66 protein-coding genes are annotated in these 96563 nt (G+C 46.7%); 33 read left to right on the top strand and 33 right to left on the bottom strand.

Features of this window, described 5'->3' with window-relative positions:
* Positions 1-648 precede the first annotated feature (648 nt).
* Entirely contained in the window at positions 649-4386 is a 3738-nt protein-coding gene (locus QUA62_RS10505; protein WP_333403812.1) for a chemotaxis protein CheB, read from the top strand.
* An 835-nt stretch (positions 4387-5221) separates the two neighbouring features.
* Here the strand turns inward: QUA62_RS10505 and QUA62_RS10500 are convergent.
* Complete coding sequence (locus QUA62_RS10500; RefSeq protein ID WP_333403811.1) at positions 5222-7009, bottom strand: efflux RND transporter periplasmic adaptor subunit; 1788 nt, start codon at positions 7007-7009, stop codon at positions 5222-5224.
* Positions 7010-7088: 79 nt separating this feature from the next.
* A complete protein-coding gene (locus QUA62_RS10495; RefSeq protein WP_333403810.1) occupies positions 7089-7286 on the bottom strand; it encodes a hypothetical protein in 198 nt (65 codons plus the stop codon).
* A gap of 148 nt (positions 7287-7434) precedes the next feature.
* Between QUA62_RS10495 and QUA62_RS10490 the strand changes: the two genes are divergently transcribed.
* Entirely contained in the window at positions 7435-8568 is a 1134-nt protein-coding gene (locus tag QUA62_RS10490) for an AI-2E family transporter (RefSeq protein WP_333403809.1), read from the top strand.
* A gap of 153 nt (positions 8569-8721) precedes the next feature.
* Positions 8722-9789 (top strand): ABC transporter permease, encoded by a 1068-nt coding sequence (locus QUA62_RS10485; RefSeq protein WP_333403808.1) that lies wholly within the window; start codon positions 8722-8724, stop codon positions 9787-9789.
* Between the two features lie 46 nt (positions 9790-9835).
* Here QUA62_RS10485 and QUA62_RS10480 read toward each other — a convergent pair whose 3' ends face one another.
* Positions 9836-13258: a PAS domain S-box protein gene (locus QUA62_RS10480; RefSeq protein ID WP_333403815.1), complete on the bottom strand. Its 3423-nt coding sequence runs from the start codon at positions 13256-13258 to the stop codon at positions 9836-9838.
* 934 nt (positions 13259-14192) lie between these two features.
* On the opposite strand from QUA62_RS10480, the gene QUA62_RS10475 reads away from it, so the two are divergent.
* The 8 genes from QUA62_RS10475 to QUA62_RS10440 all read left to right on the top strand — a co-directional run bounded on the left by QUA62_RS10475 (position 14193) and on the right by QUA62_RS10440 (position 21818).
* Entirely contained in the window at positions 14193-14969 is a 777-nt protein-coding gene (locus QUA62_RS10475; protein ID WP_333403807.1) for a methyltransferase domain-containing protein, read from the top strand.
* A 622-nt stretch (positions 14970-15591) separates the two neighbouring features.
* Entirely contained in the window at positions 15592-15936 is a 345-nt protein-coding gene (locus tag QUA62_RS10470; RefSeq protein WP_190663046.1) for a hypothetical protein, read from the top strand.
* A 208-nt stretch (positions 15937-16144) separates the two neighbouring features.
* The gene (locus tag QUA62_RS10465) at positions 16145-17170 is read left to right on the top strand and encodes an ABC transporter permease (protein ID WP_333216861.1); all 1026 of its coding nucleotides are present in this window, start codon (positions 16145-16147) and stop codon (positions 17168-17170) included.
* The gene (locus QUA62_RS10460; protein WP_333403806.1) at positions 17139-17315 is read left to right on the top strand and encodes a hypothetical protein; all 177 of its coding nucleotides are present in this window, start codon (positions 17139-17141) and stop codon (positions 17313-17315) included. The genes QUA62_RS10465 and QUA62_RS10460 overlap by 32 nt, the downstream gene beginning before the upstream one ends.
* A 63-nt stretch (positions 17316-17378) precedes the next feature.
* Entirely contained in the window at positions 17379-18218 is an 840-nt protein-coding gene (locus tag QUA62_RS10455) for a hypothetical protein (protein ID WP_333282378.1), read from the top strand.
* A gap of 506 nt (positions 18219-18724) precedes the next feature.
* Entirely contained in the window at positions 18725-19768 is a 1044-nt protein-coding gene (locus QUA62_RS10450; protein ID WP_333403805.1) for a hypothetical protein, read from the top strand.
* A gap of 251 nt (positions 19769-20019) precedes the next feature.
* Positions 20020-20793 carry an ABC transporter permease gene (locus tag QUA62_RS10445; RefSeq protein ID WP_333403804.1) on the top strand — a complete coding sequence of 258 codons (774 nt, stop codon included), beginning with the start codon at positions 20020-20022 and terminating at the stop codon, positions 20791-20793.
* 125 nt (positions 20794-20918) lie between these two features.
* Positions 20919-21818, top strand: a complete 900-nt coding sequence (locus QUA62_RS10440; RefSeq protein WP_333403803.1) for an ABC transporter ATP-binding protein — start codon at positions 20919-20921, stop codon at positions 21816-21818.
* A 37-nt stretch (positions 21819-21855) separates the two neighbouring features.
* On the opposite strand, the gene QUA62_RS10435 is transcribed toward QUA62_RS10440, so the two are convergent.
* Complete coding sequence (locus tag QUA62_RS10435) at positions 21856-22923, bottom strand: TIGR03032 family protein (protein ID WP_333403802.1); 1068 nt, start codon at positions 22921-22923, stop codon at positions 21856-21858.
* A 280-nt stretch (positions 22924-23203) separates the two neighbouring features.
* Here QUA62_RS10435 and QUA62_RS10430 point away from each other — a divergent pair, with 280 nt between their 5' ends.
* Complete coding sequence (locus QUA62_RS10430) at positions 23204-27685, top strand: DUF4347 domain-containing protein (protein WP_333403801.1); 4482 nt, start codon at positions 23204-23206, stop codon at positions 27683-27685.
* Between the two features lie 143 nt (positions 27686-27828).
* Here QUA62_RS10430 and QUA62_RS10425 read toward each other — a convergent pair whose 3' ends face one another.
* Entirely contained in the window at positions 27829-28788 is a 960-nt protein-coding gene (locus QUA62_RS10425; RefSeq protein WP_333403800.1) for a GNAT family N-acetyltransferase, read from the bottom strand.
* Positions 28789-29492: 704 nt separating this feature from the next.
* On the opposite strand from QUA62_RS10425, the gene pap reads away from it, so the two are divergent.
* Positions 29493-30980: a polyphosphate:AMP phosphotransferase gene (pap, locus tag QUA62_RS10420; RefSeq protein WP_333403799.1), complete on the top strand. Its 1488-nt coding sequence runs from the start codon at positions 29493-29495 to the stop codon at positions 30978-30980.
* 356 nt (positions 30981-31336) lie between these two features.
* Complete coding sequence (locus QUA62_RS10415; RefSeq protein ID WP_333282398.1) at positions 31337-32329, top strand: YdcF family protein; 993 nt, start codon at positions 31337-31339, stop codon at positions 32327-32329.
* On the opposite strand, the gene QUA62_RS10410 is transcribed toward QUA62_RS10415, so the two are convergent.
* The gene (locus QUA62_RS10410) at positions 32326-32667 is read right to left on the bottom strand and encodes a hypothetical protein (RefSeq protein WP_333403798.1); all 342 of its coding nucleotides are present in this window, start codon (positions 32665-32667) and stop codon (positions 32326-32328) included. The genes QUA62_RS10415 and QUA62_RS10410 overlap by 4 nt on opposite strands.
* Positions 32668-33129: 462 nt before the next feature.
* Here QUA62_RS10410 and glsA point away from each other — a divergent pair, with 462 nt between their 5' ends.
* Positions 33130-34056, top strand: coding sequence for a glutaminase A (gene glsA / locus QUA62_RS10405; protein ID WP_333403797.1), 927 nt, complete (start codon positions 33130-33132; stop codon positions 34054-34056).
* A 169-nt stretch (positions 34057-34225) separates the two neighbouring features.
* On the opposite strand, the gene QUA62_RS10400 is transcribed toward glsA, so the two are convergent.
* Positions 34226-36040, bottom strand: coding sequence for an adenylate/guanylate cyclase domain-containing protein (locus QUA62_RS10400; RefSeq protein WP_333403796.1), 1815 nt, complete (start codon positions 36038-36040; stop codon positions 34226-34228).
* Positions 36041-36275: 235 nt separating this feature from the next.
* On the bottom strand, positions 36276-37382 hold the full coding sequence (locus QUA62_RS10395; RefSeq protein WP_333403795.1) for a FecR domain-containing protein: 1107 nt from the start codon (positions 37380-37382) through the stop codon (positions 36276-36278).
* Between the two features lie 669 nt (positions 37383-38051).
* On the opposite strand from QUA62_RS10395, the gene petP reads away from it, so the two are divergent.
* Both petP and QUA62_RS10385 read left to right on the top strand, forming a co-directional pair.
* The gene (petP, locus tag QUA62_RS10390) at positions 38052-38252 is read left to right on the top strand and encodes a cytochrome b6f subunit PetP (protein ID WP_190658798.1); all 201 of its coding nucleotides are present in this window, start codon (positions 38052-38054) and stop codon (positions 38250-38252) included.
* Positions 38253-38437: 185 nt separating this feature from the next.
* A complete protein-coding gene (locus tag QUA62_RS10385) occupies positions 38438-39532 on the top strand; it encodes a Get3/ArsA fold putative tail anchor-mediating ATPase NosAFP (RefSeq protein WP_190658800.1) in 1095 nt (364 codons plus the stop codon).
* Positions 39533-39550: 18 nt separating this feature from the next.
* Here QUA62_RS10385 and QUA62_RS10380 read toward each other — a convergent pair whose 3' ends face one another.
* Positions 39551-39727, bottom strand: a complete 177-nt coding sequence (locus tag QUA62_RS10380; RefSeq protein ID WP_190658802.1) for a hypothetical protein — start codon at positions 39725-39727, stop codon at positions 39551-39553.
* Between the two features lie 142 nt (positions 39728-39869).
* On the opposite strand from QUA62_RS10380, the gene QUA62_RS10375 reads away from it, so the two are divergent.
* The 3 genes from QUA62_RS10375 to QUA62_RS10365 all read left to right on the top strand — a co-directional run bounded on the left by QUA62_RS10375 (position 39870) and on the right by QUA62_RS10365 (position 42031).
* Entirely contained in the window at positions 39870-40586 is a 717-nt protein-coding gene (locus tag QUA62_RS10375) for a Uma2 family endonuclease (RefSeq protein WP_333403793.1), read from the top strand.
* Between the two features lie 373 nt (positions 40587-40959).
* Complete coding sequence (locus QUA62_RS10370; RefSeq protein ID WP_333403791.1) at positions 40960-41625, top strand: hypothetical protein; 666 nt, start codon at positions 40960-40962, stop codon at positions 41623-41625.
* A gap of 1 nt (position 41626) precedes the next feature.
* The gene (locus QUA62_RS10365) at positions 41627-42031 is read left to right on the top strand and encodes a HEPN domain-containing protein (RefSeq protein ID WP_333403789.1); all 405 of its coding nucleotides are present in this window, start codon (positions 41627-41629) and stop codon (positions 42029-42031) included.
* A gap of 222 nt (positions 42032-42253) precedes the next feature.
* Here QUA62_RS10365 and QUA62_RS10360 read toward each other — a convergent pair whose 3' ends face one another.
* Together QUA62_RS10360 and QUA62_RS10355 are read right to left on the bottom strand one after the other, a co-directional pair.
* Positions 42254-44320, bottom strand: a complete 2067-nt coding sequence (locus QUA62_RS10360) for an elongation factor G (RefSeq protein WP_333403787.1) — start codon at positions 44318-44320, stop codon at positions 42254-42256.
* A 496-nt stretch (positions 44321-44816) separates the two neighbouring features.
* Complete coding sequence (locus tag QUA62_RS10355; RefSeq protein WP_333403785.1) at positions 44817-46730, bottom strand: heavy metal translocating P-type ATPase; 1914 nt, start codon at positions 46728-46730, stop codon at positions 44817-44819.
* A 445-nt stretch (positions 46731-47175) separates the two neighbouring features.
* Here QUA62_RS10355 and QUA62_RS10350 point away from each other — a divergent pair, with 445 nt between their 5' ends.
* On the top strand, positions 47176-48276 hold the full coding sequence (locus QUA62_RS10350; RefSeq protein WP_333403783.1) for a precorrin-8X methylmutase: 1101 nt from the start codon (positions 47176-47178) through the stop codon (positions 48274-48276).
* 330 nt (positions 48277-48606) lie between these two features.
* Here the strand turns inward: QUA62_RS10350 and QUA62_RS10345 are convergent, their stop codons facing one another.
* From QUA62_RS10345 to QUA62_RS10315, 7 genes are all read right to left on the bottom strand, one after another.
* Positions 48607-49146 (bottom strand): MgtC/SapB family protein, encoded by a 540-nt coding sequence (locus QUA62_RS10345; RefSeq protein WP_333070929.1) that lies wholly within the window; start codon positions 49144-49146, stop codon positions 48607-48609.
* A gap of 269 nt (positions 49147-49415) precedes the next feature.
* Positions 49416-51533: a DNA-binding protein gene (locus QUA62_RS10340; RefSeq protein WP_333403781.1), complete on the bottom strand. Its 2118-nt coding sequence runs from the start codon at positions 51531-51533 to the stop codon at positions 49416-49418.
* A gap of 732 nt (positions 51534-52265) precedes the next feature.
* Positions 52266-54032, bottom strand: a complete 1767-nt coding sequence (locus tag QUA62_RS10335; protein ID WP_333403779.1) for an NACHT C-terminal helical domain 2-containing protein — start codon at positions 54030-54032, stop codon at positions 52266-52268.
* A gap of 353 nt (positions 54033-54385) precedes the next feature.
* Positions 54386-55078, bottom strand: a complete 693-nt coding sequence (locus QUA62_RS10330) for a hypothetical protein (RefSeq protein WP_333403777.1) — start codon at positions 55076-55078, stop codon at positions 54386-54388.
* A 151-nt stretch (positions 55079-55229) separates the two neighbouring features.
* Positions 55230-55901: a hypothetical protein gene (locus QUA62_RS10325; RefSeq protein ID WP_333403775.1), complete on the bottom strand. Its 672-nt coding sequence runs from the start codon at positions 55899-55901 to the stop codon at positions 55230-55232.
* Positions 55902-55939: 38 nt separating this feature from the next.
* Positions 55940-56713, bottom strand: a complete 774-nt coding sequence (locus tag QUA62_RS10320) for a PP2C family serine/threonine-protein phosphatase (protein WP_333403773.1) — start codon at positions 56711-56713, stop codon at positions 55940-55942.
* 176 nt (positions 56714-56889) lie between these two features.
* Positions 56890-57552 carry a VWA domain-containing protein gene (locus tag QUA62_RS10315; protein WP_190737639.1) on the bottom strand — a complete coding sequence of 221 codons (663 nt, stop codon included), beginning with the start codon at positions 57550-57552 and terminating at the stop codon, positions 56890-56892.
* A gap of 244 nt (positions 57553-57796) precedes the next feature.
* On the opposite strand from QUA62_RS10315, the gene QUA62_RS10310 reads away from it, so the two are divergent.
* Positions 57797-58399 carry a Uma2 family endonuclease gene (locus tag QUA62_RS10310; protein WP_333403771.1) on the top strand — a complete coding sequence of 201 codons (603 nt, stop codon included), beginning with the start codon at positions 57797-57799 and terminating at the stop codon, positions 58397-58399.
* A gap of 52 nt (positions 58400-58451) precedes the next feature.
* Entirely contained in the window at positions 58452-58706 is a 255-nt protein-coding gene (locus QUA62_RS10305) for a DUF6737 family protein (protein WP_333403769.1), read from the top strand.
* Positions 58707-58992: 286 nt separating this feature from the next.
* Here QUA62_RS10305 and carB read toward each other — a convergent pair whose 3' ends face one another.
* The 3 genes from carB to QUA62_RS10290 form a co-directional block, all read right to left on the bottom strand.
* On the bottom strand, positions 58993-62304 hold the full coding sequence (gene carB / locus QUA62_RS10300; protein WP_333403814.1) for a carbamoyl-phosphate synthase large subunit: 3312 nt from the start codon (positions 62302-62304) through the stop codon (positions 58993-58995).
* Positions 62305-62817: 513 nt separating this feature from the next.
* Positions 62818-63057, bottom strand: a complete 240-nt coding sequence (locus QUA62_RS10295) for a hypothetical protein (RefSeq protein WP_333403767.1) — start codon at positions 63055-63057, stop codon at positions 62818-62820.
* 91 nt (positions 63058-63148) lie between these two features.
* A complete protein-coding gene (locus QUA62_RS10290; RefSeq protein ID WP_333403765.1) occupies positions 63149-63277 on the bottom strand; it encodes a hypothetical protein in 129 nt (42 codons plus the stop codon).
* 349 nt (positions 63278-63626) lie between these two features.
* On the opposite strand from QUA62_RS10290, the gene QUA62_RS10285 reads away from it, so the two are divergent.
* The 4 genes from QUA62_RS10285 to QUA62_RS10270 all read left to right on the top strand — a co-directional run bounded on the left by QUA62_RS10285 (position 63627) and on the right by QUA62_RS10270 (position 67057).
* Positions 63627-63881, top strand: a complete 255-nt coding sequence (locus QUA62_RS10285) for a hypothetical protein (protein ID WP_006635668.1) — start codon at positions 63627-63629, stop codon at positions 63879-63881.
* Positions 63874-65097 carry a murein transglycosylase A gene (locus QUA62_RS10280; protein ID WP_333403763.1) on the top strand — a complete coding sequence of 408 codons (1224 nt, stop codon included), beginning with the start codon at positions 63874-63876 and terminating at the stop codon, positions 65095-65097. The genes QUA62_RS10285 and QUA62_RS10280 overlap by 8 nt, the downstream gene beginning before the upstream one ends.
* Before the next feature lie 140 nt (positions 65098-65237).
* On the top strand, positions 65238-65945 hold the full coding sequence (locus QUA62_RS10275; protein WP_333403761.1) for a tetratricopeptide repeat protein: 708 nt from the start codon (positions 65238-65240) through the stop codon (positions 65943-65945).
* Between the two features lie 224 nt (positions 65946-66169).
* Complete coding sequence (locus tag QUA62_RS10270; RefSeq protein WP_333403759.1) at positions 66170-67057, top strand: ROK family protein; 888 nt, start codon at positions 66170-66172, stop codon at positions 67055-67057.
* Between the two features lie 170 nt (positions 67058-67227).
* Here QUA62_RS10270 and QUA62_RS10265 read toward each other — a convergent pair whose 3' ends face one another.
* The 3 genes from QUA62_RS10265 to QUA62_RS10255 all read right to left on the bottom strand — a co-directional run bounded on the left by QUA62_RS10265 (position 67228) and on the right by QUA62_RS10255 (position 71141).
* Positions 67228-67650 (bottom strand): hypothetical protein, encoded by a 423-nt coding sequence (locus tag QUA62_RS10265; RefSeq protein WP_333403757.1) that lies wholly within the window; start codon positions 67648-67650, stop codon positions 67228-67230.
* A gap of 478 nt (positions 67651-68128) precedes the next feature.
* Entirely contained in the window at positions 68129-69787 is a 1659-nt protein-coding gene (locus QUA62_RS10260; RefSeq protein WP_333218613.1) for a CTP synthase, read from the bottom strand.
* A 406-nt stretch (positions 69788-70193) separates the two neighbouring features.
* The gene (locus QUA62_RS10255; protein ID WP_333403755.1) at positions 70194-71141 is read right to left on the bottom strand and encodes an Rpn family recombination-promoting nuclease/putative transposase; all 948 of its coding nucleotides are present in this window, start codon (positions 71139-71141) and stop codon (positions 70194-70196) included.
* 344 nt (positions 71142-71485) lie between these two features.
* On the opposite strand from QUA62_RS10255, the gene QUA62_RS10250 reads away from it, so the two are divergent.
* The 3 genes from QUA62_RS10250 to cutA all read left to right on the top strand — a co-directional run bounded on the left by QUA62_RS10250 (position 71486) and on the right by cutA (position 75905).
* Positions 71486-74158, top strand: coding sequence for a VIT domain-containing protein (locus tag QUA62_RS10250; protein WP_333403754.1), 2673 nt, complete (start codon positions 71486-71488; stop codon positions 74156-74158).
* Between the two features lie 253 nt (positions 74159-74411).
* Positions 74412-75311 (top strand): pentapeptide repeat-containing protein, encoded by a 900-nt coding sequence (locus QUA62_RS10245; RefSeq protein WP_333403752.1) that lies wholly within the window; start codon positions 74412-74414, stop codon positions 75309-75311.
* Between the two features lie 273 nt (positions 75312-75584).
* On the top strand, positions 75585-75905 hold the full coding sequence (cutA, locus tag QUA62_RS10240) for a divalent-cation tolerance protein CutA (RefSeq protein WP_333403750.1): 321 nt from the start codon (positions 75585-75587) through the stop codon (positions 75903-75905).
* Between the two features lie 67 nt (positions 75906-75972).
* On the opposite strand, the gene QUA62_RS10235 is transcribed toward cutA, so the two are convergent.
* Both QUA62_RS10235 and QUA62_RS10230 read right to left on the bottom strand, forming a co-directional pair.
* The gene (locus tag QUA62_RS10235; protein WP_333282501.1) at positions 75973-76512 is read right to left on the bottom strand and encodes a DUF2231 domain-containing protein; all 540 of its coding nucleotides are present in this window, start codon (positions 76510-76512) and stop codon (positions 75973-75975) included.
* Between the two features lie 50 nt (positions 76513-76562).
* Entirely contained in the window at positions 76563-76841 is a 279-nt protein-coding gene (locus QUA62_RS10230; protein ID WP_006635678.1) for a hypothetical protein, read from the bottom strand.
* Between the two features lie 211 nt (positions 76842-77052).
* Here QUA62_RS10230 and QUA62_RS10225 point away from each other — a divergent pair, with 211 nt between their 5' ends.
* On the top strand, positions 77053-78303 hold the full coding sequence (locus QUA62_RS10225) for an FAD-binding oxidoreductase (RefSeq protein ID WP_333403748.1): 1251 nt from the start codon (positions 77053-77055) through the stop codon (positions 78301-78303).
* Between the two features lie 4 nt (positions 78304-78307).
* Here the strand turns inward: QUA62_RS10225 and QUA62_RS10220 are convergent, their stop codons facing one another.
* The 7 genes from QUA62_RS10220 to QUA62_RS10190 are packed head-to-tail and all read right to left on the bottom strand — an operon-like array spanning position 78308 to position 91493.
* Positions 78308-79426: an ATP-binding protein gene (locus QUA62_RS10220; RefSeq protein ID WP_333403746.1), complete on the bottom strand. Its 1119-nt coding sequence runs from the start codon at positions 79424-79426 to the stop codon at positions 78308-78310.
* A 4-nt stretch (positions 79427-79430) separates the two neighbouring features.
* Positions 79431-83138: a PAS domain S-box protein gene (locus QUA62_RS10215; protein WP_333403743.1), complete on the bottom strand. Its 3708-nt coding sequence runs from the start codon at positions 83136-83138 to the stop codon at positions 79431-79433.
* Between the two features lie 44 nt (positions 83139-83182).
* Positions 83183-86008 carry an adenylate/guanylate cyclase domain-containing protein gene (locus QUA62_RS10210; RefSeq protein WP_333403741.1) on the bottom strand — a complete coding sequence of 942 codons (2826 nt, stop codon included), beginning with the start codon at positions 86006-86008 and terminating at the stop codon, positions 83183-83185.
* Between the two features lie 57 nt (positions 86009-86065).
* On the bottom strand, positions 86066-87622 hold the full coding sequence (locus QUA62_RS10205; RefSeq protein WP_333403739.1) for a PAS domain-containing sensor histidine kinase: 1557 nt from the start codon (positions 87620-87622) through the stop codon (positions 86066-86068).
* Positions 87619-88155: a Rab family GTPase gene (locus QUA62_RS10200; protein ID WP_190658867.1), complete on the bottom strand. Its 537-nt coding sequence runs from the start codon at positions 88153-88155 to the stop codon at positions 87619-87621. The genes QUA62_RS10205 and QUA62_RS10200 overlap by 4 nt, the downstream gene beginning before the upstream one ends.
* Positions 88156-88157: 2 nt before the next feature.
* Positions 88158-90875, bottom strand: a complete 2718-nt coding sequence (locus QUA62_RS10195) for an OmpA family protein (protein WP_333403737.1) — start codon at positions 90873-90875, stop codon at positions 88158-88160.
* A gap of 9 nt (positions 90876-90884) precedes the next feature.
* Positions 90885-91493 carry a hypothetical protein gene (locus tag QUA62_RS10190; RefSeq protein WP_333282522.1) on the bottom strand — a complete coding sequence of 203 codons (609 nt, stop codon included), beginning with the start codon at positions 91491-91493 and terminating at the stop codon, positions 90885-90887.
* Between the two features lie 1124 nt (positions 91494-92617).
* On the opposite strand from QUA62_RS10190, the gene alaS reads away from it, so the two are divergent.
* Entirely contained in the window at positions 92618-95269 is a 2652-nt protein-coding gene (gene alaS, locus QUA62_RS10185) for an alanine--tRNA ligase (protein ID WP_333403735.1), read from the top strand.
* A gap of 316 nt (positions 95270-95585) precedes the next feature.
* Positions 95586-96563: tetratricopeptide repeat protein (locus QUA62_RS10180; protein ID WP_333403733.1), on the top strand; the 978-nt coding region annotated here is incomplete at its 3' end.

Below are 96563 nucleotides of genomic sequence, written 5' to 3'. Positions count from 1 at the left end.
CATATGTCCTATTTTATGACACTTTGTGTACTCTGCTTACTTTTTTCTTCTGCTACCCCTACTTATTGAGCCGATACTAGAAAATCATCCAGAGATAGTTTACATCGACAGGGCGCTAGCGAATTTGCGATGCCACAATCTGCCTAAAAACGAAATTAATTGCCCTTCTGTAGGGTGTTCTGTTTTTTTAAGTTTATCTACTTAGTTGTACTGTTTTCTTTTCGCGCAGCTTCTCCCTCGCCCCACTGCTTGAGAAGGGCGGACAAGATTCGGGTTTGAAGTTCCTTGATGAGTGGACGGATTTAGGATATCTGGAGTCTGTGGTGGCCAACATTCATATAAGTGCTACGATGATCGCAGAATGTGATAAATTTACTCTTGCTCTACTTTCAACAGTACAATTAGTAGAATTTATGACGGCTTCAACCCTCACGATTGTCCCCCATTATCAAAGCAGTAGGACTCTCAATAATAATAATAATAATAATAATAATAGATTTTGAAAATCGCTCGCGCCGAATGCACCCGCTCAATATATCTCCAGGTAGATGCGCGATCCTTGATTTTATTATATAAGTATTAATATAATAAAAATAAAAATTTATCATCATAAAATTTATTCAAACAGCAAGATAGGCGGTAGAATAAATGATTAATAAAAATAAATTCAAAAAATGTAAAGCTCAAGCTGATATGGATGCTGAAGGCAAGCAACAAAACAATCAAAACGAGTTATTTCCCGTTGTCGGAATAGGAGCCTCTGCGGGTGGATTGGAAGCCTTTACCGAATTACTCAGGCATTTGCCGATCGATACGGGCATGGCGTTTGTAATAATCCAGCATATGTTGCCGACTCAGGAAAGTGTGTTGAGTGAGCTCCTGGCTCGATCGACCCAGATGCCCGTGCATGAAATAACAGATGGGATGCCCGTAGCACCGAATCATGTCTACGTCATCCCCCCGAATGTCAGCATGACCATCGATCGAGGGGTGCTGAAGCTAACGCCTCGCGGCAGAGCACGCGGGATATTTATGTCCGTCGATATTTTTCTGGTTTCCCTCGCCGCAGAACGCGGGAACCAAGCCATCGGAGTCGTTTTGTCCGGGGGCGACGGCGATGGTGCCCAAGGATTAAAAGCGATTAAGGCTGCAGGCGGTATTACTTTTGCCCAATGTGAAGGATCGGCACAAGTCAGCAGTATGCCGAACACTGCGGTGGCTACGGGTCAGGTAGACTTTATCTTGACACCGGAAAAAATTGCCGAGAAAATAGCAGAGATCAGCCGTCATCCCTACATGGCCGATCGACCTGCGACAGACTCAACCACCAGCGAAGATGCGATCGAAAGTAAAGATGCGATCGCCACCATCTACAGGTTGCTGCGCGCGGCTACAGGAGTTGACTTTACTCACTACAAACAAACCACCTTGAAGCGGCGGATGCAGCGGCGGATGTTGCTGTACAAGCTGGAACGGATCGAGGATTATGCCGAATATCTCCAAAACACCCCGACAGAAGTAACGGCGCTTTATCACGATATCTTCATTCATGTCACCAGCTTTTTCCGCGACCCCGAAAGCTTTGAGGCCTTAACCAGCAATGTTTTTCCCGAAATCGTTAAAAATAAATCGTCGAAAACACCGATCCGAATTTGGGTGGCCGGCTGTTCAACCGGTGAAGAAGCTTACTCGATCGCCATCTGCTTGTTAGAGTTTTTAGCAGATCGAGGTACGGATCTGCCGATTCAGCTTTATGCGACCGACATCAGCGAAAATGCGATCGCCCATGCGCGCCGCGGCTTTTATACGTCAGCCCAAGTCGCGGATATTTCATCCCAACGCCTGCATCGGTTCTTTGTGCAAGTCGAGGGCGGATACCAAATCGCTCACTCGGTGCGCGAACTCTGCGTTTTTGCTAAACAAAACCTGATCGGCGATCCGCCGTTTTCCCGGATGGATTTGATCTCCTGTCGGAACGTGCTGATCTATCTGGGCCCGCCGTTGCAGAAAAAGGTGCTGCCAATTTTTCACTATGGGCTTCGACCCGCGGGCTTTTTGCTGTTAGGCACTTCGGAAACGGTTGGTGAGTTTTCAGAATTGTTTGCGGTATTAGACAAAAAGAGCAAAATTTATACTAAAAAACTGCTGTCGCATTGGCTAAGCATGGATTTAACTGCTAGCAACTATCCTGCGACAGCCATCAACTTTCCACCGCAGCAGGCGGAAAGCTTAAACGAAATGGAAATCGAGAAACAGGCCGATCGCATTGTTTTGAATGACTATGCGCCTGTCGGCGTCGTAATTAACACAGCCAGGGAGATTCTGCAATTTCGAGGACAGACGAATCCCTACCTAGAACCGTCTCCCGGTAGGGCTAGCTTGAATTTGCTGAGAATGGCAAAAGAAGGATTGCGCGTCGAACTCCGCACTGCAATTGAACAGGCCTCCCAGCAGCAGTTGCCGATCGAACGTACCGGCTTGAAAATTAGAGAAAGCGAGATCGTGCGCCTCGTCAGAATTAATGTGATTCCATTCCCAACAGGCGCTGTAGCAAAAAACTATTTTTTAGTTTTGTTTCAAGATGAGGCGCCGATCCCTGCAATGCCTGCTGCTGCAAACGATGGTAGAGTCAACTTCCATGCTTTAGATGGTGAAAGTTTGGAGATTGCGAGGCTGCAAGAAGAACTCAAAAACACCAAAGACCACCTGCAATCGATCATCCAAGAACATCAAGCCGCTAACCAAGATTTGATAGCCGCCAACGAGGAGATTTTGTCGAACAACGAAGAGTTGCAAAGTACAAATGAGGAACTCGAAACCGCAAAAGAAGAGATTCAGGCAACCAATGAAGAACTAAACACGATTAATGACGAATGGCAGCGGCGCAATATTGAATCAACTCGGGTGACTAACGATTTACAGAATCTGCTCAGCACCATCAATATTCCGATCCTGATGGTGGGAGGCGACCTGCGAATCCGCCGGTTTACTCCCGCAATCGAAAGCATCTTCAACTTGATTTCTAGCGATGTCGGGCGCTGTGTGAGCGACATCACTCACAAGTTGATAGTGCCGGAGTTAGAGCCAATGATTGTAGACGTGATCCGTACCCTCCATTGGAAAGTTCAGGAGGTTCAAGATCGAGAGGGTCGTTGGTTCGATCTGCATATTCGACCGTATCGGACGATCGACCACAAGATTGATGGGGCTGTGGTGATGTTGGTGGATATCCACGATCTCAAAGTCAGCGCCCAGCAGTTGATGGAAGCGAAAAATTACGCCGAAACGATCGTGGAAACCGTGCGGGAACCGTTGCTAGTGCTGGATCTAAACCTGCAGGCGATCACCGCCAACCGTTCTTTCTACGAGACGTTTCAGGTGCAGCCGATCGACACTGAGCAACACTCAATCTTCGATCTCGGTAACAGACAGTGGAATATTCCCAAGTTGCGATCGCTCCTAAAAGAAATTCTGGCCGGAAAGACCGAGTTTCACGATTTTGAGGTCGAGCATGACTTTGAGCATATCGGGCATAAAATAATGCAGCTCAATGGCCGCAAAATGCCTCCGATGGGTGATACACAGATGATTCTGTTGGCGATCGAGGATATCACCGAGCAAAAACAGTTGGAGACAGAACGCAGCCTCCGGATTCAAGAACAATTGGCTCGTGCGGCTGCTGAGGACGCCAACCGCATCAAAGATGAGTTTTTGTCCGTCCTCTCTCACGAACTGCGGACGCCGCTCAATGCGATCATTGGCTGGACACAGTTGCTGCGCCTGAAAAAATTTGACCAGGCTAAAACCGAGGAGGCGCTAAAAACGATCGAGCGCGCCGCCAAAGCACAAAACCAGCTCATCGATGACATCTTAGACGTTTCGCGGATTACCACAGGCCAGTTTCACCTCAACGCTTCTGAAATTGAGCTGAATCCACTGGTTAAAAATGCGATGGAGGTGGTTCGTTTGGCAGCAGAAGCGAAAAATCTTCAAATGGAATCCAAGCTAACTTCTTTAAGACTAAACGTATTGGGCGATCCAAGCCGTTTACAACAGGTAGTGTGGAATCTACTTTCAAACGCGATTAAATTCACCCCAGCCGGAGGAAAAATTGAAATCGCATTAGACTACATTGATGGCATGGCTCAAATCCAAGTTAGCGATACTGGTAAGGGCATTCACCCTAATTTTCTCCCCTATGTGTTCGATCGCTTCCGTCAGGCGGATAGCAGTTTCTCTCGCAGAGAGTCTGGATTGGGGCTAGGACTCTCGATCGTCCGTCATTTAGTAGAACTCCACGGCGGTACTGTTAATGCAGAAAGTTCAGGTGAGGGACAAGGGGCAACGTTTACCGTGAGGTTGCCGATACGAACAGAGATCCCATGATTGTTGACTGTTGACTGTTGACTGTTGATTGTTGACTGTTGACTGTTGACTGTTGACTGTTGATTGTGATATCAATTCCGGTAGCATCGGAATAGTAAAATCCAGTCAACAGTCAACAATTCCCGACGGTACAACCGGAATTGATCTAATTCATCTGCGTTATATCGTTTCCGGTTGCATCGGAATAATAAAATCGAGTCAACAGTTAACACTTAACCATTAAGTTTTTCGACCCCGACTCATACCAATTTTTTATGAGGCTGCATAGAATCTGATCCCCCCTAACCCCCCTTAATAAGGGGGGGACAAGATTCTTCTCAAAGTGGGTCTTCTTAAGGGGGATTTAGGGGGATCGAGATATGTGCAACTTCACATTAAATTGGTATCAACAGTCAACAGTCAACAATAATTCCGGTGCAACCGGAATTGATATTAATCTGTGTTTATCTGCCTGTATCTGCGGTGAAAAAAAGAGAATGTATTAACCGCAAATGAGAAGGGATTGACGCTGATTCACGCAGAGGTCGAGAATAGATATAGGAATAATTCCGATGCTAACAGATGCGATATGAGTCAAAAAAGTGAAAATTGCGCCTTATATTTGTTGACAGCTTGATTCGACTTTATCAGGAAGATGAAGATGGGATTTGATATCATTCCGGCGCAACCGCAAGTGATATTATTTCTAATAATATCTCCTGATCGAATATTGTTTCCGGTTGCATCACAATAATAAAATCGAGTCAACAGTCAACAGTCAACAGTCAACAGTCAACCCTCAACACTCAACAGTCAACAGTCAACAATGATGCCGCTGGAACCGGAATCGATATAACTATTTACCAACCTGAACCTGAGCGCCATCCTTAAGAAAACCAGCGCCAGTAACAACCACGCGATCGCCCGCCTTCAAACCCTTTTTAATCTGTACCTTAGCAGCAGTCAAATCGCCCACCGCACCCCCGGAAATTTCCCCGAGTTCCACAGGTTGAGCCTGCACCTTGTCCTGGCCCACAAGTTTGTAAACAATAGAACTGCCGTCAGGTTGCGGCACAATAGCTTTAGCGGGCACTTTCAAACCTTGAGCCGTTGCAGTCGAAATGGATGCGCGCAAAAACATTCCCGATCGCAAAAACTCGCTTGCCGGCAAATCAATTTTCACCGTAGCTTGCCGATTTTGCGGGTCAACTAGCGGCGAAATATCTCGCACAGTTCCTGACAACTTAATCCGCTTGTCAGAATCCGAAGTAATTTGCACTGCTGTTCCCGGCCGCACTCGCGAAACTTGAGTTTCCGGCACTTTCAATTGCAGTTCCAGCTTGTTGCCGCGAATAATCGAAAAGAGTTTTTGACTTCCCGAAGAAACATCGCCAACTCGACCAATTCTTTCAGCCACAGTGCCGCTATCGGGCGCTCGAACAATTGTTTGTTCTAGTTGAGTTTGTAACTGTTTGACTTGGGCATCATTGCTGCGGACACTTGCTGCGTTATTTCCGACATTTGCTCTCGCACTGCTGACACTCGCTCCGGCCGTATTCACTTTTGCACGAGCGCTGGCGAGGGCTGCTCTAGCCGTACTAATATTAGCTTCAGCAGTAGCTACTTTAGCAAGAGAAGATTGCACTTCTTCCGCTGCTTTATTCTGTTCTTGCAAAGCTGTATTCAAGTCAGCTTTAGCTTTGTTCAAGTCTTGAACAGCAGTCTGCCGCTCTGTCTTGCGTCTTTCTAAATCTTGCTGACTAATTACTCCCTGAGAAGCCAAACCTTGGGTGCGATTTACTTCTCTTTGAGCTTGATCTAATTTAGCCTGAGCGGAGGCAATGCCGGCTTTAGCTTGAGTGACACCGGCTTTAGCTTGTTCCACACCGGCTCTTGCCTGCCCGACGCCTGTTTTGGCTTGCGCTGCGTCAGCGATGGCTTTTTCAACGCCAGCTTGGGCTTGAGCAACGCCGGCTTGGGCTTCTTGTTGGGCTGACTGAGCTTGCTGTACCTGAGCTTCGGCTTGTTCTACCGTAGAATTGGCCGATTGTACTCCCGCCAGCGCTTCGGCAATTTGCGATCGTAGTACCGAATCGTCCAAAACCGCCATCGTCTGACCTTTTTCTACCGCATCCCCTTCATTCACCAACACCTGCTTGATTTGCAAACCGTTGGCTTGTGGCAGCACCGGCAGCAAGTCATAGGCGGCCACGGTGCCTATGGCTTCCAAAGTTTCACCCACCTGGGCAGATTCCACAGGCGCCACTGTCACCGTCGGAGCCGCCGCCTGCTGGTTTACCGATGGAATTGGAGCGGCAGGACGCGAACTCTGATTGCCCCCTGTGAAGTGTACTGCTAGCAGCGTTGCAGCTACGCCAACCCCTGCGCCCGCCAACAAGGCCGGCCACCTGATTTCTTTGCGGGGCCCAACTTCAGTTGCTTCTGGTTCCCAAACCTGTTCCTGCTCGATTTCTGGAACTTCCAGCGCAACTTCTCGTTCATCTTCCTCAGCGGAGAATTGCCAGCGAGAGTTGTCTGAGACTTCACTTTCAGCTACATCCACTGCTGAGATCCTGTCGCGCCCGCTCTCTACGGGGGAAAGGGGTTGCTTTTCTTCGGCTTCTGAAAAAACTTTATTAGTCACGGTAGTTCCTCTCGCCAGTATGAGCCTTTCCTTTTTTTTTTATATTGTAAAGAAAGATTACGATATTATTTAGTTCATTTTAGCCGAGGGTATCTGGAGTAGCGCTTCCTCCTTTTGGGTGAGTATGGCGCCGTTTCACCCTACAATGGCGATTTTGATTAACTGTCGATCGAAGTTTGTTCGATCGAGATTTAATTTGATCTGCCTCTGGGGCATACTGAATATTAGCGTGATTGGCGATCGTGGGGGCGATCGGGCTGGCATTGTCTCTCCCCAAGTGGCTTGGCCGTCACCTATCTATCAATGCTCACAAAAGTCAGTCTAATCTTGAACTGATTATTCCTAATCTATACTGTCATGTGTTTACTGTATAATACGGCACATCTGCTGAAAAAGTTGTGCCACTTTATTTAAAAAAAATCCAAATGAATAGTCTCTTTTCTCCCCTCCAACAGTTTCTAATTACTTGGCTGCTAGTGCTAGTGACGGGATGGTTTACCCTAACTGCTGTCAGTTATGTTGGGGAACTGGTCAGCATTTTAGTAACTGCGGGACTCGTTGCATTTTTATTAAATTATGCAGTAAAAAGACTGCAAGTATTTTTGCCCCGGGGAGTAGCTGCGGCGCTGGTTTATTTAACTGCGGGTGTGATAGTAGTAGTAATCGGTGTAACTATTGTGCCGCCGGTGTTCAGCCAAGCGAGGCAGTTGGGGGTGAGGTTCCCGGAATTGCTGGAGTCGGGGCGGCTGCAGCTAGCTGAATTTCAAGCCTGGAGTGCCGAGCGCAATTTACCGTTTGACGTGCAAATATTGGAGCAGCAACTGTCAGCTAGAGTCCAGGGAGAAGTCCAGGCGATCGCCGGTACGGGTTTAGGCTTAGTTGTCGGTACTTTTAACTGGTTTTTGGACTTAATTTTTATTGTCGTGATTTCTTTTTATATGCTCCTAGACGGGCAAAGAGTGTGGCAGGGTTTGACCAGCATTTTTTCCCCAGACATTCGCTATGTTTTAACAGAGACTTTGGAGCGAAACCTCCAGCGATTTGTATCGGGACAGTTATTGCTGGGACTATTTATGGCTATCTCGCTAACTCTGGCTTTTTGGTGGCTGCAAGTTCCGTTTTTTCTGTTATTTGCCGTGTTTATAGGATTGACGGAAATAATTCCGTTTATTGGAGCAACCTTGGGAATTGGCACTGTTAGTATAATTGTAGCGTTTATTGATTGGTGGCTGGCGCTGCAAGTGTTGGTAGTGGCGATCGGTCTCCAGCAAATCAAGGATAATTTAGTAGCTCCCCGAATCATGGGCAATCTCACCGGATTGAGTCCGGTAGTTATTTTCACAGCTTTGCTGTTAGGAGGCAGAGTGGGAGGATTGCTAGGAGTTATCCTGGCAATTCCGCTAACTGGGGTAGTAAAAAGTATAGTAGAAATTGTACTCAATCCCAAATTGCCGCCCCAAACAGGCTCGTTTTTCTACAATCCTTTTAGCGGCGAGGAATTGGGGAAAATACCAGACGATGAAACTAGAATAATATTGGTCGGAGATGAACAAAAGTAGTCTAATTTTTGTAGTAAGTAATTCAGTTATGAAAACTGTTATAAGTCAGGAATTAACTTTTGGCTGCTGAGTCCATTAAGAACAGACTAAAGTTTCTACAAAGAACTTTAGTCTTTATTACTAACCCACTTAAAATCTCAAACCTAAAAACTTATGAACTGGTGGCAAAATCTTAGAAACAATCCTCTAGCTCGGTTGGGAGCCGTGCTACTGTTGATTTTTTATACAGTTGCGCTTTTGGCCGAATTTGTGGCACCTTACGACCCCTACGACTCTCAATTAAACGGTTCATTGCTGCCACCGACTCAGATTTATTTAAGCACCCAAGATGGCCGCTTTATTGGGCCCCACGTTTATCCGACTACTCAGGGCCCGGTGGATGCTAATACCGGTGCTCGTGAGATAATTGTAGACTGGCAAAAACCCTCTGTTCTCGGTTTGTTTGTCAAAGGTTCCCCCTATAAATTTTTAGGATTTTTGCCTTTCGACAGGCACCTGTTTGGCACTACAGGAGAAGGCCAAATTAATCTTTTAGGTACGGACGAACAAGCTCGCGATCAATTCAGTCGCTTAGTACACGGCAGCAGAATTAGCCTCAGCATCGGTTTAGTAGGAATAGCCATTTCTTTTCCCTTGGGATTGTTTATCGGAGGCATATCTGGTTATTTCGGCAGTTGGATTGACAGTATTTTAATGCGTTTCGCCGAAGTATTGATGACGATTCCCGGTCTTTATTTATTAGTAGCGCTAGCAGCAGTATTGCCACCGGGATTGACAAGTGCTCAGCGATTTATATTGATTGTGCTGATTACTTCCTTTATCAGTTGGGCGAGTTTAGCGCGGGTGATTCGCGGCCAAGTTCTCTCAATTAAACAACGAGAATTCGTGCAAGCGGCGCGGGCAATGGGCGCCAATCCAATTTATATTATTGTCCGCCACGTTTTGCCACAAACTGCTACTTATGTAATTATTTCTGCTACTTTGTCTGTTCCGGGTTTTATTGTGGCGGAGTCGGTTTTGAGTTTAATTGGCTTGGGAATTCAACAGCCCGATCCTTCTTGGGGAAATTTGCTATCCCTGTCTACTAATGCTTCGATTTTAGTGTTGCAGCCTTGGTTGGTTTGGCCTCCGGCGATACTGATTATTTTGACTGTTTTGGCCTTTAATTTATTGGGGGATGGGTTGCGGGATGCTCTCGATCCGAGAAGCATTCAAAGGTAATTGGGAGTTAGTAATTTCTAGTTTTCAGGCATAGCCGGTGTAACAGTTACGCCCCGTAATTTTGCAGATTAACCGGCAAGCGAATGGTGAAAGTAGAACCAACACCCTCCTGACTTTTTACTGAAATATTGCCGCCCATCATGAGGCAAAAACGCTGGCTGATTGCCAATCCCAAACCGGTGCCGCCGTACTTGCGGGTGGTGGAAGCGTCTGCTTGGGTAAAGGGTTGGAAAATTTGCTGCAACTGGTCGGGAGTCATCCCAATTCCTGTATCTATACAATTAACAACTAAAAATTCTTTACTGGCCATTGAAGATTGAGAACTTGCCGCAGGTTCAGAAGTGTTTTCTTTTTTTGCTTCGCTGGTGTCGCCCGCAATTTTTTCTCGGCTGGCTGTGAGGGTAATTGTACCGTTTTGAGTGAATTTGGCGGCATTGCTCAGCAAATTTAATAAAATCTGCTGCACTTTCGTAATGTCACCGTGCATAGTGCCGATATTCGTAATTCGATCCAAGTTGAGAGTGTTGCCGTTTTTTTCAATTAGCGGCGCGGCGGTGGAGGCGACTTCTTCAATCAAGGCGGCGATGTCGAAGGTTTCTAAGTAAAGATCCATGCGGCCGGCTTCGATTTTAGAAATGTCGAGAATGTCGTTAATTAGCGATAGCAAGTGTCTGCCGGAAGTGCGAATTTTGTCTAAATCTGGGGTGAGTTCATCGTAACCCAATTCTGCGGTTTCTTCTTGGAGCATTTCGCTGTAGCCGATGATGGCATTCAGAGGTGTTCGCAGTTCGTGGCTCATGTTTGCTAAAAATGCGCTTTTTGCGGTGGAAGCGGCTTCGGCTGCTTCTAGGGCGAGTTGCAAGGCGGATTCAAAGACTTTGCGATCGCTAATATCCTCGACGCTGCCTTCATAGTAGAGTACCTTGCCGTCGGCGTCGCACACTGCACGCGCGCTTTCGGAAATCCAAATTACACTGCCGTCAACGCGGTAAACTTCTGACTCAAACCCCGAAATTTCTCCGACTTCTTCCATCACCCGCATAAACTTGTCGCCCTGTTGAGGATTGACGTAAGCTTGCTGTCTGATGTTTGTGAGATTTGATGTTAATTCTTCGGGACTGGCGTAGCCGTAGATGCGCGCTAAAGCAGGATTTACGCTCAAGAAACGACCTTCGGGGGTTCTTTGAAAAATGCCTTCGACGGCATTTTCAAAGATGCTGCGATATTTTTGTTCTGCTTGACGCAAAGCGATTTGTGTACGATCGCGCTCGCTGGCTTCGATCGCCAATGATACTAAATCTGCCAGGGAAGCAGCAAAATTTTGTTCTTCTAATGTCCAGTTGCGAGTAGTCCCCACTTGTTCGATACAGATGACTCCCACTGTTTGTCCGCCGAGGCGCACTGGCGCGTCTAAGGTAGAAGTAGTGCCAGCGTGTGAAAAGTAAGATTCGGCAAATTCTCTAGTTCTAATATCTGAGAGAGCGTCCTCGGCTGCGATCGTCCGGTGTTCTTCCAAAGCTTGAAAATAAGCTGGATAGTCTGCTGCTGCGAGTTCATTACCCTGGGAATGCTGGTGGTTGCTGCGGCTAAATTGGTCGAGACATTGCAGTTTCGACCGACTCTCATCATACAGCCACGCGCCAGCTTTTTCTGTCTGTAGGGTATGAGTTGCTGCTTCGGTGATTTCCCTCAAAGCTACTTGCAAATCGCCTCGATACAGCGCTTTATTTCTTGCCAGTTCTACCAAAACCGTATTTTGTTTGAGCAATTGTTTTTGCCTTTGGCGTCGCGCCGATTCGGCTCGCTTCTGTTCGGTAATGTCGCGGATTACGCAAATTACGGATTCTTCTGAAAGCGGTGAAATGCTGGCGGCAAAACAAACTTCGCGGTCGTCAATGGTTAAATCGTACTCGATGCTGACAGTTTGCTGAGTATCTAAAGCTGCTCGGATGTGGTGGATAAAATTGTCGGCTGTAGCTTGCGGAAACACCTCTGTGACTGTTTTGCCCACTAATTCTTCGGCTGGTTTGTAGAGGAGAGAAAGATTTGTGGGCGCAATTTTTAAATAGCGGCCGCTGGCGTCCACAACTATAATTAATTCGTTCATAGCTGCGAACAAAGCCCGCAATTCTGCTTCGGCAGCTTCGAGTTCGGCAGTCCGCTCTGCTACTCGCTGTTCTAAACTAGAGTTGGTTTGTTCTAGGGCAATAAAAGACGATCGCAATTGTCGGGCCATTTGGTTGAAAGACTGAGCTAGAAGGCCGAGTTCTTTGACGCCTTGAACTTCGACTTCGCCGTTTAATTCTGCGGAGGTGAAGTCGGATGATTCGGACATTTTTGTTAAAGCTTTGGAAGCTTGCAACAATCGGGTAATCGGTTTGACAACCCAGCGAGAGGTGAAAATTCCGAGTGCGATCGCCAGTAAGAAGGCAAAAAAGCACAATAAGATAGTGGTGCGAGTGTTGGCGTTAATTTGCTCCATAAAGTCTGCTTCCGGGATTGCGACTACAATCAGCCAATCGAGGCCACGACCGTCTTGCAGGGGAGCAACGGTAATGAATTGACGTTTGCCGTCTATCTCGAAGGTAAACTGTCCTTTGCTGTCAATGCGTTCAAAACTACCAAATCGTTTTTGCAAATATGTGGAGGCCGATCGAATTAGCAAATTTTTGCTCTGTGTCGCCAACAGCCGTTTTTGTCCGTCTTTGTCGGTGACAAAGGGCAATTCGTCTGTGGAACTGGCGACTATTTGGCCGCTGCGTTCGATCGCGAAAATTTGTCCCGACGGGCTAATTTTGATGCTTTTGAGAAAATCGCTGATTTGAGAAAGAGTCAGGTCAATTGCCAATACCCCCCGCAGGTTTCCTGTTTCATTGTAAATAGGCATCACCGGCGTAATCCCCAGAACTGGCGGGGCTGCGAAGACGTAGATGGGAGACCAAGTGGCTTTACCTGACTTTTTGGCAGCTTTGTACCACGGTCTAGTACGGGGGTCATAGAACACGGTTTGGATTAGCTCAGTGCGATTTCCTTGGCTGTCCAGGCGATAAATTTGGCGGTTTGGAGCGGTTGATTCGTCTCTGATGTATACTAAGTCTTCTGCTTCTCGCCTGAGCAAGAGGAATTTGCCCTGTTCGTCGCCGTAGTAGATGGTTGTAGTTCGATCGCTCAGCTTGGTCTGGTTCCACAAATAGCGCTCTAAGTTGGGGAAGTCTTCCGGGTCTATGTTTCCAGAGGCGATCGCAGCACTATTCATTTGCAGGAATAAATGAGACACATCCCCAAAACTGCGGAAATTTTCTTTAGTCCTCGCTGCGACTTCCAAGCTTAACCTCGTAGCAAGGTCATTGACGGCTTTCTGGCCGTTGCGAAACGAAAGCCATCCAGTCACGCCGACTGCTACGGAGATTTGCACCACCAGCGGTATCAACAAGACTAGGCTCAGTGACATCTTGGGGGAGCTTTTCATCAGACAACTGTTCAGACTTTTCAATAACATCAATATTCTGACACCTACCGAGTTTGCCGATCGTTTGTCGTTTAAAAGATGCCCTAGATATAAGTTACAAAATTGTACAGCAATAGTGAAGTGCGGTAGCCGATCGCTCAAAACGGGGCTGAGGTTTCCACCGCTACTGTAAAAAATTGTAATATTAATCATGCCACTACTTGCGTGAATGTGGCGATCTCTCTGGGGACTCGCGGCCCAAAAGTCACACCAGGTTAGAACAAATGCAATTGTAGACCCGCGATCCAACCCTGGTTGTCATCAGTCATTCCCAATTATTCAATTCTTTAATCTAAAATTTAAAATCTCAAATCTAAAACTGTATCAGTTCCTCCTGGCGCAGATGCCCCACCTTACCCCTGCTTAATAAAAATTTGATTTTCATTTTTTCTACAGAACCAGGACAAATGTAAATTCTGTGACAATCGGGTGTTAAAAAATTTGCTATTAATAAGATAAGCCGCCAAAATCCCGTAGCGTAGCGGGGCCTAAGCCATCGACTACAAAGAGGATAATTGAAGCATCTGCATTTCATCAACGCCAGCAAAGTAAAGCGTTTTTGGCTTTTTTGGACGACTCCTGTGAGCGATCGGGGCTTCGATCACTCAAGCACTGAATTAGGGCTGCGTGACCTTGAGGGGTTTTATATTTTTGAGTTAGTTAATAAAGAATTGTGAAATAATCAAGGGATAACCAATGACTGCACCTGACCTCATGCTAAAGTTTTGGTGGGAGTTGAGGGCGATCGGCGATGAGTGATTGCGAATGTTAGCTGGCTTCGCTCCTGAGTTAGGGCTGGAAAAAAATTAAGCTTCTGAGAGTTTAGTGCCAAAAATCATAATAAGCAGTCACCATAACTTTTTCTGTTTCTTATAAAAGGATAAAACTGATAATCATGAGCAACTTTAACCAGTTTGTGATTAAATCTAAAAGATGTATGCGTGTTGGCTTAAGCAAAATCAGGATACAAATAAAAACTTCTATAATCAAAAATTTGGGCAATGAAAACTTATATTTTTGTCCCTGTTGTGGTCATTATTTGACTAAGTTTATTGACTGGAGTGATAGCTATCGCAATGTTATTTGTCCTTATTGTGATTCGCAGCCAAGACACCGCTCTCTGACATTACTGCTTAATGAAAAGTCTAACTTAGACTTAAATAAACCAATTAAAATGCTACACATAGCACCTGAAAGTAGCTTAACCAAAAAATTTGCTTGTTCAGAAAACATTGAATATATAACCGCCGATCTTAATAATTCATCCGTAGATGTCCAACTCGATCTCACCCAGATTCCCTATGATGATAATACCTTTGACGTAATTATCTGTAACCATGTTTTAGAACACATCTTGGATGATAGACAAGCAATGAGAGAACTTTTACGAGTTCTAAAACCCAATGGATGGGCTTCTTTACAAGTGCCAATTGCCTCGGAGCGAGAAAAAACTTTTGAGGATGCTACGATTACATCACCGGAAGATCGCTTACGCAATTTTGGACAAGAAGATCATGTTAGATGGTACGGACGTGATTATCCCGATCGTCTAAAAGAAGTAGGATTTAGTATAACCATAGAAAATATGGCTCAATCATTAAGTTCGGAAAAAGTTGAACAATATGGCTTAAGAAGTGAAGAAGACTTATATTTTGGTACGAAAGCACAGTAATGTGTTAAGTATACTTTTTCTATATAAGAGAATCTTGCTGCCTAATGTAATAAATAGGTTTGGTGGCATAAAATGCTGCAACCATAATATCGATAAATACTTCTGGTTAACGAACCTGATTGCAAAATACTCTATCTAAATTTTTAGGACTTACGCAGAAGAGCAATTTTTATACTATTTGTGGGGGTAAGATTCGCAATCCTCACCCTACAGATAGTGTCGGTGCGTAAGTTTTGTTGTTGTTTCTGCGTTATTCGTTTTGAGAGTGCTAATCTTTGAGAACTTACGCAACTGGCTAACTTAAATCAACTTGTATGGTGCGTCAGCTTTTCGTTATAGGGCAGGGATTGAGGGCTTGGGATAGTAGAGCAGCTTACTAATTGTGACACGTTTGCCTTCGTCCTATCGAATTTTAAATTTTTCTACAGTGCCAGGACAAATGTAAATTCTGTGACAATCGAGTGTTAAAAAATTTGCTATTAATAAGATAAGCCGCCAAAATCCCGATCGAACAAAGAGGATAATTGAAGCATCTGCATTTCATCAACGCCAGCCAAGTAAAGCGTTTTTGGCTTTTTTGGACGATCGACATTTTGGCAAAATAATACTTCTGGAGGATGACATGAACTATACATTTGAAATCCTGGGCGTATCACCAACTTTAACATTTTTTAACCAGCAGCAGGAATTGCTGAAACAACAGGAGCCGTCGGGTGTAGAATACTTGGGAAACTGGAAGTGCACTCTCGATGCGTTTGTGGCATCCGTGGAGACAGTTTCTCCTTACCGGGGCTGGGATGTCGATCGAGTTGTAGACACCGTGATTAGTTTCTGGATGAACAACTCCGATAGCATCCAGTATTGGAGGCATAGGCTGGAGGATGCCGGCAGCGAAAACTTGTTAGTAGCCAGAGTAGGCGATATCAAGTCTTTGCAAGCCGCCTTTGAATCGCTGCTGGGCGAATAGGAAAATCGCCAATTGCGAAAAAGTTGATCGACTTTTTCGCAAAAATCAACTCAACTTTCTATTCGCAATTCCCAATTCCCCTGATTCGCGGCACGGAAGTCGCAGATATAAAATATCTGTTTTTTCCAGCTTCTAGCTTCCATCTGCCTGATGTCTTCAACATCTGGCTAATGACTAATGACTTCGCAATTGGCAATTCCCAAATATTATGTCTCGTTCCAAAGCCCTGCAATCTTATATTTTTGTCCGCTTGCTCCTCGCACCGCTAATGTTGTGGACAATCACCACAGCAGTATTTTTGTTGCTGCGGGCCACTCCGGGCGACCCCATAGATGCCATTCTCGGCTCGCGAGCTCCCGCAGGCGCCAAAGAAGCAATGCGAACTCAACTCGGCCTCGACGCACCCCTGTGGCAGCAATATCTCAAATACATGAAAGACTTGTTGAGCTTCGACTTGGGAACCTCCATCACCACTCGCGGACAAACCGTGTGGCAAATTATCGGCGACTATTTCCCGGCTACAGTGGAATTAGCAGTTTGTAGCATGGCCATAGCTTTAATTGTCGGCATCAGTATCGGTTCCCTAGCAGCATCCCGCCCCAACACTATTTTCGATGCTGTCGGCCGTTTGTTTGGCATTATCACTTACTCGCTGCCTGCTTTTTGGGCTGGTATGGTTTTGCAATTGATTTTCGCAGTGCAGTTGGGATGGTTTCCCTTGGGAACTCGCTTTCCCGTGACATTCCCCGCCCCCGAAGGCTACACAGGACTCTACACGATTGACAGTCTCCTGAGCGCTAACCCTGGTCAGTTTCTCACATCTTTGCATTATTTGGCACTTCCGAGTTTGACCTTGGGCATTCTTTTGAGCGGCATTTTCGAGCGCATTGTCAGAGTGAATCTCAAGCAAACTTTGCAAGCAGATTATGTCGAAGCAGCTAGAGCTAGAGGCATTCCCGAATTGCAGATTTTATGGGCTCACGCTCTGAAAAATGCACTAATTCCGGTGATTACTGTCTTAGGATTGACTTTTGCTGCACTGTTGGGCGGTGCTATTTTAACAGAGGTTACTTTTTCTTGGCCGGGGTTGGCAAATCGCCTTTACGAAGCGATTAGCTTGCGGGATTATCCAACTGTTCAAGGTATTGTGGTGTTTTTTGCGGCAATTGTCGTAATTGCCAGCATTGTAATTGATATTTTGAATGCTTACGTTGACCCGCGAATTCGGTACTAAAAATATTAAGGAAGAAGGGCAACGGATGCGCGACTATGCCACTTTCGGCTTTTTCTACCTGTACTTTCTGCCTTCGCGAGATGTTGCAGCCAGCGGTGGCCCTGTAGAAGCAGTTGTCAAAAAGATCGATCGGCTTTTAGAGTGACGACACTTGGCAATTTATGGGCAATACTGGAGAAAATAAAATTATACATTTGAGGAAACGCTGATGAGATTATTGCGAACAATCGCCGCTCTATCGGCGGCCTTGACCCCACTGATGGCTGAAGCTGCCTTTAGCCGTCCCATGCCGGGAACAGCCGACTTTCCCAGAGCCTCAAACCCCCAAGTAAATGTGCCGGTTTGCTTCATCGAAACCCGAGGCGGCACAACTTTTGATTTAGTCAGCTTGTGCGGCAGCAATGCTGCTCCCCAAAATACTGCTCCGGTTGCGGGCAACCCCGCCAATGCTCCTGCAAATAACCCCAATGGAGGTGCTCCGCCTGCTCCCCCGAACCCCAACGCCATCACCGTAGATGGTGCCGGCACGCCGATAACTACTCCTGCAGGCACGGCAAATCCCAACAATCAGAATAATCAGAATCCGGGAACGGCCCCCAATACCAATCAGAATAATCAGAATCCGGGAACTGCGCCCGCAGGTACTCCCAATAATGCCAATCCGGGAAGTTCACCGAGTACCAATCCCAATAATCTCAATCCGGGAAGTTCGCCCTATACCACTCCGAATAATAATGCCAATCCGGGAACTTCGCCGAATACCACTCCGAATAATAATGCCAATCCGGGAACTTCGCCGAATACCAATCAGAATAATCTCAATCCGGGAAGTTCGCCCTATACCACTCCGAATAATAATGCCAATCCGGGAAGTTCGCCGAGTACCAGTCCCAATAATAGTGCGTCTCCCACGGGTGGAACTGCTGGCGACAGCAACGGCGATTTAGTTCCCACTCCCAATCTCAATCTTCCGAGAGTGCCGCCGAGTTCCTTTGGCCCCGGAGGTGTGGCACCGACTAGAGATGCGATTGATGGCCCCCGCCAGTAATAGGCGAAGTGCTAGAACTTTCATCACAGAAACCGGGTTTCTCTGAAACCGTCTCTTTTTTAGGGATTGTTCACCCGCGAGAAAGCCGGAATATTTATTTGCCTGCGTAATATTGATGTCAGGTGCGATCGGCATATTTTGTAGCAGAGTAGCCAAATAAAAGTTAAGCTAAGAACTTGTAGACGCTATCGACCAAGCACTCTTTCAAAACTGGACAACCAGGTAGAAGCAGTGAGAAATAGCCAGCTTTAATCCGTAACAGGATTAGTTATCAGCAAAGGTTAAAGTTATTACCAGGCGGGTGCTCGCCAGCTCCAAGTTCTCAAGCTAAACCATTCAACAGGCATATTTTTGTTAAGCCAGTGTGGTTTGGAAAGTACCGGCTGATAACATTAGCCAGACAAAATTAACCCGATTATTCCGAGGCTCTTCATGAGCAAAATATTTGTTTTAATAAATTGGAACAAAATTGCTCTAGACCCGATCGCACTTGAGGAGGACACCTAGTGTCAAACTTAGTTCAACGCTTAGAAATAACCGCTCATCCGCAACTAGAAAAATCCCTCGGCTATCGAGGAGATAGTCGCTGGGTAGCTTGGCGCTGGGAACCCGATATCGACCAACTTATTTCCAGCGACGGCAAAACAGTCGGCACTGGCAATAATATGGCTTGGCTGGTGTTTTTGCAGCACGATTTAGTCGATCCTGCGCTACAAGAGTACAACCTCGGCGAGGGCGATCGCTACTGGCTGCTTTTAGACACCGAAACTAGAAATCTCTACGTCGGCGAAGGGAAAACTGTTCAAAGTTTGCTCGAACAGCCGGAAAGTTTAGGTTTATTGGCTTGTCTCGATGGCGGCAATGCCGATCGAGAAACTGGTGAGAATTGGCAGCAAACCCTATCTCAACTAACAGCCAAACCAGTTGTTCGCAACCTCACAAATGCCCTTCCTTTCGGTATCGCGGCCGCTTTGATAGGTGCTTTAGGAATCGGAACCGGATTGTGGGTAGTGCCAACTGTGCAGCAGAAACTAGCCGAAAAAACAGCTTTTATTTCCCCAATTAGTTCTGGCGCCAACTGCGGGCTTGGCGGTTCCGACGATTTTTCAGGTTATATCGGTTCCTCAAGCGGAAACAAAGAACTTCATTTAATAGGCGTTTACGAAGCCAATGCGGATCACAAGAACCGAGATTTCTCAAAAAGTGCGATCGAAGTCAAAGTAGAACGCCGAAACAAGCCAATAATTCTCGCGCTTTCAGCTTATGAACCCGTGCAATGGAACATTACCGCAGAACCGGGCGCAGTTATCGAAAAAATCATCGTTAACGGATACCACAACCAAACTGTTTCAGGAGTTTCGGGAATTCCGGTAGAAGAGCACAGCTACGAAGAAACCGGAGACAATCTCGGCGACTTTATCTACAAGTGGGATGCTACCCCTGGGAGTTCCAATACTTCCTCCCTGGTGACTAAATTGGAACAGAGAAACCGCACCAGTTTAGCTTCTTTTCAAGGATGCTACAGAGGTAAGAACTTTAGTATTAATTGACAGCAGCGACAGAGGGCGATAAGTTATACGATTTTCGATCTTAGATAGGGAATAACTGATTCGATATGGGTTTGGAACTTGTTACAGTTCCGTTCTTTTTTTTTACTGGGGTTAAAACCTATCCCCCTAAAATCACACAACCCGCGCCGGCGGGTTTTTTATTGAGAGTTAAACTTATTTGCACCTCTATGGTATGATATCCGGTGGCGCGATCGCCAATTCCCCATTCTAACAATACTAATATATTGGCTATGAAATACTGGCACGAAACGCTCGCAGTAGCACAGCGGATTTTAATTGAATTGGGGAGGCGGCGGCGCAGCTTAGTATTGTGGAGTATTTTTCCAGTTTCTATCTTGCTAATTAACGGTTTAATTTTAAAAGAACGCGCTAATCTCAGCACAGCAAAAGCCTTTGAAGTTGCTGCACCTGCAAGCTTAGTAGGAGCGGCTTTATTTTTTAGCTGTCTCGGTGGTAGCGTAGCAACAGTAGTAGCAGAGCGAGAACAGCATACCCTCAAACGCTTGTTTATTTCCCCGCTGAGCGGCACTTCCTACTTTTTAGGAATTTTCCTGGCCCACAGTTGCATCGGCATCGGTCAGGTAATTTTAGTATACACGATCGCCTCTTTTTTAGGAGCACAATTCCAAGGCTCTATTCTGCTAGGATGTGCGATTATTCTGCTCAGTATTGTATCTTATGTAGGTGTAGGCTTTATTCTCGGCACCCAGTTTGCGAGGCGCACTGAAGATGTCAACTCGCTAGTAGCAGCTTTCGGCGTCCCCTTGTTGATTTTAGGAGGCGCATTTTTGCCTACTTCGCTCTTTCCCCAAAGTCTGCTAGAACTCGCCCAGTACAATCCAATTTATCACATGAACGAAGCGCTGATGGGCGTGTGGGCTGACGGCAAAGATTTGGCTGATATTGCCGAACACTTTTGGTATTTATTCATATTTTCTATTGCCATGATTGCAGGTGGGTGGCTTTCTTACCGCAGGATGCTGAGAGTAGAAAGAAGACTTTAAAACTATTTCATTATGTCGTAATTATTCATCTCTCTTTTTTCTGACTCAGCGCCCTCTGCGCTCTCTGCGGTTTAATCGTTTAGAAACAACCGTAAATATATAAAATAATACGGAGAATTAAAGCAGTGCTGCAAATTGAAAAGCTAAATAAGTCCTATGGCGAGCGTTCAGTGCTTAAAGATTTAACACTGCACATTCAATCTGGAGAAATTTACGGTTTGCTCGGGCCAAACGGGGCGGGAAAAACTACAACTATCAATATTTTATGCAATTTGCTAAATGCCGACAGCGGTCAAGTTTCTATTAATGGCGAACCTGTTTCCGAAGCTACCAAATTATTAATAGGTGTAGCGCCCCAAGAAAATTTGCTTTACAAAAGCCTTAGCTGCGAGGAAAACCTCAACTTTTTTGCTCAAATTTACGGCTTAGAGCGCAAGCAGCGGCGCTATCAAGTAAGACACTGTTTGAAAGCAGTAAATTTGACAGATAGAGCTACAAGCCCCGTGGAAACTTTGAGCGGAGGAATGCAGCGCCGTTTGAATATTGCGATAGCATTGGTACACCAACCTAAATTAGTAATTTTAGATGAACCGACAACGGGTTTAGATATTGAGGCTCGCTATGAAATTTGGGAGTTAATTCAGCGCTTGCAATCGGAAGGAATTACAATTTTGCTGACAACTCATTTGTTGGATGAAGCTGAGCGTCTTTGTCAGAAAATTGGGATTCTGAAAAATGGCAGTATTGTCGCTGAGGGCAGTTTGGAGGAGTTGCAAAAACTGATTCCGGCTCAAGAAATTATCGTGGTAAAAACCGACGAAGAAGCTGAAGTCATCGCCCGCGCTAAAAAATACAGTTTCATCCCCCGTCGCTACGGTAGCGATTTAGCTTTTTGGCTGCCGGAACGTTTAGAATTAAAAGAGATTATTTTGCTGTTCGACGGGATTTCTATTGACTCAATCGCTCGGTATCCGGTGCGATTAGAACATATTTATGTCGAAGTCACCAAACAAACTGCATCTTAATCTGCGTTCATCAGCGTACATCCACCACCATCTGCAGTTAAAGTTCCAAAGTAATTAACTGAGCAATTTCTTCTGTTTGAAAACCCAACGCCATCGGCTTATGCACTGCCGGAATCACCTGCACATCATAGAGTTCCGTAACAATTCCTTCAAAGCGCAACCAGTGAACGATCGCCCCCGTAGTCAAATCAATCACCATCATACCACAGCGAGCCTCAGCATCCTTGGCTACCAACAACTCATCCAATTCTAAACCGCTAAAAGTGTTGTCACCACCCCTCGGTTTCGAGAGTCCCACAATAGCCCAATTTTGCCAAAAAGCCAGTCCTCGCACATATCCCGGACAAAACGTAATTGCCTCAAATTTCCCTGTGTCTAAATCCACATAACCCAATTCTCCCCGCCCCGAATTCAGCAACCACAACTTGTCTTGATACCAGCGCGGTGAGTGCGGCATTGACAATCCTGTGACGATAATATCATTAGATTCGATATCAATAACTATACCGCCATTTTTTCTGCGATCGCGCCAGCCATCCACCACATCCGACTGACTCGATGCTGTGACATATTTCGGCTCCCCAGCCACCATCGCCAAACCGTTGAGGTGACAGCGGTCTTCATTGATGTATTGTGAGATAAATTGCGGTTTCCAGAGAGGTTTGCAACTGTGGCGATCGCTCACTGTAGCGATACAATTAAACAAAGTGCTAATAAAAAGGATTTGATTATTTTTATCGACAGCGATATCGTGAATGTCGATATCGCCTGTAGTATAGCCGATTCTTGGTATATATAATTTATCGTATCCTTGGTATACTTTCCCGACTTCTAAGACATTATCTAATTGCCAAAGTTGATATTTCGAGCTTAAATAAAGGCGTTCCGGCGTGCAGAAAAGCCCCATAGCGCGATCGAATATTCGCCAAAAAGCGGAGATTCTGTTCGTTTCTGGCACAGCACCGATTAACATTAACCTGCTGGTTTGATAAGTAGTGCAAGCGAGGCTGATTTGTTGTTGAGTTAACCAAGATGGCAAATCGCGATCGCCAAAAATCTCATGTTCGTAGGTTGTGTTGCAATTTGTGCGATCGTCATTATTCATAGAATCACTGAGTGTAATTGCCTAAAACAATAATTTCATAAGCCCGTCGCCACGCCAGGGTAAATCGCTTCGGCTTTGGATAATTCGTGTAAAATTACCTATAAAATTATAAAGATTTGTACATCCCGGAACTAAACCACTGACAGTGCGATCTAATCCTACTAAGTAGTAAAAAATCTAGCGTCTGCTCGGACACCTGTTAGAAATCCCGCATCTTAACTCAAATCAGGGGACAGAGACTTTGCTGCTCACCAAAGCATTCTAGTGGAGGTAAAAACATATGAAAACTCTCCTTCAAATTAAGTCTCAAAAAAAAGTTTTTCCCAAGGCTTGTGACATTAGCAACCAAGCAACGGAAATAGTCATCCTTGACCCCACAGTACCCGACAGCCACCACATAGCCTCTGGCATCAAAAGGGGTACAGGAACCTACATCCTCAAAAGCCAGCCTGATGCCATAGAGCAAATTACCACACTCCTAGCTCAGCATACAGGCATCGAAGCCCTACACCTCATCACACACGGCAGTTCCGGCCGCCTTTACTTAGCCACAACAGAACTAAACAGCAGCAACATCCAAAGGTACAGCCAACAGTTGCAACAGTGGCGAAACAGTTTCAGTGCCAACGCCAGCATCATCTTATATGGATGTAACGTAGCAAACGGAGACAGAGGGAGCCCATTCCTCACTCAACTGCACCAACTCACAGGCGCAAACATCGCCGCCAACCCCCACCCCACAGGCAACAGCGCACTAGGCGGCACATGGGACATCCCCCAACTCATCCCCCCATCTCCCCAAAAGCCCAAACTGGCCCTCACAGAAACCACCCTCAAAACCTACAGCGGTGTACTAGGCTTAGCCCCCAAAGTTGACCTCCCTACTGGCACTAACCCCAGATCCGTCAGCATCGGCGACATTAACGGCGACGGCCTCCCTGACTTAGCTGTGGCGAACTCTGGCAGCAACACCGCCTCTATCCTGCTCAACACCACCCTCACCGGAGCCCCCACCCCGACTTTCGCCCCCAAAGTTGACTTCCCAACTGGCGATGATCCCAGATCCGTCAGCATCGGCGACATCAACGGCGACGGCCTCCCTGACTTAGCTGTGGCGAACCTCAGCAGCAACACCACCTCCATCCTGTTCAACACCACTCCCACAGGAGCCACCACCCCCACTTTCGCCCCCAAAGTTGACTTCACAACTGGCAATAGCCTCCCTTACTTGCCAAATAATGGCAGTAAGCCCATAGCCGTCAGCATCGGCGACTTCAACTTGGACGGGAAACCTGACTTAGCTGTGGCGAACTTAACCATCTACGACCCCTTCTACGGAAGCCCCACCCCCCCTGGAGGCTCCATCCTGCTCAACACCACCCCCGCTTTCGCCACCACCCCCACTTTCGCCCCCCAAGTCACCTTCGCTACTCACAAGAACGCCATCGGCCTCATCGGCATTACGCCTAGCCCCAAATCCATCAGCATCGGCGACATCAACAGCGACGGGAAACCTGACTTAGCTTTGCCGAACTCCGACGACACCGCTTCCATCCTGCTCAACACCACCCCCGCTTTCGCCACCACCGCCACTTTCGCCACAGCAGTCACCTTCGCTACTGGCAAGAGTAACGTTTTCGCCGCCGGCGACGCCAACGTCAGAGCCGTCAGCATCGGCGACATCAACGGCGACGGGAAACCTGACTTAGCTACGGCTAACTGGGGCAGCAACAACGCCTCCATCCTGCTCAACACCACCCCCGCTTTCGCCACCACCCCCAGTTTCGCCCCCGAAGTCACCTTCCCAACGGGCACTGAACCCGAATCCGTCAGCATCGGCGACTTCAATGGCGACGGGAAACCTGACTTAGCTGTGGCGAACCGCAAGGACAACAACGCCTCCATCCTGCTCAACACCACCCCTGCTTTCGCCACCACCCCCAGTTTCGCCCCCCAAGTAACCTTCGCAACTGGCAGTTTCCCCAGAGCCGTCAGCATCGGCGACATCAACGGCGACGGGAAACCTGACTTAGCTGTGGCGAACACGAGCAGCAACACCGCCTCCATCCTGCTCAACAACACCCCCAAAGTTACTGCTGTCACCGCTACCACCGCTGACGGTAGCTACGGTGTCGGTTCTACTATCAATATCACCGTCACCTTCGATGCTGCTGTCACCGTCACCGGCACACCCCAACTGCAGCTAGAAACTGGCACAACCGACCAATTTGCCACCTACGCCTCTGGTAGCGGCAGTACAGCCCTCACCTTCAACTATCTAGTCCAAGCAGGAGACACCTCCGGTGACTTAGGATATCTCGCCACCAACGCCCTCACCCTCAACGGCGGCACCATTAAAGAAACCGCTGGTGCAGGCTTTGATGCGTTCTTAACCCTCCCCGCTACTGCCTCAGCCAACTCCCTCGGCGGTAGCAAAGCCATTGTTATTAATAATGGGGTTGCACCCACAGTTGCCTTAACATCAACTTCAGCAACCACTGTCAACGGTTTATTTAGCGTCACTGCTACCTTTAGTGAAAATGTCACTGGGTTTGATAATACTGATATCACCGTAGCTAATGCTACTGTCGGTAACTTTGTTAAAGTTGATGCCAAAACCTACACCTTTGATGTGACTCCCACTGCTAGTGGTAATGTCACAGTTGATGTACTTGCGGCTAAAGCCACTGATACTGCGGGTAATAACAATACCGCCGCAACTAAACTGGTTCGTACTGCTAATGTCACCACCCCTACTGTTGATGTCACCCCACCTACTGTTGCTTTAGCATCCAATTCAACACCAACAGTAACTGGTTTATTTAGCGTCACTGCTACCTTTAATGAAGAGGTCACCGGGTTTGATAATACTGATATCACCGTAGCTAATGCTAGTGTCAGTAACTTTGTAAAAGTTGATGCCACAACCTACACAGTTGATGTGACTCCCACTGCTAGTGGTAATGTCACAGTTGATGTACTTGCGGCTAAAGCTACGGATACTGCGGGTAATAACAATACCGCCGCAACTCAACTGGTTCGTACTGCTGATGTTACTGCTCCTACTGCTAACCTGAGTGCAATTTCTAACATTACTACAGCCGACGGTACAAGTCAGACATTGACTGTTACTTTCAGTGATAGCAGTGGAGTTGATGTTAGCAGTTTAGATAATTCTGACGTTGTTGTAAATTGGTCAGGTGGTGTTATTCCTGCTACTTTTGTTAGTGTGGATATTAATAGCAATGGTACGCCGCGTACAGCGACATATTCGTTGACACCACCAGGGGGAACTTGGGATAGTGCTGATAATGGTACTTACACAGTTAATTTGCAAGCATCGCAGGTGAAGGATGCTAGCGGTAATTTGGCTGCTGCTAGCAGTTTGGGTACTTTTAGTGTTGATGTTGCGACACCTGCACCTGCACCCGCACCAACCCCTGCACCCGCACCAACCCCTGCACCAGCACCAACCCCTGCGGAAACACCCGCACCTGCGCCCGCACCAACCCCTGCGGAAACACCAACACCCGCACCTGCGCCCGCACCAACACCCGCACCAACCCCTGCGGAAACACCAACACCAACACCCGCACCTGCACCAACCCCTGCGGAAACACCAACACCCTCACCCGCGCCGGCACCAACCCCTGCGGAAACACCAACACCCGCACCTGCACCCGCACCAACCCCTGCGGAAACACCAACACCCGCACCTGCACCCGCACAAACACCCGCACCAACCCCTGCGGAAACACCAACACCCGCACCAACACCGACACCAACACCATCGGTAACGCCAACACCAACAACCAACAACATCCCCAATGACGACTGCATCTGCGATGATATTGCCTATCCCAACTTCAACAAACCCAATGCAGTTGAAAACACCATACTCGGTGGAGCGACAATTGAAATAACCACTGCACTCGGTGAATCGCCAATTCAAATAGGCACTGCCAAAAACGATGAATTACTGGGCAACAACAACGGCAATATATTCGATGCCAAATCCGGGGATGATAACTTATATGGTGGCGACAGCAGGGACATATTAAACGGCAACAAAGGCAATGATTTTATCAGCGGGGGTCAAGGTGACGACATCCTATTGGGAGATGAAGGAAAGGATATCATTATTGGCGAGTTCGGCAATGATTTAATCTTTGGAGGCAAAGGCAATGACTCCCTAAAGGGTAGCGAAGGTAAGGATATCCTTCTTGGTAATAAAAATGACGACTTCATTGATGGTGGTAATGATGATGACACCTTATTTGGAGGCCAAGGTAACGACATAATGCTTGGTAGTCAAGGTGATGACTACTTGTTGGGAAATCAGGGTTCGGATAGCCTCTGTGGCGGTGAAGGTAATGATTTCATCAGCGGTGACAAAGGAGCAGATATCTTGGGAGGGTGTGAAGGAAATGATACTATTGACGGAGGTCTAGATAACGATACTCTCACTGGTGGCAAAGGATCAGATATCCTTGACGGAGGCATGGAAAATGATAGTTTGATTGGCGGTAGCGGCAATGATATTTTTGTTTTAAAAGCTGGTCAAGGAGTTGACATAATCGCTGATTTTACCCTGGGTCAAGATTTGATTGGATTAAGCGGTGGCTTGAGTTTGGGTCAGTTAGAAATAACTCAAAATACTCAGGGAACTCTTATTAAGAACCTCTTGACAGGGGAGCAGTTAGGTGTGATGGTTGGAGTGAGTGCCAATGCGATTACATCGGCTAATTTCATGCTGGTTTAGGGAAGGAGAGAAAAGTGCGATCGCCCCTTCGCTCCACAAGGGCGATCGCACTTGACCCAAAAGTCGATCGCCAAATTCGATCGCACTTGAGAACCCCGGCTTCTTTAAGCCGTCGGGATTCTCGCCTTCACGGCAAACCTTTCCTAAACTGTCTTAACCCACTCGATCCAAGTTTCCATCGGGCGGAAACCCACTGATTTGTAAAGCTTTGTCGCCCCCGTCAAACTGTCAGCATCGACGCTGAGTTTAGCTGTGTTTGCACCCGCTGCTTTCAACTTATGCAAACCAGCTAATAGCATCGCTTTTCCTAAACCCATTTTCCGAAAATCGCGCCGCGTACCCAACAATTCAATCCAGCCGTCTTTTGTACCGCTGCGGGCGTTTTTTTGGGGTTTTATTTGACAGTCGCAGAAAGCAGCAAATTTACGATCGCCCGAAACAGCAATCAAATCTAATTCCGGCTGATAATTCGGATCTTGCATCCAATAACGCACGGTTTCCGCAGTTAAATCGTGGTGGTTCCAGTGATCTATAAATGACTGGTTGAACATCTCTACCCAGGGTTGGATGTCTTGTTCTCCCGATACGTGTGTCAGTGCAAAATCTGCGGGGAATTCCGGCGCGGGAATCGGTTCGGCGAGGGATCGGGCCATTGTCCAAAAATAGCGATCGACCTCAAAGCCCTGTTTTTCTAACAGCCGCATCTCATCGGTTTTGTCCTCGCGGCTGTATGTACGCAATTTTGCCGGCAAATTCCGTTCTTTCGCGACTTCGCGCAGCCGCTTTTCGCCCCACTTAATTATGTCTTTTTCCAAACCTGCGCCGCGCACGTTTGGATGCACGTAAAACCAGAGACAAGCGTCGATTTCCTCTGGCGAATCGGGCATATCTAGGAGTGCTAAACCGATTAGTTTGTAATTACCCTCTTCCCACAATTGCACGTCGCGGGCTTGGTCGAGTTTGGGTGCATCAAGTATTAGCTTAAGTTCAGTTGCTGAGACTTCTTCGCCGAGTCTATCTACGGCTTCGCAAGCATCGATCAAATTGGCGATCGCGCACCAGTCAGTTTCGCCCTTGTAGGAGCGTGTTGTTAAGATATTCATAGAAAACTTGCAATCCGTAATTTCGGACTGTTCCTCTTAAGTGGTATTGGCAAACACGTACAGTGAATTTATTGCAAAACTCCGAGTTTTTGATGATTAACCGCAGATGAACGCGGATAAACGCGGATGTAATGCAGATTTATTGTGGTGTCGATAAAACTCAGAAACCTGTTTATATCACCCAGGCTTTCAGGTTTTATCTAATTAGGCAATCATAAAAATTGTTTGGCCCTTTGGGGCTAATTTTGTAGGTGAGTTTATCGCTGGATGTCGATGAGTCGCGCTCTCTTTCGTTACCAAGCTTGGTGCTTAAGTAACTATTGTTTGAATAAAGTTTCTACAGCTAAGTAAAGAAGTTGTCACCCCCAGTGGGTAGTTGATTTTTACTTTTGCTCTCTTTTACAATAAATCCTTTTTCAGGGATTTCTTGCTCCTCCTGTTAACTCGCCCGACCGGGGAGGGGAGAAGTTGAACTTATTTAAAAGTTCCCTATCTCAACTATAACCTGAGCTGTTTTTTTTTGCAAGTTTGAGGTGAGGAGAGTTTTGTTAGTATGGACGGGAGCAGGTTTTTGAGGGCAGAAGCATCGCAGTTTTAACCGACCGTAACAGTAGTTTTCATCACTTTTTTACCGGATTTTAGGTGGGATTTATCCAAACGTTAAACTAACATTAAACTAGATTTCGGATTGGTAGAAGGTAAATATGCTTGACAACCTGGATTTAAACATTTCCCTAGATAAAGAAACCTACGATGCCAAAATAGAAGTTTTAATGCAGCAGTTGCGATCGCTCCAACTGGCCTGCAGGGAAAAAAAATTGCCCGCAATTATCGTCCTCGAAGGTTGGGCCGCTGCCGGCAAAGGTGCTTTAGTCAAAAAAATGGTGGGGTATATGGACCCGCGGGGGTTTGCCGTCCACCCGATTTGGCCGCCGTCAGATGCAGAAATGGGCTATCCTTTCCTATGGCGGTTTTGGCAGAAACTCCCCGCCCGCGGCAAAATTGGCTTTTTCTACCACAGTTGGTACACTCATGTTTTAGAAGACCGATTGTTCGATCGAGTCTCCGAGGCAGAAGTACCGACAGCCATCCGGCAAATCAACGCCTTCGAGCGGCAGATGGTAGATGACGGCGCAGCAATTGCCAAATTTTGGATTCACCTCAGCAAAAAAGAGCTCAAGCACCGGCTCAAAAAACTAGAAGACGACACCTTACAAGCTTGGCGAGTGCGGCCCGAAGATTGGAAACAAGCCAAAAAATACGAAGAATACACAACTTTTGCCGAAGAAATGGTAGCCCAAACCGGCACGGGCCCGGTACCTTGGACGCTAGTAGAAGGCGATTGTCAGCGGTGGGCCAGAGTCAAAGTTTTAACGCAAATGGCAGCGACAATTACAGAAGCCTTAGACAGACTGCCGATGCAATCTGCACCCGTAAAATTGCCGCCTCAAGAAAGCTTGCAACCCAGCGAACCCGACTTGCTGGCCCAAGTAGATTTAACTCAATCGCTGTCGCCCGACGAATACAAACAGCAACTTCGCGAACAACAAACCCGTTTTGGCAAACTGCAACAAAGCATCTACGAAGAGGAAATCCCCGTATTAGTGCTGTTTGAAGGTTGGGACGCCGCCGGTAAAGGAGGAGCAATCAAACGCTTGACGGACGTATTAGACCCCCGCAGTTACACCGTTAATGCCTTTGCGGCCCCGACAGACGAAGAAAAAGCGCATCACTACCTCTGGCGGTTCTGGCAGCGGCTGCCAACGGCTGGTAAAATCAGCATTTGCGATCGCAGTTGGTATGGTAGAGTGCTGGTCGAGCGAGTCGAAGGATTTGCCACCGAACCCGAATGGCGCCGAGCTTATCAGGAAATCAACGAATTTGAGGAGCAACTCACCAGTTTCGGTTGTGTCTTAGTTAAATTCTGGCTGCACATCAGTCCTGACGAGCAACTAAAGCGGTTTACAGAGCGGCAAAACAATCCCTTTAAACAATACAAACTCACCGAGGAAGATTGGCGAAATCGGGAAAAGTGGAATTATTATGAAGTGGCGGTGAATCAAATGATTCACCGCACCAGCACGCCGCTTGCTCCCTGGACGCTAATTGCGGCCGATAACAAGTATTATGCTCGTGTTAAAGTAATTCAAACGGTAACGCAGGCAATTCGGAATCAACTGAAGCGCCGATAAATTGGGATTGGTGAATCGGTAACAGGTAATGGCGAAAAAAAGCAGGCAGCAGAAAGCAGAGTTGAATTGCCAATTTCACCTGCGGCGTGCTCGATTCATTACCAATTATCAATCAACCATTACCAGTTATCAATTACCAATTAACTGTCAGCAATCTGTGACTGGAAGTAGCGGGCTTGCAGCCTGCAACCAATGGTTGATAGCTGACCGGAAGCGAGCATTAGGATAAATGCGATCGGGCTGGGTTATTGGCGAAATTTAAAAACTCACCGATTCCCGTATTTCCTTCCGCAGCTAAATTCGCGCTCGTTTCCAAAACTTCTGTACTAATTTATGAAGACACAGAATATTGCAAGATGCCAGAACTGTTAGCTCGCATTCTATTTCTATTCCTCCTGTTCTCACTGCTCAAATCGTGGTGGGATCAATCAGGAGGCAAAGACAATCCATTATTAGATCGGCTGCGCGTTTTGCTGCTGATCAGCCTTTTGATCCTAGCTTTTTTTGCGCCAGACACCCCGGTCGGAGCAGCGATTTTCGGCTTAATAGCCTTCTTCTTTAAGCCGCTGGGTTTTTCAATCACGCTGCTGGTGATTGCATCCGCGCTGATCACGAACGGGGGCATCCGCAACCCGGCGCCGAGAATGATCTTGGCAGCCCTGCTAGTTTTGATCCTTTCGAGTATGCCAGTTGTCGCTTACTGGTTCGCCGAGCAAGCAGAACGGGACGCCGCCGCAGCCGTCCGCACAGTTTGCTGCGACGAAACCGCAGCGGCGATCGTCCTGCTGGGCAAAGGAACCACTCAGCCTCACATCCCCAACCGAGTAGCGATTCAACTGACAGATACAGGCAATCGCCTGCCCTATGCTGCCGTTTTGTACAGAAAACAACTCGCACCTATGGTCATCGTTACCGCTGGCCCGAGACGCGAGTTGGAGGGTTATGTTGGCGAAGCTAAGGATATCGAGACTTTGCTGGCAAACAACATGGGCGTGCCGCGCAGCAGTATTGTTCTAGACGATAACGGCAGCAACATACGCACCAGCGCTGAAGAAGTGAGAAAGATACTCGACAGCCGTGGCGCCGCGCGCAAAGTCATCCTGGTAACATCTGCGATTCAGATGCGGCGTGCTAGCCTCGCTTTTGCAAATATGGGAATCCAGGTGATTCCTAGAGCTACCGACTTCTACACTTTTCAACCCACCTCAGGAGGGAGTTCGAGACTGCGCTTAGACGCGGGAGATTTTTTGCCTAGTGCAGAAGCTTTGGTAACTACGACGCGAGTATTCGATGAATATTTCGGGTCTTTTTATTACTATTTGCGCGGCTGGCAGGCTCCCAGGGCCTAAAGTGGCAAGTTGCTGGTGTTTTTCTTAGGCAACAGCGACTGCTCCCCAGATTGGTTTAACATCTGATGAGAATGAGACCTTTGTGGGGAGCTGTTTTTTCTCATTTCGGCGGGGTTGCCGACGACCATGCTTGCCATTAATAAAAACAGCGCCCAAAAGAAAGCTGTCTCCGACGCAGGGGGTGCTTTTTTCGTTGGTTCTGGACTTTTGACAGATTCGACGTTAACTTTGATGTCTAGTTTCCCTTCAATTTCTTTGCCTTTGAGAACTCCGTCGCTGCATACACCCTTAAAAGTCATTGGAGCGGGCTTTGGTGCTTCTGCTTTAGCTTCTGCCATTTTTTTATCCTGGTTTTTGTAGATTCGGTTGGATAGTACATTCTCAGAGGTTCGGGGGTTTTCCGGACAGGATTTGGCGAACTCTGAAAGAATTAAGTTAAATATGCACGCCGCCCCTTGCTGGGGCTTAAACATCAGAATCTGAAGGCATTTCAAGCTAGTGCTTGTTTGTTTTAGATAGCAGCGTTGCCTTGAAGCTGCTACTTATCTATCTGGGTGAAGGGGAGAGTTTTATGCAAAGTACAGGTTTTTTTATGAAAAATTTGTCAATAACTTTATTGGCTCCCGGCGGGCCGAAACGTCAATAGCCTGAAGTTCGAGCTTGGTTGAGATCCCCGAAGAAACCCTGTTTCTTGCCGCAGCGTTCCCAAGTGACGCAATTCTGTTAATAAACTGGGTTTATGGCACAATATCGCGCCAGGAATGCCAATCTAAAATTTAAAATAATCGAAATAATCGAGAGTGCAAATATCCACCAGCAAACTATCGTCCTTGCAACCCGAACAACTGGAAGCTTGGGCAAAAGAGGCAATTAATCGCAGTAAATCCGGTCAAATCGCCGCGTACATACCTCTCCTGGCGCGAGCCGACAGACAAGGGTTTGCCGTGCAAATTCGGGCAATTGACGGTCAATTTTTGAGCTGGGGTAGCATTGCTCAAACATTCTCGCTGATGAGCGCAGTCAAGCCCTTTGTGCTGCTTTATTTGCTGTGCGAATTGGGCGAAAAAACGGTATTTGACTGCGTTGGCTGCGAGCCTTCGGAACTGCCTTTCAATTCCTTAACTCAACTCGAAATCGACCAAGGGAAGCCGAGAAACCCCATGATTAATAGCGGGGCGATCGCCCTAGCGTCTTTGATTCCCGGTCAAAATGCTGTGGCGCGCTGTCAAAACTTGCTCGATTGGCTGAATCAACAGGCAAACAGTCAGTTATTTGTTGACGATTTAATGCTCGATTCAGTGAATTCAATGCCGAATGAAAATAATTGGAATCTCGCCTTGAAAATGGTAGAATCTGGTTATATTCAAAACTCTAAAATTGCTTTAGAAACTTACAATCGCCTCTGCTGTTTGTCGGGAACTGTGGAGGATTTAGCTAAGCTGGGGATGGTTTTGGTAAATAGTGGCGATCGACAAATCGGGGAAAACTGCCGCACTGTCAAAGCACTAATGGCAACTTGCGGTTTATATGAAGCATCCGGCCGCTTTGCACTGCGGGTGGGACTGCCTGCTAAGTCGGGAGTTAGCGGGGCAATGATCTCGGTAATTCCGGGTCAAGGTGCGATCGGCTTTTACAGTCCGCCCTTGGATAAAGACGGAAACTCTGTCGCTGGCTTATTTCTGTTAGAACAAATAGCTAAAACTCTGCGGCTGAGCGTGTTTGATTAGATTAGGAATTACGCACGGGTGGTCAGGGTTTCGACTTCGCTCAACCACCGGGTTTTTTTGCGAGAATATTTCGTGAATGCTGGCATAAACTGCCAAAAACCCGGTTTCTTTGGTTTTGATACGTAAGTCCTGAACCAATGCCCAATGCCCAATGCCCAATGCCCGATGACTAATGCTTTTCACCCAAAATAGCATAAACCACAGTCTCTTCTTTTTTGCCGCGCAATTGAATAGACCCTACTTTTTGACCTTCGTAGCGATCGCGCACGTAAGCAAAAGTCCTCCCCGTCACCAACAAATTAAAAGGACTGTCAGAAACAATTTCCTTATTCATCGCCTCCAATCTAGCAGCAACGTTGACAGCATCGCCGATCACAGAATAATTCAAACGCCGGGAACCGCCCACGCTACCAGCAACTAACTGTCCGGTATGCAAACCGATGCCAAATTTAATTAAAGGTTTGCGTTCAATTCTAAGCTGCTGGTTAAGTTGGTGCAGTCGTTCGTGCATCGCAATGCAAGCCGCAACTGCATTCAAAGCATCTTGTTGGATTTGTCGATATTCGGTATGGCAAAAAGGCACCCCAAAAACTGCCATAATTGCATCACCAATGTATTTATCTACAACGCCCCCGTGATCCATAATACAGTTGGTCATCGCTTCCAAATAATTGTTCAGCCAGGTGAGCAAATCCCGCGGCGGCATTTTTTCTGAAATCGAAGTAAAACTACGAATATCCATAAACAGCACCGTTGCTGTAAGTTCTTGAGGTTCGAGTTCTCCTTGTTCAAATATCTCAGCTTTGCGTTCCCAAATAAGCTGAGCTGTCTCCGGAGCGACGTGCTTTTCAAATAACCTCATCAACTGCTGCTTTTCGTACTGTTCCCGCAGTTGCAAAGCAGTGCTAGATAAAATGAGCGTGCCGATAGGTGCGGCAATCGGAACCCACCAAAAAAAGAAGCCAAATAACAAAGCAGCAGCCGCAATCCAAATTATAGGCAAACCGAGAGCGATCGCAATTCTCTCCTTAACACCTCGGTGGCCCAGAACCAAAGCGGTAAGCGAACCAATCCCCAACAATAACAAAATTTCTACGAGTACCGGCAGCCGCTGCAGCAAGCGTTGATTGAGCAAATTGTCAACCAACGCTGCATATAAAAAAACCCCACCCGTAGTCTTGTTGAGAGGTGAAGATATCGGGTCGAAACCGGTAGCAACTATGCCCACTAAAACTAACTTATTGGTCAGAGCATCTGCGGGAATTCTACCTTCTACGACATCAACAAAAGCATAGGTAGATAGATTTTCTGTTTTCCCCGGCCAGTTAACCCAGACTTTTTTTTCCTGCTTATTTTTTGACTTTGGGAGCAATACTGGATCTTGGGGATTAGCAGCATTGTACCTGTGAGTCAATGCTAAACCGAAATTAGGAATCCCGTTGAGAAAGATTTTTGACTCGCGGGTAATACCGTCGCTATCGGCTTCTTGGCTGATGTGGCCGACACCTGCCGCGACTGCTTTTAAAGATGCTACGGGTTCTTCTTTGGGGGTTCTAGGGAGTACAACTTTGCCGTTGGCGGCAATTGCCGCGGCTAAAATATCATCTTTCGGACTCGGATCGAGGAAAAGAATGTCAAAACCAACTGCTGTAGGGGGAGATTTTTTCAGTGATTCTAGCAGTTCGGCATAGCGGTTGCGGGGCCAAGGAAATTGACCGTATTCTTGCAAGGAATGCGGTTCGATCGCAATTACTGCAATTCTCTTATCCCATCCGGGATTTGGTAATATACCCGATTCTCGAATTTGAAATAGCGTTTTGTATCCCAAATATTCAAGGGGTTTCCACATTCCCACTTGCAGCATGGCTACAGACATTAGCCCTGCTAGGGTGCCTGTCATCCAGGGAGGATTTGAAATTATATATTGCCGCAAGCCGATCAGTTGATTGTGTTTGAGATGATCCATCCATTGTTTGAACTTCATGCAATTAATTTGACGAAATAATTGACATTCGAGTCCGACTTTCGACAGGAGTGCGAGTCATGAAGTTTTACAATACCGTAAGGGCGAAGGGTTGACGCAAAATTTATTTATTTTGACTACCGAGATTCACCGCGAAATGCTTCGCACCTACACAAAATAATCCACCCAGATACGACTTAGGCTCTAACTCACGTCTTCAGAGACTGCCCGCGCACTTTACTCTTAGATAGGTTGTTTAGGGAACGACGAGGCTGTAGTGCCGTTCTGTGACTGACGGCCCTCGCACTACGATTTGGAGGCGGCGGCTTGGAGGTAAAATTCCTTGGATTTTGAAGTTGCCATTTCGATCGCTCTTAATCTCTTCGTTGTTGACATAAAGTGTGTCGATCGGGTTAATTTGACCGCTGAGGCGATAGATATTGCCGCTGAATCTCAACAACCTGCGGACTTTGAGTTGAGCTAGGCGAGGGCTCGCTGAGGGCGCCACGGGCGAGGTTTGAGGGAAAATTGCCGTGGAGTTGCCGCTGTTGACAACTACTTCTGAGTCGGCGCTGTCTGATACTACGACTGCACCTTCAATAGTTTCGACTGCGGTTTTGCCCCCACCGACGCTGACGCCAAAGGAGGTGCCGCGGACTCCGGCAACCCCTTCTGGGGTTTCAACCCTGACTGGGGCAGTTTTGGCAGACTTTTTTTGTTGGGCAATTTGACTGGATTTGCCAACTCCGCTGAGGCTATTGAGGGCGGCTATTTGGTTTGGGGGGATAATTGTTGAGGTGTTGGCTGCGGGAGTTGTCGCAGCAGTTTTGCCGATCGACAACCTGACTCGCCCCCTGCTGACAAAAATCGCTGTGTCTTTTTCGCCACCTGCACTGCTTGACAAATTGGATATTCTGACTGCGGTTTTTTCGGCAACTTCCACGATGCCGGCGTTGTTGTCGATGCCTAAACGGGCTGTGGAATCGGGGCCGGTGATGATTTCGTCTCCGGGGGCCAGAAGCCGATCGCCCACAACCGCCGGCCGCCCTTTAAAGCTTACTTTACCGCGAATTTCTTCTATTTCGAGCGATCGCCCGACCGCTGTTCCCTGAGCCTTTATCGTCTCTGCTGGGGATGAATTCGCCGCCACTGTTGCCGGATTTTTTGGAGAGTTTGAGCCTGTTGGCAGTGCTGGCGGTCGATCGACTGAGACAAGTTTAGTAGCGTTCGACGGCTGTTTGGGGGATGGAGAGAGCGGACTGGCGATCGTCCCACGACCAAGCGGCAGACAGGCGAACACAGCTAACGACAAACTTAGGAGCGGAATTTTGGTCGATCGCCAGCACGTAAAAATTTTATTCATTATTTCAATTTTGTGATGTTGAAGTTCCTTGACTTCATTTCCTCTATTAGACTCCCTAAATCCGGCAATCGTTCCACTTTTTATGCCGTAAGACCGCACCCCAAATCCACTTTCTCAACATTAAATTTTAGCATTAAATCTTATTTTTATTGTCATATTTTAGTAAACTGTTACAACATGGCAATTTACTAAAATATGACCTTCGGAAAATTTTGCCAACCAGACTCAAAGTGCTTTGCAGCAGTAATTTCGCCGATCTCAACCTTAGAGAGCGCCGAGTTATATATAGCAAACATAAAATTAATTACTACTTGTGAATGCCTTTAGGCTTCTGCCGGAAGGATGACTAACTGGGGAGAAATCCTGTAGTTGTGGCAATTAATAAAAAGATTCTTTTTGCGAAGCGATAAAAAATAATTATCTAAGTGGTGCGCCCAGATCAGGGAGTGGAACTTGCCCATGTGGAACCTTATGAGGCAAACATAAGGAAATCAGGGTACACGATCGACCAACTCTGACTAGAATAGCGTTTTTTAGGGAAAGTTGGGCGAAATTTCGATGGAAAATCATAGCGAGCGATCGCCTGCTGGTGTTGCTGTTCCGAAGTAGACGCCAAACTGTAAAATGGACGGTTGTATATAGGTTATATAGAGCAGGAGAACAATTTCCGTGGCAATAGAAGTAGGTCAGAGAGTTAAGGTGCGCCGTCTCAGAGATCGGATACCTCCAAATATGGTGGGCAGGATAAAAGAGAATCCAGTAGGCACTGTTGACGGATTCAAAATGGTTGACGGTAGCGGAGTAGGCGTGGTTGTCAAGTTTGACGGTTTTTCGACTTGGTTCTTTGAAGATGAGCTAGAACCCGTTTAGCAGATGTAGAAGGAAGAAGGAAGAAGGAAGAAGGAAGAAGGAAGAGGAAAAATTTTCCCCATTCTTCCCCTTTCCCACTCTCCCACTTGCCGACTCTCCTCTTCCTCCACTCTCCCCCCTCCCCCACTCTGGCTGAAGGTTGCGCTTAAATGTTAAAGAGTAAGCTTTGGCAGTGAGAACAGAAAATGGCTTTGATTTTGACATTTTTGGGCAAAGGCGGCACTGGCCGCAGTACGATCGCGATCGCAACAGCTAAAAAATATGCCGCTCAAGGCAAGCGAGTTCTGCTGCTCGGCCAAGATCCGGGCCCTGCATTGGGTATTCTGCTAGGGGCTCCCCTGACTCTCAGCCCCCAAGAAATCGCCCCCAACCTCAAAGCAGTTCAGGTGCAAAGCGCGCCGCTGCTAGAACGCAGGTGGGACGAAGTTAAACAACTAGAAGCTCAATATGTCCGTACTCCGTTTTTCAAGGAGATTTACGGTCAAGAATTAGGGGTGTTGCCGGGAATGGACAGCGCGCTGGGGTTGAACGAACTTCGGGAATACGAGGACAGCAAACAATACGATGTAATTGTTTATGACGGCAATGGCGGCATGGATACGCTGCGGATGCTGGGAATGCCGGAAATTCTGAGTTGGTACATCCGCAGGTTCCGTCAAGTTTTGGTAGATTCGGATTTGGTGAAAGCGGTTTCACCTTTTATTCAACCGGTTGTCAGTACCGTGTTGACTGTGGATTTGTCGGGAGACAATGCTTTTCAATCGACTAAGCAAGTCGATAATCTTTTGGATAAGGGTAAGGCAGCGCTGGCTGATCCGAACCGCACGGCGGCTTTTTTGGTGACGACTGGGGATGCAAGTGCGATCGCAACTGCTCGCTATCTTTGGGGAAGTTCTCAACAAGTTGGCTTGACTGTGGGCGGTGTCATTGTCAATCAAGCAGCGGTTACAGAAGCTATTACTGCCGATTTTGAGCCTTTGACGGCTGTTTCGGTTCCGTCGCACAATGAGAATAACTGGCAGCCGCTAATTGATGCTTTGCCAGATTTTTCTGAGGGGGCAAAAGCTCCTAAACCCATTAACATAAACATTGCACAGCGTCAAGTTAGTTTGTTTTTGCCTGGGTTTGACAAGAAAGAAATTAAATTGATTCAATCCGGGCCGGAAGTGACGATCGAAGCGGGCGATCAGCGGCGCAATATTTTGCTGCCTCCGGCGCTAACTGGGAAATCTGTTACTGGTGCTAAGTTCCAAAACGGTTACTTGATTATTTCTTTTTAGGGTAAGGAAGAAGGCACTCTAAGAGATTTTGACACGGATACACTGATGAATTATCGAGTTCTCTAATATCATGTCTCGTTGATTCGCGATCGTATAATTTGTGCGATCGTAAGGGCGGGTTTCACAAACCATAATCGCCTGAAACAAACAATCTCGAAAACCCGCCCCCACCCAACGAACAATCGAAATGTACATTCAGATTGGCCGTGGGGCGGGGGCGGGTTTATTTATCGTTGGAATAATTGCAAATATTTCGGGTGAACGCGGCCCCTACGAAGGACGGAATTGATATCATTTACAATACAATATTATTAGCAGCCAATTTGGGGAAACAGCAATGGTTACACAACTGCAATCTCCCGACAAATCAAATATTATCTACCCCGATGATAACGGAGAACCAATGTCAGATAATACTGAGCAATTCCGATTAATCGTTTGGATTAAGGAAAATTCCGAACTATTATTTGCGAATGACCCGAATGTTTTCGTGGCAGGCGACTTGCTTTGGTATCCCGTGGAAGGAAATAATAAACTTTGCCAAGCACCAGATGTGATGGTAGTTTTTGGTAGACCAAAAGGTTATCGTGGTTCCTATCAACAGTGGAATGAAGATAATATTGGGCCACAAGTTGTGTTTGAAATTTGGTCGCCGGGAAATCGACCCGCTCCAATGATTCAAAAGTTCAAATTTTACGAACGTTACGGTGTAGAAGAATACTATTTGTACGACCCGCAAACCTTAGAATTGACAGGATGGCAGCGGGTTGAGGAAGAGTTAGAGGCGATCGAACAAATAGACGGTTGGATTAGTCCCAGACTGGGGGTGCGCTTTGGATTGTCTGAAACCGGACTCGAAATGTTCGGGCCGTCGGGAGAACCGTTTGTGAGTTTTGTGGAACTCGCTCAACTGCGACAGCAGGCGGAAGCACGGGCACAGGAAGCAGAGGAACGTGCCACTGAGGCACAAACTTTGCTGGAACAAGAACGATCGCGATCGCAAGCTTTAGAATTAAGACTCCGAGAAATGGGAATCGACCCCAATCAATTGTAATAGGAGAAGGAAAGCACTCTCAGAGATTTTGACACGGATACACCAATTAATTATTGAGTTGCCTAATATCATGTCTCGTGGATTCGCGATCGTATAATTTGCGATGTCGTAGGGGCGGGTTTCACAAACCATAATCGCCTGAAACAAACAATCTCGAAAACCCGCCCCCACCCACGGTAAATCGAAATGTACATTCAGATTTACTGTGGGGTGTGGGCGGGTTTATATAGATTGTTGGTCATCGTTATATATTGTTGGTGAACCCGCCCCTACGAACCAAATGTACATTCAATCGCCAAATCTGCTACAATCTCCAGACAGGTTTCACAATTACTGGTAAAGTTAATCCCTAACTTCCAAACCATCGACTATTATGAAAGCAAGAGATATTATTAGTCTGCAAGCCCTTGGTGCTGCTTTAGCTAAACTAGATTCATCTGTCCAGCTTGGCGAGTTGGAAGAGAATATAAGTCGTCAGATATTGGCTTTAGAAAAATTAGCAGAACAAAACAACACTCTGAACGAGATTTACACAAAAGAACGCCTCGACTTAAAAGAGCAGTACCAAGCAAAATCAAAAGACAAACGCTACAACGAGACAAGTGACAGCATTTACAGCACCGATGCTGCAAATTTAAGCCCTTCTTTTCCTCAGCCGCCTGAAGAAAGGGAAAATCCCTCTGAAATAGCTAAAGCTTTTGACAATTTAATTGCATCTTTTAATAAAATTAAAAGCCTGTACGCGGTTGAAAACCCTATAGAAAGTTTTCAAATCATCATGGAACAAGAAGCGATCGCACCTTTGATTTTGGAAGGTTACGATCGCATTCTAGCGATATTTCCTACGGCAAGATTAGGCTTGGAAGTGAAAACCGATCCTGAAATTGCCAACTGGCGATCGCTGTGGATTACCATTTACACCAAACTCGAAGTCGAGGAAGCTTTTGCAAAGTTAAACATCCTTGATGATAGTTGGTGGCTCGAAGCTAAAAGAGCTGCCCCCAAAAATGATTTACATATTAGGCTTGAATGGGAATAAAATGAGATTTGATTGGTCTGAATATTTGAATTTAGCTCAAGAATTAGCTGCCACAAATAGTGACTGTTCAGGTAACAGGGAAGCCAAGTTGCGATCGGCGATAAGTAGAGCATACTATTCGACATTTTGCCTAGCGCGGAATTACTTACGCGACATTGAAAAAGACCCAAGACTTTTTCGTAATAATCGCGATATAAACGAACATCAATATGTAGCAAAAGAATTTATATACCACCCAACTCAACTGAAAAATATGGTCAAAATAGGTGAAAATTTAAGCAGATTGAGAGAACTTAGGAATAAAGCTGATTATGAAGATATTATGTTTAACTTACAAAGAGAAGCGAGAACTGCGTTAATGCTAGCTGAAAATATTATTTCAGCGTTAAGTAAGTTAACTCAATAATCCGGTAAATCTGAGATGTTGCACCCTTCTCAATAAGCTTTTTATGAACAGGCAAGATGCCTGTTCCACAAGAAAATTCACTCTTTGTGGAACAGGCATCTTGCCTGTTCTTGAGAATGGTGCAAGATGTGAGGTAAATGGGAATCGATCGCAATAAACTTTAATAGCAACTCGTGCAAAAACCCGGCTTCTTGAAGAAACCGGGTTTTTTAAGACAATTACCTAACTTTTACCGTTACCGTTTCCATTGCCGCCAGTTGTTAGCAAAACCCGCTTAGCTAAAGGTTCCGGCACTTCTTGCAATCGATCGAACTCCCAATTAAAAAATCCTACTCCCATTGTCTGCGATCGCAATTCTACGATCAAATTCTGCATTTCTGCGATCGGCAAATAAGCAGAAACTGCATCCCATCCCTTCCAGCCTTTTTTTCCTTCGTAGCCGAGAATTTGGCCGCGGTGTCCGCTGACCAACTGCAACACCTTTGATGTACACTCGTTCGGAGCGCAAATTTCAACTTTGGCTATCGGCTCCAGCAATGCCGGTTCGCACTTGGTCATTCCCTCCTGCATCGCCAAACGCGCCGCTTGCTTGAAAGCTTGTTCGGAACTGTCCACAGAATGGTAGGAACCGTTCGTCAGCGTCACCGCTACGTCTACCACGGGGAAACCCAGCGGGCCGCGATCCAAATACTCGCGCACTCCCACTTCCACGCCGGGAATGTACTGTTTTGGGACGACGCCGCCGACTATTTTGTCGCTAAAGGTGAAACCTTCTCCGCGTGGCTGCGGTTGAATGTCGAGGTACACGTCGCCAAATTGTCCGTGTCCGCCGCTTTGGTGTTTGTAGCGCCCGTGGATGGAAGATGCGGGTTTGCGGATGGTTTCTTTGTACGGCACTTGCGGTAAGTGAGTCGCCATCGGCAAGTTATACTTGCGGCGCAACCTGTCTAAAGCTACTTTCAGGTGGATTTCGCCTTGACCCCAAAGTATAATTTCGTGAGTGTCCCCGTGCTGTTCCCAGACTAAAGATGGGTCTTCTTCTAGCAATTTAGCTAAAGCGGAGCTCAGCTTAACTTCATCGTTGCGCTTTTCTGGGACGATCGCCTGTGCGTAGACAGGCGGGATGATTTCGGCTTTTGGCAATTCTTCCGATCGGTCTTGCGCCAGCGTATCGCCTGTTTTCAAGCCTTCTAGCCTTGCCAAAGCCACAATTTCCCCGGCGCTGGCGGACTGCAAACTGTGCGTTTGCTGGCCGGTCAAGCGGTACAAACCGTTAACTCGAACGCCGTTCAAAATTGCTCCGTCTGCCAGCGTCCCCCGCCACATTCTCACTAACGATAGTTTGCCTCCCTGCGGCGTGTAATAGGTTTTGAGGATTTGAGCCAGAACTTTGTTTTCACTTTGTATAATGCCACGACGATCGGCTGTAGTTTCGGGTGTCGGCGCTTCCCTCAGCAAAGCTTCCAGCAGAGGCCGCACGCCGAAATCTTGTTCGGCGATGCCGATGAATACTGGCACAATTAAATCTGCGCCTAATTCCATCTTTAAATCGCGGGTAATTTCTTCGGCGTCGGGATTGATTTCTTCGAGCAATTCTTCGAGTAAATGGTCGTCAAAATTCGCCAATTCTTCGAGCATTTGCTGCCGCGCTGCGCTTTCTTGTGCTTTGAGGTGTTCTGGAAGCGGGACGGGATCTGCGGCGGCGCCCGGATGGTAGTGGTAAGCTTGTTCGGTTACTAAGTCGATAAAACCGATGATTTGTTCGTTTTTGCCGATCGGATATTGGTGAGGTACGATCGGTCTACTGGAAACGGATTTGAGCGCGTCGATCACCTCGGTGAAGTTGCTGCCGCAAGTAGTTTCGTCTGTGTAAGCTCGATCGATCTTGTTGATGAAAACTAAGTGGGGAATTTCCCAATCGTCGAGGAATTTAAACAGGGGTGCGAGGGTTAAAGTGCGATCGGCAACGGGTTCGCAAACAATTATCGCCGCATCCACACCAATCAGCGCATTGTAAGTTTCTTGGACAAATTCTACCGAGCCCGGACAGTCGAGAAATGTGAAGCGGACGCCTTGATATTCAGCGGTGGCGGCGTTTACTTCTACGCTCATTTGGCGATCGCGCGCTTCCGGCGAACTGTCACCTATTGTGTTGCCATCTTTGACATTTCCTTTGCGGGTAATTGTCCCTGTCACCGACAGCAAACTTTCGAGCAGTGCGGTTTTACCGCTTAAATAAGGGCCAACAATTGCAACGTTCCGCGCGGCCCCAATGACATTTTCGTTCATATTGCCTCCAACAGAAAACTTGTTTTCCATTGCTCTGGGTGCAATCAGTTCTATACCATTTTCTAGACTTGTTCTAGGTTAATTTTTATTGCATTTTCGAGCAACTTCAGATTTTGGTATGATTCAATACTTTTGACCGTAGCGTGTTTTGAGTAACAAAACACAGATTGTATTTTTTCTTAATATTTTGAATTTTTAACCGCAGATGAACGCGGAGCGGATTCTCGTTCCCAGGCTCTGCCAATTGGTAACAGCTTAAGACTGAAGCTCATAATAAATGTCGCTTGTTGTTGAGTCTCGATCCCCCTAAATCCCCCTTAAGAAGGGGGACTTTGAGAAGAATCTTGTCCCCCCCTTGTTAAGGGGGGTTTGGGGGGATCTAGGCTTCGATATAAACAAGAGAGACGGTTAGTTTAACGTTAAAGTGTCACCAATGGGCTCGGCCTGGAAACGAATTTCACTCTTGCTCTGCCTCGATTTTAGCTGTTTTTCGTGTCTAATTTCTCAGCAGTCGCAAACCGCTTAAGGTTACTATTACTGTAGAGCCTTCGTGACCGATGACGCCTAAAGGCATGGTGATATTTCCGAAAAAATTAGCCGCTAATAACAGCACAATGCAACCGAGTGCAAAAACAATATTTTGTTTGACAACATTTTGAGCGCGGCGACCCAAACTAATTGCTTGAGCTAGTTGCTCTAACTTATCTGCCATTAATACGATATCAGCAGTTTCTAAAGCAACATCACTCCCGGAAATACCCATCGCAATTCCCACGGAAGCTTGAGCGAGGGCGGGGGCGTCGTTGATGCCATCTCCTACCATTGCTACAGTGTGATACTGGGTTTGCAGTTGTTTAATTGCCTGCACTTTGTCTTCTGGCAAAAGTTCGGCGTACACTTCATTGATGCCTAATTGACGGGCGATGTGTTGAGCTGTTTGCTCGTTGTCGCCGGTTAGCATAATTATATGTTCTACGCCTAATTTTTGCAAGCGTTTTACCGTTGCTGCTGCTTCGGGGCGGAGGGTATCTGCTACTGCAATGATTCCTAAAAGCTGAGCGCCCTTTGCCACCCAAACAACTGTTTTACCTTCGGCTTGCAACTGCTGGCTGATTTGAGCTAATTCGGAAGTTGCTTCGACAAATTCGGCTTTACCAATGGCAATGATTTGATTGTTGACTTTGCCGACAATTCCTTGACCGATTTTTGCTTGTACATCGGTAGCGGTTGACAATTGTAACTGTTGCTGCTGGGCGGCACTGACTATTGAAGAGGCGATCGCGTGTTCGGAATGAGCTTCTAGGGCTGCAGCCAATTGCAGAACTTCTGTTTCAGTATATCCGGCTGCTGGTACAATTTGGATAACTTCAGGTTTTCCCGTGGTGAGAGTTCCGGTTTTGTCAAAGGCGATCGCCCTGACTTTACCAATCATCTCTAATTGCGCGCCACTTTTAAACAAAATCCCCTGTCTCGCCCCATTAGCAATTCCCGAAAGCAGCGCTGGCATAATCGAAGCCATCAGCGCGCAGGGGGATGCGACTACTAGGAAAATCAGCGCCCGATAGATTGTCTCTTCCCAATTCCAGCCCAAAACAAAGGGCGGTAAAGTTGCCAGCAGCAAGCCTAAACCGACAATTAATTTGGCATAACCGCGCTCGAATTTTTCCACAAACATTTGAGAAGGCGGGGCTGCTGTTTGCGCTTCTTGAACCAGCCGAATCACTCGCTGAATCAAGCTGCTTTCTGGAGTTTTATGAACTTCTAGTTTCAACGCCCCGACACCGTTAATTGTACCTGCATAGACTTCATCGCCGCTGGTTTTTTCCACGGGCATCGATTCGCCGGTCATCGAGGCTTGATCGATCGCACTGTAGCCTTCAATAATTATCGCATCGGTGGGGATGATTTCTCCGGGCTTGACTAAAATGTAATCGCCAATTTCCAATTTGTCGATCGCAACTTCTCGTTCCCCGCCGTACATTACCACCCTAGCAGTATCCGCAGTCAAACTCATCAAACTGCGGATGCTGCGTTCAGTCCGCTGCATAGCATAACCTTCCAGCGCGCCGCTAATTGCAAAGATTAAAATCAACACCGCACCGTCAACAATTAAATGATATTCTTGCCGCCATAGCCCCAAACCGGCCGCGCCCAAAGCAGCGACAATCATTAACAAATCTACATCTAATTCGCGTTCTTGAAAAAGTGTAGTTAAGCCTTCGCGGGTGCTGGAATAGCCGCCGATAACATAAGCTGCGGGTAAGATTAACACGGCTACACCCAGCCAGCCGAATTGCAGGGCTAGCGAACCCAAGATTACTAGAATTCCGCACAGGGCGGCAGTTAAAGCGTCGGGATGTTCTGCGGCGAGGCGCCAGAGGCGAGAAATGGGGAGGGAATTGGGAGTCATGGGGGAAATTTGATTTGGTAGAATGACTCCTTTACCCTAAACCTTGACATTAATGTCAATGTCAAGAGTGAAACCAAAATAAATCCAGCATCCACTCGCCCCTCGTTGAGTCCCAGAGTCCGACAGTCCGACAGGGAATGAATTCCCTGTCTCATAGCGCAAGTCCTCTGAAAGAGGACTGAAGATAGCTGAGAATTGAATTTAATCTTTCAGTCGGTTTTAACTGAGACGTTGCACGATTCTCAAGAACAGGCAAGATGCCTGTTCCACAATAAAATTGATCTGTTGTGGAACAGGCATCTTGCCTGTTCCTAAACAAGTAATTGATATTGGTACAAAATGTGAGTTTTAACCGACTTCTGCTATGAGGGGGAAATTGATTCACTCCTAGGACTCTGGGTGAATTCGAGAACCAAATATACAATCCCAAAATTCCCAAAATCGGATGCAAGAATACCTGACAATCAAACAACTTACCGAAGCGGCAAAAGGCACAATTACCCCTCGGATGGTGCGACATTATCACACTTTGGGGCTGCTATCTCCGGCGGTGCGATCGACCTCTAACTATAGATTGTATACCCGCAGCAACGTGCAAAGACTCCAAAGAATAGTTGCACTCAAGCAGCAAGGCTTTCAACTGTCTCACATCCGCAAACTATTAGAAACAGACGCGGATGCTTCCCCGGATGCGCTGATGGCAACTCTGCAACGGCAATATCTGTCGGTTATTCAGCAAATTGTTCGCCTCAGAGAAACGGCTTCGGCGCTGGAAGGATTGCTGGGACGGGATATTTCCTGTCAAGCGGTGCAAGCCGACGCCCTGGCGCAATTAAGGCTGTTGCAGGCGGAAACTGAGGGGGGGTTGGATGAGTTGGAACAACTTTGGGAGGGTTGGGATGCGGGGGCGCACACTCACCCGGAGGATTTTGGGGAGTCGTTGCAGCATTTGTTGCCGGATTTGCGCGATCGCTCGGAAATTGAGGTAGACTTGCTTTCTAAACTGGTGTTAGCCTGCGGAGATTGTTCGCTGCTGCCGTTTGTGAAGTTGAGCGAAACGGCGATTAAATCGGCGCGGGAAGCTTTGAAAAATCAGTGTCAAATTGTGGCTGATGTGCCGCCTGTTTTTGCGGCTTTGGATCGGACAAGATTGGCGCATTTGGGAACAAGTATTGCAACTTTAATTGATGACCCGCACATCAATGCGGCGGCGGAAGCGGAACAGGAATTCTGGCAGCAGCGTGAGTGGTTTGAAAAGTTGTTGAAACTGGAAAAGGGATGTATATTGGTGATAGGATATGCGCCGTCTGTGCTGATGGCGGTTTGCGAGGCGATCGAGAGTGGGCAACTGCAACCGGCTTTGGTAATTGGTATGCCGATCGGTTTTAGTCATTCTCCGGTGGCGAAACGGCGGTTAGTGCGATCGGGCGTTGCTTATATTACGACTGTGGGGACTTTTGGCGGCGGGTTGTTGGCGGCGGTTGCTTTGAATGCTTTGGTTGAGTCTTTGATTGAAAAGCCGAATTGTCACTGTCATCTTAAGTAAAAATTGGCTTGAGAAAAGCTTACAACTCACATTTTCCTGTATCGGGATTTGTTTGATAGCGCAATAATCGCTTGAAACCTAGTTCAAAGAGTATGGCAAAAAGAATTGTTTATATTCTAAGTATTACTCCGATTTTTCGGGGTTTAAGACAGCAATACCGGACTTACTTACTCAGGATTCTCTCACCCATAAACAAGATTTGAATTCTATTTTAACCTAAAAATTTCGGAGCTTCAAGCCAGAGCAATTAACCGCAAAAGGTACTCAGCTACTCACCATTGTCTTTGACCGTGGTGAGTATATGTTGTACTTTTTAAAAGGGAAGCTCAGTTATTCTGGCTGCCGATCTTGCACTGAGGCGGCATCTTTGACTCGTGTTTTGGGTTGGCTGTTAGCATAAGCACGAATCAAGGCAGACTTCTTAAGCCGTTTGACGCCACTCAAAACCAAGAGTGCAAACAGCGTTCCTATCAAACTCATCACCCACAAACCGCAGCCTGCCGCTGCACCTAATCCGGCAGCCAACCAAATAGTTGCGGCGGAAGTTAATCCTTTTACTTCAGCTTTACCCACTGGGTATTGAGTTTGTTGCAGAATGATTCCGCCCCCCAGAAAGCCTACCCCTGTGGCAACTCCTTGGATAGTTCGGCTCAAAGCATTGGAAGAGGAAAAGGTGCTGTCGCCATCCATCTGCAAAGGAATCATTACAAATATAGCTGCGCCTAGACTCACAATCATAAAGGTTCTTAAACCTGCTGGTCTACCTGGCTGCTGGCGGTTCATACCGATCGCGAAGCCTACCAGTAGTGCAGCCGTCAGCCTAAAGGTGACTGTTTGCCAATCGTTGGGGCTGAAAAAGATAGAACTCATTGCCTGTACTCCTACTAGAACTGGCTCTTCACGCGCACGCATTCCCTGGCGTGGCAGGCTGACTCAATCTAACTCCGGTTAGTTGCTAGATTTACTAGGGAATTCAGGTTAAGTTTAAGTTAAGACTAAGTTAAATTCAAGTAGAGGTTCGGTTCGATGTGCGGGCCCGAAACGTCAAGCGCTGGAAATCGCACGCTTTGTTGAGGCGCTTGGGTAATAGCTTGCAGAGAAATATCTGCGGTTGCAAATTTACATCGTTGCTTCTTTCTTCACCACTTGCCCAAAGCCCCCCAAACAGTACCCGAAACCACCCCCCAAATCGCCCCCAAACCAGCCCCGACGATCGCCCCCGCCACAGGCCCCAACTGCACCGGCACCCCAGCGCTAACAGCCGGAAACATCGCAGAAACCAACGCCCCCAACACAGCACCCGCAAAAGTCCCCAAAAAACTGCCCCAAATCGCCCCCAAAGTCCCACCCTTCAAGCCCGAAGGCTGAAACGAAATCGGCAACTTCGGCGAAAACCCGCACAAACCCAAGAAACCCCCAGAAACCACACCTCCAACAGAACCCACACCAGCCGCCACGATCGCCACACCCAGCAACAAACCCGCAAACTCATTCACCGGCCGCATCTGGACACCGTATTGCTGCCAAACCACCAACCCAGCCCCCAACAAAACACCAGCCAGAGTCCCCACAAACGAGCCCCAGACCGCCCCCAAATACCCTCCGCGCCGGCCCCACACCCTCCCTGCCGGCAGCGCCAGAGGAGGCCGAAAACTCGCCCAAACACAGCCCCAGACGGCACCAACCCCCGCCCCAGCCAAAATTCTCTCCCCGATTCCCGGAGTGCTATTAATCGCGCCAAACACCGCACCGCCGATCGCCGCCAACAAAAAAGCGCCCCAAGCCGCCCCCACCACAACTCCGCCCCACTTCCGCCAAATCTGATTCGGCGCCAAAGTAAAAACGCCCCACATCATCCCAAAAAAACAGCCCCAAATCGTACCAACAAAAATCGCCCCCAAAATAGCGCCGCCGCCCTCAGCTATTACCGAATAAATCCCCCCGATCGCCGCCAAACACAAACTGCCCCAAACACCTCCCCAAGCAGCATCCTGAACAATGCGCTCAAACTTGCCCACGGGAACCCGAGGCGCCGGAGTCCGACTCCGAGGAGACATCGGCATCGGCAGCAAGGGCACTGCGTACTGGCCGATGGGGCGCGACAGCCCCGTGGAGGGCTGTTGCCGGCGCACTGCGGGCTGCATCACGACGGGCGGTGGTTGGGGCTTTTTACGCTTCGTTTTCGCGGGCTGCAAGTGCAATCCGTTGTTGACTGCTTGCCGCGAAGGAAACGGATCGCGCCCTTTGAGGAGTTTTGCCCGATCGCACCAAGGGCACCGACTGAGATGATTTCCGTATTTATGCTGAGTGTTTTTGCTGCAAGTAACCAAAGCATCTTCCGCTTCCCGAATCGCATTCACCCAAGTTTTCGCATCCGGGCGCGCCGCAGGATTGCCGTGCCCTTCCTCAAAACAGCGGATAAACATCTGCCGCAGCCGCGGATGCAGCATCTCAAAAGGAGGCGCAGCCGGCATCGGGCGGTAGGGAATCCGCTTCGTACCTGTGGGGAAATGGCCGGATCGAATTCTCGCTTCCAAAGGCGGTGGTTCATCGCTACCGAGATAAACTCCCGAAAACGGGTGCGTACCTTCCATCAGCAATTGAAAAATTAATACTGCTAAACCGAACAAATCGTGCTCTGGAGCTCGATCGATATCGCGGAAAGTCTGGCCCTGCAACTCTGGCGGCGTAAACTCGGGTTTCCCCACGGGACACCGATAAACGTAACCCGTATAAGGATCGCGGACTTGAAACGAATCCGTGTCTACCAGCGTTACCAACGCCGTATCCGTCACCAGAATGTTCGACTCGTTTACGTCGCCGATGACGTAACCCCTGACGTGGAGGGCATTTACAGCCGAGGCGAGATTTCTGGCGGTACGGTGGAGGTAAAGATAGCTAAATAGAGGTTTTTGTTCGCGCCTGGTTTTGGGAGTGTAAAAAGTGTGTACCGGCATCACTTTGTTGACGCGCGGCATCACAAAACCGACAATTTTTTCTCGCCCGCCGACAGTATGCAGCAAATCGATCGGCCAAGCAATGGAAGCGTGCCCGGGTTCCGCGATCGGCGCATCCGGCGGCATACTGAACATGACTGTGAGTTTGTCGCCGTCTTCGTCTGTCGGTTTGTGGTAGATTTTTGCTACAAGGGACGAGTCTTGGGCGATCGGGTAGATGCGACCTTCACCGCCACTGGCGATCGCGGTTTTGGTGTCGATCGCAATCAGTTGTCCGCTAAATTGGCGCTGCAACTGCATATAATTCCGTTAGGGGATACAGGATTTGGAAGCCATCACTCAATAAATTTGACTTGCCCATTAAATCTTACCAAAATAATTGGGTCTAAAGCCCCGTCCTTATAGGAAGGCTTTAATTGATTGCCGATTTTTGTTTTAATCGTTTAGTTGCGTTAGTATCTATTTTTCAAATTTCCTTGCCTTCTATTTAAGGTAGAGTACAATGACACTTATACCACAGGTAGAATAACCGCCGATACACATGAGACACCAAGCTCAAACGACTGGTCGGAAAACAATAATGGTTAGTGGGTGGCGAAAACCACGAAAAACATAGCTAGGCTGACTAACGTAAGCCAAAACCAGAAAAGTAAATTTTTGGAAGTTAAAACGTACCGTAGGGCATCCGGTAACATGAGAAGTAATTCTCGAACGCTTGGGGAGATAAAACCCTCTGGGACTAACTAAATTAGGCTCAATATTTGGTTCCTTTGAACGGATATTTGGTTTAAGTATTGCCGCAAGGATAGATAGTTTTAAGGTATGTCGCCAGAACCAAGAATCCCCCCGCCTTTAGGCCCGGGAGTGTCAACTTTGTTATGACTTAGGCATCGGTGACGAGAGACCGAGTTTTTCACCAAAAGAGGCGTTGCAGCCCGCAGATTCGGTAAAAAACCCGGTTTCTTGGGTGGAAGTGGGTAAGCCCTGTTGCTGTTGGTGGGATGGGCGTCCCGCCCGTCCGCGCTATCAAAATTAAATATAAACCAGCTTCAAATCCACCGACAATAACAACATTTTATCCTCAATTTTTTGTCTGACGGCCGGTGTCACCTGACAATTATCGCTGTTGAGGCATTCCACCAGCAAGTTGTGGGCATAGTAATACTGTTTCAGCAAAGTTTTCTGTTGGGGGCGAAAGTCTCGATTGTAGCCGATCGCAGTTTTGAATTTTGCCAGCCAACAGCTACCGAACTCTTTGCGCCAGTTTTTCCAGTTTTGCAAATCAGGCATCTCAGTCTGAAATTGTGCCAGCAGTTGTTTAATTTCTGGTTCAAGATCCAGCGCCCAAATGCCAACCAAAATACCCGCCACATCATTATTATCAAAAGCCAATTTCAGAGACTCGTTAACATCTGCAAATTCTACATTTTTTCCAGTTTTTGCCAAACAATTCCGAAACTTGCGAACTTTCGATCTATCAAACTTCTGACTCGGATCGAGGACGCGAGTCAAAGCCAAATCGAGGACGCAAACTAAGGCTACATAAAAAGCGCGATTTTCGACTGGTTTAAAATTCCTTTGCACTAACTGAGACTTGTGATTTGCCCAGATTAGTAACTGCTGCAAAGTTTCATCTTTAGCCGCCATACTGTCTAATTTTTGTTGCATCAGCAGCAAAAGTTCGTCAGCCGGTTGCAAAATGCTGACAACTCTCACAAATTCATTTTTCCACTTTTTGTCTGTAATCCGGCTGACCAATTCTGGCAGCGATTCGGGGTTCGCACTGTCAATCAGATATTCTGGTTGAGTGTCGCTTTCCTCTAGCAGTTCGTCAACTGCACTTTTGATAAAGTTATCCACCAACCAGTCGCGGGTACGCGAGAAATTGCTCTCCAACTCTAGGTAATGACTGCCTAATTTTGCCTTAAAGTCTTTGGGAAAAATCTTTTTAGCCACTAACATATTTTTCCAGCGAGTTAGCTGGCTGGCGCTGCGTTCGGGAAAGCGGTTGTACAAATAGTCGATCGCGATCGCCTCTAGAATATCCGCACCCAGAATTTCCCGCCGTTTCAGCTCGTTTTCGGGCCCTATTTGTCGCCGCTGAGTTAAATCCCCCTGCTGGCTAACAATTGGTTCAATCAAGTGCTGAATCAGCCAGTTTCCCCCACAGAAAAAATTCCGCTCAAACTCCAAGTAAATCGCGCCAAACAAAGCCTCAAAAGTCTCCGAAAGCAATCTATTGTACTCGCTTTCGTCTGTTTGTTTCCGATTCCATACGCGCCAACCGAGTTGGTTTAACTTCAAATTTTGTGCAAATTCCGCCAGTTTTTTCGGGTCTGCTAAACGAGCTTTTAAAGTTGAGATCGCATCTGGAGCGAGTTCTGGATATTCGCGGTACAGGTAATCGGTAACAACAGCACCGAAAACCGCCCCGCCTAAGAGTGACAGCCGTTTGTACTTAACGTCTTGCCAAGCGGGAGACTCCTCGGGGCGATCGGAGTAATCGCTGGTATAGTAACGGCAATTCAAGGCGATTTCCAGCAGTTTAGTCTGCTGAAAGCTGGGAATGTCGATCGCTGCTTTGACTGCTTCAATATCTACATTATGTTTAATTCGCTCTAATTCTTCTTCACATTTACCCCACTTTTCCAACCAATCACCGCCCGCATCTTCCACATACAAATCCACAAAATCTACCCCGTAATTCATCCATTCATCCTGCATTATTCTGGCGGCTTCCAATTCTTCCCAGACTTTCTGCAAGTTATTTTCAACTGCGTTCGTACCTTGTACAGTCATAGTATTTGATTTTGATGTAATTTGATTTGATTTCCAACAATTCACGGCGATTAAATCAAATCTCAATTCAATTTAGGCCGAGTTGCTAGTTATTTCACTCTTATTGATTGCTGCGGTAAATCTTCCCGTTGCTTAGCCTTCGTATCCAGCACCTGTTGTCGCCGTCTGGCAGACCCCTCCCGGAACCAGAAAAGGGGAGGAAGAATCTTGCTCCGCCTTCGCTTTTGCGGGAAGCTGTCTGGGGACTAGGCTTTTGGCATTGTCGAGAATGGTGCAATATGTGAGTTAGTCAAAATTTCTTTTTCACCGAGTTGGGAGCAGTCGAACTATTCTCAGCAGCATATCTGCTTGATTTACGGGAACTTGAGGTAACGACCTGCGGGCAAATTATCACTATTATATAATGCAATGTTAACTAACTGGTTCAAGAAATTTGCATCATTTTTATCATAACTTAAAAATAATCCTCTGTCAATCCCCCAATCTTGAAGAGTTTGTTGCCAATTATGATATTTTTGTTCAGAGAATTCATCCGAAAGAGTAGTCACTTGAATGCAGAGGGGCTGCTGTTGGCGGCTGCTAACGATGGAATCGGTTGCCATAGAAAGATCGGCAACATATCGATACAAAACAGTGCCTTGGCGATCGACAATTCGGGCTGCGATCGCACGAATGACGAGATCGTCACCCGGATCGAATTTACCGGCTTTTAGTTTTTGTTTCCAGATGTAAAATTTGCGATCGGTTTCGCTCAGCCATTTAGGAAATAGATAGCTGTACCAATACCTTTCCCCAGGAGTCATTAACTCAAAAGCGGCTTTTTTTTCTATTTCCGAAGGTAGAGATTGAACGGCCAGCCAAACCTGAGAATCTCGGATAAGCTGCAGCAAAAAAGCCATCACAAATTTTTTAGCCGTTAGCGAACCGGGTTTAACATCTTTCACCCAGCGATTGATTTCATCCAATCTTCTCGCCAAACTGGGATCTATTGGATCTGCTGCGCTAATTAGGGAGTTGAGCTTATCCTTAATCTCTTGTGCTTGCAAACGACGACCTACTGTACAAACTAAAGCAGAATTGTTGACACCTCGATTTTATTATAGAACCGCGCCAAATTTTCACCGCTCATTAGACATTTCCAACAATTGTTCAGGGGTAGGTATCCTGACAGCCCTTGACTTGATCTTTAGGAGATGTCTATTGAATAGTTGCTGCCGATGCCCGCAGGCGCAGGTACAATAAAACCAAATAAACATTCATCAACGATCCGGCTAAAAATCCGAGTACATTAGCCACAAGCTTAGATGCTAGCAAATTTCCCGTCGAACTGATTAATAGGACAATCAACAATATTGGCACGAAAACAACAAAAAGTATCAGAAAATACGATCGAAATACCAGCCACCAGCGCCCTTTAGTTAATTCCCAACTGCTGCTAAGACTGTCGATCACCGAAGAGTTATCAATGACGGTAGCGTACAATGAAAATATTAAGCGATATGATACATAAAGCCCGGGAATTATTAGTGCAATGCAGCCAGCGAACACCAGCAGGAAACACATAATATAAACCCCAATGAGTGGCAGCAATCTTCTGTTTGCTTGATTGAAAGCCTGACCCACAGTTACGTTATTTTTTGTCAAACTTCGGTAAGTGTAGAAAATCATGGCTCCCGACAACAAAGGAAGTGCCACGAACCAGTAGATAATATTGAAGGCAACACCTGCTGAACCTAGCTTGCCCAAACTATTGAGCGCGGCAAATATCAAACTGGGAGAGTTGATTATCAACAGGGGAGCGTATAGAGGCCCCGTAGTAGCAAATGTTTCTCGCAACAAGCTTCTGGCACTAATTCGTGGAGCTGTCATAACTTTTTATCCGGCTTTTGTAAGTTGATTTGAACAAATCAGACATTACTCGAAAAAGTTGCTAACAATAATGTTAAGTCATCATCGGTGCGTTCGGAAACGCGGGGCGATCGCAAAAATGACTCTAACTGCTGTTTCGCATCTTCCTCTTCTTTCCACTCGCCAGAAAACCGAAACAAAGGCGCAAAAAACGGCCCGTGCGGCGTGCCTTCCGGGATTTTGAGAGCTAGCATTTGCAAGCCGTCGGAAAAAACTGCCAAGTGCCGCAGTTTTTCCCGCAGTACCTGAAATTGCGCTGTTTCGATCGCATTTGGCGAAATCAAAAAGATAGTTTCGTTGATGTATTCGCCGCATGGAGGTACAGTCAGGCCGATCGCATTTCCTACACTGTCACCTGCTACCGCCGCACCGTCGCCGATTTGAGCAACTGCGATTAATTCCGGCGTCGCAACAACCGCAATTAAAGTGCAGGCTAAATCTCTCGCAGCCACTTCCCGCACAGCCGCTTCTGCTTCCACCTGCGCCCGCGCGACTTGCAGTGATGCTGTCAAGAATACTTGCCATTCGTCGTCATGTTGAGGCAGCCTTTCCTGTTGCTGGCAAATCGTTTCAACAACCGCTTCCACAGCAATTTTCGCCCCAACTTCTGCGAGTGCTGCCGAGCCCGCGCCGTCGGCAACTGCGGCTACCAAAACACCGTTCGGCAAGAGACGCCAGCAGTGGGCATCTTGACAGGGCTGCGATCTTTTTTCGTGGCTCGTACCTATCACCGATGCCGCTACAACTTGCCAATTGAAGGATGAATTCTGCATTAATAACTCTTTAACTCAAAACTTCGTAAATTCACAACTATGCAAACTCTGGACGGGTTTATTTATCCCTAATTAGGTGGCGATGCACACCACACCTTACTTATTATGTAGGGCTCCATGCACACCGCACCTTAGCGCTTGTCACTTACTAATGACCAATGACTTCCAACTAATAACTAAACAGTTCCCCATCCGGGTGGTGGCAGTGCTACTTGTTCATCAATTTTTGAGTGAGAAACTCTCTGCATACTAGCCGACAGCCAGATGAACATCTCTCTAAAGTCTAATCCTCTCAATTTTACAGGCGTGCGCTCGACAATTTGCGCGAGACGGGGGATATTAGCACCTTCCACTCCGACTGCAAAAAATGCCACGCGCTTGTTAGTTTCTTCCTCTTTAATCCGCTGTGCTGCTATTTCCACCACATCGTCGGATTCGCCTTGAGGTTCGCCGTCGGTAATCATGAATACCCACGGGCGGTAGTAGGTAATGCCGTTGTTGCGGTATTCGGATTTGCGGGCGGCAATGGTGTCTAGCGCTTGCTGAATGCCTGCGCCCATGTGGGTTTGTCCTTGAGCTGTCAGCAGTGGCGTCTCGAACTGGTCGGCGGTCACGAAGTCTTGCACGACTTTGATATGATTGTCAAATGAAATAATCGCGACTTCGACTCGCTTTTTAGCTAGTTCGTCTTTAATTAGGTCATTCCTAAAGATTTCCAGCCCCTCATTCAAGGCATCTATGGGTGCGCCTTGCATGGAGCCGGAGGTGTCCAGCAGGAGGACGCAGGGACAGCGCGGCTCTGGGTTTTCGGCAAATTCTACGGCTTCGTCTAGTCTCATGGTTCGGGGTTGACCTGGGAGTGGCTCGATTTCTAGGTTTGTTACTTTACTCTATCAAGTCAGTAACAAATTTAAGTGCAAATTGCTAGGGCGATCGCATTTTACCATTTACGTGAATCGATTTTAGATTTTTGATTGTATATTTTAGATTTGAGAATTGGATGTCTGCCGTCAAAAAAACAAATTTCTTCCGGCCTGTGGTAATATAGACTAATAGTATTACTGCAAAATAAGGATAAATCTTATGATTGCAACAGTCACACAGAAATTAACCTTTGACCAATTCCTTGTAGAATGTCCAGAAGATGGACTCTATGAACTGGTAAATGGAGAAATTGTAGAGAGGAATTCCACAAGAAATCATGATGATGTTGCTGATTTTACGTCTGACTCATTTAAAGATCAAATTAAACGGCTAAGTTTAAATTATGTAGTCAAAAATACCGCCGTTATCAGAACTGTAAGTAAAGCCGGCATCGAACAAGGGCGGAGACCGGATGTCAGCGTAATCGAGCCTGATTTGTGGCGATCGAACCGTTCTGCTTATTCTGCCTTACGAGAACCAATTCAATTGGCTGTGGAAGTAACATCAACAAATTGGGAGGACGATTATATAGACAAATTGGACGAAGATCGGCGCCTCGGAATTCCTGAGTATTGGATTGTCGATTATTTAGCAATTGGTAGCAGGGAATTTCTGGGAAATCCCAAAGTTCCAACTGTATTTGTCCACCTTTTAGATGCAGAGGGCAACTATCAAAGAAGCGCGTTCAAGGGCAGTGAACGAATTGTGTCGCGGACTTTTCCCGAATTAACCCTGACAGCAGAAGAGGTGATGAATGTTTAACTTCGGTTAATCCAGCTAGCCAGACTATTCTCCATAAAAAATAACTGAAAATATGAAATCTCTTTCTGATAAAAAACTTTCCGATCAAAAAGCTATTAGCCCTTGGAGTTACAAACCTTGGTGGTGTCAGCCTTGGTCGATTCTTTTAACTGGTACTAGCCTGATTAGCGGTAGTTGGTTTTTATTAAAAACTGTTTGGATAACTGTTTTAGTCGCGCTTCCTTTATTAGCTTGGATGGGTTTTTTCTTGTTAGTTTGGCCGAGGTTGATGCTGTCTAGCGGAGTTTTGGATTCCGATGCAGATTAGGTTTTGGTGACGCGCACCTTATGTTTAGGATAAGGTGCGCGGTCATTGGTGTGAACTTAACGTTAAACCCTCTGTCCGGCAGGGGTTTCAACAAGAACCTCCAAGCGAAAGTCCTCGCTATGAGGACTAATGAGTTCTTCAGTCCTCTTTGAGAGGACTTTCGCTATAAGACAGGGAATTCATTCCCTGGCGGAGTGCCGGGTGAGCGAGAGGACTGGCGGACTAAAAGCTTAAGTTGACACTAATAGTGCGCCCTGCACACCCTAAACATAGGGTGTTTCGCAGTCTAGGTTTGCGGGTAATAGTCTTGAATTGCTTTTACTTCCATCGGGTGGGATTTGAGCGATCGAATTCCCGCTGCTGTCGCTTTGGCACCGGCTATTGTCGTAATAATCGGGATTTTGTAAGTCAAAGCTGTGCGGCGGATAAAGATTCCGTCGGCTCGGGATTCTTCGCCGGAAGGTGTGGTGATAATTAGTTGAATTTTCTCATTCTTGATCGAATCCAACAAATTCGGCCGCCCTTCGTGCAGTTTTAATTCCAAATCTACCTCTAAACCTTGCTCTCGCAAAACTTTGCGTGTCCCGTGAGTTGCGACTACTCTGAAACCCAATTCTAAGAATTCCTTGACAACGGGTACAACTGCTAGTTTGTCGCGATCGCGCATCGAAACCAGCAGGGTTCCAAACAGCGGCATCATTTGTCCCGCGCCGAGTTGAGCTTTGGCAAAGGCTTTGCCAAAATCAGTGTCAATTCCCATGACTTCGCCGGTCGATCGCATTTCTGGCCCTAACAAGGTATCAGCGCCCGGGAACTTAGCAAAGGGCAATACAGCTTCTTTTACCGAAACATGAGTGGGTATAATCTCTTCAGTAAAACCCAAAGCTTCTAGAGTTTTGCCAGACATGACTCGCGAGGCCATTTTTGCTAAGGGAACTCCGATCGCCTTGGACACAAAAGGTACTGTCCGAGAAGCGCGCGGGTTAGCTTCCAAGATGAAAACTTCTTCCCCTTGAACAGCAAATTGAATATTCATCAACCCGATTACTTTCAGGGATTTTGCTAATTCTACAGTCCAGCGACGGATTGTTGCCAAAGCTGCATCAGAAAGCGTTTGGTAAGGGATAGAACAAGCAGAGTCGCCGGAGTGGATTCCCGCTTCCTCGATGTGCTCCATAATACCGCCGATCGTCACATTACCAGTAACATCGGCGATCGCATCTACATCAACCTCGATCGCGTTCTCCAAGAACTTATCAATTAAAATCGGATGATCGGGTTCTACCAGCACGGCATAGGTCATGTAACGTTCCAATTCCGTATCGGAATAAACAATTTCCATGGCTCGCCCGCCTAATACGTAACTCGGTCGCACCACTACCGGATAACCGATCCGTTGAGCTACTATTAAAGCATCCTCAAAACTGCGGGCTAAACCGTTAGCAGCTTGCTGAATATCCAATTCCCGCAGAATCTTTTCAAATCGCTCCCTGTCTTCTGCAGTATCAATGGAATCCGGCGAAGTTCCCCAGATTTTTGTTTGTACATCGGGGTGATTTTCCAGAGATTTTTGTAAAGGAACCGCTAATTTCAGCGGCGTTTGGCCGCCAAACTGAATAATTACTCCTTCTGGATTTTCGGCTTCGATGATGTTGAGAACATCTTCTTTTGTTAGCGGTTCAAAATACAGGCGATCGCTCGTATCATAATCCGTCGAAACCGTCTCCGGGTTTGAGTTGACCATAATTGTCTCAAAGCCGTCTTCTCCTAGGGAATAGGAAGCGTGACAGCAGCAGTAATCAAACTCAATTCCCTGACCGATCCGGTTCGGCCCGCCACCTAAAATCATCACTTTTCGCTTGGTAGAAGGCAAAACTTCCGACTCCGGTGCGAGACTGTGGCCTACAGGCGAAACTTTCTTTTCTTCATCGCCCAATTCCCAAATTGCCGCTCCCGCTTCGTAGGTGGAATAATAATACGGTGTAAACGCTTCAAATTCAGCGGCACAGGTATCGACTGTTTTGTAAATCGGAATTACGCCTAACTGTTTGCGGTAAGCGCGGACTTGATCTTCCGATGTTTTGGTGGCGTAAGCAATTTGGCGATCGCTAAATCCCAACTGCTTTACTTCAAACATTGTCTCTTTTGTCAACTGGTCCAACCGCGTTCGTTTCAAGAACTTCTCAGTTTCCAGCAATTCCTGCATTTTATCCAAAAACCAAGGATCGATTCCTGTAAACTCGAAGATATCTTCCACCGACATTCCCATCATCATCGCGTGGCGAACTGTAAAAATCCGATCGGGATTTGGCGTCCGCAATCCGGCGCGAATTTGTTCCAAACTCGGCAACTTTTCCGGTTTGTCGCACCCGAAACCTGCGCGGCCTGTTTCCAATCCCCGCAGGGCTTTTTGGAAGGATTCGTTGAAGCTGCGCCCGATCGCCATTACCTCCCCAACAGACTTCATTTGCGTTGTCAGAGTCGGTTCGGAACCGGGAAACTTTTCAAAGGCAAATCGGGGAATCTTCGTCACCACGTAGTCAATTGTCGGCTCAAAAGACGCCGGAGTTTTCTTGGTAATATCGTTGGAAATTTCGTCTAGGCTGTAACCTACCGCTAATTTTGCCGCCATTTTTGCAATGGGGAAACCCGTTGCTTTCGAGGCCAAGGCGGAGGAACGGGAAACCCGAGGATTCATTTCAATAACGATGAAATCTCCGTTGACAGGATTGACGGCAAATTGAATATTGGAACCGCCGGTTTCAACTCCGATTTCGCGGATAATTTTCACCGAAGCATCCCGCAGGCGCTGATATTCTTTGTCTGTAAGAGTTTGCGCCGGGGCGACGGTGATAGAATCGCCGGTGTGGACGCCCATCGGGTCGAGATTCTCGATCGAACAAATAATCACCACATTATCTGCCAAATCTCGCATTACTTCGAGTTCGTACTCTTTCCAACCAATCAAAGATTGTTCGATCAAAATTTGCGATACTGGACTGGCATCAATCCCGCCTTGGGCCATTTCTTCAAACTCTTCTTGATTGTAAGAAATGCCACCTCCCGTCCCTCCCATTGTAAAAGCAGGACGAATAATTAACGGATAACTGCCGATTTGGTGACCAATTGCTTTGGCTTCGTCGAGAGTGTTAGCAATTCCCGAAGGGCAAACTGCGACGCCAATTCGCGCCATCGCTTCCTTAAATAATAGCCGATCTTCTGCCATTTCAATTGCTGGCAATTTAGCACCAATCAACTCGACATTGTACTTTTCTAAAACGCCATTTTTAGCGACTGCAACTGCTAAATTTAGCGCCGTTTGACCGCCCATTGTCGGTAAAATTGCTTGAGGTCTTTCTTTAGCAATGATTTGTTCGAGGATGGCCGGCGTTAGAGGTTCGATGTAAATGCGATCGGCAGTTTCCGGATCGGTCATAATCGTTGCAGGGTTGGAATTGACCAACACTACTTCAAAACCTTCTTCTCGCAAAGCTTTGCAAGCTTGTGTCCCTGAATAGTCAAATTCGCACGCTTGACCGATAACAATTGGGCCGGAACCAATGAGAAGAATTTTTTTTAAGTCTTGACGACGGGGCATAGGTTCGTAATTGGTAATTGGACAAGGTGGAGGATTAATTTGATATTTTGCATCAGTCTTAGAAACAGGCTTTCTGAGCTGTTCCCCCCAAAGCTTACTCAAAATAGTGCAAGTTTTGTTGTTAATTTGAAATTGTGCACCATTCTCAGCATTTTGGAAGCAGAACCTCGCAACTCCGGCTGACAGACACCCCCAGCTAACCAGAAATATTGATGAGAAAAGGGTGCGGTCGATCGGTAAATCAAGACTATTTTAAGTGTTGCGGTCAAATCGTGTTCTAAAATACACAATCCCGGTATTCCGCCTGATTAATCATTGTAGAGACTTCAGCCAAACCGTGTCCTGACTCTGGGGAACGGGTAGAATTAACCGGGTTGGATGATGAAATTTCCCGTAGCTTGCGGGGCGGGACGCCATCACCCTCCGAGGATGTGACAATCAGAGATCCAGCTATGTAGCCGCGGCGATTGAAGACACGGCATTGCCGTGTCCCTAGCGTATTTCAGCCTATTTTTAAGCTTTGCGCGATCGGCGAATGAGTACGCTTATCACTTGTCCCGGCTGTGCGCCTCGCTGTGGCGGACTCCAATCCCCGACTTGGGCAAATCCCAGTCGGTACAAGGTGTGGATGGTTTCTAACACGGCTGCGCGGGAACCGACAACCGTTATCCGCACGACTTCCTGTTCCGATACTGCTGAGTCGGAATTTGGACGCGCGGACAAGTTATCGTCAGGTACGAATTCCTGTGACATAATATGGTCTCCTGGTTTTTGGTTTTCTAGGAAAACCCAAAAACCCAGCCGCCCCGCACGTTAACACAGAGCAGGGCGGCTACACAGAGTGTTAAAATTCTCCATTAGCCTCCATACTGGCGTAATCAGTTTGGCGGTTAGCTGTCCATTGCTGTTGGTAGCAGCTTTGGGCAGTGCAACTAGATTTTTGAGCGACGCGGGCTGCTTCCTCTTTGAGCAAAGCAGCCTTAATTTCACAGCGTAGCCGCAGATGGGGGCCGCCGTCAATCGATTTTAGATTTTAGATTTTAGATTTTAGATTGAGATTTTCCTGCAACAACTCTCGCACTCTCCCCGTCTCCCAGTCTCTCCCTCTCCCTCAATCCAACCTACTAGATGAGGGAATGCGCCGAGGAAGGGGTAAAATATGGAATCGTTCCAAAAGCTTAAAATCAAAAATCTAAAATACAGATATGCCTAGAACACAAGTGCGAATATTCCCTGCACCTGCTGCTTGAGGGCAACCACATCAATTTTAGATTTTAGATTTTAGATTTTAGATTGTCCTCCAACAACTCTCCCTATCTCCTATGCCTAGAACTCCCAGCGAATATTCCGTGCACCTGCTGCTTGAAGGCGGCCACCGCGAAGAAATCCGTTTTTCAACGCTGCAAGATTTTCAACAGTGGTATAAAACTCTGGTTCCCAAACAAGATTCGTCAGAATTTGTTAATGTCCCGATCAAAAATATTCAAGGCGAATACATGGTAGTTCGGCCTACCAGCGTTCTCGCAATTCGCGTAGAACCGGTATTTACTTCTAGCGTCGAACGATACGATGAATAAGGAAAAGTATCAATTGAGTAGGAAAGATTGGAAATTGAGCAAGATTTTTCGCTATCAGCTATTAGCCATCGCCTGTTGCGTTTTGGCGATCGCTTTTTCGGTGCCCGCCGTTGCAGCCCCGCCACTGCAACCAATTAGTCTAAATCAATTGCAAGCTGGCGAGTCGGATGATATCGCCTTTGACGCTCAAATCTGGGGCGAAAATGGCAAACCGGGCGATCGGGAATTGCTGTTAAAGTCGATGGACAACAGCCTCCGCTATCTCAATACATCGGCCGCCGCCACTGCTTACAGCCGCTATCCAGTCGCAGGAGTTACGCGCGATCGAGTTCGGCGTTCTCTCGATCGATTCCGCCAATTAGTTGTCAGTTCCACAACCCCTGCACAACTCCAGGAATCGGTCAAGCGCGAATTTGTATTTTACAAATCCACGGGCAAAGATGGCAAAGGAACAGTCGCATTTACAGGTTATTTCGAGCCGACTTACGCAGCATCTCGCACGCCTAATTCCGAATACCGTTATCCCCTGTACCGGATGCCGCCAAACATGGCATCTTGGCCGAAACCTCACCCGACAAGATTGCAATTAGAAGGCGAAGATGCTTTGCAGGCAAGTAAAGGATTGCTGCGGGGATTAGAATTAGTTTGGTTGCGCGATCGCTTCCAGGCATTTCTCGTGCACGTCCAAGGTTCGGCGAGATTGCAGCTAACAGATGGTAGCGTCATGACAGTCGGTTTTGCAGGCAAAACGAGTCACAGTTATACAGGAGTCGGGCGAGAATTAGTTAAAGACGGAAAGTTTACTTTAGAAGAGTTAAATTTGCCGAAACTAAGGGAATATTTCACCAACTTTCCCGGAGATATGAACAAATATTTGCCGAAAAATGAAAGCTTTGTATTCTTCCGGGATACTAATGGAGTTCCAGCCACAGGAAGCATTGGAGTGCCAGTAACTGCCGAAAGGTCGATCGCCACCGATAAAGCTTTAATGCCCCCTGGCGCACTAGCATTAATTAGTACAAAACTCCCTTACCCGAATGCGGCGGGACAACTCGAACAAAATGCGGTAAATCGCTACGTTTTGGATCAGGATACCGGCGGTGCAATCAAAGGCGCGGGGAGAGTTGACGTATTTATGGGAACGGGGGATTTAGCGGGCGATCGGGCCGGTTTTATCAACTCGACAGGAGAACTGTATTATCCGCTTTTAAAGTAGATTAATTCTACTTGATGTGATTGTTTGCTGTGCGTTGCAATCCCGGACACGGCACTGCCGTGTCCCTATAGATATTATCGCCGACAATCTCTATGTAAATTGCTATAAAATAGAAAATACCCACCCTCCCAACCGCACAAATGCTAAACAAAATTTGGCAATTCTTCAAACGACTAATTCAGCGAATATTGGGAACCCCAACCCCGCCCACCCCGCCTTCAGAAAATACCACCATCCGCCCAACCTTAACTGACGCTGAATACGAGTCGAAATTCATGGAAATTCTCGAAGGAGTGAATGTCGGTTGGAGTCGCGGGGATGTAGCGGGATTCTTAATCGCAAAACGCCTTAAAGATGGTGAATTAGCGGCTTGGTTGCGACGGTTTGGGAAAAGATTGTTAGAGGGCGAAAATGATGACACCGCTGCTACGGATGCGGTGGCATCGCTTCAGGAATTGGCGCAGCGGCTGGTATTGTTAGGTAGAATTGGCAGCGGGGAGTTGTCAGAGGTTGCGAGGCAAATTGGGCGGGAGATATTGACACGATTTCCGCTGCCGGAGGTTGAGGAGGAGGATACAAAGGGAAGGGTGATTGAGGCGGTGTTTGTTGGGGATGGTTTGGGTTTTTCTGGGGAAGTGAACCGCAGAGGCGCTGAGGGTGCGGAGGCAGAATCGGAAGTTAATGTAGATGCTGAGGCGTGGTGCGTTCGAGGGAATGAGCAGTATAATTTAGGAAGATTTGAAGAGGCGATCGCATCTTATAATCAGGCAATTGCTCTCAAACCAGACTACCACGATGCTTTGCACAACCGAGAGGTAGCGCAACGTAAGTTAGGCGAAATTAAATAGGCGGACTCGCTTGTATCCATAATTTTTTCTAGGTATGGCGAGCGACATGATACTATTAATAATTAATGCCTGTTTTCCTGGCTAATTATCATACATTTAAAAGAGAAGTTTGAGGAATTCAGTCCTCAGTACCAACTTAATTTGTAAGGTGTGTTAGGCGCACCTACAATAGGTTTATACTATTAAAATTAGTCCCAAATTATTGCATCCAAAACCCACATCGAATGACACAAGTAATCGGCATTGACTTAGGCGGAACCGCAATTAAACTCGGCAGATTCGGCGAAGACGGCATTTGTCATCAATCCTTAACTGTTCCAACTCCTCAACCGGCAACGCCAGAAGCCGTTTTAGCTACAATGACCGATGCTATTTTACAACTGAATCCTGTGGAAAATGCTGTAAGTGCGATCGGCATCGGCACTCCAGGCCCCGCAGACGCCGCCGGCCGCATAGCCAGAGTAGCAATTAACCTCAAAAACTGGCATAACGTCCCCCTCGCTGACTGGGTGGAAGCTAAAACCGGACTGCCGACCATCTTAGCAAATGATGCCAACTGTGCCGGATTGGGAGAAGCTTGGTTGGGCGCAGGAAGGCACTTTAAAGACCTAATTTTAATAACTTTAGGTACGGGAGTCGGGGGTGCAGTTATCCTAGACGGCAAACTATTTGTAGGTCCTCAAGGCGCGGCCGGAGAACTAGGATTGATTACTATAAATCCCGACGGCCCGGAATGCAACAGCGGCAATCGCGGTTCTTTAGAACAGTACGTTTCGGTGCAGGCAATTCGCCGGGAAACGGGTTTGGAACCTATAGAATTAGCCAATTTAGCTAAGTCGGGAGATGCCAAAGCTTTAGAATTTTGGCAAAATTACGGGCGCTATCTGGGTATCGGTTTGGCAAGTCTCATTTATATTTTGACGCCGGAAGCTATTATTATCGGCGGTGGAATTAGTGCAGGTGCTGAATTTTTCTTGCCGCAGGTTCGAGAAGAAATTGAGCGGCGGGTTCTGCCTAGTTCTCGCGAAGATTTGCAGTTATTGGTTGCTGAATTGGGAAATCAAGCAGGCATGGTAGGGGCAGCCAAATTAGCTTGGCAGCTTGTTCAATAGTTAAAATTTAAAAAACTAGCGCATTTTACTGCGCTTTTTTCATATCTAAAATTACGGTGCAACCTAAGCACTTTAGCTCAAAAAAAATAAAATGAATGTGAGGAGTTACTCAACATAGTCTCCCTTCATTGTTCATGCTTCTAACTAATGACTAATGACTAATGACTGCTTCATGGCAGAGATTGTCCCGTCGTATTTTTAATGTATTCCTGAATTTCTTGATAAGTTTCCGGGTTGCTTTGGCGGAGGATAACAATATTAGTTGCGCTGTCAGGCAGGCAAAAGCTTAGCCGACCGTTTTGTTCGCAAGCAAAAGAGCTAATTCGACTCATATCGATCGCAAATTCTTTGCGGTCATAATGAATTTTAATCCACGATCCTTTAGAATTGCGATCGAGGGTTTTTTTGAGGTAATCGAGAACTTGCTTGTAAGCCTCATAATTGCCTTGGGGATTGAGGATAATCGGCTGACTGCTATTAGGCAGCCAAAAGGTGAGACGCTTGTTATCCAGTTCGCTAGAAAAAGCACTAATAGTGTCAAGGTCAATTATGTATGTACTTTTCTCATAAGTAATTTTGCTCCAATAAGCCACAAAGCCTCCTCAAACCTGTGTTTCCTGGTATTTTAGGATAGTTTGACAACTCATACCATTTTAGATTTTAGATTTTAGATTTTAGATTGGGCATGACTGATGACTATCAGGGTTTGGAACCTGCCTAAAGTGGCATTTTTTTTTACTGGTATCACCTTTGAAATCAAAGCTAAAAAGTTAAGTAAAAATATCAGCATTTTTACCATCTGCCTTCTGCCTTCTACCTTCTGCCTTTTGCCTTCTCCCTTCGGGTACTATCCCCCAACCCCTATGCTAGGGCTCAGGGGTGAGATTTTTCACGGGTTGAGAATGCTGCCCGATATCATGTCCGGTAAGTGCGACCCGAATCAAATCCGATTGTTGGGTTGGGCGGGTGAGAGTACGATCCATTGTCTGCCTGATTTGAATATGGTGTACTCTCACCCGCCCCTACAGACATCTAATATATCAGAACTAATCGATCGAACATGATATGAGATCAGTTTCCTGCAAGTTTCCCGGCCACCAAGTCGCGCCCCTGAGCATCTAAAAAATCCTGATTTCCCTGCACGCTCGCCGCCTCGATAAACCCCTGAAACAAGGGGTGGGGGGCGCTAGGTCGAGATTGGAATTCGGGGTGAAATTGACAGGCTATGAAAAAGGGATGGTTGGGCAATTCGATCATTTCTACCAATCGGCCGTCGGGAGATGTCCCGGAGACTGCATAACCTGATTCTAAGAAAAGATTGCGGTAGGCGTTGTTAAATTCGTACCGGTGGCGGTGCCGCTCGTAAATCACTTCTTTCTGATAAAGTTTGAAAGCGAGGGTGTCTGGGTTGACACGGCACGGATATAAACCCAGTCGCATTGTACCGCCCAAATCAACTACATCTAGCTGTTCTGGCAATAAATTAATTACCGGATTTGCGGTATCTGGGTTAAATTCAGCGCTGTTGGCATCCTCTAGTTGGGCGATGTTGCGCGCCCATTCAATCACAGCACACTGCATCCCCAAACACAATCCCAAAAAGGGTATTTTATGGTGTTTGGCATATTCGATCGCCGCTATTTTGCCGTCTACTCCCCGAACCCCAAAACCTCCGGGCACAAGAATGCCCTTGATATCTTTGAGATAACTTTCGATGTTTCCCGATTCTAAATCTTCTGAGTTAATCCAGTGCAAATTCAGGTCGCAGCCGATCGAGATTGCTGCGTGTCGCAAAGCTTCGACCACCGAAAGATAAGCATCGTTCAACCGCACGTATTTGCCCACCAAAGCAATATCAATCTTGTGGTTAGGATTGTAAAGCCGCTTGACTAAGGTTTGCCACTGAGTCAAATCGGGGCGGCGCGGTTCGAGTTGCAGCAAATTGATGCTTTGTTCCGCTAAACCTTCCTGTTCCATCATCAGCGGCACTTCGTAGATACTTTTGGCATCTTGAGCGGTGATGACACATTCTTCGGGCACGTTGCAGAATTCCGACAATTTCTGTTTCATGCCCAAAGACAGCGGGCGATCGCACCGACAGACTAAAATATCTGGTTGAATGCCGATCGACCGCAATTCCTTCACCGAATGCTGAGTCGGTTTAGTTTTCATCTCCCCAGCCGAAGGAATCCAAGGTATCAGCGTGACGTGCATATACACAACATTTTGCCGGCCGACATCCTTGCGAAACTGCCGAATTGCCTCCAAAAACGGCAAAGATTCAATATCTCCCACCGTTCCGCCGATTTCCGTAATCACGACATCGGGATTAGTATTTTTTGCTACTCGGTGAATTCGCTCTTTAATTTCGTTAGTGATGTGCGGAATCACCTGCACCGTACTCCCCTGATACTCGCCGCGGCGTTCTTTGTTGATTACCGCTTGATAAATGGAACCCGTGGTGACGCTGTTGAGGCGAGACATGGAAGTATCGGTAAAACGCTCGTAGTGCCCCAAATCCAGGTCAGTTTCCGCACCGTCTTCCGTCACGAAGACTTCTCCGTGCTGAAACGGGCTGAGAGTGCCGGGGTCAACGTTAATATAGGGGTCTAGTTTCAAAATCGAGACCGAATAGTCCCGCGACTTCAATAGGCGGCCCAAGGAAGCAGCGACAATTCCCTTGCCGATGCTGGAAACCACGCCGCCGGTCACAAACACAAATTTGCTCATAGGATTTTCGACTTTAGATCTTTCTCATTTAAGAAGGTAACACTCAACTCTAAGAGCTAAAATCAAAAATTGTCCAGCAGTGTTTGACCATTTCTCAAATACGGCTGGGGATACGACGAGTAGCCCATTTGCTCGATCGGGCGGTTTGCAGGGGTTTTGAGCTGGTGGGCCAATTTCAAAACGGTTGATTGTTCATCAGTTCGCTTTGGGCGGATACCAGTCATATCAAATCCGTTAGCATCGGAATAGTAAATTCGAGTTCACTGTTGACTGTTGACTGTTCACGGCGTCAACAGTCAACAGTCAACAGTCAACCGTCAACATCATTCCGGTGTAACCGGAAATGATATCAAGGGCGATCGATCTTTTGAGAAAACCACCTTCACCAAGACTTCTTTTCCCTTCCTCAAAAATATCTCTGTAACCGATCTGTCAAATCTGACACACTGGCCAACTCTAAGACGGCCTCTCCTAAATTCTCTAATTGCTCAGCGGATAACTGACTGATGCGAGTTTGAATCTCCGACGACAACGGGCCGACACGGCGCTCCAACAGCCGCACAACTAACTCCAACTTTCCTTGTTTGATGCCTTGTTCGATACCTTGTTCGATGCCTTGTTCGATGCCTTGTTCAATTCCTATTCTGGTAGCTTTGGTAATTGCACCGCGCTGGTCTTGAATAAAAATTTCTCGCCTTTCTAAATCTTCCAATTCATCAGGAGCGAGATTCGCTTCATTCGCAATTGCAAAAGCCTGTCGGAGTTCCGGCACATTTCCCAACTCTTCGGGAACCGACCGTAAAATTTGAGCAGTTTTCATAAAATATATCCACTTATCTGTCAGCGTTTCTAACTCCTGTAATGTCTTGTCAAATTTTGGCAATTCAACAAACACAAGTTCAAATTCATCAGCTAGATAGTCGGTTAAAAAAGTTTTTTTTTTGAAAACAAAGCGCGAAATCACTGTTTCCAGATGCTCAAACATTTGAAAATCGGTAATCGTCAGAGCAATCACAGGGTTTAACAAGCTGTAACGGCTTCCTGTGGTTAGCTGCATTGAATAAGCTTTAGTGGCATTGTATAAAATCCGCTTCTCGAATGACTCTACATTCAATACTTGCATTTCAATAATTACCGTTTTGTTGCCATCAATCTTAGCTTTGACATCCAAGTAAGTATCTTTGACTCCTTTGATTTTGGGAGCTAAATAAGGGTCAATAATTTCTAAATCTTCGATGACTGGCTGTGCTTCGTAGAGCATGGCATTCAAGAAACTAATCAAAATTTCCTTACTCTCAGCAGACCCAAAGATTTTTTTAAAGGCAAAGTCGGTTTTGGGGTTAATAAAATTCATGGCAATTTCAATTTATTAGAGCTTGAGAGGTTGAGGTTAGAGTTATTTAATTATTTAACTATCATACAATCTTCTAGGTTGGGTTCGCCGACGATCGCCCCAACCGACCTCACCCAAATACGGATCGAGCGGCCGACAGCAGTCGCCCTGAGCAATCATGGCTTCGACAAAAGTTCCAGCGCCCAGTCCGCCCCTAGGCGAGTCAATCTAAAATCTAAAATCTAAAATCTAAAATCAGCCCTACGCGCTCAGTCATTTTTCCCAGAAAGCTAACTCAGGAACGTTTCGCGAAGCGTAAAGTCATGGTAAACAAAGCACCTCAAGTCTGCTAAAAAAAAACAGCTATGAAGTTTGTCTGCGTTCTATCCCCTCAACGGTTGCTTTCTGCTGGTATCGCATTGCTCGCAGCCATCGAGTGTGGCGCGTGGCTCGCTCCAAATACGGCGCGGGCAAAAGCTCCTGGGGAAAATTATTCGTCTGTGTCGCCGAAAATCCTCGCTAGTAACGATGTTAATTGCAATGGGTCGCGATCTGCACAAAATCGGTGTCCAGTCGGCGGTTTGTTCGTCAAAACTCCAAATACGACCTCAGAACAAGTCTTTCCTCTCAAGCAGACTGAAGTTAAAGCCAAAATAGCTGGCAATATCTCCCGCGTCGAAGTTGTTCAGAAGTTTGAAAATCCTTTTCCTGAATCTATAGAAGCTGTTTATATATTTCCTTTGCCCGACGAAGCGGCGGTGGACGATATGGAAATTAAAATAGGCTCACGAACTATTAAAGCTGATATCAAACTGCGCGAGGAAGCTTTGGAAATTTACGAACAAGCCAGAAAGCAAGGCCGGAGTGCGGGTTTGTTGGAACAAGAACGATCCAATATTTTTACTCAGTCTCTCGCTAATATCAAACCCGGAGAAAAAATTGAAGTTACGATTCGCTACACGGAAAGTCTCAAGTTTGCCGGCGGCGATTATGAATTTGTGTTTCCAATGGTGGTAGGGCCGCGCTATATTTCGGGAAATTCGACCCCCCCCTTAGCAAGGGGGGGCGATCGTTCTGAGTCTTCAGGGGCGAGAAATTCGACCCCCCCCAACCCCCCCTTAGTAAGGGGGGGCGATCGTTCTGAGTCTTCAGGGGTGAGAAATTCGACCCCCCCCAACCCCCCCTTAGTAAGGGGGGGCGATTCTCAATTCCCCCCCTTGCTAAGGGGGGGGCAGGGGGGGGTTAATACCGATGCCGATCGCATTAACCCGCCTGTTTTGCCTCCGGGAACACGATCGGGTCACAATATCGCTGTTTCGGTAGAAATAGATGCCGGCGTTGCGATCGGCGATGTCCGCTCTACTTCGCATCAAATTACAACTGACCGCAGCGGCAATATTGTACAAGTCCAATTAGCCAATTCTGACACAATTCCCAATAAAGATTTAATTTTGCGCTATCGAGTCGCGGGCGAAAACACTCGGGCAACTATTTTGACTCAATCGGACCAGCGGGGCGGTCATTTTGCTACTTATTTGATTCCGGCATTAAACTACAAAACTAATGAAATTGTACCCAAAGATGTCGTGTTTCTGATGGATACTTCCGGTTCTCAGCAGGGCGAACCGCTGGCAAAATCTAAGGAGTTGATGCGCCGCTTCATTCAAGGGCTGAATCCCAACGATACTTTTACTATTATTGATTTTGCCAATACTGCGACAGCGCTTTCAACAACTCCTTTAGCAAATACTCCCGAAAATCGGCTAAAAGCAATTAATTATATCGAAAAGTTGCAGGCTAACGGTGGCAGTGAATTGCTTAACGGCATTCAAGCAGTGATGAATTTTCCGGCTCCGGCAACGGGAAGGCTGCGGAGTATTGTATTAATTACTGACGGTTACATTGGTAATGAAAATGAAGTGCTAGGGCGGGTTCAACAGAGTCTGAAACCGGGAAATCGACTTTATAGTTTTGGGGTCGGCGGTTCGGTGAATCGGTTTTTGATTAACCGTTTGGCGGAAGTGGGAAGAGGCACTTCTCAGGTAATTCGTCAAGATGAACCGTCGGCAGAAGCGGCAGAAAAGTTTTTTCGTGAAATTAATAGTCCGGTATTGACTAATATTCAAATTAGTTGGGAAGGAATGGGGGAAAAACCGCAGATTTATCCGATCGCACCCCCAGACTTGTTTGCGAGTGGGCCGCTGGTTTTGTTTGGCAAAAAGACCGATCGAACTAACGGCCAACTTCGCATTCGCGGCACTCTTGCCGGCGGCAAAGCTTACGAGCAAGTTTTACCTGTTAATTTTGCTCAATCCGGCGGGCGGCAGCGGGAGTCAACTTCAGTCGCAGCAGGGGCTACGGATTTTGGCAATCCGGCGGTAGCTCAACTTTGGGGGCGATCGCGCATTAAAGATTTAATGAATCAAATGTTTGGTGGTGAGACTAAATCTCTGGTGGAAGCTGTGACTAATACTGCTCTGACTTATCGCTTGCTGTCGGAATACACGGCTTTTGTGGCTGTGAGCGAAGAAGTGCGAGTTGAAGCAGATGGAACTCGTCGTCGAGTGCAAGTGCCTGTGGAATTGCCGCAGGGTGTCAGCTATGAAGGTATTTTCCAGTCGGAGGGGGCTGAGCAAACTAGAGGTGGCTCTCGCAGCGTTACCTCGAATCGCAACTCGGCACCGGTGAGTCCAGCTCCTGTGCCGCAGCAGCCCGGTTACGGTGAGTTGCAACCCCAGAAGCCTTTGGCTTCTCGCCTTCAAGTAGTTAGCGCCGAAGGGTTGGATGCCGGGGCACTCGCCGCTTTGACTCAATACCTGCAATCGGTTAATCTCCCGGCGGGGGTTAGCGGTGAAACGGTGTGGGAGTTATCGGTACAAGACGGCCGCGTTGCCCGAGTGGCGATCGACACTAAAACCTCAACGCTGCAAGCAACAGACGCCGTAGAGACTCTCAAGAGAGCCATGAGTTCCTGGCAACCTCCTGCAGGGTTCAAGGGCACGCTGCGCCTGAAGTTGCGAATAACGGTCGATCGTTAAGCAAGGACTATCTATGTCACAAAACATTAACTTTTAATTCAAAAATACCGAAAGGGCGATCGCTACCGCGAGGAAGAGATAAAATCTTTATTAAGAGATTGCCTTTAAACAGAAAGTCATGTTAATGAAATTTATACCGTTTGAGGCAAACGCTAAAACAGTTTCCTTTCTGAAACAGTTTCCTTTCTGAAAGAACCTTAACAGTAAAGATTTCTGGATCGAAACCCCCCAATCATAGAAGGTATGATGCCCTATGGAAGTTAGTGAACTGCTAAACAATTACGAAAAAGGAGAAAGAGACTTTACTGGAGCCGACCTCAGTGGGAAAAACCTCAGCGGAGCAATCTTAATAGGAGTCAACCTTTCGCGAGCTAATCTTTCCGGGGCGAACCTCAGCAGGGCGTTTCTCACCAAAGCAACACTCAAAGGTGCACTGCTACACAGAACAAATCTGAGTTTTGCCAAAATGGGTGAAACCCAACTCTCAGGTGCAGATTTGACAAAAGCTAATTTGAGTGGAGCTTTTTTGGTAAAAGCAAAATTGCCGAGAGCAAAGTTAAGTGGCGCAACTTTAACTGGCGCCAACCTGCGCGGTGCTGTGTTGTGGAATGCCAATTTGTGCAGCGCCGACTTGCAATTAGTTAACTTGCTGGGCGCGAATCTGATGGCAGCTAATTTTAAGTGGGCCAACCTTTACGGTGCAAAGCTCAATAGTGCAAAACTTTTTGGAGCTCAATTAACCGGAGTCAGTTTGCGGCGAGCGCACTTGACAGGGGTGAATCTCTGCGGTGCAGATTTGAGCGGTGTCAACGTGAGTGAAGCTAAACTAATGGGAGCTAATTTGGAAGGCTCGAATTTGGCGGGGGCGAATTTCAGCGCGGCTCAGTTGCCTGGGGTGAAGTTGGCGGGTGCAAACTTAACCGGGGCTAAGTTGAGGGGAAGTTGTTTGAGAGGGGCAAATCTGAATTGGGCAAAGCTGTGTCAAGCAGATTTGATGTCAGCAGATTTGAGCGAGGCGACGTTAATAGGAGCTAATTTAGATAATGCTTTGTTGGCGGGAGCTATTTTGCCGGAATCTACGAGGCGCTATTTTTCTTTAGCTGGGGCTGGCAGAGTCAATTCTTGGGAAGTTACGGAAATTAAAAATGGGTAATGGGAAAGGGGGAATTTGGAAGTGGGGAATTGGTAATTGCCTATCTGAATTGGATTTTTGGGCGGGCATCCCGCCCCACCCCTACTCCCCACAATAATTTCCTCCAACTTGACTGTAAAATTTAGATGCGACACGCTCGATTAAATCCGGTAACTAGAATTATTAAAAGTGGTAGATATCCGCGCCTGACAAGGCATTGCCCTGTAGCTACAAAGAATTACGCTCAAGGTTTTCTGTTGAAATCAATTCTTTAATCTCAAATCTAAAATCGCTATGACTGTTAATTTTGGGGTGGTGCTGGTAACTGCGGCATCGGAGGCGGAGGCGGAGAATCTCGCTAAATCTTTAGTTGAACACAAGCTGGCTGCTTGTGTGAGTTTGTTGCCAATTCGCTCTATTTATACTTGGCAAGGCGAGATTCATGCCGAGTCAGAGTGGCAGTTGGTGATTAAAACTGATATGGCTAAATTTGAGGCTTTAAAAACAAAAGTTCAGGAACTCCATTCCTATGAAGTTCCCGAAATTATTGCTATTCCTATTATCGCTGGCAGCGATGCTTATCTCAATTGGCTGGGAAAATCTTTAAGTTTGTAGTCAAGACTTTAGTCCTAAAGTGTCAAATGAAGAGGGACGGAAGTCCCTACTACAAATGGTCAGAAACCTAGGAATTATGACTGGTAGGGCCGATGACGCCGATTTTATGGCGAAAACTTAGTTCGCCGCCGAACCAGCCTGTAATGCCCAGCAAAGCTGCAACGACGATCGATATTGCTAAACCTGTATATACGATCGGCTCAGCCGGATTTCCTTGTCGCAACACCAGGTTAATCAGGGTAAGTACCATAACCGCCACATTGCCGCCCATGTGCAACCAACCGGCACTGCGCTCGCGCACTCTTTTAACTTTGAAAAAATCTAAAAAGCCCGTGATTGCGGCCAAAATCCCCGCAGCAAAACCGACACCCATCAGCCAAACCGAAGCTCTCGCCCAAAACGGATCGCTTGTCAGCCAATAACCTATGTCGGTGCCGGCGGCTCCTACTAAAAAGGCTACCGGAAAGATGACGATGATGGGGTGGATGGGATGGCCTGCAACTGAAAGCGTACTCGTTATGCCGGCGTCGCGATACTCTGTATCGAGACTTTCGAGAATCGGCGGAAGATTGGGATAGGGCGTACTATTTCTGGGATTTGTTTCCATGATTTCTACGATAACTTTTGTACAACAAAGCCGTTTTTATTCGATTGAACTTAATCCCAAATCCGCTCGCCATTTTCGTCAACGCGGGCCTGGCGAATTACGTCGGAAATTTCATCGGCGTCTTTGACGTGGTGCAGGGCTTTCTTTTCCCCATCGGCTTCTTCTACCATCACATAAGTTGGAACTGTAACAACATCGCCCGTGATGTCTGGCACGTGGTCTACCGCCAGTTGCTGGGCTTTTTCTTCGAGGGTTTGCGGTTCGTCGGAAATGCGATCGCCCGGATTGACCGTGCGCTCCATATCTTTGCCGGGTTTGTCGATACTCATAAAAACCTCTCTGGTATTTCTAATTTTTTGCTGACTCTAATTCCTACTATTGAACGAAAAATCTCCCTGCACAAACATCTCCCGAGGGGTGGAACTTTTAGTTATGCCGATCGCAGGCAGCATCTTCCTGTAGGTAGAGGTTTTTCGATTGGTTCCGAAAAAACCTAAGCTAAAATCTAAGCATGATATTTTCCTTCCCTTTGAGTTTCCCATGAAAAGTTACGATTGGATTGTTGTCGGCGGTGGCATTACGGGTGCATCACTGAGTTACGAACTGGCCAAAAAAGGTTTTGCTGTGCTGCTTTTGGAACGAGATGCTACCCTGCAAAATGCGACTCGTTTTAGTTACGGCGGCTTGGCTTATTGGTCGGGAACGACAGATTTAACTCGGCAATTGTGTCGGGAAGGTATCGAACGCCACCGCAATTTATCGGCGGAATTAGATGCTGATACTGAGTTTCGCGAGTTGGATTTGTTGCTGACAATTGATGCGGGTAATGATGCGGAAAAAGCGGCGGCTAATTACGCGCATTTTGCGATTGTTCCGCAGCTTTTGAGCGTTGCAGAAGCGGGGGAGTTGGAACCTTTGCTAAATAAAAGTGCGATCGCCGGAGCTCTGACTGTGCGCCACGGTCACATTTCGCCGACTGCCACAAATAAAGCTTATTGTCAAGGGTTTCTGCGGTTGGGAGGAACGATAGAATTTGCTGAAGTAATTGGGTTTATAGAAGAGGGAAATCGGATTTCGGGAGTCAAGACGGCGCAGGGAATTTATCGTTGTGAAAATGCTGTTGTTTGTGCTGGAGGTTGGAGTCGGAGTTTGCTGAAAGCCGCTGGTGTTTCTGTGGGAGTTTATTTTACTCGCACGGAGATTTTGGAAACTGCACCTGTGGATTTGAAACTCAGGACTTTGGTGATGCCTGCGGTATTAAAACGTTTTGAATTGGAAGCTGAATCGAGTAGAATTGAGGTGGATTTTCTTTGGGATGAACCGGGTAAAGAGTTACAGCCGCCGATTTTAGATTCGGGTGCAATTGGGTTTAAGGATGGGAGTTTGCGGATCGGGCAATTGTCGCGCACTTTGAGCGATTTGAATGCTAAAGTCGATCGCGAAACCAGCGAAGCGGCAATTCGTGCAGGAATTGGCAAGGTTTTGCCTGATTTGGCAGGTTTACCCGCAACTTGGCACGAGTGTATTGTGGCATTTAGCGCTGATAATTTGCCTGTAGTGGGGTCGATGGCCGATCGCCCTGGATTGCACGTTTTTTCTGGTCTCAGCAATCCTTTGGTGATTGTACCTGCTTTGGCTGAGCGATTTGCGAAGGCGGCGGGGGGAGAAGAAGATAGGGCGATCGAGCTTTTATCTCCCCATCGATTTATCGCAGAAAAAAGTTCGGCAACGGATTCTGTAACGGATGTCAGGAAGAAGGAAGAAGGAAGAAGGAAGAAGGAAGAAGGATAGATGACTACTGACTACTAACTAAAAAAGGCAGCGCGACAATAAATGTAGTACCTTTGCCGATCGCACTTTCCACACTTATTGTACCGCCGTGCAGGTCAACTATGTGTTTGACAATGCAGAGTCCCAAACCCGATCCTTTAATCTTGCCTACATTACCACCCCGTTCAAACTGCTGAAATAGTTTTCCTTGATATTCCGGTGTCATCCCAATTCCCTCATCTCGAACGCACAAAATTATTTGTTGGTTTTCGCAGCTTAAGTCTAAACTTACCTTGCCGCCGTTTGGTGAATATTTAATAGCGTTTGAAAGCAAATTAGTCAGAAGGTGGTGCAGTAGTTTTGCATCGAGATTGGCGTGCAGCGGATTTGTGTGACTGCGGAAATGTACTAGGTGTTTTTCGGTGACGATCGGTTGCAGTTCTTCTAAAATAGAATTGCATAAATCCGTCGCATTGATGGGATTTAAATTTAAGGAAATTTTCCCGGATTCTGCTTTGCTAAGCATTAAAATATCTTCCAGCAGCCCACTCATATTACTGACGGCTCTTTTAATCCGATCGACATTTTTATTGGTAGTTCCGAGGGTTCTCTGCAATTCGCTATCTTCTAGCATTTCAGCAGATAACTGTATGGTAGTTAAAGGAGTGTTTAAATCGTGGTAAGCCATTGAAATAAAGCGCGATCTATTTTCGCTTTTTTCGGCTGCTAACGCCATTAAATTTTTCAGACTAACTGCTTCTTGATGTTTGCTCAGTGCTATCTTGATAGTGGCGTGCATTTCTCTTTCTTTAAAAGGTTTGAGCAGGTAGCCGTAAGAACCAGTATTTTCTGCTCGCTGCAAAGTTTCGTCGTCAGCATAGGCAGTTGTATAGATAATTGGTATATCTAATTCTTGATTAATTATTGCTGCTGTTTCTATACCGTCAATGTCGCCTTTAATAACTATATCCATTAAAATTAAATCGGGTCTTAGTTCGCGGGCGCGCTGGATTGCATCCGCTCCTGAAGAAACGATATCGGCGATTTGATATCCCAATTTTTCTAATTTAGGAGATAAATTTTTAGCAATTAACAGTTCGTCTTCGACAATCAAAATATTAATTGGTTTTTCGGGAAAACTCATATTTTTACAATCTTTGAAAGTAGTTTAACTCGTTAAATTTTAAGTGAAAGGATGTACCAAATTCTCTGGATATCTCGATAGTTCCTTCTAACTGCTCGGTTAAAGTGCAGACAACTTGAAACCCCATTGAGTGAGTTTTCCGAAAATCTAAATTTTGAGGAAAGCCAATGCCGTTGTCCTTAACTAAGAGGTTGATTTCTCGATCGCCCGTTTGATAGCATTCTACACTAACTGTACCAGTTGTGCCATCAGGAAAAGCGTGTTTCAGGGTATTTGAAACCAATTCATTGGCAATTAAACCGCAGGGAGTAGCGGTTTCAAGATTTAGGGAAATTGACTCAGCTAATACCTGCAACTGAATTCGGTTGTTGCTAATATTGTAAGAGTGAAACAAGTTACTTACCAAATCTTCGAGATATTCGCCAAAATTAATTTGCGCTAGGTTAGTCGAGCGGTAGAGTTTTTCGTGAATCAGAGCCATAGAATAAAGGCGATTCTGACTTTCTTCAAACATTTTGCTGACTTGCGGGTCGGCAACTGTATTCGATTGCAATTCTAACAGGCTGGCAACTACGCAGAGGTTGTTTTTGACGCGGTGGTGAATTTCTTTGAGCAAAATTTCTTTTTCTCTGAGGGAGTTTTTCAAATTTGCTTCCGCTTGTTTGCGATCGCTCAGTTCAGCTTGCAGTTGCTGGTAAAGTAGAGATTGCTGAATCGCGATCGCCAATTGATTCACCAACTGCTGAAATAAATTGATTTCCCATTCTTGCCAATCACGAGGGCGATCGCATTGGTGGGCGATCAGCAATCCCCAAACTTGGCTGTGCTGAATAATCGGCACTACTAACTTTGCCCTAACTTGAATTTGTTTCATAAACTCCACCACACAAGGTGTAATGCAGGGGTCATCTAGTTCGGAGATCGCAGAAATTCGCCCTTGCAAATAAAGCTGATAACTTTCAGGCGGAAAAACCTCTTCGCCAAAATATCTATCCACGAGTTGGCTGCATCCTTCTGCCACGGCTTCAGCAATGACTCGTCCGCCCCTTTTGGGTAAAATTTGATAAACCAAAACTCGATCGGCTAATAATACTTGCTGGAGTTCCGCAACCGTGGTGTTGAGAATTTCCTCTAATTGCAAAGACTGGCGGACACGACGGGCGATCGCCTCCACAAGCCGTTCTTGCTCGAACTGCTGCCCCCTAGCGATTTCGGCGTATTTAGAATTGCTGATATCAGCGGCATAACCAATAATTTCGATCGGAATGCCCCTGCTGTCAACCAATAGTTTTAGTTCCGTCCTTAGCCAGCGGTATATTCCGTCTTGGTGTAGAAAACGATAGTCGCAAATACAATTTTTTTCCTCTGACAAATCCGAAAAATTTACTAGAAATTGTGGCCGATCTTCAGGGTGAATCCTGCTCGACCAAAATTTACAATCTGCTAACAATTCTTGGGGCTCGTAGCCAACGATTGTCTGAACGTTGTCGCTGATGTAAGTAGTACAAAAGTCTCCCATCGGTGCGGCTGTAAAAATTACCGCCGGATTAGAACCCAGCAAAAATTGCAGGCGTTCTTTTAACTGCTGAAATTCCATTTCTGCTCGCTTACGATAACTGATATCTTCGATCGCCCCCATGCTGTAGAGAGGAATGCCCTCGCGATCACGGATCAGCGTTACCGTCAAGTTTGCCCACATCAGCTCGCCATTCTTCTTAATCAAGCGTTTTTCCCTTTGGAAGCGAGAAATATGGCCCTCGACCAACTGCTTGACTTGCTCCACATCTCCTTGTAAATCTTCTGGATGCGTCAGTTCAGTAAAAGTCATGGTAGCCAACTCCGAATCGCTGTAGCCCAACATCTGGCGGTGAGCTTCATTCACTTTGATCGTGCGGTAGTCGCGCACGCTTGCCAAACCAAGCGCGATCGGAGCATCGTCAAATAAGTTGCGAAACTTTTCCTCGCTCTTTTGCAGTGCAGCTTCTGCGTGTTTGCGAGCGGTAATGTCTCGGGCGACCCACATCACTCGATCGAACTCCAGCGGCGAAATACTGGCATCAAACCAAAATAACTTGCAGCCAATTTCCATGCTGTATTCAACTCTATGCGTTTGCCCAGATGCCAATGTTTGGCGAATGTGGGCTAGGGCAAAATTAGCTTCCGCTTCTGGGAAGATTTCCGCGAGGGTTTTGCCCAGCACTTCAGGAGCCGGTTTGTACAGCAGTTCGGGAGCCGTAGGGGCGATTTTGAGGTAGCGGCCGCTTGCGTCGAAAACCAGCACGATATCCGTCATGGCGTTAAACAGCGCCACCAGTTCGGCTTCGGAGTTTTGAAGTTTTTCTTCGGTCAATTTGCGATCGGTAATGTCGGTGTCAGTGCCCGTCAGGTGTAATGCCTTGCCAGAAGCCGCTCGGATCGCGCTGCCGCGGGCAAGTATCCAGCAGGTGCTGCCGTCTTTACGCAGCATCCGGTGTTCTACTTCATAAATTTCTGTCACACCCTCTAGATAAGCCTTTACTGCTTCCTCGACTGCAACTCGATCGTCGGGATGAACGTGAGACACCCAATTTTCCATGCGGTTGGGAATCTCTGCGTCCTGATAGCCCAACAAAGCTTTCAAAGACGGAGCAATGTAGATTTCGTCGGTTTCCAAATTCCAGTCCCAAACCCCCACTTTGCCGGCCGATACTGCCATTTCGTACCATTGTGTCCGCTGCTGCACTCTCCGTTCTAACTCTGCATTGAGCTGCTGCAAAGCGATTTCTGCTTGTTTGCGATCCGTGACATCCCGGCCGGCAGCTTGATACTCGACGATTTGTCCGCTCTCGTCGAATATCGCCCGATCGATCCACTGCTGCCAGCGAATTTCCCCGCTGGGCAAAATTACTCGGTGTTCGCAGGTAAAAATAGGGTTGTCGGGAGACACAGAAGTATATTGCTGTTGAAAAATTTCTCGGTCTGCTTCTGGCAGCAGGGACAGGAAGCATTTGCCGAGCAAGTCCAACGGCTGCACGCCGAAATAACGGCAGTAAGCTTGATTGACAAAAGTTATTTTACCGTCTGGGAGGTAGCGGCAAATCAGTTCGGTTTGGTCTTCCACAATCGCCAGGTAGCGCGCCTCGCTCTGCTGCATGGCACTTTCGGCATTTTGGCGATCGCTGACTTTTCTTAGTTCACAATTGCCCTCTAACTGTTGGCATTGTTCCTGAAGTTTTGCAGCTTCTTGGTGCCGTGCCTCCATCCAGCTATACATTGCTGGCCGAATCGTTTTTTCGCTGACTAAACCTACGAGCTGACCCCGTTCATCCACAATTGGCAAGCAATCGAGCGAGTATTGACAAAATAGCTTAAATGCGGTAATAAGATCTGTAAATTCTGATTCTTGTAAGACAATTAAATTCCGCGTCATTGCGTCGGCAACTTTCATGCCTTGCCATCCGTATTCGGAGGCGGCTAAGTTCACGACATCTTCCGGGCTTAGCAGTCCGACTAGCTGATTTTCATCGACAACTAAGACGCAACTAATAGATGCTTTTACAGTTTCGTTTGAGTCGGGAAATGCAGGTGAATTAGGCAGTGGGCAAGGGTTGCTCGTCCGCCGCATCAGGGCGATCGCCTCTGCGAGTGAAGTCGAGGGCCCAACCGTGGCAGGGTGGCGATCGACAGCTTCGTCGGGCGATCGTAAATTTGCCGACAAATTAGCAAGTTCCATTAGTCTTGGTCAAAAAGTATTGCTAATTAACTTTAGCAACACTTTTAGTCATCAGCCAGATGACTGATGACTGATGAGCTGCCTGATTTTCGACCCAGGAGAATATAAGTTTTCATTCCCCCTTTGCCTTTAACTTCTATCATTCCTCGCTCCTGAAACAAATATTTATTTTCCAACAACTTATAAGTAGTTTCGCTCACTTGAATCCGCCAAGGCAAACCCTGAGATTCCATGCGGGAAGCAATATTTACCGTGTCGCCCCATAGATCGTAAATAAACTTCTTTATACCAATTACTCCGGCAACAACCGGGCCGCTGTGAATGCCGATGCGGATACTAAAATATTTATTATTGTTAGCATTAAATCGGGCTATTTCTGCTTGCATATCTAGGGCAATTTTGGCGATCGCATCTGCGTGGTCTTCCCTGGGTGCAGGCAGTCCTCCTACTGCCATGTATGCGTCGCCGATGGTCTTAATTTTCTCTAAACCGTGCCGTTCGCACAAAAGGTCGAATCCTGAGAAAATCTTATTTAGGAGATCCACAAGTTCGATCGGATTCATGACGGCAGACAAAGCAGTAAACCCCACAATGTCGGCGAACAAAACAGTCACTTGCGGAAAGTATTCGGCAATAGTAGTTTCGTTTTGCTTGAGGCGTTCTGCTATTGCTTTGGGCAAGATATTTAACAGCAGCTTTTCGGATTTTTCTTGCTCTTCTCGCAGGGCATATTCTGCTTGCTTGCGTTCCGTAATGTCGTGGTAACTCCAGACTCGGCCGATAATTGTATCTCCCAGCCGCTGCGGTTGCGAATAGCGTTCAAAAAATCTGCCGTCTTGAAATTCCAACAAGTCGTAACTTTCGGCTTCTGGCTGCTCGTCAAGCGATTGTATTCTGTCTTGAAATGCTTGGGGGTCTTTGAGTTGGTTCAGGACAAAGGCGATCGTTGTGGCGTCGTCTCGCAGTGCCATCAATTCATTAGGTATGCCCCACATTTCCACAAATTCTCGATTGAAAGTGACAATTTTTCCGCTCCTGTCAGTAGCTAAAATACCGTCAGCAGTAGAATCAAAAGTTGCTTGCAGCAGGGATACAGATTTTGCTAGGGCGTCTTCGGCCATTTTTCGAGCAGTAATGTCTCGCAAAATAGCGCGAATCGCTACTAGCGAACCTGCCGCAAATTTACAGCTTATGCTGCCTTCCAGCAAAATTTTTTTATGTTCTTTAGTGATAAATATTATTTCAATAGAGGGTGGATACAAGGTACTTTCATTTAGGTTTTTTTCGGTAATAGCTTGATACAATATATCCAGAGACTCTGGGGAACTGTTCGGATGAATGATATCAAAAACAGTCATTTGAGCAATTTCTGCTTCGGTGTAGCCCAGAGTTTCCCGCCAAGCCCGATTGACATACAAAAAATGACCGTCTGCTCCAATACTTTGAATTAAGTCAGTAGCATTTTCAAATAAGTCTCGGAGTTGTTCTTCGCTTTCCCGCAAAGCTATTTCCGCTTGTTTGCGCTTGATAAATTGACCGAGTTGGCTGCCGATGGTTGCCATTATCTGGAGCAATTCTTCATCAAAACACTGCACTTCGCGGCTGAAAAAAATCATCACCCCCAACACAGACTTTGCAGAATTTTCAGGGTCGTAGTCGCCCAAAATTGGAAAACCCAAAGCTCCGTGCAGTCCTTCTTCAGCAGCGATTTCGCGGCGCATACAACTGTCGCTTTTTGTGACATCGGCAATCCACTGAGAGCAACCGCTCGCCCAAACGAAACCGGGCAATCCTTCGCCAAACGCACAAGTCATTTGTTCGGTAAATTCGGCAAATTTGGGGATAGAAACTGAGCGTTTTGTCCAACTGGCGACGCACCGAAGCAAATTGGGGTCGGAAACCGCAGTTATTCTCTTAGTTTCTGACAGCAGTTTTTCCCCAGATTCTGGCATCCAAAGTTCGGCAGTATCCCATCCCAAGCTGTCGCAAATTACGGGGAGAATTGCTGCTATAGCTTTTTTGATTGTTTCGGATGCCGACAGGATGCGAGTGGTGACGTACTGAGTTATTTGTCGCTTGCGGGCGCGCTGTCTATCTGTGACATCGCGGCCGATGTAAACGAAATCTTGAAGGGCGGGCCCAGACCCAGAAACGCCTTTAATGTCAGTCGAAATCGCCGTACAGGAAAACGAAACTGTTAGCTTTTCTCCGCTTTTTCCTCGGCAAATTACTTCGGTGTGAGTTTGAGATTGTTGACTATCTTCTTGACTGATTGCTTGCAAAGAGGAGCCAACAGCAGCAAGAGTGTCTATTTGCTGGCCTACTAATTCTGATTCGCTGTAACCGAACAAATCTTGAGCCGCTTGATTGACTTTTTTAATCTTTCCCGAGGCTGTTGTTACCAACAAAACTTCAGCCATTGAAGTAATAATTTTTTCAACATAATTATTAGTAGCCGCTAAGGTACTCAATAAAATATCCATTTCATTGGTAGCTTGCACTAGAGTTTGTTCTAAAGCCATTCTGTCGCTTACGTCTTGAAAAAATATAATTAATCTCTGATAATTTTCGTCATTGGTGAACTCGACGATATACATATCAAAATAAAGCCGCGATCCATTTTCTAATAGCCTCGTGATTGCTTTTAATTCAAAGTGTGGCAAACGTCTTTCAAAAATATCGATTAAAATTTCTTCAGTTCCCACCAATTCGGGAAAGGGAATGCGGACATCGTTGCCGGCGACTACTTCCTCGGGACAGTCGCCAAACCGCTGCACTTTGATAGAGGTTTCTTGGATTAAAAAGTCTTTATCCAGTGCTAGGTACTCCAAGTGGGGGGGGACTAACAGCTTTTTTAACAGGGTTTCCATGTTGAATTTTTAGTAGTGAATGCGCCCTCTGTAGCGCACTATCTAAAATTAATCTATTTATCTGTGTTGGTAAAATGGAATTTTGACTATAAAGGTAGTGCCTAACCCTGTCTCGCTGGAAAATTCGATTTGACCTCCGTGCAAGTCTACACACTGCTTGACTATGGATAAACCCAGCCCTGTACCGGGTATTTTTCCGACATTTTTGGCTCGATAATAAGATTCAAACAGTTGTTCTTGGTCTTCTAGAGGAATGCCAATGCCTGCGTCTTTAATTTTAAATGTAGCTTCTTCATTATTCTGACAATTTAATTCAAAATAAATATTGCTGTCGATCGGCGAATATTTAACAGCATTTGACAGCAAATTTGTCAAGATGTGCCGCAGCAATTTTGCATCTAGTGCGGGCAAGTTTTGCGTTTCCTGCGACTCGTTATCATTTTTGGTCGCGGGCGTGACTAATTCTTGACAAATAAAGTTAATTGTATGATTTTTTCCATAACTAATTTTAATTGATTCTACTAAGTCGCTGCAAAATTTTTTTAAGTCAACGGGTGCGGGATAGAATTCGAGTTTTCCGGCTTCGGCGCTGCTGAGCAACCGCACGTCATCTAATAGCTGAGCCATTTGTTGAGATGCTGATTTAACGTGTTGCAGGTATTTTTGTTTTTCCGCGTGGGTGATTTCGTCGCCGTAGTCTTGGAGGATTTTAGTAGCAAATAATACTGTACTTAGAGGATTGCCGAATTCGTGAGCAATCATTGAGAAAAAACGAGATTTTACCTGTCTGAGTTCTTGCTCTTTTGCCAAAGAGCCGCGAATTTCTATTTCTTGTTGTTTGCGTTCTGTGATGTCCCTGCCTATATAAATGAAATCGTAAAGTCCCTCTAATTCTGTCTGAATTGGCGAACAGGAAAATTCTACCCAAATTTCTTCTCCTGCTTTAGTAGTGCAGACTATTTGTAGTTCTCTACGCAGCTCTTTTTGAGACAAAATATAGCGGTGGCGACCTTGGCAAATTAAAGTTTCTTCGAGTAAGATTAAAGACAGGGGGCGGCCGATCAATTCTGCTTCGCTATACCCAAATAACCATTGAGCCGATTGATTGATTGTTTTGATAGTTCCTAATGTTGTTGTCACCAACAAAGCATCGCCCATCGAACGAATAACTTTATCTATATAATCTTTAGAAGCGGCTAAGGCACTAACCAAAAGATTAGCTTCATTAGCGCTCTGAATCAACGATTGCTTCATCACCATCTTTTCGGTGGTATCTTCAATCAAAATTAGCAATTTATTTGGCACATCTTCTTGTTCGTCTTCATGTTTGATAGCCAACATATCAAAGTATAAAGGGCGGTTTGGGTCGGCAAACCGAGCGATACCTTTGACTTCAAAACCCGGTAGCCGTCCCATAATGATAGACATGAGGATATTTTCAATGCCAATCAGTTCGGGAAAACTTATGCGAGCATCTGCACCGGGTATCGCGTCGCCCGGAGTATCGGCATAATGCTGCACTTGGGCGGAGGTTTCCTGAATTATGAAATGGTGATTTACTACAAAATACTCTATTTGTTGCGGGCCCAATAACTTTTTTAAAATGGGGTTCATACTGGTTCTATCATTGTGTAAGCTAGTTTATAGAAAATTTCGTCAACGTCTTTGCCTGTTTTAGCAGATGTCGTGTAAACTGCTATTACTTTGTCTTGACATATCGAATGGGATATTTCCACTAGCAGCGGCAATTTTTCCTCGTCAATCAAGTCTACTTTGTTCAAAGCGACGATAATTGAACCTTTAGGATTGACTGAAGAAAAAAGCTGAATGTGTTCGGAGATTCGCTCAACTGTTTCGGAGCGGGTGACATCGGCAACGATTAAAACGCCGCTAGCTCCCTGCAAGTAAGTCGGTGCTATTCCTTTGAATTTTGTATGCCCTTCTAAGTCCCAAATTAGCAACTGTACAGTCACGTTTTCCCGCTGTTTTGTGTTTCCTAAGATGATGTTTTTGCGAGAAATTTTCACTCCCACTGTGGACAGGTACTCGTCGCTGAATTTCTGATCGACAAAACGGCGGATCAGGCTGGTTTTGCCCACGCCAAAATCGCCAATCATGCACATTTTTTTAGATATAGTAACTGACATAATTATTTACTGTTTATGGTCTTAGTTATTGGTTCAAATAGCACGCACCTGCTTAAAATTCGCGGTTGATTGGGTTCCACGTCGGCAGGAGGATTGGGGATGCCAACCGTTTGGAGGCGCTTCGGGTTAGCACCTTGCCGCACTAAAGCATCTCGCACTGCTGCGGCACGCCTGAGCGACAACTGTTGATTTGTAGCAAGTTCTCCGCTTCGATCGCTGTGCCCAATTATCTTAATATGTTTTTGAGGATATTGATCCATGAAATTTTTGACACGGGCGATGATTTCTTCATCTGTTGAGTCTAATTTTGTCGTTCCTTGCTCGAAGTAGATGCGGGTTGTAATTTTCAGCGGCTCTAATTTAACGGTACTTATGACCGACTGAACACCGGGAATTTGCTTCAGGGACTGAGCTATTTTCTGTGCGTCTGCACTGTCTCTAACTCGACCCTCTACTGTAAGTTTACGATCGCCATACCGCGTAGAAATAGAAACGCCCTCTCTCTGGTTCAAAACGGCGGTAATCCGCTGCACCTCAGCCGCCGTCAAAACTGGATCTGGGGGGACATCTACAGCTATAATTCTATTATCTAATTGCAATTTCGGTGCAGTTGATGCGGCTATTTTTTCGGCTTGTGCCCGCAATTCTTGATTTGGCAACTTTCCGGTTAGCTTTAAAGTTTGGCCATCCACTGCAACATCTAAGCGGTAAACTGCTAATTCGGGAGTGGATGCTAAAGCTGCGATGGCATTTGTTTCGAGGCGGCGCTCAACACTGCTGCGGTACTGATAAATTCCCCAAGGTACTAAGATTAAGCTTAGGGCGGCTAAACCAATACCCGCTAGGGCGATCGGGGGTTTGGTTGATTTTTCCGTGGGCAGCGGGTCGAATAAAGTTTTTATACACGGGTGCAGCGAGTCCGGTATAGTATCCGGATCGCCGTTAAACTCGTGAATTACTTTACCGTAATTAAGAATGAGATTACTAACGGTTTCTCGTATTTTATTGATGAAAGGGTCTGACGGTTCTCCTTTAATCACGACTGCCATGTAGCAATATCCCGCTACTTCTAACATAATCTTGGAGTCGCCGTATTCAATTTGATTTAGTTCGGAAACTTCTCCCGGTCGAACGATACAGTCGTTAACAAAGCTGCGAATAGCTGTGAGCATTCCTGCTACCATTTCTGATTCTAAGTGGTAGCTTTCTGAGTTTTGAACTTCGGAAATTATTAACCCTGATGCTTTGTGAATTAAGAATGCTGCTTGGACGGTGAAGGGTACTGATTCTTGGAGGATTAATTCAGCTTCGGAGACTCCTTGTACTTTGGAGCGAATTTTTCTTTGGAATCCTTCGACGCTGATGGCATTGGACACTTTTTCATTGATTGTCTTGATAGCTTCTGCCATGTATCGGGAAATTGTACTGCCAATTACTGGATAGAGCGCATCCACCATAGAGTTGCGTTCGAGTTTTATTTGGGCTGTAATAGCTTTGCCCATTTCGGGGGCGATCGCCTGGGCGATCGACTCTTGGTCGAGGCGAATTTGCTCTTTAATTGCCAGACCGATTTCTGGGGCGATCGCCTTAGCAATATCCGCTGGCGAATTCACTATTTGTTGAGCAAGTGCCTCGGGAAGCAGCTCAGCTATTGCCGCACTCATTGCCGACTTGTTTTCCTGAGTTTTTGCCCTAATCACTTCGTCAATAATTGGGACGATCGCGTTGACAACTTCTTCTCTGGAATCTGTAATTTTGCGGCTGAGAATTTCTCCGATCCAAGGCAACATCAACTCAATCAACTCTTGGGGCTCGTAGATTTGGTGCTCCAGCTTTCCTAATTTATCGTCGATTGTTGCCATCAGGTGGCGCACCCCCGGCAAATCGTTTTCTGCCAGCAGACTTTTCACTTGCTCGATATCCGAGATTTGCGAGCCGAACATTAGATTTTGCAGCCTTTCCATGGCGCTGTCGGCTTCATTTAAATCCTGTTTAATTTTGCCTAATATTTCTGCTGGCTGCGATATCGGTGTGGGCTGTTCTACCAAGTTTGGCCTCGATTGAAGCGAACCAACCACCGGATCTAAATATGCAGTTTCTGGTGAGTCTGAGACTGTGGAAACTATGGGGTTATCGGGAATTTCCGAGGATTTTGACTCGGTTTCGGGAGCGGAAATATCTTGTTGCCGATCGAAGCCGTGGGATTTTTGAGCCTGTACTTCCTGTAGAGAATCATTCATTGTCAAGTTAGACAATTCTTCGACAGGCTTTGATTCCTCCTCCAAATCCGGCTGGACGATCGCGGAAACATCTATAGTTTTAGCTGAGGAATAGCCTTTTTCCAGTTCTGAAGTGTTGAGTTTGTGAGTAGTCAACAGCAAACTTTTTAACTCGTCTGCAACAGGCGGGGAATCGCCAGACTCCGGTTGGCGATCGTCGCCAGTTTCGGGCACACTCGCTGCAACTTCCTCTGGCGCTTGCTCAGAAATACCTAACAAATCCATCAACCCGCCGAGGGCCCCAGCTTGATTTTTTTCCTGGCTGCTGTCAGCTTCGGGCTCTGCATTTTGCTGGTTGGAACCAGCAATAATTTTGAGATCGACTAACAGATTCAGCAAGGGTTCTAGCTGGGTTGCTACATCGGCAGCAGACTCGTCAGGTTGAGAAACAAAACCCTCTAACTCATTTTCGTCAGCCGGATTTTCTTTCGGTAAAGCCATGCGTTCTTATTATCCGTTATGGTGGCGCTCCGGCAACAGAAATTCGGTATTTAACTTATTATCAGCAGCGCCTTTAAGTTCGGGGACAAATTCTGTTCCTTTGAGCCTCATGCCGAGTTCAAACAGAATTTCTGCCATGTCGTCTCTAGAAACTTTAACATCTCTGAGCATAGAAAAGCGACGATCGAGTTCTTCAAAAACCTGTGTTTTCAAAGTGCGGGTTTCTTCAGATAGTCGATCTCTGGTTTTGGAGAGTTCGTCGCGAAGCGAACTGGTTTGATTGTCTATAGCCTCGTCGAGGGCTTCCATGCTGCTGGAGAATTTGCGGTTAACGCGATCGACTTGCTGACGGAGGTCGGCGCTTTCTTCTTGGGTGTTTGAGGTGAGCGATTTAACTTTCTTCTCTAACGAATCAACTGCCACCTTCATTTCTGCAGACAGAACTGTCTTCACTTGTTCGATGCGAGCTTGCATATCTTGCTGCATCATGGACAAGTCGGAATCTATTTTATCGAAGCGATTATCGTATTCTCTAAGCTGCGCTCCAAAAATTATATCGCGAATCTGGTCGATATTTCCCAGCCGTTCGCGCATTTCTTCTTTAGTTATTTCGGCCATGCTTGTACCTAGAATCTCCGGAGATTGTGAGTTTAAGAACTGTGCTAGTGATTTACTACCGTTGTTGGTGGCACTAGCTTTTTTGAGTGGGGGGGCTTTTATTTTTTGAACTCTCACCCCTGCGTTGGGGATGGGATTTTTTAGAGTTTTGACTCTAAATATCCTGAGATTCAAATTTTTGAGCCTGGTCTTGTCACCAAAAAGACGGTTTGCTATCCTTGGCTTGCAGCAAGCTCAGAGAAGCGTAGATTTTGCTGCTATAGAGGACAGCGGGGTAGATTTTAATGTCTTGTACTGACATATTCAATCATATCGCATCTTGACAGTGCCTCATACCACAGCGCTTGATCCCCGGCAAAAAGCAGGCGGGCGCGGGCGCACAGGTCCAATTATATATAAGATATAACTCCAAAGCTGCACCGATCGCCGATCGACTCCCAGGGATGTTGCCTTTAAGCAGAAAGCACTTCTACAGCCGAACTCAGCCCCTCTCTCCCCCTCGCACCCTCTCCTCCTGCGATCGCCCTATAAAAAAGCGTAGGGCCCGATCGACAGCGATCAGACCCAATAATATGAGAGCTTTGTTTTTTTTAACAAACGAGATGTGTTTCCGATTGAGAACTGTTACTTACTAGGGTTTACAACTTGTGCAGCTTTACTGTTAATCCGCAACCACAACTAAGTCTGACTCGACTGCGGTTTGGCCTGACTGCTCGATGGGCAGTTCGCCACTATTGCAAGTTGTGTTCGGTTAATTTCTGCTGCGCCTGGGAATCTAGACCGGAGACACCATGTCTATATCCTCGAACTTTCTTTCTAAATATAGCGACCTCCTTTCTCTTTCTGTCCCGGTGTCTATTATTAAGTTAGCATGGCCTTTCGGAGGAGTAAAGCACAATTTGCAAAACTTGATAGGTCTTTACATTACTAAGTATAATGATATGAATCTCCAAATAGATGTAAGTTAGCACTCACGCACTCCTAACCAACAAACCGGGTTTTTCTACCGAGATTGAGGATTTTAAGCAAGTATTTTGGTTAAAAAACCCGGTTTCTGGACACCCGTGCGTAAGTCCTATAAATTCTATTGTTGCTACATCTTTACATACTTAAGTGTTTTTGTCATGTCTATTTCTCCTAAGTTTCTCAGTGGCAGCCAAATCCGCCAAACCTTCCTCGACTTTTATGCTCAGCGGGGACATAAGATATTGCCGAGTGCTTCTTTGGTGCCCGAAGATCCGACTGTGTTGCTGACGATCGCCGGAATGCTACAATTCAAGCCGATATTTCTCGGACAGCGCGCCGCCGAATCACCGCGCGCCACGACTTCTCAAAAGTGCATCCGCACCAACGACATCGAAAACGTCGGCCGCACCGCCCGCCACCACACGTTTTTTGAAATGTTGGGCAATTTCAGTTTCGGGGATTATTTCAAGAAACAGGCGATCGCCTGGGCGTGGGAACTTTCCACGGAAGTTTTCGGTTTACCAGCGTCGAATTTGGTTGTTAGTGTTTTCCGAGAAGATGACGAAGCTTTTGCGATTTGGCGCGATGAAATTGGCATTCCGGGCGATCGGATTCAGCGCATGGGAGAAGAGGACAATTTCTGGCAATCCGGCCCGACTGGCCCCTGCGGCCCGTGTTCGGAGATTTACTATGATTTCCACCCAGAGAGAGGCGACAATATTGACCTCGAAGATGATAGCAGGTTTATTGAGTTCTACAACCTGGTTTTCATGCAGTACAATAAAGATGCAGAGGGCAATTTAACACCGCTGCAAAATCAAAATATTGATACTGGCATGGGACTGGAACGGATGGCGCAAATCCTCCAGAAAGTCCCCAATAATTACGAAACAGATTTGATTTTTCCGATCATTCAATCGGCGGCGGAAATTGCCGGGATTGATTACCACAATAGCGATGAAAAAGTCAAGGTTTCGCTGAAAGTAATTGGCGACCATATTCGGGCTGTGGTGCACATGATTGCGGACGAAATTCGCGCGTCGAATGTTGGTCGGGGTTACATTTTGCGCCGGTTGATTCGCCGGGTGGTGCGCCACGGGCGACTGATTGGAATTCAGGGCGAATTTACGGTGCGGGTGGCTGAAAGTGCGATCGCCCTTTCGGAAGCAGCTTATCCGAACGTGCGGCAGCGGGAAGCTCAAATTAAGGCGGAATTGGCAAGGGAAGAGGCGCAGTTTCTCAAGACTTTGGAACGCGGAGAGAAGCTGCTGGAGGAAATTGTCGATCGTACAAAACAGCAAACCAACCAACAAATCAGCGGTCAAGATGCTTTCACTCTTTACGATACCTACGGTTTCCCTTTAGAACTGACTCAAGAAATTGCTGAGGAACAGGGAATTTCTGTGGATTTGGACGGCTTTGAAAGGGCGATGAAGGAACAGCAAACTCGCGCTAAAGATGCTCGCCAAACAATCGATTTGACTGTGCAGGGTTCTTTGGATAAGTTGGCTGAAACAATCCAAGGAACTGAGTTTGTCGGTTATGCTGAATTGTCGAGTTTAGCTGAGGTGGAAGTTATCTTGGTTGACGGCAAATCTGTGGAAGAAGCAGCCGCCGGTACCGAGGTACAAGTTGTTTTGAACCAAACGCCGTTTTATGCTGAATCCGGCGGACAAATTGGGGATAAAGGTTATTTGAAAAGCGGAGATAATGGTGATGGTTTGTTGGTAAGAGTTGATGATGTGAAGAAGGAATCGGATTTCTTCGTGCATTTCGGCTTGGTGGAACGGGGAACGCTGAGAGTTGGCGATAGTATTACTGCGAAAATTGACAATAGCAGCCGCCGCCGAATTCAGGCTAACCACACAGCAACTCACTTATTACAATCAGCTTTGCGGAAAATTGTGGACGATTCGATTTCGCAAGCTGGTTCGCTGGTATCGTCTGAGAGATTGCGGTTTGATTTCAATTCTCCGCGGGCTGTCACAGCAGAAGAGTTGCAGAAAATTGAGGATTTAGTTAATAGTTGGATTGCTGAAGCGCACGCTGCGGTCGTTGCAGAAATGCCGATCGCCCAAGCGAGAGAAAAAGGCGCGACTGCGATGTTTGGCGAGAAGTACGGCGACGTGGTGCGGGTGATCGATTTTCCCGGCGTTTCGATGGAATTGTGCGGCGGGACTCACGTCAGCAATACGGCAGAAATCGGGCTGTTTAAGATTGTTTCCGAAGCGGGGGTAGCGGCGGGAACTCGCAGGATTGAAGCGGTTTCCGGTCAAGCTGTTTTGGACTATTTGAACGTGCGGGATAAGGTGGTGCGCGATTTGGGCGATCGATTTAAGGCGAAGCCTGAAGAATTGCCGAACCGGATTACTAATTTGCAGAATGAGTTGAAGGATACTCAGAAACATTTGGCTGCTGTGAAGTCGGAATTGGCGATCGCGAAATCCGACCAGTTGCTGAGTGCGGCTGAGGATCTCGGCGAATTCAAAATCATTGTAGCTCAATTGGGAGATGTGGATACAGAAGCGCTGAAAACTGCGGCGGAAAGATTGCAGCAAAAGTTAGGAAATGCTGCGGTTGTTTTGGCATCCATTCCTGAACCGGACAAGGTAAGTTTGGTGGCTGCTTTTAGTCCAGAAGTCAATAAGAAAGGATTGCAAGCTGGCAAGTTTATCGGAGGAATTGCTCAAATTTGCGGCGGAAAAGGTGGCGGTCGGCCTAATTTAGCCCAAGCTGGGGGACGCGATGCAAGTAAATTGCAGGAAGCGTTGGAAAGTGCTCGCAATCTGTTAGTTGAAGGGTTGGGGTAATCTGGGTTTTCTGTAGGAAATAAAAACTCTTTGTATCTCTCGTTTATCGCCGAGTCTCGATCCCCCTAAATCCCCCTTAAGAAGGGGGACTTTGATCGGAATCTTGTCCCCCCCTTCTTTAAGGGGGGCTAGGGGGGATCGGGGCCTAATCGTCAGTTCGATCGCTTCCGTCTGCCTGAATCTCCGCAGGCTGCTACCGCATATTTTGGCCCTTACATCTGCGTTTATCCGCGTCCATCCGCCAACATCTGCGGTTAAAAACACTCTTGATTTCCCCGCAAAAAATGTAAAATCATACAAACATGGATAGTCAAAAATGAACCAAACACGCCGCCAAGCCTATCTCACCCTGATTGAATCTCTCCTCACCTGGGACATAGACGAACAAACCGCCATCCTGCAAGCCAATCTCGAATTATTAGAGGATGATTTTGCCCGATATCTGCGAGAGTGGGCAACTCAAATTCGGGAAAACTTGGATGCAGACCAAGCATACAATCATGCTTGTATTTTATACAATTTAAATCTAAGTTTTTCAAGTCTTCAGCAAGGCAGTCGGGCAAGCAACATAGAGATTGCGATTGCTTGTCTGGATATAAGATTAACTATTTTTACTCCCGAAGCTTACTCAGAAGATTGGGCAATCAATCAAATTAGTCTGGGAAATGCTTACTTATACAGAATCAAGGGAGAACGGGGTGAGAATATCGAAAGGGCGATCGCCTTTTATGAAGCTGCTTTACAAGTTTACACCCGCGATGCTTTTCCCCAATATTGGGCGATGACTCAAAATAATTTGGCAAATGCTTACAGTGACAGAATCAAAGGAGAACGGGGTGAGAATATCGAAAAGGCGATCGCATTTTATGAAGCAGCTTTACAAGTTTACACCCGCGATGCTTTTCCCCAAGATTGGGCGATGACTCAAAATAATTTGGGAGAAGCTTACAGTGACAGAATCAAGGGAGAACGGGGTGAGAATATCGAAAGGGCGATCGCATTTTATGAAGCAGCTTTACAAGTTCTCACCCGCGATGCTTTTCCCCAATATTGGGCGATGACTCAAAATAATTTGGGAGAAGCTTACCGTAACAGAATCAAAGGAGAACGGGGTGAGAATATCGAAAAGGCGATCGCATTTTTTGAAGCAACTTTACAAGTTCGCACCCGCGATGCTTTTCCCCAAGATTGGGCGATGAGTCAAAATAATTTGGCAAAAGCTTACAGTGACAGAATCAAGGGAGAACGGGGTGAGAATATCGAAAGGGCGATCGCATTTTATGAAGCAGCTTTA

Origin of the sequence: Microcoleus sp. MON1_C1 (genome assembly GCF_036701945.1) — a bacterium.
In the GTDB taxonomy this organism is placed as follows: Bacteria; Cyanobacteriota; Cyanobacteriia; order Cyanobacteriales; family Microcoleaceae; genus Microcoleus.
Note: the sequence above shows the minus strand (reverse complement) of the source record. Positions and strands in the feature narration are given on the sequence as shown.

Excerpts from the sequence above, each read along its gene's own strand:
- QUA62_RS10365 (WP_333403789.1), top strand. The coding sequence starts at position 41,627 with ATGAGATTTGATTGGTCTGAATATTTGAATTTAGCTCAAGAATTAGCT.
- QUA62_RS10315 (WP_190737639.1), bottom strand. The coding sequence starts at position 57,552 with ATGAGACTAGACGAAGCCGTAGAATTTGCCGAAAACCCAGAGCCGCGC.
- QUA62_RS10470 (WP_190663046.1), top strand. The coding sequence starts at position 15,592 with ATGAACTATACATTTGAAATCCTGGGCGTATCACCAACTTTAACATTT.
- QUA62_RS10230 (WP_006635678.1), bottom strand. The coding sequence starts at position 76,841 with ATGAGTATCGACAAACCCGGCAAAGATATGGAGCGCACGGTCAATCCG.
- QUA62_RS10210 (WP_333403741.1), bottom strand. The coding sequence starts at position 86,008 with ATGGAAACCCTGTTAAAAAAGCTGTTAGTCCCCCCCCACTTGGAGTAC.
- QUA62_RS10195 (WP_333403737.1), bottom strand. The coding sequence starts at position 90,875 with ATGGCTTTACCGAAAGAAAATCCGGCTGACGAAAATGAGTTAGAGGGT.
- QUA62_RS10460 (WP_333403806.1), top strand. The coding sequence starts at position 17,139 with ATGCTTACGTTGACCCGCGAATTCGGTACTAAAAATATTAAGGAAGAA.
- QUA62_RS10340 (WP_333403781.1), bottom strand. The coding sequence starts at position 51,533 with ATGCAGTTGCAGCGCCAATTTAGCGGACAACTGATTGCGATCGACACC.
- QUA62_RS10395 (WP_333403795.1), bottom strand. The coding sequence starts at position 37,382 with ATGAATAAAATTTTTACGTGCTGGCGATCGACCAAAATTCCGCTCCTA.
- QUA62_RS10505 (WP_333403812.1), top strand. The coding sequence starts at position 649 with ATGATTAATAAAAATAAATTCAAAAAATGTAAAGCTCAAGCTGATATG.
- QUA62_RS10200 (WP_190658867.1), bottom strand. The coding sequence starts at position 88,155 with ATGTCAGTTACTATATCTAAAAAAATGTGCATGATTGGCGATTTTGGC.
- QUA62_RS10480 (WP_333403815.1), bottom strand. The coding sequence starts at position 13,258 with ATGAAAAGCTCCCCCAAGATGTCACTGAGCCTAGTCTTGTTGATACCG.
- QUA62_RS10430 (WP_333403801.1), top strand. The coding sequence starts at position 23,204 with ATGAAAACTCTCCTTCAAATTAAGTCTCAAAAAAAAGTTTTTCCCAAG.
- QUA62_RS10220 (WP_333403746.1), bottom strand. The coding sequence starts at position 79,426 with ATGAGTTTTCCCGAAAAACCAATTAATATTTTGATTGTCGAAGACGAA.
- carB (WP_333403814.1), bottom strand. The coding sequence starts at position 62,304 with ATGCCCCGTCGTCAAGACTTAAAAAAAATTCTTCTCATTGGTTCCGGC.
- QUA62_RS10335 (WP_333403779.1), bottom strand. The coding sequence starts at position 54,032 with ATGACTGTACAAGGTACGAACGCAGTTGAAAATAACTTGCAGAAAGTC.
- QUA62_RS10305 (WP_333403769.1), top strand. The coding sequence starts at position 58,452 with ATGAAATCTCTTTCTGATAAAAAACTTTCCGATCAAAAAGCTATTAGC.
- QUA62_RS10275 (WP_333403761.1), top strand. The coding sequence starts at position 65,238 with ATGCTAAACAAAATTTGGCAATTCTTCAAACGACTAATTCAGCGAATA.
- QUA62_RS10255 (WP_333403755.1), bottom strand. The coding sequence starts at position 71,141 with ATGAATTTTATTAACCCCAAAACCGACTTTGCCTTTAAAAAAATCTTT.
- pap (WP_333403799.1), top strand. The coding sequence starts at position 29,493 with ATGCTTGACAACCTGGATTTAAACATTTCCCTAGATAAAGAAACCTAC.
- QUA62_RS10295 (WP_333403767.1), bottom strand. The coding sequence starts at position 63,057 with ATGTCACAGGAATTCGTACCTGACGATAACTTGTCCGCGCGTCCAAAT.
- QUA62_RS10455 (WP_333282378.1), top strand. The coding sequence starts at position 17,379 with ATGAGATTATTGCGAACAATCGCCGCTCTATCGGCGGCCTTGACCCCA.
- QUA62_RS10285 (WP_006635668.1), top strand. The coding sequence starts at position 63,627 with ATGCCTAGAACTCCCAGCGAATATTCCGTGCACCTGCTGCTTGAAGGC.
- cutA (WP_333403750.1), top strand. The coding sequence starts at position 75,585 with ATGACTGTTAATTTTGGGGTGGTGCTGGTAACTGCGGCATCGGAGGCG.
- QUA62_RS10370 (WP_333403791.1), top strand. The coding sequence starts at position 40,960 with ATGAAAGCAAGAGATATTATTAGTCTGCAAGCCCTTGGTGCTGCTTTA.
- QUA62_RS10355 (WP_333403785.1), bottom strand. The coding sequence starts at position 46,730 with ATGACTCCCAATTCCCTCCCCATTTCTCGCCTCTGGCGCCTCGCCGCA.
- QUA62_RS10435 (WP_333403802.1), bottom strand. The coding sequence starts at position 22,923 with ATGAATAATGACGATCGCACAAATTGCAACACAACCTACGAACATGAG.
- QUA62_RS10425 (WP_333403800.1), bottom strand. The coding sequence starts at position 28,788 with ATGAATATCTTAACAACACGCTCCTACAAGGGCGAAACTGACTGGTGC.
- QUA62_RS10310 (WP_333403771.1), top strand. The coding sequence starts at position 57,797 with ATGATTGCAACAGTCACACAGAAATTAACCTTTGACCAATTCCTTGTA.
- QUA62_RS10475 (WP_333403807.1), top strand. The coding sequence starts at position 14,193 with ATGAGCAACTTTAACCAGTTTGTGATTAAATCTAAAAGATGTATGCGT.
- QUA62_RS10325 (WP_333403775.1), bottom strand. The coding sequence starts at position 55,901 with ATGACAGCTCCACGAATTAGTGCCAGAAGCTTGTTGCGAGAAACATTT.
- QUA62_RS10260 (WP_333218613.1), bottom strand. The coding sequence starts at position 69,787 with ATGAGCAAATTTGTGTTTGTGACCGGCGGCGTGGTTTCCAGCATCGGC.
- QUA62_RS10245 (WP_333403752.1), top strand. The coding sequence starts at position 74,412 with ATGGAAGTTAGTGAACTGCTAAACAATTACGAAAAAGGAGAAAGAGAC.
- QUA62_RS10235 (WP_333282501.1), bottom strand. The coding sequence starts at position 76,512 with ATGGAAACAAATCCCAGAAATAGTACGCCCTATCCCAATCTTCCGCCG.
- QUA62_RS10410 (WP_333403798.1), bottom strand. The coding sequence starts at position 32,667 with ATGGCAGAAGCTAAAGCAGAAGCACCAAAGCCCGCTCCAATGACTTTT.
- QUA62_RS10375 (WP_333403793.1), top strand. The coding sequence starts at position 39,870 with ATGGTTACACAACTGCAATCTCCCGACAAATCAAATATTATCTACCCC.
- QUA62_RS10190 (WP_333282522.1), bottom strand. The coding sequence starts at position 91,493 with ATGGCCGAAATAACTAAAGAAGAAATGCGCGAACGGCTGGGAAATATC.
- QUA62_RS10490 (WP_333403809.1), top strand. The coding sequence starts at position 7,435 with ATGAATAGTCTCTTTTCTCCCCTCCAACAGTTTCTAATTACTTGGCTG.
- QUA62_RS10205 (WP_333403739.1), bottom strand. The coding sequence starts at position 87,622 with ATGAACCCCATTTTAAAAAAGTTATTGGGCCCGCAACAAATAGAGTAT.
- QUA62_RS10350 (WP_333403783.1), top strand. The coding sequence starts at position 47,176 with ATGCAAGAATACCTGACAATCAAACAACTTACCGAAGCGGCAAAAGGC.
- QUA62_RS10485 (WP_333403808.1), top strand. The coding sequence starts at position 8,722 with ATGAACTGGTGGCAAAATCTTAGAAACAATCCTCTAGCTCGGTTGGGA.
- QUA62_RS10415 (WP_333282398.1), top strand. The coding sequence starts at position 31,337 with ATGCCAGAACTGTTAGCTCGCATTCTATTTCTATTCCTCCTGTTCTCA.
- QUA62_RS10400 (WP_333403796.1), bottom strand. The coding sequence starts at position 36,040 with ATGAAGTTCAAACAATGGATGGATCATCTCAAACACAATCAACTGATC.
- QUA62_RS10225 (WP_333403748.1), top strand. The coding sequence starts at position 77,053 with ATGAAAAGTTACGATTGGATTGTTGTCGGCGGTGGCATTACGGGTGCA.
- QUA62_RS10360 (WP_333403787.1), bottom strand. The coding sequence starts at position 44,320 with ATGAACGAAAATGTCATTGGGGCCGCGCGGAACGTTGCAATTGTTGGC.
- QUA62_RS10250 (WP_333403754.1), top strand. The coding sequence starts at position 71,486 with ATGAAGTTTGTCTGCGTTCTATCCCCTCAACGGTTGCTTTCTGCTGGT.
- QUA62_RS10385 (WP_190658800.1), top strand. The coding sequence starts at position 38,438 with ATGGCTTTGATTTTGACATTTTTGGGCAAAGGCGGCACTGGCCGCAGT.
- QUA62_RS10215 (WP_333403743.1), bottom strand. The coding sequence starts at position 83,138 with ATGGAACTTGCTAATTTGTCGGCAAATTTACGATCGCCCGACGAAGCT.
- alaS (WP_333403735.1), top strand. The coding sequence starts at position 92,618 with ATGTCTATTTCTCCTAAGTTTCTCAGTGGCAGCCAAATCCGCCAAACC.
- QUA62_RS10280 (WP_333403763.1), top strand. The coding sequence starts at position 63,874 with ATGAATAAGGAAAAGTATCAATTGAGTAGGAAAGATTGGAAATTGAGC.
- QUA62_RS10270 (WP_333403759.1), top strand. The coding sequence starts at position 66,170 with ATGACACAAGTAATCGGCATTGACTTAGGCGGAACCGCAATTAAACTC.
- QUA62_RS10445 (WP_333403804.1), top strand. The coding sequence starts at position 20,020 with ATGAAATACTGGCACGAAACGCTCGCAGTAGCACAGCGGATTTTAATT.
- QUA62_RS10345 (WP_333070929.1), bottom strand. The coding sequence starts at position 49,146 with ATGAGTTCTATCTTTTTCAGCCCCAACGATTGGCAAACAGTCACCTTT.
- QUA62_RS10320 (WP_333403773.1), bottom strand. The coding sequence starts at position 56,713 with ATGCAGAATTCATCCTTCAATTGGCAAGTTGTAGCGGCATCGGTGATA.
- QUA62_RS10465 (WP_333216861.1), top strand. The coding sequence starts at position 16,145 with ATGTCTCGTTCCAAAGCCCTGCAATCTTATATTTTTGTCCGCTTGCTC.
- QUA62_RS10380 (WP_190658802.1), bottom strand. The coding sequence starts at position 39,727 with ATGTACATTTCGATTGTTCGTTGGGTGGGGGCGGGTTTTCGAGATTGT.